The 115343-nt window shown below is 68.0% G+C and carries 102 protein-coding genes, 1 tRNA gene, 1 other RNA gene, 1 pseudogene and 1 riboswitch (2 of these 106 only partly in view); of the genes and pseudogenes, 30 read left to right on the top strand and 75 right to left on the bottom strand.

Annotation, left to right across the window (positions count from 1 at the left end):
- The 13 genes from C9I47_RS04320 to rsmI form a co-directional block, all read right to left on the bottom strand.
- Positions 1–61 carry the beginning of a D-alanine--D-alanine ligase gene (locus tag C9I47_RS04320; RefSeq protein ID WP_111265655.1) on the bottom strand. The gene continues 929 nt to the left of window position 1, outside the view, so 61 of the gene's 990 nt are visible here — the first part of the coding sequence; it begins with the start codon at positions 59–61; its stop codon lies off the left edge, out of view.
- Complete coding sequence (gene murC / locus C9I47_RS04315; protein ID WP_111265654.1) at positions 58–1515, bottom strand: UDP-N-acetylmuramate--L-alanine ligase; 1458 nt, start codon at positions 1513–1515, stop codon at positions 58–60. Before murC ends, C9I47_RS04320 begins: the two co-directional genes overlap by 4 nt.
- On the bottom strand, positions 1512–2600 hold the full coding sequence (gene murG / locus C9I47_RS04310; protein WP_111265653.1) for an undecaprenyldiphospho-muramoylpentapeptide beta-N-acetylglucosaminyltransferase: 1089 nt from the start codon (positions 2598–2600) through the stop codon (positions 1512–1514). Before murG ends, murC begins: the two co-directional genes overlap by 4 nt.
- A complete protein-coding gene (gene ftsW, locus C9I47_RS04305) occupies positions 2597–3934 on the bottom strand; it encodes a putative lipid II flippase FtsW (protein WP_111265652.1) in 1338 nt (445 codons plus the stop codon). Before ftsW ends, murG begins: the two co-directional genes overlap by 4 nt.
- Complete coding sequence (gene mraY, locus C9I47_RS04300) at positions 3934–5019, bottom strand: phospho-N-acetylmuramoyl-pentapeptide-transferase (RefSeq protein WP_111265651.1); 1086 nt, start codon at positions 5017–5019, stop codon at positions 3934–3936. The genes ftsW and mraY overlap by 1 nt, the downstream gene beginning before the upstream one ends.
- Positions 5009–6430, bottom strand: a complete 1422-nt coding sequence (locus tag C9I47_RS04295) for a UDP-N-acetylmuramoyl-tripeptide--D-alanyl-D-alanine ligase (RefSeq protein ID WP_111265650.1) — start codon at positions 6428–6430, stop codon at positions 5009–5011. Before C9I47_RS04295 ends, mraY begins: the two co-directional genes overlap by 11 nt.
- Positions 6427–7914: a UDP-N-acetylmuramoyl-L-alanyl-D-glutamate--2,6-diaminopimelate ligase gene (locus C9I47_RS04290; protein WP_111265649.1), complete on the bottom strand. Its 1488-nt coding sequence runs from the start codon at positions 7912–7914 to the stop codon at positions 6427–6429. Before C9I47_RS04290 ends, C9I47_RS04295 begins: the two co-directional genes overlap by 4 nt.
- Positions 7911–9761: a peptidoglycan D,D-transpeptidase FtsI family protein gene (locus tag C9I47_RS04285; protein WP_111267955.1), complete on the bottom strand. Its 1851-nt coding sequence runs from the start codon at positions 9759–9761 to the stop codon at positions 7911–7913. Before C9I47_RS04285 ends, C9I47_RS04290 begins: the two co-directional genes overlap by 4 nt.
- A 38-nt stretch (positions 9762–9799) precedes the next feature.
- On the bottom strand, positions 9800–10066 hold the full coding sequence (ftsL, locus tag C9I47_RS04280) for a cell division protein FtsL (RefSeq protein ID WP_111265648.1): 267 nt from the start codon (positions 10064–10066) through the stop codon (positions 9800–9802).
- Positions 10063–11016 (bottom strand): 16S rRNA (cytosine(1402)-N(4))-methyltransferase RsmH, encoded by a 954-nt coding sequence (gene rsmH, locus C9I47_RS04275; RefSeq protein WP_111265647.1) that lies wholly within the window; start codon positions 11014–11016, stop codon positions 10063–10065. Before rsmH ends, ftsL begins: the two co-directional genes overlap by 4 nt.
- An 11-nt stretch (positions 11017–11027) precedes the next feature.
- Positions 11028–11474: a division/cell wall cluster transcriptional repressor MraZ gene (mraZ, locus tag C9I47_RS04270; RefSeq protein WP_111265646.1), complete on the bottom strand. Its 447-nt coding sequence runs from the start codon at positions 11472–11474 to the stop codon at positions 11028–11030.
- Positions 11475–12257: 783 nt separating this feature from the next.
- Positions 12258–12626: RNase P RNA component class A (rnpB, locus tag C9I47_RS04265), an RNA gene on the bottom strand.
- Between the two features lie 108 nt (positions 12627–12734).
- Entirely contained in the window at positions 12735–13550 is an 816-nt protein-coding gene (gene rsmI, locus C9I47_RS04260) for a 16S rRNA (cytidine(1402)-2'-O)-methyltransferase (protein ID WP_111265645.1), read from the bottom strand.
- Between the two features lie 119 nt (positions 13551–13669).
- Between rsmI and C9I47_RS04255 the strand changes: the two genes are divergently transcribed.
- From C9I47_RS04255 to C9I47_RS04235, 5 genes are read left to right on the top strand one after another with little or no spacing between them, the layout of a single operon-like run.
- Positions 13670–15085, top strand: coding sequence for a penicillin-binding protein activator (locus C9I47_RS04255; RefSeq protein WP_111265644.1), 1416 nt, complete (start codon positions 13670–13672; stop codon positions 15083–15085).
- Positions 15069–15461 carry a YraN family protein gene (locus C9I47_RS04250; protein ID WP_111265643.1) on the top strand — a complete coding sequence of 131 codons (393 nt, stop codon included), beginning with the start codon at positions 15069–15071 and terminating at the stop codon, positions 15459–15461. Before C9I47_RS04255 ends, C9I47_RS04250 begins: the two co-directional genes overlap by 17 nt.
- Before the next feature lie 19 nt (positions 15462–15480).
- Positions 15481–16023: a metal-dependent hydrolase gene (locus C9I47_RS04245; protein ID WP_111265642.1), complete on the top strand. Its 543-nt coding sequence runs from the start codon at positions 15481–15483 to the stop codon at positions 16021–16023.
- Positions 16020–17402 (top strand): FAD-binding oxidoreductase, encoded by a 1383-nt coding sequence (locus C9I47_RS04240; RefSeq protein WP_111265641.1) that lies wholly within the window; start codon positions 16020–16022, stop codon positions 17400–17402. The genes C9I47_RS04245 and C9I47_RS04240 overlap by 4 nt, the downstream gene beginning before the upstream one ends.
- Complete coding sequence (locus tag C9I47_RS04235) at positions 17399–18007, top strand: uracil-DNA glycosylase family protein (RefSeq protein ID WP_111265640.1); 609 nt, start codon at positions 17399–17401, stop codon at positions 18005–18007. The genes C9I47_RS04240 and C9I47_RS04235 overlap by 4 nt, the downstream gene beginning before the upstream one ends.
- A gap of 448 nt (positions 18008–18455) precedes the next feature.
- Here C9I47_RS04235 and thiL read toward each other — a convergent pair whose 3' ends face one another.
- The 9 genes from thiL to glyA all read right to left on the bottom strand — a co-directional run bounded on the left by thiL (position 18456) and on the right by glyA (position 26703).
- A complete protein-coding gene (gene thiL, locus C9I47_RS04230) occupies positions 18456–19412 on the bottom strand; it encodes a thiamine-phosphate kinase (RefSeq protein ID WP_111265639.1) in 957 nt (318 codons plus the stop codon).
- Between the two features lie 78 nt (positions 19413–19490).
- Complete coding sequence (gene nusB, locus C9I47_RS04225; RefSeq protein WP_111265638.1) at positions 19491–19949, bottom strand: transcription antitermination factor NusB; 459 nt, start codon at positions 19947–19949, stop codon at positions 19491–19493.
- The gene (gene ribH, locus C9I47_RS04220; RefSeq protein WP_111265637.1) at positions 19946–20458 is read right to left on the bottom strand and encodes a 6,7-dimethyl-8-ribityllumazine synthase; all 513 of its coding nucleotides are present in this window, start codon (positions 20456–20458) and stop codon (positions 19946–19948) included. Before ribH ends, nusB begins: the two co-directional genes overlap by 4 nt.
- Positions 20459–20535: 77 nt before the next feature.
- A complete protein-coding gene (ribB, locus tag C9I47_RS04215; RefSeq protein ID WP_111265636.1) occupies positions 20536–21660 on the bottom strand; it encodes a 3,4-dihydroxy-2-butanone-4-phosphate synthase in 1125 nt (374 codons plus the stop codon).
- Entirely contained in the window at positions 21657–22268 is a 612-nt protein-coding gene (locus C9I47_RS04210; RefSeq protein ID WP_111265635.1) for a riboflavin synthase, read from the bottom strand. The genes ribB and C9I47_RS04210 overlap by 4 nt, the downstream gene beginning before the upstream one ends.
- Before the next feature lie 136 nt (positions 22269–22404).
- Positions 22405–22585: riboswitch (FMN riboswitch) on the bottom strand.
- A gap of 121 nt (positions 22586–22706) precedes the next feature.
- Entirely contained in the window at positions 22707–23471 is a 765-nt protein-coding gene (locus C9I47_RS04205; RefSeq protein ID WP_111265634.1) for a class I SAM-dependent methyltransferase, read from the bottom strand.
- A 6-nt stretch (positions 23472–23477) separates the two neighbouring features.
- The gene (gene ribD / locus C9I47_RS04200; protein WP_111265633.1) at positions 23478–24611 is read right to left on the bottom strand and encodes a bifunctional diaminohydroxyphosphoribosylaminopyrimidine deaminase/5-amino-6-(5-phosphoribosylamino)uracil reductase RibD; all 1134 of its coding nucleotides are present in this window, start codon (positions 24609–24611) and stop codon (positions 23478–23480) included.
- 220 nt (positions 24612–24831) lie between these two features.
- Complete coding sequence (nrdR, locus tag C9I47_RS04195; RefSeq protein WP_111265632.1) at positions 24832–25350, bottom strand: transcriptional regulator NrdR; 519 nt, start codon at positions 25348–25350, stop codon at positions 24832–24834.
- Positions 25351–25434: 84 nt separating this feature from the next.
- Positions 25435–26703, bottom strand: a complete 1269-nt coding sequence (glyA, locus tag C9I47_RS04190; RefSeq protein ID WP_111265631.1) for a serine hydroxymethyltransferase — start codon at positions 26701–26703, stop codon at positions 25435–25437.
- 197 nt (positions 26704–26900) lie between these two features.
- On the opposite strand from glyA, the gene ettA reads away from it, so the two are divergent.
- Genes ettA through pyrF form a run of 4 tightly spaced genes read left to right on the top strand, consistent with a single transcriptional unit; the run spans position 26901 to position 30711 of the window.
- Complete coding sequence (gene ettA / locus C9I47_RS04185) at positions 26901–28562, top strand: energy-dependent translational throttle protein EttA (RefSeq protein WP_111265630.1); 1662 nt, start codon at positions 26901–26903, stop codon at positions 28560–28562.
- A 59-nt stretch (positions 28563–28621) separates the two neighbouring features.
- Complete coding sequence (map, locus tag C9I47_RS04180) at positions 28622–29359, top strand: type I methionyl aminopeptidase (RefSeq protein WP_111265629.1); 738 nt, start codon at positions 28622–28624, stop codon at positions 29357–29359.
- An 18-nt stretch (positions 29360–29377) separates the two neighbouring features.
- Positions 29378–29857 (top strand): cupin domain-containing protein, encoded by a 480-nt coding sequence (locus tag C9I47_RS04175; RefSeq protein ID WP_111265628.1) that lies wholly within the window; start codon positions 29378–29380, stop codon positions 29855–29857.
- Between the two features lie 29 nt (positions 29858–29886).
- Positions 29887–30711, top strand: coding sequence for an orotidine-5'-phosphate decarboxylase (gene pyrF / locus C9I47_RS04170; RefSeq protein WP_111265627.1), 825 nt, complete (start codon positions 29887–29889; stop codon positions 30709–30711).
- Between the two features lie 542 nt (positions 30712–31253).
- On the opposite strand, the gene C9I47_RS04165 is transcribed toward pyrF, so the two are convergent.
- The 16 genes from C9I47_RS04165 to xerD form a co-directional block, all read right to left on the bottom strand.
- Positions 31254–32108: a glycosyltransferase family 2 protein gene (locus C9I47_RS04165; RefSeq protein WP_111265626.1), complete on the bottom strand. Its 855-nt coding sequence runs from the start codon at positions 32106–32108 to the stop codon at positions 31254–31256.
- Complete coding sequence (locus tag C9I47_RS04160; RefSeq protein WP_111265625.1) at positions 32108–33022, bottom strand: glycosyltransferase family 2 protein; 915 nt, start codon at positions 33020–33022, stop codon at positions 32108–32110. Before C9I47_RS04160 ends, C9I47_RS04165 begins: the two co-directional genes overlap by 1 nt.
- 47 nt (positions 33023–33069) lie before the next feature.
- Positions 33070–35253 (bottom strand): type II secretion system secretin GspD, encoded by a 2184-nt coding sequence (gspD, locus tag C9I47_RS04155; protein ID WP_111265624.1) that lies wholly within the window; start codon positions 35251–35253, stop codon positions 33070–33072.
- A 64-nt stretch (positions 35254–35317) separates the two neighbouring features.
- Positions 35318–36160: a general secretion pathway protein GspN gene (locus C9I47_RS04150; RefSeq protein ID WP_111265623.1), complete on the bottom strand. Its 843-nt coding sequence runs from the start codon at positions 36158–36160 to the stop codon at positions 35318–35320.
- Entirely contained in the window at positions 36150–36764 is a 615-nt protein-coding gene (gene gspM, locus C9I47_RS04145) for a type II secretion system protein GspM (protein WP_111265622.1), read from the bottom strand. Before gspM ends, C9I47_RS04150 begins: the two co-directional genes overlap by 11 nt.
- Complete coding sequence (locus C9I47_RS04140; RefSeq protein ID WP_223250273.1) at positions 36751–37995, bottom strand: PilN domain-containing protein; 1245 nt, start codon at positions 37993–37995, stop codon at positions 36751–36753. Before C9I47_RS04140 ends, gspM begins: the two co-directional genes overlap by 14 nt.
- Positions 37992–38912 carry a type II secretion system minor pseudopilin gene (locus tag C9I47_RS04135; RefSeq protein WP_223250272.1) on the bottom strand — a complete coding sequence of 307 codons (921 nt, stop codon included), beginning with the start codon at positions 38910–38912 and terminating at the stop codon, positions 37992–37994. The genes C9I47_RS04140 and C9I47_RS04135 overlap by 4 nt, the downstream gene beginning before the upstream one ends.
- On the bottom strand, positions 38909–39586 hold the full coding sequence (locus C9I47_RS04130; protein ID WP_223250271.1) for a prepilin-type N-terminal cleavage/methylation domain-containing protein: 678 nt from the start codon (positions 39584–39586) through the stop codon (positions 38909–38911). Before C9I47_RS04130 ends, C9I47_RS04135 begins: the two co-directional genes overlap by 4 nt.
- Complete coding sequence (gene xpsI / locus C9I47_RS04125; RefSeq protein WP_111265620.1) at positions 39583–40044, bottom strand: type II secretion system protein XpsI; 462 nt, start codon at positions 40042–40044, stop codon at positions 39583–39585. Before xpsI ends, C9I47_RS04130 begins: the two co-directional genes overlap by 4 nt.
- Positions 40041–40511 carry a type II secretion system protein XpsH gene (gene xpsH, locus C9I47_RS04120; protein ID WP_111265619.1) on the bottom strand — a complete coding sequence of 157 codons (471 nt, stop codon included), beginning with the start codon at positions 40509–40511 and terminating at the stop codon, positions 40041–40043. Before xpsH ends, xpsI begins: the two co-directional genes overlap by 4 nt.
- 33 nt (positions 40512–40544) lie before the next feature.
- Positions 40545–40979: a type II secretion system major pseudopilin GspG gene (gspG, locus tag C9I47_RS04115; protein WP_111265618.1), complete on the bottom strand. Its 435-nt coding sequence runs from the start codon at positions 40977–40979 to the stop codon at positions 40545–40547.
- A 1138-nt stretch (positions 40980–42117) separates the two neighbouring features.
- Entirely contained in the window at positions 42118–43335 is a 1218-nt protein-coding gene (xpsF, locus tag C9I47_RS04110; protein ID WP_111265617.1) for a type II secretion system protein XpsF, read from the bottom strand.
- A gap of 4 nt (positions 43336–43339) precedes the next feature.
- On the bottom strand, positions 43340–45058 hold the full coding sequence (gene gspE / locus C9I47_RS04105; protein ID WP_111267952.1) for a type II secretion system ATPase GspE: 1719 nt from the start codon (positions 45056–45058) through the stop codon (positions 43340–43342).
- Positions 45059–45342: 284 nt separating this feature from the next.
- The gene (gene purL, locus C9I47_RS04100; RefSeq protein WP_111265616.1) at positions 45343–49308 is read right to left on the bottom strand and encodes a phosphoribosylformylglycinamidine synthase; all 3966 of its coding nucleotides are present in this window, start codon (positions 49306–49308) and stop codon (positions 45343–45345) included.
- 166 nt (positions 49309–49474) lie between these two features.
- On the bottom strand, positions 49475–50353 hold the full coding sequence (locus C9I47_RS04095) for a DsbC family protein (protein WP_111267951.1): 879 nt from the start codon (positions 50351–50353) through the stop codon (positions 49475–49477).
- A 972-nt stretch (positions 50354–51325) separates the two neighbouring features.
- Positions 51326–52303, bottom strand: coding sequence for a site-specific tyrosine recombinase XerD (xerD, locus tag C9I47_RS04090; RefSeq protein ID WP_111265615.1), 978 nt, complete (start codon positions 52301–52303; stop codon positions 51326–51328).
- Between the two features lie 29 nt (positions 52304–52332).
- On the opposite strand from xerD, the gene C9I47_RS04085 reads away from it, so the two are divergent.
- On the top strand, positions 52333–52839 hold the full coding sequence (locus tag C9I47_RS04085; RefSeq protein ID WP_111265614.1) for an RDD family protein: 507 nt from the start codon (positions 52333–52335) through the stop codon (positions 52837–52839).
- A gap of 1021 nt (positions 52840–53860) precedes the next feature.
- On the opposite strand, the gene lptG is transcribed toward C9I47_RS04085, so the two are convergent.
- On the bottom strand, positions 53861–55030 hold the full coding sequence (gene lptG / locus C9I47_RS04080; protein WP_407067536.1) for an LPS export ABC transporter permease LptG: 1170 nt from the start codon (positions 55028–55030) through the stop codon (positions 53861–53863).
- Positions 54958–56061: an LPS export ABC transporter permease LptF gene (gene lptF / locus C9I47_RS04075; protein ID WP_111265612.1), complete on the bottom strand. Its 1104-nt coding sequence runs from the start codon at positions 56059–56061 to the stop codon at positions 54958–54960. Before lptF ends, lptG begins: the two co-directional genes overlap by 73 nt.
- Before the next feature lie 343 nt (positions 56062–56404).
- On the opposite strand from lptF, the gene C9I47_RS04070 reads away from it, so the two are divergent.
- The 4 genes from C9I47_RS04070 (at position 56405) to C9I47_RS04055 (ending at position 61756) form a co-directional block, all read left to right on the top strand.
- A complete protein-coding gene (locus tag C9I47_RS04070) occupies positions 56405–57883 on the top strand; it encodes a leucyl aminopeptidase (protein ID WP_111265611.1) in 1479 nt (492 codons plus the stop codon).
- Position 57884: 1 nt separating this feature from the next.
- The gene (locus C9I47_RS04065) at positions 57885–58304 is read left to right on the top strand and encodes a DUF3995 domain-containing protein (RefSeq protein WP_111265610.1); all 420 of its coding nucleotides are present in this window, start codon (positions 57885–57887) and stop codon (positions 58302–58304) included.
- A 4-nt stretch (positions 58305–58308) separates the two neighbouring features.
- A complete protein-coding gene (locus tag C9I47_RS04060) occupies positions 58309–58734 on the top strand; it encodes a DNA polymerase III subunit chi (protein ID WP_111265609.1) in 426 nt (141 codons plus the stop codon).
- Positions 58735–58804: 70 nt separating this feature from the next.
- On the top strand, positions 58805–61756 hold the full coding sequence (locus C9I47_RS04055; RefSeq protein ID WP_111265608.1) for a valine--tRNA ligase: 2952 nt from the start codon (positions 58805–58807) through the stop codon (positions 61754–61756).
- A 76-nt stretch (positions 61757–61832) separates the two neighbouring features.
- Here C9I47_RS04055 and rimI read toward each other — a convergent pair whose 3' ends face one another.
- From rimI to pssA, 3 genes are read right to left on the bottom strand one after another with little or no spacing between them, the layout of a single operon-like run.
- Positions 61833–62315, bottom strand: coding sequence for a ribosomal protein S18-alanine N-acetyltransferase (rimI, locus tag C9I47_RS04050; protein WP_111265607.1), 483 nt, complete (start codon positions 62313–62315; stop codon positions 61833–61835).
- On the bottom strand, positions 62312–62770 hold the full coding sequence (locus C9I47_RS04045; RefSeq protein ID WP_145985422.1) for a hypothetical protein: 459 nt from the start codon (positions 62768–62770) through the stop codon (positions 62312–62314). The genes rimI and C9I47_RS04045 overlap by 4 nt, the downstream gene beginning before the upstream one ends.
- Positions 62767–63564 (bottom strand): CDP-diacylglycerol--serine O-phosphatidyltransferase, encoded by a 798-nt coding sequence (pssA, locus tag C9I47_RS04040; protein ID WP_111265605.1) that lies wholly within the window; start codon positions 63562–63564, stop codon positions 62767–62769. The genes C9I47_RS04045 and pssA overlap by 4 nt, the downstream gene beginning before the upstream one ends.
- A gap of 88 nt (positions 63565–63652) precedes the next feature.
- Here pssA and C9I47_RS04035 point away from each other — a divergent pair, with 88 nt between their 5' ends.
- The 3 genes and pseudogenes from C9I47_RS04035 to C9I47_RS04025 all read left to right on the top strand — a co-directional run.
- A complete protein-coding gene (locus C9I47_RS04035) occupies positions 63653–64105 on the top strand; it encodes a DUF4124 domain-containing protein (RefSeq protein ID WP_111265604.1) in 453 nt (150 codons plus the stop codon).
- Positions 64106–64382: 277 nt separating this feature from the next.
- Positions 64383–66092: a proline--tRNA ligase gene (locus C9I47_RS04030; RefSeq protein WP_111265603.1), complete on the top strand. Its 1710-nt coding sequence runs from the start codon at positions 64383–64385 to the stop codon at positions 66090–66092.
- 167 nt (positions 66093–66259) lie between these two features.
- Positions 66260–66616: pseudogene (locus C9I47_RS04025) on the top strand (H-NS histone family protein); the annotation flags it as partial.
- Positions 66617–66786: 170 nt separating this feature from the next.
- Here C9I47_RS04025 and C9I47_RS04020 read toward each other — a convergent pair.
- Positions 66787–68037, bottom strand: coding sequence for a threonine/serine exporter family protein (locus tag C9I47_RS04020; protein ID WP_111267950.1), 1251 nt, complete (start codon positions 68035–68037; stop codon positions 66787–66789).
- A 145-nt stretch (positions 68038–68182) separates the two neighbouring features.
- Between C9I47_RS04020 and C9I47_RS04015 the strand changes: the two genes are divergently transcribed.
- From C9I47_RS04015 to C9I47_RS04000, 4 genes are all read left to right on the top strand, one after another.
- Complete coding sequence (locus C9I47_RS04015) at positions 68183–69307, top strand: MlaE family ABC transporter permease (RefSeq protein WP_111265601.1); 1125 nt, start codon at positions 68183–68185, stop codon at positions 69305–69307.
- Between the two features lie 2 nt (positions 69308–69309).
- The gene (locus tag C9I47_RS04010; RefSeq protein WP_111265600.1) at positions 69310–70128 is read left to right on the top strand and encodes an ABC transporter ATP-binding protein; all 819 of its coding nucleotides are present in this window, start codon (positions 69310–69312) and stop codon (positions 70126–70128) included.
- A complete protein-coding gene (locus C9I47_RS04005) occupies positions 70128–71054 on the top strand; it encodes an MlaD family protein (RefSeq protein ID WP_111265599.1) in 927 nt (308 codons plus the stop codon). The genes C9I47_RS04010 and C9I47_RS04005 overlap by 1 nt, the downstream gene beginning before the upstream one ends.
- 89 nt (positions 71055–71143) lie before the next feature.
- On the top strand, positions 71144–71782 hold the full coding sequence (locus C9I47_RS04000) for an ABC-type transport auxiliary lipoprotein family protein (protein ID WP_223250270.1): 639 nt from the start codon (positions 71144–71146) through the stop codon (positions 71780–71782).
- A gap of 33 nt (positions 71783–71815) precedes the next feature.
- Here C9I47_RS04000 and C9I47_RS03995 read toward each other — a convergent pair whose 3' ends face one another.
- Positions 71816–72400, bottom strand: coding sequence for an alpha-ketoglutarate-dependent dioxygenase AlkB family protein (locus C9I47_RS03995; protein WP_111265598.1), 585 nt, complete (start codon positions 72398–72400; stop codon positions 71816–71818).
- Between the two features lie 73 nt (positions 72401–72473).
- Between C9I47_RS03995 and C9I47_RS03990 the strand changes: the two genes are divergently transcribed.
- Positions 72474–74117, top strand: coding sequence for an electron transfer flavoprotein-ubiquinone oxidoreductase (locus C9I47_RS03990; protein WP_111265597.1), 1644 nt, complete (start codon positions 72474–72476; stop codon positions 74115–74117).
- Between the two features lie 51 nt (positions 74118–74168).
- On the opposite strand, the gene C9I47_RS03985 is transcribed toward C9I47_RS03990, so the two are convergent.
- From C9I47_RS03985 to C9I47_RS03970, 4 genes are all read right to left on the bottom strand, one after another.
- Positions 74169–76550: an FG-GAP-like repeat-containing protein gene (locus tag C9I47_RS03985; protein ID WP_111265596.1), complete on the bottom strand. Its 2382-nt coding sequence runs from the start codon at positions 76548–76550 to the stop codon at positions 74169–74171.
- 144 nt (positions 76551–76694) lie between these two features.
- The gene (locus C9I47_RS03980; RefSeq protein WP_111265595.1) at positions 76695–77321 is read right to left on the bottom strand and encodes a CoA transferase subunit B; all 627 of its coding nucleotides are present in this window, start codon (positions 77319–77321) and stop codon (positions 76695–76697) included.
- A gap of 34 nt (positions 77322–77355) precedes the next feature.
- Positions 77356–78093: a CoA transferase subunit A gene (locus tag C9I47_RS03975; protein WP_111265594.1), complete on the bottom strand. Its 738-nt coding sequence runs from the start codon at positions 78091–78093 to the stop codon at positions 77356–77358.
- Positions 78094–78219: 126 nt separating this feature from the next.
- A complete protein-coding gene (locus C9I47_RS03970) occupies positions 78220–79635 on the bottom strand; it encodes a mannose-1-phosphate guanylyltransferase/mannose-6-phosphate isomerase (protein ID WP_111265593.1) in 1416 nt (471 codons plus the stop codon).
- A 118-nt stretch (positions 79636–79753) separates the two neighbouring features.
- On the opposite strand from C9I47_RS03970, the gene C9I47_RS03965 reads away from it, so the two are divergent.
- The 3 genes from C9I47_RS03965 (at position 79754) to C9I47_RS03955 (ending at position 82321) form a co-directional block, all read left to right on the top strand.
- Complete coding sequence (locus tag C9I47_RS03965; RefSeq protein WP_190238601.1) at positions 79754–80521, top strand: D-hexose-6-phosphate mutarotase; 768 nt, start codon at positions 79754–79756, stop codon at positions 80519–80521.
- 115 nt (positions 80522–80636) lie between these two features.
- A complete protein-coding gene (locus tag C9I47_RS03960) occupies positions 80637–81383 on the top strand; it encodes an electron transfer flavoprotein subunit beta/FixA family protein (protein WP_111265591.1) in 747 nt (248 codons plus the stop codon).
- Positions 81383–82321, top strand: a complete 939-nt coding sequence (locus C9I47_RS03955) for an electron transfer flavoprotein subunit alpha/FixB family protein (protein WP_111265590.1) — start codon at positions 81383–81385, stop codon at positions 82319–82321. Before C9I47_RS03960 ends, C9I47_RS03955 begins: the two co-directional genes overlap by 1 nt.
- 65 nt (positions 82322–82386) lie before the next feature.
- Here C9I47_RS03955 and C9I47_RS03950 read toward each other — a convergent pair whose 3' ends face one another.
- Positions 82387–84705, bottom strand: coding sequence for a glycosyltransferase family 2 protein (locus C9I47_RS03950; RefSeq protein WP_223250269.1), 2319 nt, complete (start codon positions 84703–84705; stop codon positions 82387–82389).
- 215 nt (positions 84706–84920) lie between these two features.
- Here C9I47_RS03950 and C9I47_RS03945 point away from each other — a divergent pair, with 215 nt between their 5' ends.
- Positions 84921–85421, top strand: coding sequence for a hypothetical protein (locus C9I47_RS03945; RefSeq protein WP_111265588.1), 501 nt, complete (start codon positions 84921–84923; stop codon positions 85419–85421).
- Between the two features lie 25 nt (positions 85422–85446).
- Here the strand turns inward: C9I47_RS03945 and C9I47_RS03940 are convergent, their stop codons facing one another.
- The 18 genes from C9I47_RS03940 to C9I47_RS03860 form a co-directional block, all read right to left on the bottom strand.
- Positions 85447–87504, bottom strand: a complete 2058-nt coding sequence (locus C9I47_RS03940; RefSeq protein ID WP_145985421.1) for a hypothetical protein — start codon at positions 87502–87504, stop codon at positions 85447–85449.
- Positions 87505–87624: 120 nt separating this feature from the next.
- Positions 87625–88779, bottom strand: coding sequence for a dTDP-4-amino-4,6-dideoxygalactose transaminase (gene rffA / locus C9I47_RS03935; protein WP_111265586.1), 1155 nt, complete (start codon positions 88777–88779; stop codon positions 87625–87627).
- Positions 88779–89096, bottom strand: coding sequence for a DMT family transporter (locus tag C9I47_RS03930; protein ID WP_111265585.1), 318 nt, complete (start codon positions 89094–89096; stop codon positions 88779–88781). Before C9I47_RS03930 ends, rffA begins: the two co-directional genes overlap by 1 nt.
- On the bottom strand, positions 89093–89647 hold the full coding sequence (locus tag C9I47_RS03925) for an acyltransferase (RefSeq protein ID WP_223250268.1): 555 nt from the start codon (positions 89645–89647) through the stop codon (positions 89093–89095). The genes C9I47_RS03930 and C9I47_RS03925 overlap by 4 nt, the downstream gene beginning before the upstream one ends.
- Positions 89644–89979, bottom strand: a complete 336-nt coding sequence (locus C9I47_RS03920) for a hypothetical protein (RefSeq protein WP_145985420.1) — start codon at positions 89977–89979, stop codon at positions 89644–89646. Before C9I47_RS03920 ends, C9I47_RS03925 begins: the two co-directional genes overlap by 4 nt.
- A 53-nt stretch (positions 89980–90032) precedes the next feature.
- Positions 90033–91145 carry a sulfotransferase gene (locus C9I47_RS03915; RefSeq protein WP_111265583.1) on the bottom strand — a complete coding sequence of 371 codons (1113 nt, stop codon included), beginning with the start codon at positions 91143–91145 and terminating at the stop codon, positions 90033–90035.
- Positions 91145–92077 (bottom strand): glycosyltransferase family 2 protein, encoded by a 933-nt coding sequence (locus tag C9I47_RS03910; protein ID WP_111265582.1) that lies wholly within the window; start codon positions 92075–92077, stop codon positions 91145–91147. The genes C9I47_RS03915 and C9I47_RS03910 overlap by 1 nt, the downstream gene beginning before the upstream one ends.
- Positions 92074–92778 (bottom strand): WbqC family protein, encoded by a 705-nt coding sequence (locus C9I47_RS03905; RefSeq protein ID WP_111265581.1) that lies wholly within the window; start codon positions 92776–92778, stop codon positions 92074–92076. The genes C9I47_RS03910 and C9I47_RS03905 overlap by 4 nt, the downstream gene beginning before the upstream one ends.
- Positions 92779–92782: 4 nt before the next feature.
- Entirely contained in the window at positions 92783–96577 is a 3795-nt protein-coding gene (locus C9I47_RS03900; protein WP_190238599.1) for a glycosyltransferase, read from the bottom strand.
- A gap of 26 nt (positions 96578–96603) precedes the next feature.
- Positions 96604–98355, bottom strand: coding sequence for a sulfotransferase family protein (locus tag C9I47_RS17435; RefSeq protein WP_145985419.1), 1752 nt, complete (start codon positions 98353–98355; stop codon positions 96604–96606).
- 70 nt (positions 98356–98425) lie between these two features.
- The gene (locus C9I47_RS03895) at positions 98426–99850 is read right to left on the bottom strand and encodes a class I SAM-dependent methyltransferase (RefSeq protein ID WP_190238598.1); all 1425 of its coding nucleotides are present in this window, start codon (positions 99848–99850) and stop codon (positions 98426–98428) included.
- A 43-nt stretch (positions 99851–99893) separates the two neighbouring features.
- Complete coding sequence (locus tag C9I47_RS03890) at positions 99894–101051, bottom strand: ABC transporter ATP-binding protein (RefSeq protein WP_111265579.1); 1158 nt, start codon at positions 101049–101051, stop codon at positions 99894–99896.
- A gap of 4 nt (positions 101052–101055) precedes the next feature.
- Positions 101056–101901, bottom strand: coding sequence for an ABC transporter permease (locus tag C9I47_RS03885; protein WP_111265578.1), 846 nt, complete (start codon positions 101899–101901; stop codon positions 101056–101058).
- Positions 101898–103076, bottom strand: a complete 1179-nt coding sequence (locus C9I47_RS03880; protein WP_111265577.1) for a cystathionine gamma-synthase — start codon at positions 103074–103076, stop codon at positions 101898–101900. The genes C9I47_RS03885 and C9I47_RS03880 overlap by 4 nt, the downstream gene beginning before the upstream one ends.
- 159 nt (positions 103077–103235) lie before the next feature.
- Entirely contained in the window at positions 103236–104612 is a 1377-nt protein-coding gene (locus C9I47_RS03875) for a pyridoxal-phosphate dependent enzyme (RefSeq protein ID WP_111265576.1), read from the bottom strand.
- Between the two features lie 292 nt (positions 104613–104904).
- On the bottom strand, positions 104905–105120 hold the full coding sequence (locus C9I47_RS03870) for a YdcH family protein (RefSeq protein ID WP_111267946.1): 216 nt from the start codon (positions 105118–105120) through the stop codon (positions 104905–104907).
- A gap of 394 nt (positions 105121–105514) precedes the next feature.
- Positions 105515–106354 carry a hypothetical protein gene (locus C9I47_RS03865; protein ID WP_145985418.1) on the bottom strand — a complete coding sequence of 280 codons (840 nt, stop codon included), beginning with the start codon at positions 106352–106354 and terminating at the stop codon, positions 105515–105517.
- A complete protein-coding gene (locus C9I47_RS03860; RefSeq protein WP_223250267.1) occupies positions 106351–106731 on the bottom strand; it encodes a DUF4398 domain-containing protein in 381 nt (126 codons plus the stop codon). Before C9I47_RS03860 ends, C9I47_RS03865 begins: the two co-directional genes overlap by 4 nt.
- A 102-nt stretch (positions 106732–106833) precedes the next feature.
- Between C9I47_RS03860 and C9I47_RS03855 the strand changes: the two genes are divergently transcribed.
- A complete protein-coding gene (locus tag C9I47_RS03855; protein ID WP_111265574.1) occupies positions 106834–107946 on the top strand; it encodes a PilT/PilU family type 4a pilus ATPase in 1113 nt (370 codons plus the stop codon).
- Between the two features lie 43 nt (positions 107947–107989).
- Here C9I47_RS03855 and maiA read toward each other — a convergent pair whose 3' ends face one another.
- Together maiA and C9I47_RS03845 are read right to left on the bottom strand one after the other, a co-directional pair.
- Positions 107990–108646: a maleylacetoacetate isomerase gene (gene maiA, locus C9I47_RS03850; protein WP_111265573.1), complete on the bottom strand. Its 657-nt coding sequence runs from the start codon at positions 108644–108646 to the stop codon at positions 107990–107992.
- A 158-nt stretch (positions 108647–108804) separates the two neighbouring features.
- Positions 108805–109785 carry a fumarylacetoacetate hydrolase family protein gene (locus C9I47_RS03845; RefSeq protein ID WP_111265572.1) on the bottom strand — a complete coding sequence of 327 codons (981 nt, stop codon included), beginning with the start codon at positions 109783–109785 and terminating at the stop codon, positions 108805–108807.
- Between the two features lie 201 nt (positions 109786–109986).
- On the opposite strand from C9I47_RS03845, the gene C9I47_RS03840 reads away from it, so the two are divergent.
- Both C9I47_RS03840 and C9I47_RS03835 read left to right on the top strand, forming a co-directional pair.
- A complete protein-coding gene (locus tag C9I47_RS03840; protein WP_111265571.1) occupies positions 109987–110760 on the top strand; it encodes a LuxR family transcriptional regulator in 774 nt (257 codons plus the stop codon).
- A gap of 104 nt (positions 110761–110864) precedes the next feature.
- Positions 110865–111545 (top strand): acyl-homoserine-lactone synthase, encoded by a 681-nt coding sequence (locus C9I47_RS03835; protein ID WP_111265570.1) that lies wholly within the window; start codon positions 110865–110867, stop codon positions 111543–111545.
- A 197-nt stretch (positions 111546–111742) separates the two neighbouring features.
- Here the strand turns inward: C9I47_RS03835 and C9I47_RS03830 are convergent, their stop codons facing one another.
- From C9I47_RS03830 to rplM, 5 genes are all read right to left on the bottom strand, one after another.
- Positions 111743–112561, bottom strand: a complete 819-nt coding sequence (locus tag C9I47_RS03830) for a DUF3050 domain-containing protein (RefSeq protein ID WP_111267944.1) — start codon at positions 112559–112561, stop codon at positions 111743–111745.
- Between the two features lie 140 nt (positions 112562–112701).
- The gene (locus C9I47_RS03825; RefSeq protein WP_190238597.1) at positions 112702–113229 is read right to left on the bottom strand and encodes a hemerythrin domain-containing protein; all 528 of its coding nucleotides are present in this window, start codon (positions 113227–113229) and stop codon (positions 112702–112704) included.
- 338 nt (positions 113230–113567) lie between these two features.
- A tRNA-Gln gene (locus C9I47_RS03820) sits at positions 113568–113642 on the bottom strand.
- A 66-nt stretch (positions 113643–113708) separates the two neighbouring features.
- On the bottom strand, positions 113709–114101 hold the full coding sequence (gene rpsI, locus C9I47_RS03815; protein ID WP_111265568.1) for a 30S ribosomal protein S9: 393 nt from the start codon (positions 114099–114101) through the stop codon (positions 113709–113711).
- Between the two features lie 12 nt (positions 114102–114113).
- Complete coding sequence (gene rplM, locus C9I47_RS03810; protein WP_111265567.1) at positions 114114–114542, bottom strand: 50S ribosomal protein L13; 429 nt, start codon at positions 114540–114542, stop codon at positions 114114–114116.
- 203 nt (positions 114543–114745) lie between these two features.
- Here rplM and C9I47_RS03805 point away from each other — a divergent pair, with 203 nt between their 5' ends.
- On the top strand, positions 114746–115343 hold the 5' portion of the coding sequence (locus tag C9I47_RS03805; protein WP_111265566.1) for a (Fe-S)-binding protein. Its footprint extends 557 nt past the window's final position; only the first 598 of its 1155 coding nucleotides appear in the window; the start codon lies at positions 114746–114748; the stop codon falls past the right edge of the window.

Below are 115343 nucleotides of genomic sequence, written 5' to 3'. Positions count from 1 at the left end.
CGGCGACGCGGCCGAACACACCCGGGTCGGAGAAACGCGGCGCGGCCGGCAAGGCGCTCATGCCTCGTCTCCATCGGCGTCGACGAACCCGGCGGCCACCAGCTCCTGGGCGGTATGACCGATATCGCCGGCCCCCATCACCAGCAGCAGGTCGCCATCGCGCAGCACGTCCGGCAGCACCCGCGGCAGCTCACCCGCGCTGCCGACGACCACCGGGTCGATGCGTCCGCGTGCCCGGATCGCGCGCGCCAGCGACTTGGCGTCGGCGCCGACGATCGGCGCCTCGCCGGCCGGATACACCTCGGTCAACACCAGGGCGTCGACCGTCGACAGCACCGCCGCGAACTCGTCGAACAGGTCGCGGGTGCGCGAATAGCGGTGCGGCTGGAACGCGACCACCAGGCGCCGGTCGGGCCAGCCGCCGCGCGCGGCGGCGAACACCGCCTCCAGTTCCTTGGGATGATGGCCGTAGTCGTCGACCAGTTGCACCTTCGCGCCCTTCGGGGTCTCCAGCTCGGCCAGCAGGTTGAAGCGACGACCGATGCCGGCGAAGCCCTGCAACGCCCGGGCGATCGCCTCGGCCGACACGCCCAGCTGCCAGCCGACCGCGGCGGCGGCCAGTGCGTTGAGCACGTTGTGGTGACCCGGCAGCGCCAACTCCACCGCGGTGCGGGTCGCATCCGGCAGGCACAGGGTGAAATGCATCGCCGCGCCCTGCTGGCGGATGTCCTCGGCGCGCACGTCGGCCTCGGCGTGGGTGCCGTAGGTCATCACGTGGCGCGGGGTCTTCGCCGCCAGCTCGGCGACCTCGGGATCGTCGATGCACAGCACCGCCAGGCCGTAGAACGGCAGCCGGTGCATGAACTCCTCGAACGCCGCCTGCACCCGCGAGAACTCGCCGCCGTAGTTCTCCAGATGATCGGCGTCGATGTTGGTGACCACCGCGATCTGCGGATTCAGGCGCAGGAAGCTGCCGTCGCTCTCGTCGGCCTCGGCGACCAGCCAGTCGCCCTTGCCCAGGCGCGCGTTGGCGCCGGCGGCAAGCAGTTGGCCGCCGATCACGAAGGTCGGGTCGACCCCGCCCTCGCCGAGCACGCTGGCGGTCAGCGAAGTGGTGGTGGTCTTGCCGTGGGTGCCCGCCACCGCAATGCCGCGCTTGAAGCGCATCAGCTCGGCCAGCATCTCCGCGCGCGGAACCACCGGAATGCGCTGCGCGCGCGCCTCCATCAGCTCGGCGTTGTCGGGGCGGATCGCGCTGGAGACGACCACGCAGTCGGCGCCCAGCACGTTCGACGCGACATGCTTGCGGTGCACGGTGATCCCGATCGAGGCGAGCCGGCGGGTAACCGCGTTGTCGGCCAGGTCCGAACCCGATACCTGGTAGCCGAGCGTGCACATCACCTCGGCGATGCCGCTCATGCCGGTGCCGCCGATGCCGACGAAATGCACGCGCGGGAATGCCTTGGCGAGATCGCCATCGTGTTGCAACCGGCGGCTGCGTACGGTCGCGCTCATGCAACCGGCTCCTTCTGAGTGTTGTGTCCCAGCACCGCGTCGGCGACCCGCTCGGCCGCGTCCGGCCGCGCCAGCGCGCGGGCGCACACCGCCATGCGCTGCAGGTCGATGCGCTGGTCGAGAATTTCGAGGGTCGCGGAGAGCCGCTGGTACAGCGTCTCCCCCTGCGGCAGCACCTGGGCGGCGCCGCGCATCTGCAGGAATTCCGCGTTCTTGGTCTGATGGTCGTCGACCGCCTGCGGGAACGGCACCAGGATGCAGGCGGTACCGACCGCGCACAGTTCGGCCAGGGTCAACGCGCCGGCCCGGCACACGACCACGTCGGCCCAAGCGTAGGCCTCCGCCATGTCGGCGATGAACGGCTCGATGGACGCCTCCACCCCGGCCTCCGAGTACGACCGCTCGGCTTCCGCGCGCATCTTTTCGCCGCACTGGTGGCGGACCTGGAATTCGACGACGTGGCGCAGCGCCGCAACCGCCTTCGGCACCGCTTCGTTCAAGGCCCGCGCGCCCTGGCTGCCGCCGAGGACCAGCAGACGCAGCGGCCCCTCGCGCCCCTCGTAGCGGGCCTCCGGCGGCGCCACCGCGGCGATCTCCGCGCGCACCGGATTGCCGACCACGGTCTCTTCCAGCATCGGGAAGGTCTCCGGGAAGCCGGTCAGCACCTGTCGCGCCATCCGCGCCAGCACGCGATTGGTCAGCCCCGGCGCGCGGTTCTGTTCGTGCACGAACAGCGGCACCCCGAGCAGGCGCGCGGCCAGCCCGCCCGGTCCCGCGGCGAAGCCGCCGAAGCTGATCACCGCGCGCGGCCGCAGGCGCTTCAGGCACGCGCGCGCCGCCAGCACCGCCTTGAGCAGGCGCCACGGCGCGGCCAACTTGACCGCCATGCCCTTGCCGCGGATCGCGCGCACGGCGATGGTCTCGATCTCGATGCCGTGCTGCGGCACCAGTCGGGTTTCCATCCCGCCCTCGGCGCCGAGCCAGTTCACCGCCACCCCGCGCGCGCGCAGCACCCGGGCCACGGCCAGGCCGGGAAAGATGTGGCCGCCGGTGCCGCCGGCGAGGATCACCACCGGGCCGCTCATCCGACCCTCCCGAGGGTCGGTTCGACCCGCTGGCGCAAACGACTGGTGCCACGGGAACCGCCGTCGCCGGCGCGCAGGGCGGCGGCGACCGGCAGCGGGCGCGCCGTCGGCCGGGTTGTATTGGCGGGCTCGGCGGGCGCGGCCGCCGCGGCGGTGTCCTCGCCGCGCAGGCGCGCGACCTGCCGCTGGGCGCGTTCCAGCTCGTAGGACACCCGCATCAGCAGGCCCATCGCCAGGCAGGTCATCAGCACGCTGGAACCGCCCGAGGAGATCAGCGGCAGGGTCAGTCCCTTGGTCGGCAACAGGCCCAGGTTGACGCCGATCGAAACGAAGCTCTGCAGACCGATCCACAAGGCGATGCCGAAGGCGAGGTAGCCGGCGAAATGGCGGCGCATCTCCACGCACTGCAGGCCGATCCACAACGCGCGCCCGACCAGCAACGCGTACAGGCCGATCACCACGCAGACGCCGACAAAGCCCAGCTCCTCCGCGATCACCGCGAGGATGAAGTCGGTATGCGCTTCGGGCAGGTAGTACAGCTTCTGGATCGACCCGCCCAGGCCGACGCCGAACCACTCGCCGCGGCCCGCCGCCATCAGCGCATTGGTCAGCTGGTAGCCGCTGCCGAACGGGTCGGCCCACGGGTCCATGAACGAGGTCAGGCGGCGCATCCGGTACGGCTCGGCGATCGCGACGATCGCCAGCAGCGGCAGCCCGACCAGCACCGGCCCGAACATCCGCGGCATGTTCACGCCGCCCAGCACCAGCATGCCGGCGGTGATCGCCAGCAGCAGGGACGAGGAGCCGAAGTCCGGCTGCAGCAACAACAGCACCACCAGCACCGCGACCACGCCGATCGGCTTGAGCATCGCCATCCAGGTCGCATTGACCTCGTCGCGGAACCGCACCAGGTAGCTGGCCAGCCAGACGATGAAGAAGACCTTGACCGCCTCGACCACCTGGAAGCCCGCCACCCCGAGGTTGATCCAGCGGTGCGCGCCCTTGACGCTCACGCCCAGCCCGGGCACGAACACCAGCGGCAACAGCACGAAGCACCCCAGCAGCATCAGGTGGTTGTAGCGCTCCACCGTCTTCAGCTCGTTGCGCATCGCGATCGCCATCAGCACCGCGCCGCCGGCGAGGAAGGCCAGATGGCGACCGAAGTAGTGGTACGGATTGCTGTCCTGGTAGAGCGAGGCCGAACCGACCATCACCACGCCCAGCGACGCCAGCGCCAGTACCGCACCCACGATCCAGGGGTCGAAGCGACCCTTGATGTCGTCGATGCGGGTGGCCTGGCGGCTGCCGGGGCGGGTGGTGGCGTAGTCGCTCATCAGCGCACCTTCAACGTCGCCAGGCCGATCAGGACCAGGATCACCGAGATGATCCAGAAACGGACGATGACCCGCGGCTCCGGCCAGCCCTTCAGCTCGAAGTGGTGGTGGATCGGCGCCATCCGGAACACCCGCTTGCCGGTCAGCTTGAAGCTGGCGACCTGGATCATCACCGACAGCGTCTCGACCACGAAGATGCCGCCCATCACCACCAGCACCAGTTCCTGGCGGACGATCACCGCGATCGTGCCCAGTACCGCGCCCAGCGAAAGCGCACCGATATCGCCCATGAACACCATCGCCGGATAGGTGTTGAACCACAGGAAGCCGAGCCCGGCGCCCGCGATCGCCGCGCAGATGATCACCAGCTCGCCGGCGCCGGGCACCCGCGGGATCTGCAGGTACTGCGAGAACTCGGCGTGGCCGGAGGCATAGGCGAACACGCCCAGCGCGCAGGCGACCAGCACGGTCGGCATGATCGCCAGTCCGTCCAGCCCGTCGGTCAGGTTGACCGCGTTGGAAAAGCCGACGATCCAGAAGTAGGCGATCGCGACGAAGGTGATGCCGACCAGCGGCAGCGCGACCGCCTTGAAGAACGGGATGTAGAAGGTGGTCGTCGCCGGCGCATCCGCGGTGTAGAACAGGAACAGGCCCGCGCCCAGGCCGAACAGCGACTGCAGCAGGTACTTCCAGCGCGACTTCATGCCGTTGGGATCGCGCTTGACGATCTTGATCCAGTCGTCCCACCAGCCGATCCAGCCGAACGCGACCATCACCACCAGCACCAGCCAGACGTAGCGGTTGCGCAGGTCGCCCCACAGCAGCACCGATGCCAGCACCGTCAGCAGGATCAGCGCTCCGCCCATGGTCGGCGTACCGGCCTTGGAGAAGTGCGACTCCGGACCGTCCTTGCGGATCGGCTGGCCACCCTTGAGCTGGGCCAGCCGGCGGATCACCCACGGCCCCCACCACAGCGACAACGCCAGCGAGGTCAGGGCGGCGAGAATGCCGCGGAAGGTCAGATAGCCGAACAGTCCGAACACGCTCTGCAACTGTTCGAGCCAACGGGCGAGTTCAAGCAGCATGCGGCCCCCTTGTTTCGTCTGCGGTCGGGGCGCCTGCTCCGTCCGGATTGTCTGTGGCGAGCAGTGCGGACACGATCCGTTCCATCGCACTGCCGCGGGAGCCCTTGACCAGCACCCGGACATCCCCGCCCGCGGCTCCGGCAAGGCCGGTGTTGAGCGCGGCCGCCAGGGCGTCGTGATCGGCGAAGACCTCGCCGCCGTCTCCGAACGCGGCCGCCGCCTCGGCGCTGAGCGGACCCAGCGCGAACAGGCGGCGCAGGCCGGCGGCGCGCGCGCGCCGTCCGACCTCGGCATGCAGGGAGCCGGCATCGGCGCCCATCTCGCGCATGTCGCCGAGTACCAGCCAGCCCTCGCCGCCCAGCGACGCCAACGTGTCGATCGCGGTCGCGGCGGAGCCGGGATTGGCGTTGTAGCTGTCGTCGATCAGCATCGCGCCGCCGGACAGGCGGTGGGCGACCAGGCGTCCGGCCACCGGCTGCGCCGACTCCAGGCCGGCGGCGATCGTCGCCAGTTCGGCACCGGCGCCCAGCGCCAGCGCCGTCGCCGCCAGCGCATTGCTGATGTTGTGCCGTCCCGGCATCGCCAGGGCGACCTCGACCTCGCCCACCGGCGTGGTCAGCACGAACCGCGAGCCGCCCTCGTGCAGGCGGATGTCGCGCGCACCGACCTCGGCGCTGGCCTCCAGGCCGAAGCGGATCAGCCTGCGTCCGTGCGCGCGCTCGGCGAAGAACGGGGCGAACGCGTCGTCGGCGTTGATCGCCGCGACGCCATCGGCCGGCAGCGCGTCGTAGACCGCCGCCTTGGTGTCGGCGATGCCCAGCAGGCTGCCCATGCGCTCCATGTGCGCGGGCGCCACGTTGTTGACCAACGCCAGGTCCGGCGGCGCGATCCGGGTCAGATAGGCGATGTCGCCGGGCTTGCCCGCGCCCATCTCGTAGATCGCCACGGCCGCGTCCTCCGGCGCTTCCAGCACCGCCAGCGGCAGGCCGATCTCGTTGTTGCGGTTGCCCGGGGTCGCGTAGGTCGCGGCGGCGCGTTGCATGATCGAGGCCAGCAGCGCCTTGACGCTGGTCTTGCCGTTGCTGCCGGTGATCGCGATGACCTTGTTGTGGCGCTCGCGCTGCACGGCGGCGGCGAGATCGCCCAGCGCGCGCTCGGTATCGGCAACGACCACCTGCGGCAGCGCGCAATCGATCTCGCGCGAGACCAGCGCCGCGATCACCCCGCCCCCGGCCGCCGCTTCGACGTGGTCGTGGCCATCGAAGCGCTCGCCGCGGATCGCCACGAACAAGACCGCGCCGCCAGGCGGCAGGTGACGGGTGTCGGTGGCGACCACGTCGATCACCCGGTCCTCGCCGGACAGCCGGCCGCCGGTCATGCGCGCGATATCGGACAGCTGCAGCGGCCTCATGCGTCCACCCCCAGCGCCGCACGCGCGACCTCGGTATCGTCGAACGGGTGACGGACGCCGTCGATTTCCTGGTAGGGCTCGTGGCCCTTGCCGGCGACCAGCACGATGTCGTCCGGACCGGCCGCGCCGATCGCGCGCTCGATCGCGACGCGGCGATCGCGCTCCACGATCACGGCATCGGCGCTGGCGAAGCCGGCGAGTATCTCGGCGACGATCGCATCGCCGTCCTCGCCGCGCGGGTTGTCGTCGGTCACGATCACCTCGTCGGCCAGGCGTTCGGCGATCGCGGCCATCTGCGGGCGTTTGCCGCGGTCGCGTTCGCCGCCGCAGCCGAACACGCAGATCACCCGCGCCGCCGCGTGCGCGCGCACCGAAGCCAGCGCCTGCTCCAGGGCGTCGGGGGTGTGCGCGTAATCGATGACCACCAGCGGATGGGTGCCGTCGCCGCCCAGGCGGTTCATGCGGCCGTGGATCGGCTGCAACCGCCCGAGCACCTGCGCGACTTCCGCCGACGAGTGACCCAACGCGGCCAGCGCGCCCGCGACGGCGAGCAGGTTGTCCACGTTGAAGCGGCCCAGCAACGGCGAGGTCACCGGATAGCTCTCGCCGTCGATACCCAATTCGAACAGCAGGCCGCGCGCATCCAGCCGCAGTTGGCGCGCGGTGACATTGGCGCCACCGGTGCCGCGCGAGCTGCAGGCCAGCACGCGCAGGCCCGTGCCCTCCAGCGAACGGACCAGTTCGCGGCCGAAGCCGTCATCGACATTGATCACCGCGGCCTTCAGTCCCGGCCATGCGAACAGGCGCGCCTTGGCCGCGCCATAGCGGGCCATGTCGCCGTGGTAGTCGAGGTGGTCGCGGGTCAGATTGGTGAACACGCCGACGTCGAAATGCACGCCGTCGGCGCGTCCCTGGTCCAGCGCGTGCGAGCTGACCTCCATCGCCAAGGCGTCGGCGCCCTGCGCGTGCAGGTCGGCAATCAAGGCATGCAGGCGCAGCACCAGCGGGGTGGTGAAGCCGGTCGCAATCGCCCGTCCGTACAGGCCCGAGCCAAGCGTGCCGATGGTGCCGCTGGTGGTGCCCAGCAGCGACCAGGCCTGCGCCAGCAGCTGCACGGTCGAGGTCTTGCCGTTGGTGCCGGTCACCCCGACCACGTCCATCCGCTCGCTGACCCGACCGTAGAAGCGGTCGCCCATCTCGCCCAGGCGCGCGCGCAGTCCGGGGACCGCGATCGCATCGGCCGGGGCCGGCGCGTCGGCGGGGGCCGGCGGCTCGAACAGGATCGCGGCGGCGCCCTTGGCGCGGACGTCGTCGACGAACTTGAGGCCATGGGTGCCGAAGCCGCCGATCGCGACGAAGGCGTCGCCGGCCTGCAGCTCGCGGCTGTCCATCACCAGGCCGCCGATCGCCAGCCCGGCCGGAACCGCCGGCACGTCCGGCAACAGCTCGGCCAATGGCGTCCGCTTGCGGGTCACCGCGCTCATCGCACACCTTCCGGGGCGGCGGCCGCCTGCGCGGCCAGGGTCGCGGCGCCCGCTCCGGCGACACTCGCCGCACGCCCGTCGGCCTTGTGGCGCTTGGCCTCCTCGGCCGCCTGCGCCGCCAGCCAGGTCTCGATATCGTCCGGCGGCACGTCCATCAGCCGCAGCGCGCCGTCCATCACCGTCTTGAACATCGGCGCCGACACCAGACCGCCGTAGTAGCCCTTGGCCGGATCGGGATCGTCGATCACCACCACCATCGAGAAGCGCGGATTCTCCACCGGCACCACGCCGGCGAAGAACGAGATGTAGCGGCGCGAATAGCCGCCGCTGCTGTTGAACTTGCGCGCGGTGCCGCTCTTGCCGGCGACGTGGTAGCCGAGGATCGCGGCCTGGGTCGCGGTGCCGCCGGTCTCGGTCACGGTCTGCATCATCCGCAGCACCTGGCGCGCGATGCGCGGATCCAGCACCTGCGCCGGATCGTTGCGCTGGCCCTTGACGAAGGTCGGCGCGATCAGCTTGCCGCCATTGCCCAGCGCCGCGTAGGCGGAGGCGATCTGCAGCGGCGTCGCCGACAGCCCGTAGCCGTAGGACATGGTCTGCTTGGTGGTGCCGCTCCAGCGCGACGGCGGGGTCAACACCCCGGCCGACTCGCCGGGGAACCCGCTGTGGGTGCTCTGGCCGTAGCCCATCCGGTGCAGGAAGTCGTAGTACGGCTGGTCCTGCAGGCGATGGACGATCTTGGAGACGCCGACGTTGGAGCTCTTGCGGATGATCCCGGTGACGTCCAGGACCCCGTAGTTGCGGAAGTCGCTGGTGCGGAAGCGGCCGTTCGGCATCCAGCCCGGGCTGGTGTCGATCACCGTGGACGTGGTGATCGCGCCGGCCTCCAGCGCCGCGGCCACGGTCAGCGGCTTCATCGTCGAACCGGGCTCGATGACGTCGGTCACCGCGCGATTGCGGCGCGCGTCGGACGGCTGCCCGCCCAGCGCGTTGGGGTTGTAGGTGGGCAGGTTCGCCATCGCCAGGATCTCGCCGGTGGCGACATCCAGGACCACGGCCGATCCGCTGCTGGCGCCGGTGCGCTCCAGGGTCGCGCGCAGTTCGCGGAAGGTCAGGTACTGGATCCGGCGGTCGATGGTCAGGGTCAGCTCATGACCGGGCTGGGCGGCCTCGATCAGCTCGACGTTCTCGACGATGCGGCCGCGGCTGTCGCGGATCACCCGCTTGCTGCCCGGCGTGCCGCGCAACCATTCGTCGAAGGCCAGCTCCAGACCCTCCTGGCCGCGGTCGTCGATGTTGGTGAAGCCCAGCACGTGCGCCAGCGCCTCGCCCTGGGGATAGAAACGACGGAACTCCCGCTGCGAGTACACGCCGGGAATGTTGTGCGAGAGGATCGCGCGCGCCTGGTCGGGATTGATCCGGCGCTTGAGGTACATGAACTCGCGATCGGCGCGCTGGGTCAGCTTGCGGGTCAGGCCGTCGGCCGGCACCCCCAGGACCGCCGCCAGCTCGGGGATGCGCTCCGGCGCCTTGAGCAGCTCCTGCGGATTGCCCCAGACCGACTCGACCGGGGTCGACACCGCCAACGGCTCGCCGTTGCGATCGGTGATCATGCCGCGCGAGGTCGGGATCTCGATCTCGCGCAGGATCCGCTCGTCGCCCTGGCGACGGTAGAAGTCGGCGTTGACGACCTGCAGGGTGAACGCGCGTGCGACCAGCGCCAGCGAGCACAGGCCGAGCACGCCACCGACCAGGAACAGGCGGTTGCGCGGGTTGTAACGGACCCGGTTGCGTGACTTGCCCGCACCCGGACGGTCGCGCAGCAGGCCACCGATACGCTCGCGCATCGAGTCGCGGAAGTTCGAGCCGGGGCGGCGGCGCGGGCTCATGGACGCACCACCACGATTTCATCCCCTTCCGGGAACTTCATTCCGAGCCGGTCGCGCGCGACCTGGTCGATGCGATTGCTCTCCGCCCAAGTCGCCTGTTCGAGCTGCAGGCGGCCGAACTCGATGTCGAGCTCGTCGCGGGCCTTTTCCAGCCGGCTCAGCTGCACGAACGCCTGCCGGTGCTGGTGGCGCGCATAGACCACCGCCAGCGCGCTGGCCAGATTGGCGACCAGCAGTACGACCAGGGCCAGGCGCAGGGTCATGCGCCCCTCCCGCCGGCGACCGCCAGCTTCTCGGCCACGCGCAGCACCGCGCTGCGGGCACGCGGATTGCTCTCGGTCTCGCCGGGCTCGGCCTTGATCGCCGAGCCGATCGCGCGCAGCCGCGGGGTGAAGGCGACCTCGACCGGCATCCGCCGGTTCGCCGGCGGCGCCTTGCTGTGGCGGGCGATGAACTGCTTGACGACGCGGTCCTCCAGCGAGTGGAAGCTGATCACTGCCAGCCGCCCACCCGGCTTCAACCGCTCAAGCGCACCGTCCAGCCCCGACTCCAGGTCGGCCAGCTCGCGATTGATGTGGATGCGGATCGCCTGGAAGCTGCGGGTCGCCGGATGGGTTTTGCTATCGCCGCGCGGCATCACCCGCGCGATCAGCTCGGCCAGCTGCGCGGTGCGGGTGAACGCGGCGCGCGGGCGATCGGCGACGATCGCACGCGCGATCCGCCGGCTCATCCGCTCCTCGCCATAGGTCCACAGCACGTCGGCGATCTCGCGCTCGTCGGCATGCGCCAGCCATTGCGCCGCGCTCTCGCCGCTGTCGGGGTCCATCCGCATGTCCAGCGGACCGTCCTTGCCGAAGCTGAAACCGCGCTCGGCCACGTCCAACTGCGGCGAGGACACGCCAAGGTCGAACAGCACACCGTCCAGTCCGGCCTCGGTGGCGTCCCAGTCGGCAAGCGCGGCGAAACTGCCGCGCCGGATCGACACGCGCGGATCGCCGCCGAACTCGCGTTCGGCCACGGCAATCGCTTCGGGATCCTTGTCCATCAGCAGCAGCCGGCCTCCGGGGCCGAGTTGTTCGAGCACCCCGCGCGCGTGACCGCCACGCCCGAAAGTGCCGTCCAGGTAGGCTCCATCCCCGATCACGCGCAGGCCGTCCAACACCTGGGCGTACATCACGGGGAGGTGGCCGGATGGCGCCGATGCGCGCTCCATGCCACCCCCCCTCACAGCTGCAAATCGAGCAGCTCTTCGCTCAGATCCTCGTCAGACACCGTCTGCTGGATCTGCGCGTGATGCGCCTGCTCGCTCCACAGCTCGAATTTGTCGCCCATGCCCAGCAACACCGCCTTGCGTTCGATACCGACCGCGGCGCGATGACTGGCAGGAACGGTGATGCGGCCATTGCCGTCGAGTTCGACATGGCTCGCCGCGCCGACCAGCTTCAGCTGCATCGCGCGATTGACCTTCTTGACCTTGGGCAGGGCATTGACCTGGTCGCGGATGCGCTCCCAGACCGCCTGCGGATACAGGTACAGCGACCCCGACTCGAAGGGGTTGTAGGTGATCACCAGCCGATTGCCGCACTCGGACGCGACCAGGTCGCGGTAGGCGGTGGGCACCGCCAGCCGGCCCTTGTCGTCGATCGTGATGGCGGTCTCGCCCTGGAACATGGGTCACCTGTTGGAAGCCGGCCTCTGCGGGCGGGTCTGCCTTCTGCCTGTCGATGGGAACGTCGGATCCGGACATTCCCGGCCACGAAAAACCACAAAAATCCCGGTTTTCCCTCGGATGCCCACCTTAGGCACGCCCCACAGGGTTGTCAACAACTTTTCGGGACAAATTTCACCAAGCACATCAATGGCTTAAGCCGAACTTCAGAGACTTGTTCAAGACTTATCCACTAAGTGTTGTTTCGTCTCATTTTTTGAGACAAAGCCCAGAACCGGCACGATGTGAAGGCTGGTTCAGCTAGATCGCTCAGCCAGACCGCCACCCCGGGTCACCCTGCTCGCCGCGGCGACCGGATATTGCGACGCAGCATCAGCAGCGCGGACGGCAGCGTCCGCCCGCAATCGGACACCGCGCGCCCTGCGGGGACGTCGGCGCCGTCAGTGGCAGGGCCACGACCGCATCAGTACCCGCGAACGCGGTCCCACCCAGTCCCACCCCTCAGCCCACGCCCCCTTGGCAAGGGGGCGGCGAACGCCGCAGGCGCGAGCGGGGGATTGGGAGCGCGAGCCGGGGCCCGAGGTTTGCAACGCAAACCTTGGGGTGGCGTTGCCGCATGGCGGCAAGGTCACGCTCCCCCCTTGGCAAGGCGCGAGCGGTGGATCGGATGAATGGCGCCGGGCCGGGCGATGCCCCCGCATCGCCCGGTTTCGCGCGAAGCGCGAACGGCGTAGCCCACCCACATGCCAGCCCGGTGCTTTGCGCACCGGGTTGGCATGTGGGTGGGGCGGAGCCGGCCGATAAGCCGGGTTCTGTCGTGGACAGTCATTCCTCTAGGCGCAACGTCGCCGCTGCGCTCAAGCAACCTACCCGGAGACACCGCGGGCCGCGGCATTGCCTCCCTATTTGGTCTTGCTCCCGGTGGGGTTTGCCGTGCCGGTCCGTTGCCGGACTCGCGGTGCGCTCTTACCGCACCGTTTCACCCTTGCCTGTGCCCGCCTCCGCCTTTCGGCGACGGCAGGGCCATCGGCGGTCTGCTCTCTGTTGCACTTTCCGTCGGCTCTCGCCGCCCAGGCATTACCTGGCACCGTGCCCTATGGAGCCCGGACTTTCCTCGGCACCCTTGCGGATGACGCGACTGTCTGGCCGACTCCGCGGCTGCCATTCTACAGCTTCGCGGTCGAAGCGGACGCGGGTCGCCTCCGCCGCAGACCCACGTGGCATGCCGCAAGGATCAGGCACATGTCCACCCGGCCGACGCCCTACCCGCCATACAGCGCCTTGCGCGGCGCGCCGCTGAGCTCGGCGGCCAGCTTGGCCGCGGTCGATGGCGGCAGGTGATCGGCCAGCTTCGCGTACAGGCGACGGCCCTCGACGATGCGCGCGTCGGCATCCTCGCCGGCGCCGTCGACGATCAGCACGAACTCGCCCTTGCGCTGATTCGGATCCTCGGCCACGCGCTGGCACAGTTCGCCGAGCGCGCCGTCGAGCACGGTCTCGAACAGCTTGGTCAGTTCGCGCGCCAGCACCGCGTGGCGGTCATCGCCGAACGCCGCGGCCATGTCGGCCAGCGACGCCTCGATCCGATGCGCGGACTCGTAGAAGATCAAGGTGCGCGGCTCGGCCGCGAGCCGGGCCAGCCGCTCGCGGCGGGCACCGGCCTTGGCCGGCAGGAAACCCTCGAAGGCGAAGCGGTCCGAGGCCAGCCCGGCCACGCTCAGCGCGGCGATCGCCGCGCAGGCGCCCGGCACCGGCGACACCGGAATGCCGGCGGCGCGCACGGCGCGGACCAAGCGGTAGCCGGGGTCGCTGACCAGCGGGGTGCCCGCATCGGACACCAGCGCCAGCGACTGTCCCGCCCGCAACCGCTCGACCAGTTGCGCGACCTGGGCCTCCTCGTTGTGCTGGTGAAGCGCCACCAGCGGCCGCTCGACGCCGAAGTGGGCGAGCAGCTGACGGGTATGGCGGGTGTCCTCGGCGCAGATCGCATCGACGCCGCGCAGGGTCTCGAGCGCGCGCGGGCTGAGGTCGCCGAGGTGGCCGATCGGGGTAGCGACGACGTGCAGCGTTGCGGGCATTGCGGGTCCGACAGGTGGATTCAGGTGGTGCGCGGTTAGAATCGTACCCGTTCCCGGGCCCAGGCCCGACCTTTCCGTTCGACACCGCGCCCACGCAGCGCCGCGCAGGATGCCCGCCGATGAGTCCAAAGTTCTCCGTTTCCGCCGCCCACCGCTTCCCGACCCGCTCCGCCAGCCGGCTGCTCGCGCCCGCCCTGGCGATCCTGCTGCTGGGCGGCTGCGGCGGGTTCGGGGTCCGGCCGACGGCCGAAACCGCCGTGGTCCGCAATCCGGTCGTGGCCGAAGCCGATGCGCTCGCCCGCGGTGGCACCGTGCTGACCGGCCAGGCCCGACTCGACAATGAACGCCGGATCCACCAGTTGCTGTCCCAGCTCGACAACGACAGCCTCGCCCGCGAGGCCGCCGCGCTGCCGCCCGGCGATGCGCTCTACAACTACATGGGCCAGGCCCTGCTCGATCGAGGTCTTGCGCTGCCGCGCCCGTTCGACCACAGCGCCTGGACCTTCGACGCCAACAACCGGCCGCCGGCCGAGTCCGACGGTTACCGGCCTCCGGTCAAGCTGGCGATCCTGCTGCCGCTGACGGGCGATCTCGCGGTCGCGTCCTCGCCGGTGCGCGACGGCTTCATGGCCGGCTACTACGGCGAGCGCCGCCGCCGACCCGAGATCACCTTCTACGACACCACCGGCAGCACCGCCGGCACCCTGTCGGCCTACGACCGCGCGGTCACCGAGGGCAACGACTTCGTGGTCGGCCCGCTCGACCGCACCGCCGTCGACGCGCTGTTCGCGCGCGGTTCGATGCCGGTGTCGCTGCTCGCGCTCAACAGCGGCAGCGAATCGCCGCCGCCGGGCAATGCCAGCTTCGCGCTGTCGCCTGAAGACGAGGGCATCGCCGCCGCGGAATACCTGCTGTCGCGCAACGCCGGGCGCGTGCTGGTCGTCAGCGGCGGCGAGGACAGCCAGCGGCGCATGGTCGACGCGTTGCGCGAGCGCCTCGTCGAGCGTGGCGGCGCCGTCACCGACGTGGTCGGCGAGGGCATCGCCGATCTGAGCCCGTTCGCCTCGCGCGAGGGCGGCGTCGACGCCGTGTTCCTGGCCATGCGCGGCGGCGCCGCACGCGGGCTGGCGCCGAAGCTGGCCCTGGCCGGCCTCGGCGGCGTGCCGCGGGTCGGCACCTCGCAACTGCTGTCGGGCATCGGCAGCTCGGAAGAAGACCGCGCATTGGACGGCATCGCGTTCCCGACCGAGACCTGGACCGCTCGCGGCATCACCGGCCTGCCCTCGCCCGGGTTCGCGGCGACCATGCTGCCGACCGCCAGGGGCCCGGCGGCGCGGCTGTTCGCGTTCGGCTACGACGCCTGGCTGCTCTCGGCCTATATGGAGAAGCTGGTGAAGAGCTCCGACGGATCGATCCAGGGCGCGACCGGCACCCTCCAGGTCGACGGTTTCGGCAACGTCAAGCGGACCCCGACCTGGGCGACCTTCGTCAGCGGCGTGGTGATGCCGCTGCCCGGCGGTGGCGACCGACGCTGACCGTGGCGCCGACCGTCGTGCCCGCGGGGCGGCGGTCGAGGCGGCCGCGCGCCGCCACCTGCTGGCGGCCGGACTTCGTGCCGTTGCCGCCAACGCGCACAGCCGCGGCGGCGAGATCGACCTGGTCATGCGCGATGCCGACGGCCTGGTATTCGTCGAGGTCCGCTACCGTCACGGCGCCGGCTTCGGCGGCGGCGCGGCCTCGGTCGACGTGCACAAGCGGCGTCGCCTGATCCGCGCCGCGCAGGCATTCCTGGCCCGCCATCCGCGGTACGCCGACCTGCCCTGCCGCTTCGACGTGATCGAGGCCGACGGCGACCCGGCCGCACCGAGACTGAACTGGCTGCGCGATGCGTTCCGCGCGGACGACTGCTGAGCCCCTGAAGGACCCCGACATGCCGACCATCATCACCCACGCCGTGGTGCCCCTGGCCGCCGGCATCGCCCTGGGCTCGCGGAGGATCGACCGCAGACTGATGCTTGCCGGGATGGCCGCGGCGATACTGCCGGATGCCGACGTGGTCGCGTTCGCGCTCGACATCCCCTACGCCGATGCGTTCGGGCACCGCGGCGCCAGCCACTCGCTGCTGTTCGCCACGGTCCTGGGCGCGCTCGCCGCATCGTTCCACCGCAGCCTGCGCACGGAACCGGCGCTGGCCGCGACCTGGATATTCGCCTGCACCCTTTCCCACCCGCTGCTCGACGCCTTCACCGACGGTGGCCTCGGCGTGGCGCTGTGGTGGCCGTGGTCGCAGGCACGCGAATTCGCGCCCTGGCGGCCGATCGAGGTGTCGCCGATCGGCGCCGGCTTCTTCAGCAAGCGCGGCCTGGCGGTGCTGATGTCGGAGGCGCGCTGGATCTGGCTGCCGGCCACCGCATTGACGCTGGCGACGCTGGCACTGCGAAAGGCGTCGCACGCGCTATCCTCGCGGCGATGAACGCGCTGCCGCCCGTCCTGGAGACCGAGCTGGCCGAACTGCTGGGCGATGCCTGGCGCACCGACCCCGCCGAGCGGCTGACCTACGCCTACGACAATTCCCGACGCGAGGCCCTGCCCGACGCGGTCGCGCTGCCGACCGATGCCGCGCAGGTGCTCGCGCTGGTCCGCACGTGTCGCCGCCATCGGGTGCCGGTGGTCGCACGTGGCCGCGGCACCAACACCACCGGGGCGGCGGTACCGGTGGCCGGCGGCGTCGCGGTGTCGTTCGAACGCATGAACCGGATCCTGCAGATCCGCCCTGGCGACCGTTGCGCGGTGGTCGAGCCGGGCGTGCTCAACGGCGATCTGCAGGCCGCGCTGCGGGCGCACGGCCTGTTCTGGCCGCCCGACCCGACCAGCGCCGGCTACTGCACCATCGGCGGCAATCTCGCCTGCAACGCCGGCGGGCCGCGCGCGGTCAAGTACGGCGCCAGCCGCGACAACGTGCTGGCGCTGACCGCGGTCAGCGGCGGCGGCGAGCTGATCCGCTGCGGCAGCGCGACCACCAAGGGCTCGACCGGCTACGACCTGCAGCGATTGCTGGTCGGCAGCGAGGGTACCCTGGCGCTGATCGTCGAAGCGACCCTGCGACTGGTGCCGCTGCCGCCGGAGCGTCGCGCGGTCCGTGCGATCTACCGCGACGTCGCCAGTGCCGCGCAGGCGGTCGCGCGACTGATGGCGCAGCCGGTGACGCCGTCGATGCTGGAGTTCATGGACCATCATGCGGTGCGCCTGGCGCGCGACGTCGGCGGCGCCCGGCTGCCGGCCGATGCCGGGGCGCTGCTGATGATCGAGGCCGACGGCGACGCCGACACCCTGCCCGCCGCGCTTGCCGCGCTGATCCGCGCCGCCGGGGGCGATGGCCTGGTCTCGCTCGACGCCGCCGAGGACGAGACCGCGCGCGCGGCGCTCTGGGCCGCGCGCAAGGCGCTTTCGCCGGCGCTGCGCACGCTCGCACCGGGCAAGATCAACGAGGATGTGGTGGTGCCGGTCTCGCGCATCCCCGACCTGGTCGAGGGCGTGCAGCGGCTCGCCGACGAATTCGCATTGCCGATCGTATGCTTCGGTCATGCCGGCAACGGCAATCTGCACGTGAACCTGATGTACGACCCGGCCGATGACGACCAGCGCGCCCGCGCGCAGGCGGCGATGGCACGCGTGTTCGCGCTGGCGGTCGCGCTGGGCGGCACCCTGTCGGGCGAGCATGGCATCGGTCTGGCCAAACGCGAGTTCATGCCGCAGGCGATCGACGCGCCGACGCTGGCGCTGATGCGCGCGATCAAGGCCCAGTTCGATCCCGACGGCATCCTCAACCCGGGTAAGCTGCTGCCACCATGACCTCCCGACTGGACCGGCTGCTTGGCGACATCCGCGCGTGCACGCTGTGCGCGGCCGAACTGCCGCTGGGTCCGCGCCCGGTACTGCGGGCCAGTCGCAGCGCGCGCCTGCTGGTGGTCGGCCAGGCGCCCGGCACCCGCGTCCACGCCAGCGGCATTCCGTGGGACGACGCCAGCGGCCGGCGCCTGCGCGACTGGCTGCAGGTCGACGCCGCCACCTTCTACGACGAGACGCGGATCGCGATCGTGCCGATGGGCTTCTGCTATCCCGGCAAGAAGGGCGGCGGCGACGCACCGCCGCGCCCGGAATGCCGCGCGACCTGGCATCCGCGACTGCTGCCATTGCTGCCGAACATCGGGCTGACCCTGCTGATCGGCCAGTACGCGCAGGCCTATTTCCTCGGCGCGCAACGCAAGTCCAGCCTGACCGGCACCGTCGCCGCCTGGCACGAGTACATCGACGACGGCCTGTTGCCGCTGCCGCATCCCAGCCCGCGCAACGTCGGCTGGTTCAAGGCCAATCCATGGTTCGACGATGCGGTGGTGCCGGCCTTGCGCGAGCGGGTCCGGAAGCTGCTCGCGCAGGCTCCCCGCAAGCATCCGTAGCCGCCGCAGGAGCGGCGATGCAGCCTTCCCATGAAGGCCTCATCGCGGCTACGCCGCTCCTACGAAGATCGTTTGCCTGTCTGTCCCCCCTGAGTCAGGGGGCGATTCGCATCGCAGATGCGAATGGGGGTATGGAAGCGCAACGGCGGGGCCCGAGGTTTGCGAAGCAAATCTTGGGAGATATCCGGGCTTGGCCGGATATCGTTCCCCCCTGAGTCAGGGGGCGATTCGCATCGCAGATGCGAATGGGGGTATGGAAGCGCAACGGCGAGGCCCGAGGTTTGCGAAGCAAATCTTGGGAGATATCCGGGCTTGGCCGGATATCGTTCCCCCCTGACTCAGGGGGCTGGGCCATACGTGCCATCCCGTAGGAGCGGCGTAAGCCGCGATGGGCCTTCCGATGAACCTACCACCGTGCAGCGCACCGCTCCCGACGCGCGCCGCGCGATCAATCGTTGGCGGCGAAATGCGCGTAGCCGCGCGCGGTCGGCATCCATTCGCGACCGCTGTCGTCGAACAAGCGCACCCGTTCGCCGGTGACCACCTCGCCGATCCGGGTCACGGCGACGCCGGCACCGAGCGCCGCGGCACGCACCGCCGCGTCCGCGTCGGGCGGCGTGGTGAAGGCCAGTTCGTAATCGTCGCCACCGCCGGTCTGGAAACCGGTCCGCGCGGCCGCGTCGCAGGCCGCGAGCAGCGCATCGGAGGCCGGCAGCGCATCCAGCGCGATCCGCATGCCGACCCCACTGGCCGCGCAGACATGGTCGAGGTCGGCGAGCAGGCCGTCGGAAACGTCGATCGCGGCCGCGGCCACCCCGCCCAGCGCCCGCCCCAGGGCGATCCGTGGCGTCGGCCGGTCGAGCCGTTCGCGCAGCGCCGCCGGAGGCGTCGCGCCCGCGTCCAGCAAGGCCAGCGCGGCGCCGGCGTCGCCGAGGCTGCCGCTGGCCCAGACCGCGTCGCCGGCCCTCGCCGCATCGCGACGCAGGGCGCGGCCCGGTTCGACCAGGCCGTGCATGGTCACGCAGATCGACAGCGGGCCGCGGGTGGTGTCGCCGCCGACCAGGGCGACCCGATGCGCCGTGGCGAGCTTGAGAAAGCCGTCGAGAAAGCCATCGACCCAGCCGTCGTCGCTGGCCGGCAGCGACAGCGACAGCGTGCACCAGGCCGGCTCGGCGCCCATCGCGGCGAGATCGGACAGGTTGACCGCCAGCGCCTTCCAGCCGACGTCGGCGGCGGCGGTCCCGCGCGGGAAGTGCACGCCGTCGTTCAGCGTATCCATCGCCACCACCAGCTGACGGTCGGGCGGCACCCGCAGCAGCGCTGCATCGTCGCCGATGCCCAGCACCACGTCGTCGCGGCCGCCGGCACGCGCGCGGATACGCTCGATCAGTTCGAATTCGGGCAAGGACCTGGCCTCCTGCGTTGCCGCGGCCGCGCAGGCGGGACTCCGACGCCCCCCGGCACCAGCCGGGCGGCGACCGACTCAGCCGCGCGAGTTGTTGAACTCGGCCGCGCGCCAGTCGGCGGCGGCATGGTCGAGCACGCCGTTGACATAGGTGTGGCCATGCTCGGTGCCGAACTTCTTGACGCTCTCGATCGCCTCGTTGATCACCACCCGGTACGGCACGTCGAGCCGGTGGCGCAATTCGTAGGCGGCGATGCGCAGGCCGGCGCGTTCGATCGGATCGACCTCCTCGACCGTGCGGTCGAGAAACGGCAGCAGCGCCTCGTCGAGATCCTTCAGGTGCTGGTCGACGCCGTTCACCAGGTCCTCGAAATAGGCCAGGTCGGCGTGCTCGCGGGCCTGCTCGTGGGCGAACTGGGCGAGGATCTCGCGCACCGGCGCCCCCGACATCTGCCAGGCATAGACCGCCTGCAGCGCGCGGCGGCGGGCACGGGTGCGGGCGACGGGATCGATCCCGTCCGGACGGCGGCGGTTCACGAGGCCTTCTCCATCAATACGTCGCTGGGAACGTCGAAGCCCGCGGGGAGCTGCGACAGCAGGTGGGCCATCTCGATCGCGACCAGGGCCGCTTCTTCGCCCTTGTTGCCGTGGCTGCCGCCGGCGCGGGCCTCGGCGTCCTCGAAACGGTCGACCGCCAGCACGCCGTTGGCGACCGGCACGCCGTAGTCGAGCGAGACCCGCATCAGCGCGTCGGAGCAGCCGTCGGCGACCTGTTCGTAGTGGCGGGTATCGCCGCGCACCACGCAGCCCAGCGCGACGATCGCGGCATGGCCGCCGGCCTCGGCCAGGCGCGCGGCGGTGACCGGGATTTCCCAGGCACCGGGCACGCGGATGACGTCGACCGCCGATTCGGCCACGCCGTTCTCGACGAAGGTCTTGCGGGCGCCGGCGACGAGGGTGTCGGTGATGCGCGGGTTCCAGCGGCTGGCGATGATGGCGTAGCGCGCGCCGCTGGGGCTGCGCAGGTCGCCTTCGATATGGGACATGGGCGGATTCGGGTCGTGTCGCGTCAAAGGTGTCAGTTTAGCGGCTGCTTTGTGACAAACGGTAAGAGTCTGTCCTGTCAGCCGGGCTCGACGTACTCGACGACCTCCAGACCGAAGCCGGCCAGACCGATCTGCTTGCGCGGGGTGCCCAGCACCCGCAGCTTGCCCAGGCCGAGGTCGGCCAGGATCTGGCCGCCGGCCCCGTTGCGCCGCCACTCGCTGAGCGCCTGGCCGCGGCCGCCCCCATCGCCGGCCGGCTCGCCGTCGGCCGCGCGCGGCGGCGACTGGATCCGCCGCAGCAGCGCGTCGGGACCGGGCTGGTCGCCCAGCAGCACCAGCACCCCGCACGCCTCGGCGGCGATCGTGGCCAGCACCTCGCCGACCGCCGGTCCGAAATCCGGCCGCCGCCAGTGCAGGGCGTCGGCAAGCGGGTTCATCACGTGAACCCGGACCAGGGTCGGAATCGAAGCCACCGCCTCGCCGCGGGTCAGGGCGAAATGCAGGCCGTGGCTGAGGCGGTCGCGGTAGGTGACCAGCTGGAACGGGCCGTGCTCGGTCTCGATCGGCCGCGCATCGACCCGCTCCACGGTGTGCTCGGTATCGAGCCGGTAGCGGATCAGCTCCTCGATCGAGCCGATCTTCAGGCCGTGCTCGCGGGCGAAGGCCTCCAGTTGCGGACGCCGCGCCATGGTGCCGTCGGCGTTGAGGATCTCGACCAGCACCCCGGTCGGCTCGAGCCCGGCCATCATCGCCAGGTCGGCCGCGGCCTCGGTGTGGCCGGCGCGGTTGAGCACGCCGCCGGGCTGGGCCTGCAACGGGAAGATATGGCCGGGCTGGTGCAGGTCGGCGGGCCTGGCGTCCGGACGCACCGCGGTGCGCACGGTATGCGCGCGGTCGTAGGCGCTGATGCCGGTGGTGACGCCCTCCGCGGCCTCGATGCTGACGGTGAAGTTGGTGTGGTGCTGGGAGGTGTTGTCGCGGACCATCGGCGGCAGCCCCAACTGGGCGCAGCGCTCGCGGGTCAGCGACAGGCAGACCAGGCCACGCGCGTGGGTGACCATGAAATTGATGTCGGACGGCTTGACCAGCTCGGCGGCCATGATCAGGTCGCCCTCGTTCTCGCGGTCCTCGTCGTCGACGATCACCACCATGCGGCCGTTGCGGATCTCCTCCAGCAACTCGGGAATCGGTGCGAAGCTCATGCGGCGCCCTCCTGACCACGGCCCGCCAGCAGGCGCTCGACATAGCGCGCGACCGTGTCGACCTCCAGATTGACCGCGTCGCCGACCCCGGTGTGCGCGAACACGGTGTGGGCGACGGTGTGCGGGACCAGGGCGACCTCGAAGCCGTCGTCGTCGACCGCATTGACGGTCAGGCTGACGCCGTCGACGCAGATCGAGCCCTTCTTCGCGACGTAACGCAGCAATGGCGCCGGCGCGGCGAAGCGCCAGCGCTGCGCGCGCGCGTCGTCGGCGATCGAGACCACCTCGCCGAGGCCGTCGACGTGGCCGCTGACCAGGTGGCCGCCGAGGCGGTCGCTCGGTCGCATCGCCCGCTCCAGGTTGACCGGCGCCCCCGGCCGCAGGCGGCCGAGCGTGGTCAGGGCCAGGGTCTCGTTGGAGGCATCGGCGCAGAAGCCCTGCGCGTCGAACTCGATCACGGTCAGGCAGACGCCGTTGACCGCGATGCTCTCGCCAAGATCGACATGGTCGAACGGCAGGCTGCCGGCCTCGATGCGCAGGCGGACATCGCCGCCCAGGGGTTGGGTCGCGGCCAGCCGGCCGACGCCTTCGATGATGCCGGTGAACATCAGCGCAGCTCCCGGACGGGGGCCGCTTGAACGGAACGATGGATGGAGGTCATGAACGTTTCCCGCGGTCAGTGAGCGAAAAACGTCTTAAGGCATGAGGCACGAACGCCCCGCGGAGTCTCCGCGCGACGCGCGTTGCCGTCTTCTTTCATCCGGACTGTAACCGTCGGCTCCGGCATCGAACCGGATCTGCTGACCTTCGCGGCCGCCGGCGAGGAACTCGCATGGACCGGGAAGCGCTCGCGGGCTCGCGCGGCGTTCCGGGGAACGCGGCGCCTACCGCCGGTGGGGAATCTCACCCCGCCCTGAAGACGTCGTTGGTGGATCGCCGGGCGGCCCAGGGGCTCTCCGGCGCGGCAATTCTAGCACCCGCGCACGGCATGACCGCGGCCAGGACAAGGGACGCACCGTTCCACAAAGGCCATCGCGGCCGCAGCGCTATCCGGGTTTGCGCCGCAGGTGCAGGAACAGGGGCCAACTGATCCGTCGCGCCTCGTCGGGATCGCCCCAGGCCTGGGCAAGCGCATCGGCATGAGCGGCGACCGGGTCCTCGCCGGTCGCCTCGAGGCAGCGCGCGCGCGCCGAGCTGCTGGCCAGGTAATGCAGGAAGCGCGGCAGCGACCAGTCCGCCTCCAGCCACAGCTCCGGCGCTGGCAGCGGCGGGAACGGCCAGTCGTAGCCGGCATAGGCCTGGTCGACCTCGGCCCGCTCCGGCGGCCAGTACCGCGCGATCCGCCGCCGGTAGTCGGCAACCGCGCCAACCATGCCCTCCGGCGGCAGGAAGTCGGCGTACCCCCAGGCGGCCAGCACCCCGCCGGGCGCCAGCACGCGCCGGCATTCTTGGAAGAAACGCGGGCGGTCGAACCAGTGCAGGGCCTGCGCGACCGCGACCAGCTGCACGCTGGCGCCATCCAGCACGGTGCGCTCGCCGGGCTCGACGGCAAGATCGACGTTGCCGCCCGGGCCGTTCGCCCAGTGCCGCGCCAGCTGTTCGCCGCTGGGATCGGTGGCATGGACATGGGCGAAGCGCGCGGCCAGCCCGCGGGTCGCCTGACCGCTGCCGCAACCGGGTTCCCAGACCCGGGCGCCGGCGGGGACGACCGCGGCCAGGGCCTCGAACAGGCCGTCCGGATAGCCCGGCCGCGCCGCGGCGTAGGCTTCGGCGACGACGGAGAAATGGTCGTTGAACCGCTCCGGCGCCATCCGCGCTCAGCCGGCGGCGACGGCCGCCGGCCGCAGCAGCAGCCGGGTATCCCCGCCCAGCTGCCGGGTCTCGACCAGCGACAACTGCAGGCGCTCGGCCATGGTGTTGACGTCCAGGCCGCTGAACAACGGCCGCGCCTGCGCCCCCAGCAACACCGGCGCCACGTACAGCAGCACCTCGTCGACCCGCTGCGCGGCCAGCAGTGCGCCGGCCAGGGTTGCGCCGGACTCGACCTGGACTTCGTTGATCTGGTGCCGCTCGGCCAGCAGCCGCAGCACCGCGTCGAGGTCGAAACGCCCCGCCTTCACCGGCACCGACGCGACCTGGGCACTGAGCCCGCGCGGCGGCTTGGCATCGGGGGCGTGGACATACAGGGTCGGCGCGTCGCCCTCGCGCACGCGACCGCGCGCGACGGTGGCCAAGCCGGGGTCGAGCACGACCCGCAGCGGCGCCACGAAGTCCGGCACGTCGCCGGTGCTGCCCTCATCGAGGCGGACGGTCAGTTGCGGATCGTCGGCCAGCACGGTGCCGGCGCCGGTCAGGATCGCGCTGGAACGCGCGCGCCACTGCTGCACATCGCGCCGCGACGCCTCGCCGCTGATCCACTTGGACTCGCCGTTGGCCAGCGCGGTGCGCCCGTCCAGGCTGGTCGCGAGCTTGACCCGCACCCACGGCCTGCCGCGCTCGACGCGCGACAGGAAGCCGCGGTTGAGCTCGCGCGCCTGGGTCTCCATCAGCCCCGATTCGACCGCGATCCCGGCCGCGCGCAGCCGTTCGAAGCCTTTCCCGGACACCTCCGGAAACGGGTCGCGCATCGCCGCGACCACCCGCGAAACGCCGGCCTCGACCAGGGCTTCGGCGCACGGGCCGGTGCGGCCGGTATGCGCGCACGGCTCCAGGGTCACGTAGGCGGTGGCGCCACGGGCGCGATCGCCGGCCGCCCGCAACGCGTGGACCTCGGCATGCGCGTCGCCCGCGCGCCGGTGCCAGCCCTCGCCGACCACCTCGTCGCCCCGCACCAGCACGCAGCCCACCATCGGATTGGGCTTGGTGGTCCAGGCACCGCGTTCGGCCAGGCGCAGGGCCCGGGCCATGAAGGCGTGGTCGGCGGCACTGAAGGCGGGTTGGGTCAGGGTCATCTTTGCTCCCGGCTACTGGCGGAGTCGGCGGCGTTGCCAGGGAACCTCCGGTCAATTCGGAGGTTCCGTGCGCCAGGGATCGCGCACGCGCGGATCAAGCACGCAGGTGCATGATCCGGCGGGAGCAAGGTCGAGCCTGGCTTGACCTTGCGACGTCTGAACACGTCCAGGATGGATGTGTTCAGACCTTCCCTGGCGGGAAACGGCGCCGCCTCCATTGTCATCGTTTGCGGCTCTTGCCCGGCGCCGGCTCGCTGTCCAGCAACGGCAACTGGCCCTCGCCGGCATGGTCGCTCTCCAGCCGGTCCAGCTCCTCGCGGAAATCGGCGACGTCCTCGAAGGCGCGGTACACCGATGCGAAGCGCACGTAGGCGACATGGTCGAGCTTGCGCAGCTCGGCCATCACGAATTCGCCGACCCGCAGCGACGGCAGCTCGCGCTCGGCGGTCATCCGCAACTGGTGGACCACCGCGCGCACCGCGGCCTCGATCTGCTCCTCCGACACCGGCCGCTTCTGCAGCGCGCGATCGAAGCCGGCGCGCAGCTTGCGCGCGTCGAAGGCCTCGCGGCGACCGTCGCTCTTGATGATCGCCGGCAACTTGAGCTCGATCGTCTCCAGGGTCGAGAAACGTTCGCCGCAAGCCTCGCAGACCCGGCGACGGCGAATCGTCGCGCCATCGTCGGACACCCGCGAGTCGATCACGCGGGTGTCGGTGTGCTGGCAGAAGGGACAGTGCATGGATCAGTCGAGAGTGAGGGAAAACGCGTCGAGAATCACGAAACCACTCCTTTTCCCACGGGTCTTTCCCCCCTCTTCTCGCGCTCAGCCGTAGACCGGGAACTTCCGGCACTGCGCGGTGACCTTCTCGCGCACCGCGGCGATCACGCCCTCGTCCTCCGGCGCGTCGAGCACGTCGCAGATCCAGTGCGCCAGCTCGATGCAGTCCGCTTCCAGGTAGCCGCGGGTGGTCACCGCCGGGGTGCCGATGCGCAGGCCCGAGGTCACGAACGGCTTCTGCGGATCGTTCGGCACCGCGTTCTTGTTGACGGTGATGTGGGCACGGCCCAGGGCGGCCTCGGCGGCCTTGCCGGTGACGCCCTTGCCGATCATGTCGATCAGCATCAGGTGATTCTCGGTGCCGCCGGACACGATCTTGTAACCGCGTTCGATCACCACCCTGGCCATCGCCTGGGCGTTCTTCACCACCTGCTGCTGGTATTCGGTGAACGCCGGCTCCAGCGCCTCCTTGAACGCGACCGCCTTGGCCGCGATCACGTGCATCAGCGGACCGCCCTGGATGCCGGGGAAGACGATGCTCTGCAGCTTCTTGACCAGCTCCTCGGACGGGTCCTTGGCGACGATGATGCCGCCGCGCGGGCCGCGCAGGGTCTTGTGGGTGGTCGAGGTGACCACGTGCGCGTGCGGCAGCGGGTTCGGATACACGCCGGCGGCGATCAGGCCGGCCACGTGGGCCATGTCGACGAACAGCCAGGCGCCGACCTTGTCGGCGATCGCGCGGAAGCGCGCCCAGTCGATCTTCTGCGAATAGGCCGAGAAGCCGGCCACGACCATCTTCGGCTTGTGCTCCAGCGCCAGCCGCTCGACCTCGTCGTAGTCGATCAGGCCCTGGTCGTTCACGCCGTACTGGACCGCATTGAACAGCTTGCCGGAGACGTTGACCTTGGCGCCGTGGGTCAGGTGGCCGCCGTGGGCCAGCGACATGCCGAGAATGGTGTCGCCCGGCTGCAGCAGGGCCAGGTAGACCGCCTGGTTGGCCTGGCTGCCGGAATGCGGCTGCACGTTCGCGTACATGCCTTCCGTGGAGCCGGCCCCGAACAGCTGCTTCAGGCGCTCGATCGCGAGCTTCTCGGCGACATCGACGTACTCGCAGCCACCGTAGTAGCGCTTGCCCGGATAGCCCTCGGCGTACTTGTTGGTCAGCACGCTGCCCTGGGCCTCCATCACCCGCGGGCTGGCGTAGTTCTCGCTGGCGATCAGTTCGACGTGGTCTTCCTGGCGGCGTGCCTCGTCGGCGATGGCCTGGGCCAGTTCGGGGTCATATCCTTCAATGCGGGCGTCGCGCGGAAACATTGCGGCTCCAGACGAATGGGTGGCGTGGGAGGGGAGCCCCGAAGTCTACGCGAAACTTGAACGCCACCGGGGTCCCGGCAAGGCCCCGGCTGGCATCGCCCGCGGGCTTCCGGGATAATTGGCGGTCTTCTGTCCGAATCCCCGCGGCCCTGCCCCCGTGCAGCCGGCCGCCGTCCGCACGCGGAGTCCAAAGCCCCATGTCGCAATACATCTACACCATGAACGGCGTGTCCAAGACGGTCCCGCCGAAGCGCCAGATCATCAAGGACATCTCGCTGTCGTTCTTCCCCGGCGCCAAGATCGGCCTGCTCGGCCTCAACGGCGCCGGCAAGTCGACGGTGCTCAGGATCATGGCCGGCGTGGATACCGACTTCCAGGGCGAGGCGCGTCCGCAGCCGGGCATCAAGGTCGGCTACCTGGCGCAGGAGCCGGAGCTGGACCCGGAGAAGACCGTCCGCCAGGCGGTCGAGGAAGGCGTCGGCGAGATCCTGCAGGCGCAACATCGCCTGGACGAGGTCTACGCCGCCTATGCCGACGAGAACGCCGACTTCGACGCCCTGGCCAAGGAGCAGGAGCGGTTGGAGGCGATCCTGGCCTCCGGCGACGCCCACCTGCTGGAGCAGCAGCTGGAAGTCGCCGCCGACGCCCTGCGCCTGCCGCCGTGGGAGGCCGTGATCGGGCCGCTGTCGGGCGGCGAGAAGCGCCGCGTCGCGCTGTGCCGCCTGCTGCTGAGCAAGCCCGACATGCTGCTGCTCGACGAGCCGACCAACCACCTCGACGCCGAGTCGGTCGAGTGGCTGGAGCAGTTCCTGGCCCGCTTCCCGGGCACCGTGGTGGCGGTGACCCATGATCGCTACTTCCTCGACAACGCCGCCGAGTGGATCCTCGAGCTCGACCGCGGCCGTGGCATTCCGTGGAAGGGCAACTACACCGACTGGCTGGTGCAGAAGGAAGAGCGCCTGAAGCAGGAAGAGAACCAGGAGAAGGCGCGCCAGAAGGCGATCGCCAAGGAACTGGAATGGGCCCGCCAGAACGCCAAGGGCGGCCGCAGCAAGGGCAAGGCGCGTCTGTCCCGCCTTGAGGAGCTGCAGTCGGTCGACTACCAGAAGCGCAACGAGACCAACGAGATCTTCATCCCGCCGGGCGAGCGCCTGGGCAACTCGGTGATCGAGTTCAAGAACGTCAGCAAGAAGTTCGGCGACCGCCTGCTGATCGACGACCTGAGCTTCATCGTGCCGCCGGGCGCGATCGTCGGCATCATCGGCCCCAACGGCGCCGGCAAGTCGACCCTGTTCAAGATGATCACCGGCAAGGAGCAGCCGGACTCGGGCCAGATCAACATCGGCCCGACCGTGAAGCTGGCCTACGTCGACCAGAGCCGCGACAAGCTGGAGGGCAACCACAACGTGTTCCAGGAAGTCTCCGGCGGCCTGGACATCCTCAACATCAACGGCATCGAGATCCAGTCGCGCGCCTACATCGGCCGCTTCAACTTCAAGGGCCAGGACCAGCAGAAGATGGTCGGCAGCCTGTCCGGCGGCGAGCGCGGCCGCCTGCACATGGCCAAGACCCTGCTGCAGGGCGGCAACGTGCTGCTGCTCGACGAACCGTCCAACGACCTCGACGTCGAAACCCTGCGCGCGCTCGAGGACGCCCTGCTGGAGTTCCCGGGCAACACCTTCGTGATCAGCCATGACCGTTGGTTCCTGGACCGCATCGCGACCCACATCCTGGCGTTCGAGGGCGACTCGCACGTGGAGTTCTTCCAGGGCAACTACCGCGAGTACGAGGAAGACAAGAAGCGCCGCCTCGGCGACGACGCCGGCCCGCACCGGCTGCGCTTCAAGGCGTTGAAGTAAGCCGCGCGCCGTGCTCTGCTGACCGCCACCCACAGCGCCCGCCCGCAGGAGGCTCCCGGATGACCATCGAACACCAGGACGACATCGACGGATTGCGTCGTGCCGGTGCGCTGGTCTCCGGCATCCTCGCGCGGATGCGCGAGGCGGCGGTCGAAGGCGTCGTCTCGCGCGACCTGGACGCCCTGGGCGCCGAACTGATGCGGGAGGCCGGCGCACGCTCGGCGCCGGCGCTGACCTACGGATTTCCGGCCGCGACCTGCATCAGCATCAACGCGGTGGCGGCGCACGGCATTCCGGACGCGACCGTGCTGCGCGACGGCGACCTGGTCAACATCGACGTTTCCGCCGAGCTGGACGGCTATTTCGCCGACACCGGCGCCAGCTTCGTGGTCGGCACCCCGAGCCCGCGCCAGCAGCGCCTGCTCGACGCCGCCCGCGAGGCGCGCGACGCCGCCGTCGCCCAGCTGCGCGCCGACAACCCGCTCAACAGCATCGGCCGCACCGTCGAAGCGGTGGCCGCGCGCCGTGGCTTCCGGGTGATCCGCGACCTCGGCAGCCACGGTGTCGGACGCGCCCTGCACGAGGCGCCGGGGACCATCCCCGGCCACTACGACCCGCGCGACAGCCGCCGCCTGCACGATGGCATGGTGATCACGGTCGAACCGTTCCTGGCCACCCATTGCACCCGCACCGTCGAGGCCGACGATGGCTGGGCGATGGTCTGCCCCCGCGGCTATGCGGCGCAGTTCGAACACACCGTGGTCGTCACCCGCGGCGAACCGATCGTGGTGACCTGAGCGCACAGGAGTCCGGCCATGAGCACGAACAAACCAACCCCGACAGCGGTGGATATCGGCTCGCTGCCGCCCCGCACCGGCTCGGGCTACCCGCAGCCGTTCGCCGCGCGCGTATCCGGACGCGACAAGCGTGCCCTGGGCGACCTGTTCGGTCTCACCGCGTTTGGCGTCAACCACACCCGCCTGCCGCCCGGCACGGCCTCGGCGCTGCGCCACGCGCACAGCCACGAGGACGAGTTCGTCTACGTGCTGGAAGGCCATCCGGTATTGGTGACCGATGCCGGAGAAACCGCGCTGGCGCCCGGCATGTGTGCCGGGTTCCCCGCCGGCAGCGGCGATGCCCACCACCTGGTCAACCGCGGCGACACCGACGTGGTGTACCTGGAGATCGGCAGTCGTCACGACGACGACGCGGTCGATTATCCCGACGACGACCTGGCAGGACGCACGGTCGATGGCCAATGGCGCTATTTCCACAAGGACGGTCAACCTTACTGAGCGCGCGACCGCGCTTCCGGGAGCCGACGATGAGCTTCACCCAATCCCTCCGTACCCGCTGGGAGCACGCCGACAGCCTGGTCTGTGTCGGCCTGGATCCCGAGCCGGCGCGCTTCCCGGCGCGCTTCAGCGACACTCCGGACGCGGTGTTCCAGTTCTGCCGCGACATCGTCGATGCCACTGCCGAGTACGTCTGTGCGTTCAAGCCGCAGATCGCGCATTTCGCCGCGCTCGGCGCCGAGAGCGCCCTGCTGCGCCTGATCGAGCATGCGCACCGGGCCCATCCCGACATCCCGGTGATCCTCGACAGCAAGCGCGGCGACATCGGCAGCACCGCCGCCCACTACGCCCGCGAGGCGTTCGACCGCTACGCCGCCGACGCGGTGACAGTGAATCCCTACCTCGGCCACGACTCGCTGCAGCCGTTCCTCGACCGCGCCGACCGCGGCGTGGTGATCCTGTGCCGGACCTCCAATCCCGGCGCCGGCGACCTCCAGGACCTGGCCGTCTCCGGCAACGGCGGCAGCCGCCCGCTGTACCAGCACGTCGCCGAGAAGATCGCCCGCGACTGGAACGGCAACGGCAACTGCGCCCTGGTGGTCGGCGCGACCTGGCCGGAACAGCTGCGCGAAGTGCGTGCGATCGTCGGCGAAATGCCGCTGTTGATCCCCGGCGTCGGCGCCCAGGGCGGCGACGTCGCCGCGGTGGTCGGCAACGCCCGGAGCGCCGACGGCACCGGCATGATCGTCAGCAGCTCGCGCGCGGTGCTGTACGCCTCCAACGGAGAGGACTACATGGACGCCGCGGCGACCGCGGCACGCACCCTGCGCGATCAGATCAACCGGTACCGCTGAGTCGTCCCAACCAACGATATCCGGCTGCGCCCGGATATCTCCCAAGGTTTGCTGCGCAAACCTCGGGCCCCGCCGTTGCGCCTCCACACCCCCATTCGTGCCTGCGGCACGAATCGCCCCCTGACTCAGGGGGGAACGATATCCGGCTGCGCCCGGATATCTCCCAAGGTTTGCTGCGCAAACCTCGGGCCCCGCCGTTGCGCCTCCACACCCCCATTCGCATCTGCGATGCGAATCGCCCCCTGACTCAGGGGGGAACGATATCCGGCTGCGCCCGGATATCTCCCAAGGTTCGCTGCGCAAACCTTGGGCCCCGCCGTTGCGCCTCCACACCCCCATTCGCATCTGCGATGCGAATCGCCCCCTGACTCAGGGGGGAACGATATCCGGCTGCGCCCGGATATCTCCCAAGGTTCGCTGCGCAAACCTCGGGCCCCGCCGTTGCGCCTCCACACCCCCATTCGCATCTGCGATGCGAATCGCCCCCTGACTCAGGGGGCTGGGCCACATGCTCCTACGGGGCTACAGGCGCCCTGACTTTTCTAGCGGCTGCGCCAGCAGGCGCGAAGCAATGCGACCGGAAAGCGCGTCCAGATCGCGGCGAATACCAGCGCCCTTGTCGGCAGGCTGCGTCGCGACGCCTCGAACTTGCCGAAGTAACGCCACAGGCCGCGGTGCTTGTGCCACTCCACGAACAGCGGCCGGCTGCGGCTGGACACGCCGCGCACGTGCAGCACCCGCACCCGGTTGGCGACCGCGACCGAAGCCCCCGCGGCACGTGCGCGCCGGCACAGGTCGAGGTCCTCCGCATGCAGCCGGTAGGCCTCGTCGAAACCCTCGACCCGCTCGAACAGGAGCCGTGGCATCAACATCAACGCACCGGATATCGCCTCCACCGGTTGCAGTTCGATGCTGTCGTCGATGGCGATCGCCGTCGACTGCCGGGCCCGCCGGCCGGCCCGCAGCATCGAGGCGAAATCCGGGTCGCGGCGGCGTGCGGCGGCATCGCGGACACCGGCTTCGTCGACCAGGTCGGCGCCCAGCAACGGCGCCGGCAGCCCGTCGGCGAGCGCGCGCAGACGGGCCAGCGCATCCGCCTCGAGCAGACAGTCCGGGTTGACGAAGGCCAGCCATGGCGCCTCGCTGTCGGCCGCACCCTGGTTGCAGGCCACCGCGAAGCCGGGATTGTCGGGATTGGCGATGAAGCGGACCCGCGGGTCGCTGGCGGCGTGACGCTGGACGATGTCCACCGTTCCGTCGTCGGAGGCGTTGTCGACGACCCGGATCTCGGCGACGCCGTCGCTGCCGCGCAGGCGTTGCAGGCAGTCGTCGATGGTCTCGGCACTGCAATGACTGACCACGACCGCGGCGATGTCGCCGCCGGAGGGGATATCCATCAGCGCCCCTCCCCTGCCTTCGGTGGCGCCATCCGGGCCGATCGCCCGTCATCGGCGTCCGTCCCGGCGGCGTCATCCTCGTCCCAGAACAGATCGCGCTGCGGATCCGGCGGCCCGACCTCGGCGAGCAGCGCGGCGAGCCGCTCCCGCGACTCCCGCAGCGGATCGCGCATCAGGAAGCCCGCCAGCCTGGGATGCCAGTCCGGCCAGCGCACCGCCAGGCGCTCCATGTCGCCGTCGAACGGCGCGCCCTCGCCGGCACGTCCGACGAACGCGGTATCGCACAGCACGTTGCGCCATCCCAGCCCGGCCAGCCGCAGCGACAGGTCGATCAGGGCCGCGTACCAGGAGCCGTAGCTGGTGGTGTCGAGGCCGCCGGCCTTGATCCGGGCGCTGCCGCGGATCAGCACCGCGTGCCCGACCGCGGCCGGCAGCTCCGGACACGCCGACGGCATCGCCGCCGCCGCGCGCGCGATCCGCAACGGCTCGTCGGGCAATGGCGAGATCTCGCCGACCCGAGGCCACGCGGCGACCTCGCCGGCATTGCACCAGGGCGTGGCGGTGGCGATGGCGCCGTCGGCACGCAGGCTGCCGGCCAGGCGTCCGAGCCAACCCGGCGTCGGCACCGCATCGGGCGCGAGCACCGCGACATCGGCGTCGCCGCAGGCCGCCAGCACCTCGTCGAGGTGGGCGACCTCGCCGATCGCACGCTGGCGCCGGGTGTAGTCGGCCTGCAACGCGGTGCCCGCCATCCAGCGCTCGACGATCGCATAGCCGCGAGGCCCGATCCGAGCATCGTCGGCCAGCCACACCCGGGTACCCGGACGGGTACCGGCTTCCAGCGCACCGAGGCAGGCGTCCAGCGCATCGTCGTCGGCGCCGACCGGCACGATGACGATGGGCAGTTCAGTCATCTCGCCCGCTTCACCTGTCTATCCCGGAACCCGGCATCGGCATCCTCTCAGTTCTTGGGCGCGCGGTTGATCGGTTCCAGCGCGCGGAAGCGGCGGCCGTACTCGTCGGTCAGCTTGCGCGCCTCCAGCGGATTGCGGACGATCTTCGGGGTCAGCAGGATGATGGTCTCGTTGCGCTCCGAAACGCTGGTCTGGCGTCCGAACAGGCCACCGATCACCGGAATCCGGCTCAGCCCCGGAAAGCCCGAGGAGCCACGGCCGTTGCGGTCGGTGATCAGGCCGGCCAGGACCACGGTATCGCCGTTGCGCACCGCCGCCTCGGTCTTGAGCTTGCGGGTGTCGATGCGCACGTTGCCGTTCTCGTCGGGGTCGTCGCCCGGAGCGCTGACCTCCTGGACGATGTCCAGGAACACCATGTCGTCCTTGGTGATGCGCGGGCGCACCTTGAGGATGGTGCCGGTGTCCAGGTACTGCACCTGCCCGATGGTGTCGCCGCTGCCGAGGTTCGGGTTGAAGGTGACCGACTGGATCGGGATGCGGCTGCCGACGTTGAAGGTCGCCTCGGTGTTGTTGCGCACGAACAGCGACGGCGACTGCAGCATCTGCACATCGGTGACCTGGTCCAGCGCGTTGATCACCGCGGCGGCGTTGCGGCCGAGGAAGGTCCAGGCCAGGCCGCCGCCACCGCCCTCGGTCGCGCCGCCGACGCTGCCGGCCAGGGTGCTCCAGGTGTCGCGATTGACCGCGTTGGGCAGGCCGGCGTCGGTCACCGCGCGCTCGAAGAACCAGTTGACGCCGTAGGCCAGGTCGCCCTTCAGGGTGACCAGGGCGATCTGCGCCTCGATATGCACCTGCATCGGCATCACGTCGAGGCGCTCGATCACGTCGCGGATCGACTTCCAGGCCGCCGGCGAACCGCGCACCAGCAGCGAGTTGCTTTCCGACACCGCCGACACGCCGACCTTGGCGCCCTGGACCTCCAGGGTCACGCTGCCGTCGCCACCGCCCTGGCGCTCGCCCAACGACATGCCGCCGCCGTTGGTGCCGCTGGAGCCGCCGCCACCGCTCTTGTCGCCGATGTTGGCGACGCTGCCATTGCCGCCATCCTGCAGCTCGACCGACTCCAGGCCCGGCATCAGCGACGGTGAGCCGCCGCGGCGGTTGCCGTTGCCGCCGCTGCTGGCGCCGAACACCTCGGACAGGCGCTCGGCGAGGTCGCCGGCATCGATGTACTTGAGCTCGTAGGTGAACAGCTGCATCTCGCCGCCGGCGCTGTCGATCCGCTCCAGCCACTGCTGGATGTCGTCCAGGTACTCGGCCTGCGGGGTGATCACCAGCACCGCGTTGGCGCCGTCCAGCGGCATGAAGCGGAACATGCCCGCGACCGGCGACTTGCTCTGCTCACCGAACACTTTTTCCAGGTCGGCGACCACGTCGCTGGCCTTGCCGGACTGGATCGGGAACACCCCGACCGACATGCCCGACAGCCAGTCGACGTCGAAGATCTCGATCGTGCGCAGGTAGTTCTCAAGCTCGGCGCGGGTGCCGCCAATGCTGATCACGTTGCGGGCCGGATCGGTGGAGACGATCGCGTTGGGACGCGCGTACGGCTCCAGCACCTTCTTCATCTCCTCGGCGGAGATGTAGCGCAGCGGCACCGCGCGGACCTCGAAGCCGCGCGCGCCGACGGCGCCACCGGTGCGCGGCGCGACGTTGCCCGGCACCGCCTGATCGGCCGGAACGATGTTGTAGCGGCCATCGGCATAGACCATGCGGGCGTTGTTCCAGCCCAGCACCATCTCCAGCAGGCTCATCGCGCTGGCCGGGCTGACCGGCTTGGGCGTGGCCAGGGTCACCGTGCCCTGCACGCCCGGCGCGATCACGTAGTTCTGGCCGAGCATGTCGCCGAGGATCGCCTTGACCACCGCGTGCAGCGACTCGCCCTCGAAATTGAAGGTCGCCTCACCGCTGGTCGCGCCCAGGTTGGGCGGCGGCGCGGCGGCGGCGCTGCGGTTGATGACCTCGCCGCTGCCGCGGCGGATCTGCGGCTGCGGGCCCTGGGGCTCCTGCTCCAGCGGCTCGCCGGCGGCGGCCGCTTCGGCCGCGGTCGCGGCGCTGGTGTCGGTGCGCGGACTGAGGTTGGCGTCGCGACTGATCCGCGGCGTCGGTGCGCTGGCGCAGGCGTTGAGCAGCATCGCGATCGCGGCGGCCAACAGCAACGGCCGGGCCATCGTTGCCGGACCACGGACACGGCTCGCAACCAGGAGGGAATTCGATGGGTTCATTACGTGCACTCTACCGGTCCTGTTCGGGCGGGTTGGGCGTTGGGGCCGGCGTCGGCGCCGGTGGGGTCTGCTGGGTCGGCGGGTTGCGCCGGTTCTGCGCCTGTTCGCGCAGGGCCGCCCGGCGCGCCTGGATGCGCTGCCGGATCGCCTCCATCTGCGCCTCGGGCGTGACCGCGGGCGCGCTGGCATCCTTGCCGTTGTCGGCATCGGCCACGGCGCCCGGCGCGGGAGCGGAAGCCCCCGGATCCCGTGGCGGGGCCGGATCTCGCGGCGGCGCCGGCAGCCCCGGCGGCACGGTGGGGCGGGTGCCCGGAGCGTTGCCGGCGACCGGCGTCGGCGCCTGCCCGCCCTGGCCGTCGAACACGCGCAGCTCCAGGGCCCGGCGGCCCTCCGGGCCTTCGAACACCGCCGAGCGCGCGCCCAGCTCGACCAGGCGCCAGGCCGGATGCGACTCCGGAGCGGCGTCGAGCCTGACCCGGACCGATTCGCTGCCGTCGGCCGGCTGCAGGATCGCCATTTTCAGCCTGGGAGTGATCAACACGCTGGTCAGTTGGTAGTCGAAAGCGCTGTCGTCGGCTTGCTCGTCCTCTCCCTGCAACGAGAACGGCTTGGGTTTGCGGTCGTTGCTGAACAGAGGACGGGCACCGATCTCGGCGTACTGCGCCAACGGCCCGAGGGTGCCCGCGCCCTCGTCCTGGGCCACGGTCGGCAGTGGCTCCAGCAGCCCCTCGCTCATCGCCAGCGGCTCGACCTTGCCGCCCATGCCGGCGAACGCCAGCAGCAGCGCCAGCACCGCCCAGCCGGCGACCGCGGCCAGCAGCCAGCTGCGCGGACCGATGTTCTCAACCCGCATCGCGCACCTCCGCGCCAGCCGGCGGCAGGTAGCCGTACATGTCGAAGCTCACGTCGAGACCGCCATCGCTGCTGCTGCGGCCGGTCCCCGGCGCGAAGTACATGCGCTGGGCGAGGATGTTGAGGTTGCCGACGAACAACCGCGGCGAACCGCTTTCCAATGCATGCAGCACCGCGGCGGTTTCCGGGCTGCCGCACTTGAGACGGACCTGCACGGTGACCCGCGTATAGGGCTCGCGGTTGTTGGGCTCCAGCGGCGAACGGTTGACGATGCTGCAGCTGCGGTTGCCAGGACTGGCCTCGGCCACCACCGCCTCCAGCCGCTGGATCAGCGCGGCGGTGGCCAGTTCGGCATTGGCCTCGGACATGAATCCGGGGCGGTTGGCCTGCCGTTCCTGCAACTGCGCCATCCGCTGCTCCACCGCCGGTGCCTGTCCGATCTGGCTGCGCAGGCGCAGCTCGCGCTCCTGCAGGGTCGCGATGCGCGCGTCCAGCTCGCGCATCGGCACCGTCCACCACGGGTGCACCAGCACCCCGTAGGCCAGCACCAGCAACCCCAGCAGCAATGCCAGCGCCAGCCAGCGATCGCGCTTACTCGGCGTCATCGTCGCCCTCCTCCGCGCTCGCGTCGGCATTGTCGCCAGCGGCCGCGGGCGGCGCGGTGGCGGCCGGACGCGCCGGTGCCGCCGCGGTCAGGTCCGCGGTCAGGGTGAAGCGGTCGCGGCCGCTGGCGGGATCGGGCTGCAGCGCGCCGGCCAACGCCGGCGAGCGCCACTGGGTCGCGCCCTGCAGGCGCCCGATCAGGGCCGGCGCCTCGCTGCTGAGGCCGATCAGCATCATCCGCCGGTCCTCCAGCGCGAGCTTTTCCAGATAGGTACTGTCGGGCAGGCGCCGGGTCAGCTCGTCGATGACCTCGACCGACGTCGGGCGCGCGGCACGCTGGGTATCGAGGAAGGCCTGCCCCTTGATCAACGCCACCAGCCGCTGGCGCTGCGCGGCCGCCTGGCGTCCGGCGGCGGCCTGGGCCGCGATCTGTTGTTCGAAGGCATCGGCGGCGGCACGGCGGTTCTCCAGCACCTGCCACAGCATCAGCGCACAGGCGGTCAGCGCCAATGCCGCCAGGCCCCAGTTCCATACCCGCCACGGATCGCGCTGCTGGCGGCGTTCGCCCGGCGGCAGCAGGTTGACCCCGATCGGCAGGCCGTCGGGACCGGCGACGTCGACACCGGCGAGGTCGGCGGCCAGCGCCCCCAGCGAAGCGCGTTGCGGTGCCAGCGCCGCGCGCGGCACCACCACCAGCTCGACATCGAGTTGGCCGTCGCCGTCGTGGTGGCCGAGCACGCGCGCGTCGTAGACGACCGCATCGGCAGCGAACGGGGTCTGCCGATCGACCTCGAAGCCGACCACGTCGCGCAGGCGGTCGGCGGCCGCGGCCGGCAACCGCAAGCGGCGACGCAGGCAGGTCGAGGCCGGCAGCAGCAACCAGCGCGGCAGTTCGGCCAGGCGCGGCGTGAGCAGCCCGCCCAGCGGATCGGCGGAGGTCTGGCCCGGACCGAAGCCGATGTCGTCATCGGCGGCGGCCGGCGCGGGGATCCGTCCAAGCGGACGCATGGCGTCGTCCTGGTGCCGCGACAACAGGACTTCGTCGCCGTCGGCGAGCAGCATCAGCCGCCCACGACCGACGCCCAGCGCGCGGCGCAGGGTCGGCGGCAGCCAGGACGCCAGCGAGCGTCCCCACCAGGCCAGGAAGCGGCCAGCACCCGGCCACAGCCGTGCGCCCGCGCCACTTTTCGACCCGCGGCCGATCGCCCCCAGGCGGTCTCGCAATGCTGTCATCGTGGTGTCACTCCCTCCTCCCAGCGCAACACGGTATACGCCATGCCCGGCACGGCGCTGCCCCCGCTGCGGACCACCGCGCGCAACACCGTCTCACGGCCATCCGCTAGCCGCGCGCGGCTGTCGATACTATACGTGCCGCTCCGGCTGCCCACGAGATCCTGCCCACCGGCCCCTGGCAGCGGCTGTCCGGTCACCGGATCGACTTGCCGCCGCTGGTCGACCAGCAGCTCTCCGTCCAGCCCCATCGCGTCCAGCACCGCCGCCGAGGCGAACGCGCTGTCCGGACGCTGCATGCCGCTGAACACGGTCACGTGGGGCTCGATCCGGGCATAGATCTCGGGAGTGAAGCCGAGTACCTGTTCGAGTTCGGCAATGCTCTCGAACTGCGCGTCCTTGGCGCCGTAGGCGCGGCCGGCGGCCGCATAGTCGGCGTCCTCGGCACCGCCGGCCGCCTGGGTCAGCGGATCGGTGTCGCGCCAGTCCAGGATCGCCGCGGCCAGCCGCGCGGCTTCGACCTGGTCGCTGCCCAGCACCCGCAGCAGTTCGGTCAGCAGATTCATGTCGGCCTGGTTGAGGTCGACCTTGCCGTTCTCGTCGATGATCCGCACCTCGACCTCGGCGCCGCCGTACCGCCAGGTGTACGGCTGTCCATCGGGCCGCCATTGCAGGCGCGGATCGGTCTGGTCCACCCGGGTCATCGCGTACTCGATACCGGCCCTGGCGGCGTTGCCGGCGACCAGGCCACTGACCAGCACCCGTCCCTGCAACGCCTCGATCCGCGACGCCAGCGCAAAGCCGCCGACCAGCGCGGTCAGCAGGGTGATCAGCCACAGCACCAGCAGCAGTGCGGCGCCGGTCCGGGCGCGCCGCCCCTGACGGGCATGGCGGCCACCGCGCGCGCGCGGCGCGTTCACAACACCACCCCGCCGCTCAGGCTGCCCGCCTGCGGCAAGGCGACCACCAGCGGCGGCCAGGTGCGGCCGTCGGCGTCGACCAGGGTGACCTCGACCAGCAACGGCAACTGCTCGCTGGTCTCCCAGCGATCCAGCCAGTCGGACAGGGCACCGTCGGCATCCAGCGCGCGGTAGCGGAAGCGCGCCTCCTCCAGCCGGTCGACCAGCCGCTCGGGAGGCAGTGGGTCGGGCTCCTCGAAGGTCTGCGAAGACTGCACCACCGCCAAGGCGAGAACGATGCGCAGGCCGTCGTCGCCGCTCTCGATGCGGAAATCGTGCTGATAGGGGCCGCCATGGCCGAGGTAATCGGGCAGGTCGGCGACGAAGCGGACGCGGTCAGGTTCACCGATGAAGCGCACCGGCAGGGCGGTGTCCTGATCCATGTCGAAAGCGACCGGACGGGCCGCGCTCAGCCGCTGGCGGAGGAAGCCCAGCACCGCCCGCTCGCGCTCGCCGCGCTGGGCCATCGCCTCGCCGCGATGGACGGTACGGGTCGCGGCGGTCAGGGTCGCGAACGCCAGCGCCAGCCCGGCCGCCAGCAGCACGCTGGCCAGCAGCACCTCGATCAGGGTGAATCCGCGCGACGCCCGCCGCGGGCCGCCGCCACGGCGCCTGCCCATCGGGACCGCGCTCATGGCGACGCCTCCAACGGATCGCCCTGGACCAGGCGCAGGGTGCGCAAGCGCAGGCGCTCGCCAGGACGGCCCTGCCCCCACTCGACCGCCAGGGTCAGCTCGTACAAGCGGTTGAGCGCACCGCCGGCCGGCTCCAGCGCATCCGGCGGCAGCGCCGGGTCTTCCCACGGCGCGACCTCCAGGGTCCAGCGGTAGCGCCCATCCTCGAAATCGCCGTTCTCCCGGCCCGGTTCGATCCGGGTACCGACGCCAAGCTGATCCAGCAGCGACTGCGCATGCAGGGCCGCGCGGCCGGCATCGCCGGACCAGCGGACCTGCCGGGTCGCGCCCGACAGCGTGCCCAGCAGCAGGCTCAACGCCAGCGCGAGCAGGGCGAACGCCACGATCACCTCGATCAGGGTGTAGCCGCGCTGCGCACGCGCGGTCCGCCAGCTTCCGGCGCCGACCGGCCGGCTCACCGTTCCAGCTCCGCGCGACGCAGGCGCACTTCGCCGGTCAGCCAGGCGACATCGATGTTCCAGGCTGCCTGCTCGATGCTGAGCTGGACGCGACCACCGGTGGCGGCGCCATCGCGGAAGAACATCACCGCCCCCTCGCCCTCGCTCTGCTGGGCCTCGCGGGCGCCGGTGAAACGGATCCGGATCGCATCGGGAATCTCGCCGTGGCGACCGTTGGGCGCCTCCCAGCGATGGCCCTGTGGATCGATCACGAAGCGCTGCGCTTCGCCGGTCGCCAGCGCCTGGGCACGGGTGTAGCGCAACTGCGAGGCGACCTCCTTGGCCGCCGATCGCAGCTGCATGCCCTTGAAGCCGCCGCTCATCGCCGCCGCCGCCAACAGGCTGACGACCGCGAACAGCGCGACCACCAGCAGCATCTCCACCAGGGAAACGCCACGGACACGGCGACTCGATCCCGGAACGGTCATGAGCGGTCCTGGCGAGGCGACGATGCGGAACGCTTACTCGTAACGGACGTCGGAATCGACGCTGGTGCCACCCACCTTGCCGTCCTTGCCGAGGATCACCAGGTCGAAGGGACCGCTCTCACCGGGGGTGCGGTACTCGATGTCGTGCCCCCACGGGTCCTTCAGCTCCTGCGCCTTGGCATAGGGGCCGAGCCAGCCGGGGGCGTCGCTGGGCGCGGTGACCAGTTCGTCGAGCGTGGTCGGCAGGCGGCCGGTATCCATCTGGAAGGAATCGACCTTCTGCGCCAGCGTGGTGACCTGCGACTTGGCGAGATTGGCCTTGGCGCGATCGGCGCCACCGAGCACGCGGCTGCCGACGAAGGTCAGCACGGCGCCGATCAGCACGATCACGATGATGATCTCGATCAGGCTCATGCCGCGCTGGGCGCTGGCAGACGGACTGCGGGTAATGGAACGGCGGTTGCGCATGGTGGTCGTCCTCGTGAGCTGGCGGGTGATGCGGATGCGTACGGTCCCGCGCCGGGGCATCCAGGGCGCAGGCGGTGAAACTCCTGATATTTACCCTATTCCATGTCGGCATGCGGTACTAACGCGGGCAGGCAGGATACGGGGTTCATGTTCAGACACCGAAATGTGAACGAAGTGCCGCCATGATCCCCTACGTGCGCATTCAGCGACGGCGCTCACCGTTTGCGCCATTGCCATCATGCGGGCTACGGACCGTCCAGTCCGAGTGAATATTCACCGCCACGCGACAGGCGGTCGCCGAAGCGCGCGCTGTAGGGCCTACCGCCGACCGCATCGTAGCGGCCACGCAAGTCACGGCCGGGCCTTCCCATGAATGCCTCATCGCGGCTTACGCCGCTCCTACGAGATGCGCTACAGCATGGGCCCACCCCCCTGAGTCAGGGGGCGATTCGTGTCGCAGGCACGAATGGGGGTGTGGGAGCGCAACGGCGGGGCCCTGGGTTTGCGCAGCAAACTTTGGGATATATCCGGGCGCAGTCCGGATAGCGCTCCCCCCTGACTCAGGGGGCAATTCGCGCGTAGCGCGAATGGAGGTGTGGGAGCGCAACGGCGGGCCCCAGGGTCTGCGCAGCAAACCTTGGGATATATTCGGGCGCAGTCCGGGGATCGCGGCTCACGCCGCTCCTACGGGATGAGGCGCGTTGCGGACGCGCCAGGCGTTCGGCGGCACCGCGCGGCAGTGCCTGCGGAGCGGAACACGATGCCCTCCCTGGCGATGCCGAATGGCTCCGGATCGTCCGGCCCGGCCGTCCGTGGCCGGGCGTTCGCCGATGCGCGAACCCGTGGTTCGCACACGCAGCCGTTGCGGGCTCACGCTGCGCGTTCACCTCGCCTGCCCGGCCCAGACGCCAGCGTCTGGGCGTTCGAGCGGGCGCGAACCGGTGGTTCGCAAGCCGCCCTCTCTCACCCCCGGCCCGGCGCAGCGCGCCAGGCGTTCGGCGGCACCGCGCGGCAGTGCCTGCGGAGCAGAACACGATGCCCTCCCTGGCGATGCCGAATGGCTCCGGATCGTCCGGCCCGGCCGTCCGTGGCCGGGCGTTCGCCGATGCGCGAACCCGTGGTTCGCACACGCATCGACTCACCCAATCGCGGAGGTCAGGTCGTACAGCGGCGTCAGCACCGCCAGCACCACCACGCCGACCACGCCGGCCAGCACCACCGTCACCACCGGCACCAGCGCCGCCAGCATCCGGTCCAGCGCCAGCGAGGTCTGCTGCTCGAAGGTCTCGGCGGTCTTGATCAGCATCGTGTCCATCGCACCGGACTCTTCGCCGACCTGGATCATCTGCAGCGCCAACCGCGGGAACCGCTTGCCGCGCGCCAACGCGGTCGACAGGGCGACACCGTTCTTGACCTCGTCGGCGGCCTTGCCGACATCGTCGGCCAGCACCCGGTTGTCCATCACGTTGCGGCCGATGCCCAGCGCCGACATCAACGGCACGCCGTTGCGGACCAGGGTGCCCAGGGTGCGCGCCAGCCGCGCGGTCTCCATCTTCGCGACCAGGCCGCCGAAGAAGCGCTGGCGCAGCAGCCAGCCGTCGAGCGCTTCGCGGAACGCCGGGTCGCGGCGCTTGCGGTCGAACCACAGCAACAACACCCCTGGCACCACCAGCAGGACGATCCACCAGTCCCGCACGAACAGGCCGACGCCGAGCACGATCTGGGTGAACAACGGCAGCTCGGCATCCAGGCTCTCGTACATCTGCGCGAACTGCGGCACCACGTAGCCGAGCAGGAACAGCAGGCTCAGCCCGACCATCACCAGCAGGATCGCCGGATAGATCAACGCGTTGATGACCCGGCCGCGCAGCGCCCGGCTGCGCTCCAGGTAGTCGGCCAGCCGCGCCAGCGTCTCCTGCAGGCTGCCGCCGGCCTCGCCGGCACGGACCATGTTGATGTACAGCCGCGAGAACGTGCCGTGCTGACGCTCGAGCGCCGCCGACATCGAACTGCCGCCGCGCACCGCGTCGCGCACGTCGGTCAGGGTGCGTTTGGCGGCCTCGTCCTCGGGCAGTTCCAGCAGGATGCTCAGCGCGCGGTCCAGCGGCTGGCCGGCTCCCAGCAGGGTCGCCAACTGCTGGGTGAACTGGACCAGGCGCTCGCCGGAGAACGTCTTGGGCTTGAACAGGCCCTTCAGCAGCGAACCGCCGCCGCCCTCGCCCGCCGGCCGCGCCTCGACCGGCAGGTGGCCCTGCTCCTGCAGGCGCAGCGCGACCTCCTGGCTGCTGGCGGCCTCCATCTGGCCTTCCAGCATCTCGCCGCGCGCATTCAGCGCCTTGTAGGCAAACAGCGCCATGGGTTCAGGCGTCCTCGGTCACGCGCAGGACTTCCTCGATCGTGGTCTCGCCGGCCAGGGCCTTGGCGATACCGTCCTCGTACATCGTGCGCATGCCGCCGCGACGGGCGATCTCCTCCAGCTCGCCCATGCCCGCGTGGCGCATCACCGCCCGTCGCAGCTCGTCGTTCATGACCAGGAACTCCATGATCGTCGTGCGTCCCGAATAGCCGGTCGGCGAGGCCGCCGACGGCCGCGGACGGAACAGGTGGATCTCGCCCTCGGGCTGGTAGCGGCGCAGGCCGAACTTCTCGATCTCCTCGGCGCTGGCCGGATAGCGCTCGGCGTGCTGCGAGTCCAGCCGCCGGACCAGGCGCTGGGCGAGGATGCCGTTGACCGTGGAGGTCAGCAGATAGTCCTCCACGCCCATGTCGAGCAGGCGGGTGATGCCGCCGGCGGCGTTGTTGGTGTGCAGCGTGCTCAGCACCAGGTGGCCGGTCAGCGCCGACTGGATCGCGATCCGGCAGGTCTCCAGGTCGCGCATCTCGCCGATCATGATGATGTCCGGATCCTGGCGCACGATCGAGCGCAGCGCATGGGCGAAATCCAGGCCGATCTGCGGCTTGGCCTGGATCTGGTTGATGCCCTCGATCTGGTATTCGACCGGATCCTCGACGGTGATGATCTTGACGTCCGGGGTGTTGAGCTTGGACAGCGCGGTGTACAGCGTGGTGGTCTTGCCCGAGCCGGTCGGACCGGTCACCAGCAAGATGCCGTGCGGCTGGTCGAGCACCTTCTGGAACTGCGGCAGGAAGTGGTCGGTGAAGCCCAGCCGTTTGAAGTCGAACACCACCGTCTCGCGGTCGAGCAGTCGCATCACCACGCTCTCGCCGTGCGCGGTCGGGATGGTGCTCACGCGCAGGTCCAGCTCCTTGCCCTGCACCCGCAGCATGATCCGGCCGTCCTGCGGCAGGCGCCGCTCGGCGATGTTGAGCTTGGCCATGATCTTGATGCGGCTGATCACCGCCGCGGTCAGGTTCGGCGGCGGGCTCTCGCCCTCCTGCAGCACGCCGTCGACGCGATAGCGGACCTTGAGCCGGTTCTCGAACGGCTCGATATGGATATCCGAGGCGCGCAACTCGACCGCGCGCTGGATGATCAGATTCACCAGCCGGATCACCGGCGCCTCGGAGGCGAGGTCGCGCAGGTGCTCGACATCGTCGAGGTCGCCGGAGCCCTCGCCCTCGGCGGTCTCCACGATCGCGCCCATCGCGCTGCGGCCCTGGCCGAACCAGCGCTCGATCAGCGCTTCGATCTCCGAGCGCAGCCCGATCTGCAGGCGCAGCGGGCGCGCCAACGCCAGCCGCACCGCGTCGACGGTGTAGGCGTCCTGCGGATCGGCCATCAGCAACTCGACGCCGTGCTCGCCGGCGTTCAGCGGGCAGACGTGGAACTGCTTCATGAACTTGACGCTGAGACTGACGTCCTCCGGCGGCAGGTCCGGTGCGGCCTGGGCGGACACCAGCGGCAGGCCGGTGACTTCGGCGACCGCGTCGGCGTGGTCGCGCTCGGACACCAAGCCGAGCCGGCCCAGCAGGGCCAGCAGGCTGCCGCCGGTCTCGACCTGCAGCCGGCGCGCGCGGCCCAGATCGGCGTCCTTGAGCCGGCCCTTGGCCAGCAGCGCATCGATGACGCGCGCCTCGACCGCCTCGTCGGGGGTCGGGGTCGTCTCCGCCTGGGCCATATCCGCGCGCACCATTTCTGCTTCCATCGCTGCCGGGCCTGCATGCCCGTCGGGGGTCGGGAGACCGACTTTAGCAGGTCGCCGCGACACCGCCGCCGCAGCGGACCGCGGTCAGGATGCTGTATCGAGGAGCCGCCACCGGACGACACCCGGCCCGAGCCCGGCGTCCGATGCGACGGGCGTCACCGCCAGCCCGGCGGCTGGCCATCCAGCGGACCCGGCGCAGGGCGTCGGCCGCTCACCCCGGCGCGAACGGCCATCAGGCCGTCCGCAGACATGTCGCCTCAGCCGACGAATACCCGCGCGTTGCGGAACATCCGCAGCCATGGCGAGTCGTCGCCCCAGCCGGCCGGAGCCCAACTGAGGTTCGCCGTCAGCAGGGTCCGCTCGGGGTGCGGCATCATGATCGTGACCCGGCCGTCGTCGCTGGCCAGACCGGTGATGCCGTCGACCGAGCCGTTCGGGTTCAGCGGGTACCGCGTGGCGACCTCGCCGTCGCCATCGACGTAGCGCAGGGCGACGCGGGCGGTCACCGGGTCCAGACTGTCGGCGAACGAGGCGCGGCCCTCGCCGTGCGCGACCACCACCGGCAGGCGCGAACCGGCCATGCCGCGCAACAGCACCGACGGCGACTCCAGCACCTCGACCTGGGCCAGGCGCGCCTCGTACTGCTCGCTGGCATTGCGCAGGAACTCGGGCCAATGGCCGGCGCCGGGGATGATCGGCTTGAGCTGGCTGAGCATCTGGCAGCCGTTGCACACGCCCAGGGCGAAGCTGCCGTCGCGCTCGAAGAACGCGGCGAACATGTCGCGCAGGGCCGGGCGCTCGAGGATCGAGGTCGCCCAGCCGCGTCCGGCACCGAGCACGTCGCCGTAGCTGAAGCCGCCACAGGCGGCCAGGCCGATGAAATCGCCCAGCGCGAAGCGGCCCTCGATCAGGTCGCTCATGTGCACGTCGAAAGCCTCGAAGCCGGCGCGGTCGAACGCGCGCGCCATCTCGATCTGGCCGTTGACGCCCTGCTCGCGCAGGATCGCGACCTTCGGCCGCGCGCTCAGATTCAGATAGGGCGCGGCGATGTCCTCGGCCGGATCGAAACCCAGCTTCGGACGCAGCCCCGGCGCGGCGAACTGGCGCGCCACCTCGCGCTCCTGGTCGGCGCACTCGGGGTTGTCGCGCAGCTTCTGCATCGCGTGGGTGGTCGCCCACCAGGCATCGAACAACGCGTCCCAGCGCCATTCGGCGAGGGTCTGGCCATCCTCGTTGATACGGATCGTCGCGGCGGTGGTCGGACGCGCGATGCGCTGGGCGCAATCGATCAGGCCGTGGCGCGCGACCAGGTCGGCGAACGCGGCCCGGTCCTCGCTGGCGATCTGCACCACCGCACCCAGCTCCTCGTTGAACAGGGTGCGGAACGGGTCGTCGCCCCAACCGTCGAGATTGATCTCCAGACCCAGGTGCGAGGCGAACGCCATTTCGCACAGCGCGGTGAACGCGCCGCCGTCGGAACGGTCGTGGTAGGCCTTGAGCAGGCCGGCTTCGCGGGCGTCGCGGATCAGCTCGAAGAAATCGCGCAGGCGCTGCGGGTCGTCGAGATCGGGCACGCCGACGTTGCGGCGCCCGTCCTCCGACGGCTGCCCGGCGAACGCCGGCAGCTCGCTGCCGTTGGCGCCGGCCAGCACCGCCTCGGGGTGGCATTGCGCCAGCACCGAACCGCCCAGGCGCTGCTTGCCCGCGCCCAGGCCGATCAGCCACAGCTCGGACTCGACCTCGCGATCGAGCAGCGGGGTCAGCTGGGTGCGCACGTCGACCACCGGCGCGAATGCGCTGACGATCAGCGACACCGGCGACACCGACCGGCTCGCCTCCTGCCCGTTGCTCCACTGCGCCTGCATCGACAGCGAATCCTTGCCGACCGGGATGCTCAGCTCCAGCTCGGGGCACAGTTCCATGCCGACCGCGCGCACCGCATCGAACAGCAGCGCGTCCTCGCCATCGTGCGAGGCGGCGGCCATCCAGTTGGCCGACAGCTTGATCCGGTTCAGCGACTCCACCGGCGCCGCGCACAGGTTGGTGATCGCCTCGCCGACCGCCATCCGCGCCGCCGCCGGCGCGTCGAGCAGGGCCAGCGGGGTGCGCTCGCCGATCGACAGCGCCTCGCCGACGAAGCCGTCGAAACCGGCCAGGGTGATCGCGCAGTCGGCCACCGGCAGCTGCCACGGGCCGACCATCTGGTCGCGCGCGGTCAGGCCGCCGACGCTGCGGTCGCCGATGGTGACCAGGAAGTTCTTGGAGGCGACGCTGGGATGGGCGATCACCCGCAGCGCGGCGTCGTGCAGCGACAGTTCGCTCCAGTCCAGCGACGGCCACGGCGCCTCCGGCGGCCGCACGGTGTCGCGATGCATCTTCGGCGGCTTGCCGAACAGCACGTCCATCGGGATGTCGATGGCATGCACGGCGGCGTCCGCGGCGCTGCCGTAGACGCGCTCGACAGTGGCGCCATGGCCGACCACCAGGCGCTCTTCCGCGGTCGCATGGCCGACCACCGCGAACGGGCAGCGCTCGCGCTCGCACAGGGCCGCGAATTCGGCGACGCGTTCCGCCGGCAGGCCGAGCACATAGCGCTCCTGCGACTCGTTGCACCACAACTGCATCGGCGACAGCGAAGGATCGTCGCTGGGCACCTTGTCCAGGTCGATCACGCCACCGACGCCGGAGTCGTGCAGCAGTTCCGGGATCGCATTGGACAGGCCGCCGGCGCCGACATCGTGCGCGCTGGCGATCGGATTGTCGGCGCCCAGCGCGACGCAGCGGTCGATCACTTCCTGGCAGCGGCGCTCCATTTCCGGGTTGTCGCGCTGCACGCTGGCGAAATCCAGGTCCTCGGAACTGGTGCCGGAGGCGACCGAGCTGGCGGCGCCGCCGCCCAGGCCGATCAGCATCGCCGGACCGCCGAGCACGATCACCGCGTAGCCGGGCTTCAGGCGCTGCTTCTCGACCTGGACCCGGTCGATCGCGCCCAGACCGCCGGCCAGCATGATCGGCTTGTCGTAGGCGCGGACCAGCGCGGTCTCGCCGGCGCGGCCCTGGTCGAGCTCGAAGCTGCGGAAGTAGCCGGCCAGGTTGGGACGGCCGAATTCGTTGTTGAACGCGGCGCCGCCGATCGGGCCCTCGAGCATGATCTCCAGCGCCGAGGCCATCCTCGGGTTCAGCGCGCGCGGCGATTCCCACGGCTGCGGCAGGGTCGGAATGCGCAGGTGCGAGACCGAGAAACCGGTCAGGCCGGCCTTGGGCTTGCCGCCGCGGCCGGTCGCGCCCTCGTCGCGGATTTCGCCGCCATTGCCGGTCGAGGCGCCCGGGAACGGCGCGATCGCGGTCGGATGGTTGTGGGTCTCGACCTTGATGCAGAACGCCGACTCGGCCTCGTCCTCGCTGCGATAACGGCCATCGGCCGGATCGGGGCGGAAGCGGCGGCTGCCGTAGCCGGCAACGACCGCGGCATTGTCGCTGTAGGCCGAGAGCGTATGTTCAGGCGTCTCGGCGTGGGTGTTCTTGATCATCTTGAACAGCGACAGCGGTTGCTCGCGTCCATCGATGGTCCAGCTGGCGTTGAAGATCTTGTGCCGGCAATGCTCCGAGTTCGCCTGCGCGAACATCATCAGCTCGACGTCGGACGGCTGCCGGCCCAGCGCCGCGTAGCGCTCGCGCAGGTAGTCGATCTCGTCCGCGGCCAGGGCCAGGCCCAGACGCACGTTGGCGGCATCCAGGTCGGCCAGGGCGATGCGCTCGGGCTCGCCACGCTCCAGCGCGGTGAACAACGCCTCGCCGGCCTCGCGCGTGTCCAGCAGCGACTGCGTCATCGGGTCGTGCAGGACCTTGGCCACCGCGGTCCGCACCGCCGCCTCGTCCGGCCAGCCGGCCAGGTCGTAGCGCAGGCCGCGCTCGACCCGCTTCACCGGCAGCTCGGCGCCATGCAGCAGCTCGGTGGCCTTGCTCGACCACGGCGACAGGGTGCCCAGGCGCGGCGTCGCATAGCGGCTGACCGCGCCGTCCGCCGCCGGCTCGGCGGCGTGGCCGGCCTGCAGGATGCGGCTCAGCGCGTCGATATCGGGCTGCGCGCCCGGTTCGGGCTGGACCCAGTAGACCGGCCAGGCGCCAAGCAGGCGCAGGTCGGGGTGGAGGGCCTGGAGACGGGCTTGGAGGCGTTCACGGCGGAACGCAGACAGGGCCTGGGGGCCCTCGAGGACGATCATGTCCGGGGAACCGTGCGACATCGGGGGCGCAGATTGTAACCAAGCGCCCGCCCCTGCGCCGAACCCGGAGCGCAACCCCGGCTGAAGCGTTGGCGCCGGCCCCCTCCCCCGGCCGCCATCGGCGGCCCGAATGGGCCGCGATGCGCGATCGTGCGGGCCGGTCGGCTCAGGCGCCGCCGGCCGCGGCGTTGCCGCCCGGGGCGGCATTGCCGACCGCCGCAGGCTCGGCCTTTTCCGCCGCCAGCTTGTCCAGGGTCTCGCGCAACGCCGCCGGCGGCACGTAGCCACCGACCTGGGTGCCGTCCTCGGTCAGGATCATCGGGGTCCCGGTCAGGCCGGCACGCTGGCCGATGTTGTACTGCATGGAGACGGTGTTCTTGCAATCGTGCTCGGGCACCGACTTCTCGGCCTTGGCATCGGTCAGCGCCTGCTTGCGATCCGACGCGCACCACACCGCGACCATCTTGTTGTAGTCCTCGCTGCCGATACCCATGCGCGGAAAGGCCAGATACTCGATCGCGATGCCCTGCTGGTTGTACTCGGCGATCTCGCTGTGCAGGCGGCGGCAGTAACCGCACTCGACATCGGTGAACACGGTGACGGTGTACTTCGGATTGGCCGGCGCGAACACGATGCGCTCGCTGGCCGGAATCGTCTTGAGCAGGTCGCGGCGCAGGCCGGCGAGGCTGGCCTCGCTGAGGCTGCGCTCGGACACGGTGTCGTACAGCGCGCCGCCCTGGCCCGGCAGGAACATGTAGCGGCCATCGTCGCTGACATAGACCACCTGGCCGCTGACGATGACCTCACGGAACCCCGGCAGCGGCGCCGCGCCGATCTGCTCGGGCTGCAGGTTCGGGTTGAGGGTGCGAACCGCCGCCAGCGCGCGCGCCTCGGGCGTGCCCTCGGCGGGCTCGGGCGTCGCGGGCAACATCGGGCTGGAGACCACGGGGGCCTTCGATGGCGTGCCGGTGGCATCGGCTTCGGGCGCCTGCGCGCAGGCGGAGAGGCTGATCGCGCCGAGCACGGCGAGGAGGGTGCGCTTCATCTGCATCATTTCCTGACTGAACGGGGTGCCATCCGATGGACGATTGCTTCGATTGTGGCACGCGGCGCCCGCCCGTGTCGGGGCATGGACCACGGAACGGTTCAGATTGGCGACCGGCCGCCATCCGCTGGAGCCTCGCGTCCCGCGGCCCGGTGATATCCCGTAGGAGCGGCGTGAGCCGCGACCCGACTTTGCCGAGAAGGCCCATCGCGGCTCACGCCGCTCCTACGAAGAGCATTTGCCTACCCCATGAACCCAGCCCCCTGAGTCAGGGGGCGATTCGTGCCGCAGGCACGAATGGGGGTGTGGGGGCACGCCGGCGGGGCCCAAGGTTTGCGAAGCAAATTTTGGGAGATATCCGCGCGCAGCCGGATATCGTTCCCCCCTGAGTCAGGGGGCGATTCGTGCCGCATGCACGAATGGGAGTTTGGAAGCGCAACGGCGGGGCCCAGACGCCATTGTCTGGGCCGGCCCGGCGCAGCGCGCCGGGCGTTCGGCACGGCCGCGAGCCAGTGGCTCGTGTGCGCTTCCACTCGGCTTCGCCTCGTGGGCCGTTGCGGGGGCTCGCGCTGCGCGCTCACCTCGCCTGCCCGGCCCAGACGCCAGCGGCTGGGCGTTCGAGCGGGCGCGAACCGATGGTTCGCAAGCAGCCCTCTCTCACCCCCGGCCCGGCGCAGCGCGCCGGGCGTTCGGCACGGCCGCGAGCCAGTGGCTCGTGAGCGCTTCCACTCGGCTTCGCCTCGTGGGCCGTTGCGGGCTCGCGCTGCGCGCTCACCTCGCAACCCCGGCCCGGCGCAGCGCGCCGGGCGTTCGGCACGGCCGCGAGCCAGTGGCTCGTGAATGCTTCCACTCGGCTTCGCCTCGTGGGCCGTTGCGGGCTCGCGCTGCGCGCTCACCTCGCAACCCCGGCCCGGCGCAGCGCGCCGGGCGTTCGGCACGGCCGCGAGCCAGTGGCTCGCAAACGGCCGTGCCTCACCCCCTCGGGTGGTGTTTGGCGTGGAGCTGTTTGAGCTGCTCGCGGGCGACCAGGGTGTAGATCTGGGTCGTCGACAGCGAGCTGTGGCCAAGCAGCATCTGCAACGAGCGCAGATCGGCGCCGTGGTTCAGCAGATGGGTGGCGAAGCTGTGGCGCAGACCGTGCGGGCTGAGCCGGTCCGGATCGATGCCGGCGGCGGCGGCATAACGCTTCACCAGCCGCCAGAACTGCTGGCGGCTCGGCGCCTCGCCCCTGGCCTCCAGGAACAGCGGCGGCAACGACCGCTTGCCCGCCAGTTGCGGCCGTGCCCGCGAGAGGTAGCGTTCGAGCCAATGCTGCGCCTCCTCGCCCAGCGGCACCAGCCGCTCCTTGCGCCCCTTGCCGGTCACCCTCAGGACGCCCTGGCGCAGGTTGACCGCGGTCGCCGGCAGCTCGACCAGCTCGCTCACGCGCAGGCCGCAGGCATACATCAGCTCGAGCATCGCGCGATCGCGCAGTCCCAGCGGCGTGTCGACATCGGGAGCCGTCAACAGCGCCTCGATCTGGCTCTCGGTGATCGCCTTGGGCAACGAGCGCGGCAGCTTCGGCGACTCCAGCAATGCCGCCGGATCGTCTCCGCGCTCGCCCCGGCGCAGGCACCAGGCATAGAACGCCCGCAACGCCGACAACAGCCGCGCGTTGCTGCGCGGCGAGTAGCCCTCGCCAGTACGCCAGGCCAGATAGTCGAACAGGGTCCCGCGCTCGGCGCCCGCCAATCCGCCGCCACGCCCTCCTCGCCAGCGGGCCAGCCCGGCCAGATCGCGCCGGTAGCTGTCCAGGGTCGGCCGGGACAGGCCGCTCTCGGCCCATACCGCATCGATGAAGCGATCGATCACGGCGGCGTCGGCCTCCGGCACGGGAGGCAGCGCCATCATCCGCGCGCGACGCTCGGCCGGGGTCTGTTTCCGGCCTGTCGCCGGTGCCTGGGGACTCATGCGGGCAGCTTAGCGACTATCCTTTTGCGATGGCATCCGAACCGCATCCGACCGGCCGCAACGACGGCGAACCCGCCAGCTCCGCCCCTCGAGCCAAACCGCTGCTGGGCTGGCGCCTGCTGGCGCTGTTCTACGACCTGTGGCCGGTGCTGGCGATCTGGCTGGCCGCGTCGGCGGTGTTCACGCTCGGCTACTACCTGGCCGGCCACGCCGCGCGCGAGAACATCGCGCCGTTCAGCCCGCTGCAGATCCTGCTGTGGCTGGTCTGCTGGCTGCTGGCCGGCGCCTACGCGATCCTCAGCTGGCGGCGCGGCGGGCAGACCCTCGGCATGCGGCCGTGGCGGCTGCGGGTCGTCGCCGACGACGGCGGTCGCCCCGAGGCGCGAGCGCTCGCGCTCCGCTACACGATCGGCACGCTGTCGCTGCTGGCGGCGGGCCTGGGGTTCTGGTGGGCCTGGTTCGATCGCGACCGCCTGACCTGGCACGATCGCGCCAGCGGCACCCGGATGACGCGGCTACCCAAGCTCCGCCGCTGAGCAGGCCACGGGCACGGCACGGACTGCGGCCAGGGTCACCGAGTCCCTCGACTGCCGCTGTAGGAGCGGCGTCAGCCGCGATCGGGTTTTGTCGGGAAGGCCTCATCGCGGCTCACGCCGCTCCTACAAGGGCTCCGGAGGTGTGGCCGCGCGCTACGAAACGGGCTTCGTAGGAGCTGCGTAAGCTGCGACCGTGACTTCCCCTGCAAAGCCTGATCGCGGCTCACACCGCTCCTACGGGGCAGGGCCCGGTGGCCCAGCCCCCTGAGTCAGGGGGCGATTCGCATCGCAGATGCGAATGGGGGTGTGGAAGCGCAACGGTGGGGCCCAAGATTTGCGCAGCAAATTTTGGGAGATATCCGGGCGTAGCCGGAGATCGTCCCCCTGAGTCAGGGGGCGATTCGCATCGCAGATGCGAATGGGGGTGTGGAAGCGCAACGGTGGGGCCCAAGGTTTGCGCAGCAAACTTTGGGAGATATCCGCGCGCAGCCGGAGATCGTCCCCCTGAGTCAGGGGGCGATTCGCATCGCAGATGCGAATGGGGGTGTGGAAGCGCAACGGTGGGGCCCAAGGTTTGCGCAGCAAACTTTGCGGATTCCCGGGCGCAGCCCGGGGATTGCGGCTCGCCTCGCCGGCCCGGCCCAGACGCCAGCATCTGGGCGTTCGAGCGGGCGCGAACCGGTGGTTCGCAAGCCGCCCTCTCTCACCCCCCTGCCCGGCGCAGCGCGCCGGGCGTTCGGCACGGCCGCGAGCCAGTGGCTCGCAAGGGAATCCACTCGGCTCCGCCTCGCGGGCCGTTGCGGGCTCGCGCTGCGCGCTCACCTCGCAACCCCCGGCCCGGCGCAGCGCGCCGGGCGTTCGGCACGGCCGCGAGCCAGTGGCTCGCAAGGGAATCCACTCGGCTCCGCCTCGTGGGCCGTTGCGGGCTCGCGCTGCGCGCTCACCTCGCAACCCCCGGCCCGGCGCAGCGCGCCGGGCGTTCGGCACGGCCGCGAGCCAGTGGCTCGCAAACGGCCGTGCCTCACCCCGAGCGGCGTTTGAAGAGATAGGCGGAGACGCCGGCCATGATCACGATCGGCAGCAGATAGGCGAGGCGGAAGTCGAACTTCAGCACCTTCGCCAGCTGCACGAACTGGGTCTGCAGCAGATAGAAGCCGAGCCCGAACACGATGCCGACGAACAGGCGCTTGCCGGTGCCGCCGCTGCGCAGCAGGCCGAACGCGAACGGGATCGCCGCCAGGCACAGCGCGATCACGTTGATCGGATAGAACCAGCGCCCCCAGTAATGCTCCTGGAAGTCGCCGGCATCCAGGTCGTTGCGTTTGCGGTACTCGATCGCCTGGCGCAGGTCGCCGGCGCTCAGGTAGCGCGGGCGGTCGGTGCCGGCGGTCAGCGCGGTCGAGTCCAACCGCGACTCCCAGCGTTCCTCCGCCACCCTGGACTCGCTGACCGAGCGCTGGTCGAAATAGGTGCGGTTCACGTCGCGCAGCAGCCAGCCGCCGGGGCGGTGCTCGGCGACCTTGGCCCGTGCCATCGATACCAGACGGCCGTCCTCGGCGAACTCGTACAGGCGCACATCGTGCAGCTCGATCCAGCGGTCGTTGCCGTCGTCGCGCTCCTGTCCGCCGGCGGCGTTGAGGATGGTGTCGCCCTCGCGGGCCCACACGCCCGAATACTGGGCGACGATCAGGTTGTCGGACTTGGCCGAGCTCTTCAGGGCGTCGGCGCGGCGTTGGCCGATCGGGCCGGCGGTCTCGCCGCTGATCACCATCAGCGCGGTCAGCACCGCCACCGCGCCCGCGACTGCGAAGCTGATCCGGCGCCGGGACAGGCCGATCGCCCGCAGGGCGGTCAGCTCCGAGGTCGCCGCCAGTTGCCCGAGCGCCATCAGCGAACCGATCACCGCCGCGTACGGGAACAGGTAATTGGCCCGGCGCGGCACGGTCAGGCCGACGTAGGCCAGCGCCTGGACGAAGCCGTAGCGGCCCTTGCCGACGTCGCCGAACTCACTGACCAGGGCCAGCATCACGTCCAGCCCGAGCAGCACCGCCCAGGTCAGGATCACCGCGGCCATCACCGCGCGGGCCACGTACAGGTCGTGCAGCCGGGGCAGGAATCTCATGCCGCCCTCCCGGCGCCGTTGGCGCGCCCCCTGGACGGCCGCATCCGGCCGTCTCCCAGGTACAGCCAGGCCCCGACCCCGAGCAGCGGCAGCACCAGCCACCACAAGCCGAGCATGCCGGGGATCTTGTCGTCCTCGAGCCAGCCGGTTCCCATCAGCATCAGGTTGACGCCGATCAGATAGCCGAGGAAGCCCATCAGCATCCGTCCGTAGCGGGCCTGCCGCGGCATGCTGCGGGCCAGCGGAATCGCCATCAGCGCGAACGCCAGCGCCAGCAGCGGCGGCGCGATCCGGCGGTGCAGCTGGGCCACCGCCGGCGGCCGCTCGTCGCCGATCAGGGCCGACGTCGGCAACGCCTCGGGATCGTCGAGATCGAACTTCTCCTTGCCGGCCGGCATCCGCACCTCGTTGCTGGCGTAACGCAGCAGCCGATAGTCCTGGCCGCCTTCGCGCGGCCCCTCGACCTCGAAGCCGTTCTCCAGCACCAGGTAGCGTTGGCCGTCCTCGCCGGCCTTGAGCGCGCCCTGGTTGGAGCTGACCACGGTGATCCGGTCATCGCTCTGGCGGTAGACGAACACCCGGTCGAAGCGGGTGCCCTCGCCCGACATCTCGCCGACGAAGGCGACCCCGCCGCCATTGGGCAACTCGGTGAAGCGTCCCGGCTCCAGCCCGGCCACGATCATGTTGCGGTTGGCCTCGTTGATCAGTTCGCGCGACAGCCGCTCGGCCCAGGGCCCCAGCCACAGCGAACAGGCCGCGACCACCGCGATCAGCGGCAACACCACCAGCATCAGCGGCTTGAGCAGGCGCCTGGGCCCGACCCCGACCGAGGCGATCACCGGCATCTCGGCATCGCGGTACAGTCGCCCGACCGCCAGCATCAGGCCCAGCAACAGCGCCAGCGGCAGGATCACCGGCAGCCAGTTGAGCAGGACCAGGCCGAGCTGGGCCAGCAGCAGGCCGGCCGGCAGCTGGCCGCGGGCGATGTCGCCCAGCACGTCGGTCAGCGCGCCGCCGACACAGACGATCAGCAGCACCGCCAGAGTGGCCATCACCGCCTGGGCGAACTCGCTGATGAGGTAGCGGTCGAGCCTGGTCATCGGATCGCGCGCTCAGAGCCCGGCCGCGGCGCGGCGGCCGGTGGCCGTGATCGCGGCGGCGGGCCGGGTTCGGGCGGTGCCCGGGCGCAGGCGGCGCGGCGTTCCGGCTCGGTCTTTCATCGACATGGCAGCTCTGTTTCTCCTCGCCCCGCACGCGTCCGAATGCGGCGTGGCCTTTCCCAATAGCGTTGTCAGGCCCTAGACTCGGGGGTTCTTTCGTCCACGGCGGGAGGCGTCATCGCCTCCATCCGCCGGCCCCGGGCTCCCGATCGGGAAGCCCGGCCGGGCGGTCCAGCCGCCGATTGTACGTAATCAATCCATCCTTACCCCGGGAATCTGTTTCATGGCCCTCGAATTCGACCTGAACCGCGACGCCGCCGCTGTTGCCGCAGCCGACTGCATCGTCGTGGGCATGTTCGCCGACAACTCGCTGTCCCCCGCCGCCGCCGCGATCGACGCGGCCAGCGGCGGCCGGATCAAGGCCCTGGCCGAACGCGGCGACGTCAGCGGCAAGACCGGCAAGACCGCGCTGCTGCACGACCTCGAAGGCGTGGCCTCGCCGCGCGTGCTGGTGGTGGGCCTCGGCGAGGCCGGCAAGTTCGGCGTGCCGCAGTACCTGAAGGCGGTGGCCGACGCGGTCCGCGCCCTGAAGACCGGCCCGGTCGCGCATGCCCTGCTGACCCTGTCCGAGCTGCCGGTCGCCGGCCGCGACGGTGCCTGGGCGATCCGCCAGGCCGCGATCGCCGCCGACCACGCCGCCTATCGCTACACCGCGACCCTCGGCGAGAACAACAAGGCCCGCAACCACAAGGGTCTGCAACGGCTGTCGATCAGCGGCGACGACGGCAAGGCACTGGCGCTGGGCAAGGGCACCGCGGCCGGCGTCGAGTTCGCCCGCGAGCTGGGCAACCTGCCGCCCAACGTCTGCAATCCCGGCTACCTGGCCGAGCAGGCGAAGAAGTTCGCCGACCGTTTCGACAACACCGCGTGCGAAGTGCTCGAGCGCGCCGAGATGGAGAAGCTCGGCATGGGCTCGCTGCTCGCAGTCGGCCGCGGCTCGGCCAATCCGCCGCGCCTGATCGTGCTCAAGTACAACAACGGCGGCGATGCCAAGCCCTACGTGCTGGTCGGCAAGGGCATCACCTTCGACACCGGCGGCATCAACCTCAAGGTCCAGGGCGGGATCGAGGAGATGAAGTTCGACATGTGCGGCGCCGCGACCGTGATGGGCACCTTCGTGTCCGCGGTCGGCATGGCCCTGCCGGTCAACCTGGTGGTGGTGGTGCCGGCGGTCGAGAACATGCCCGACGCCGACGCCTACCGCCCGTCCGACGTGCTGACCAGCATGTCCGGCAAGACCATCGAGGTGGGCAACACCGACGCCGAGGGCCGCCTGATCCTGTGCGACGCGCTGACCTACGCGCAGCGCTTCGAACCGGCCGCGCTGGTCGACGTCGCCACCCTGACCGGTGCCTGCATGGTCGCGCTGGGCAAGTACGCCAGCGGCCTGATGAGCAAGCACGACGATCTCGCCGGCGAGTTGCTGAACGCCGGCGAGCAGGTGTTCGACCGCGCCTGGCGCCTGCCGCTGTGGGACGAGTACCAGAGCATGCTCGACTCGACCTACGCCGACGTCTACAACATCGGCGGCCGCTGGGCCGGCGCGATCACCGCCGGTTGCTTCCTGTCGCGGTTCACCGAGGGCCAGCGCTGGGCGCACCTGGACATCGCCGGCAGCGCCAGCGACGAGGGCCGCAAGGGCATGGCGACCGGCCGACCGGTCGGCCTGCTCAGCCAGTGGCTGCTCGACCAGGCCGGCTGAGATGCTGGGCCTGGCCGTCTGCCTGGTGCTGTCCGCCCTCGCCGCCCTGCACCTGGTGTGGGCGGCGGGAGGCGCGCGGCAGTGGGCCGACGCCGCGGTGCCGATGCGGGCGGATGGACGCCCGCTGTTCGAGCCCTCGCGTGCCGCCACCATCGCCGTGGCCGTCGCACTGGCCGCCGCCGCGGCGACGGTGATGGCGGTATCCGGGCACTGGCAACCGCCACTGCCGGCGATCGCGGTGCGCGCGGCGGCGGTCGCGCTGGTGCTGGTGTTCGTCGCGCGCGGCATCGGCGACTTCCGCTGGGTCGGCATGTTCAAGCGCGAGCGGCATGGCCGCTTCGCCAGGCTCGACACCCGCTTCTATTCGCCGCTGTGCCTGCTGCTGGGCGCCGCGGTGGCCGCCATCACCCTCGACGCCTGAAGCCATGCCACGTGCCGATTTCTACCTGATCTCCAAGCCGCGCTTCCGCGAGGAGCCGCTGCGCCTGGTCTGCGAACTGGCGCGCAAGGCCTACGAGACCGGCACCCCGACCCTGGTGCTGGCGCGCGACGCCGCCCAGGCCGAGCAGTTGGACGACCTGCTGTGGTCGTTCGATCCCGACGCCTTCATCCCGCACCAGATCGTCGGCGTCGACGCCGACGAGGACGAAGCCGAGGTGCTGATCGCGCCGCCGGACGCCAACGTGCCCTTGCGCCCGATCGTGATCAACCTGCGCGACGACGCGGTCGAAGGCACGTTCGAGCGCGTGCTCGAGGTGGTGCCCGCCGACGAGAACGCGCGCGGGCCGCTGCGCGAACGCTGGAAGCAGTACCAGGCCCTTGGCCTGGACGTGAACAAGCACGATATGTAACCCGGACCGGGACCGCCCGTGGTCCCGACCGTTCACACCCCGACCATTCCCGAACCAACACCCCGCTCCCATGTCCCTCGCCTCCAGTTACGACCCCACCCAGTTCGAATCCCGGCTCTACCAGCAGTGGGAGTCCAGCGGCGTATTCGCGCCGACCGGCAAGGGCGAGCCGTACTGCATCCTGCTGCCGCCGCCGAACGTCACCGGCACCCTGCACATGGGCCACGCGTTCCAGCACACCCTGATGGACGCGCTGGTGCGCTACCACCGCATGCGCGGCTTCGATGTGCTGTGGCAGATGGGCAGCGACCATGCCGGCATCGCCACCGAGATGGTGGTCGGCCGCAATCTGGCGCTGGAAGGCAAGGGCGAGACCCGCGATTCGCTGGGACGCGACGGCTTCATCGAAAAGGTCTGGGAGTGGAAGCACCATTCCGGCGGCACCATCGAGCGGCAGATGCGCCGGCTCGGCACCTCCGGCGACTGGAGCCGCAGCGTGTTCACGATGGACCCGATGCCGGCCAAGGCGGTGGTCGAAGCCTTCGTGCGCCTGCACGAGGAAGGGCTGATCTATCGCGGCCAGCGCCTGGTCAACTGGGATCCGGTGCTGAAGACCGCGATCTCCGACCTGGAGGTGGAGAACCGCGAGGTGCCCGGCCACATGTGGCACTTCAAGTACCCGCTGGCCGGCGGCGAGACCTACGAGTACATCGAGCGCGACGCCGACGGCAACGTGACCCTGCGCGAGACCCGCGACTACATCTCGATCGCGACCACCCGCCCGGAGACCATGCTCGGCGACGGCGCGGTCGCGGTGCACCCCTCCGACGCGCGCTACGCGCCGATCGTCGGCAAGCTGTGCGAGATCCCGGTCGGCCCGAAGCAGCACCGTCGCCTGATCCCGATCATCACCGACAGCTACCCGGACCCGGCGTTCGGCTCCGGCGCGGTCAAGATCACCGGCGCCCACGACTTCAACGACTATGCGGTGGCCGCCCGCAACGGCATTCCGATGTACGCGCTGATGGACGAGGTCGCGCGCATGCGCAGCGATGGCCTGTCCTACGAGGAAAGCGCGCGCATCGCCGGGCAGATCGCCCGCGGCGAGCGCGACGCCGGGGATGTCGGCGAGATCAACCTCGTGCCGGAGGAACTGCGCGGCCTCGACCGCTACGAGGCCCGCGAGCGCGTGGTCGCCGAAATCACCGCCGAGGGGCTGGCGGTGACCGACGCCGACGGCCAGCCTCGGGTCGACTCCAAGCCGATCATGCAGCCGTTCGGCGACCGTTCCGGCACCGTCATCGAGCCGTTCATGACCGACCAGTGGTTCGTGCGCATGGACAAGCTCGGCGCGCGCGGCCTGGAGCTCGCGCAGAACGGCGATGTGAAGTTCGTGCCCGGCAACTGGATCAACACCTACCGCCACTGGATGGAGAACATCCAGGACTGGTGCATCAGCCGCCAGCTGTGGTGGGGGCACCGGATCCCGGCCTGGTACGACGAGGCCGGCAACATCTTCGTCGGCCGCGACGAGGCCGAGGTCCGGGCCCGCCACGGGCTCGGCGACGAGATCGCGCTGCGCCAGGACAGCGACGTGCTGGAGACCTGGTTCTCCTCGGCGCTGTGGCCGTTCAGCACCCTCGGCTGGCCGGACCCGGAGACCATGGCCACGCGCGGCTACGACCGCTTCCTGCCGTCGTCGGTGCTGGTCACCGGTTTCGACATCATCTTCTTCTGGGTCGCCCGGATGATCATGATGACCGATCACTTCGCCGGCGAGGTGCCGTTCCGCGACGTCTACATCACCGGCCTGGTCCGCGACGCGCACGGCCAGAAGATGTCCAAGTCCAAGGGCAACGTGCTCGACCCGCTCGACCTGATCGACGGCATCGCGCTGGAAGACCTGGTCGCCAAGCGCACCACCGGCCTGATGCAGCCCAAGACCGCCGAGAAGATCGAGAAGGCGACCCGCAAGGAGTTCCCCGACGGCATTCCCGCCTTCGGCGCCGACGCGCTGCGCTTCACCCTCGCCGCGCTGGCCGGCCCGGGCCGCGACATCAAGTTCGACCTCGGTCGCGCCGAGGGCTACAAGAACTTCTGCAACAAGCTGTGGAACGCCACCCGCTTCGTGCTGATGAACACCGAGGACAGCCGTTTCGAAGGCGTGCCGCGACCGAGCACCGACGCCGAACGCTGGATCCTCGCCCGCCTCGACGCCACCGCCGCCGAGGCCACCCGCCACTTCGCCGACTACCGCTTCGACCTGCTCAGCCAGACCCTGTACGAGTTCGCCTGGAACGCGTTCTGCGACTGGTTCGTCGAGCTCGCCAAGCCGGCCCTGGGCGGCGGCGACGCCGCGGCCGCCGACAGCACCCGCCACACCCTGCTCTACGTGCTCGAGCGGTTGCTGTCGATGCTGCACCCGCTGGTGCCGTTCGTCAGCGAGGAGCTGTGGCAGGCGGTCGCGCCGCGACTGGGCCTGGACGGCACCATCATGCGCCGACCCTATCCGGCCCAGGGCGACATCGACATCGCCGGCTTCCAGTCCGCCGAGACCGACGTGGAGTGGCTCAAGTCGATGGTCTCGGCGCTGCGCCGCGTGCGCAGCGAGCTGAACGTCGCGCCGACCCGGCAGGTGCCGCTGCTGCTGGCCGGTGGCGGCGAGGCCGACCATGCCCGGGTCGCGCGGTTCGGCTCGCAACTGCGCTTCCTCAACCGCCTGGAATCGATCGACGCGCTGGCCAACGGCGCCGAAGCCCCGGCCGCGGCCGCCGCCGTGGTCGGCGAGCTGAGGCTGCTGGTGCCGCTGGAAGGCCTGGTCGACCTGGGTGCCGAGCGCAGCCGCCTGGACAAGGAGATCAAGCGCGTCGCCGGCGAGATCGCCAAGTGCAACGGCAAGCTCGGCAACGCGACCTTCGTCAGCAACGCGCCGGAGGCGGTGGTCGAGCAGGAGCGCAAGCGCCTGGCCGACTGGAGCCAGCAGCACGAGGCCCTGGTCGCCCAGCGCGCAAAGCTGGGCTGAGCCTTCTCCGACCCGGCCCTTCGCGGGAGCGGCGACACCGGTTTGGCCGGGAACGCCGCTCCCATGGGCCGAGCCGCTACGGGTCGAGCAGCTCGATCGCCATCACCAGCGCGTCCTCGCGACCGTCGTGCGAGGGGTAATAGCGGGGACGCCGGCCGATCTCGTTGAACCCTTCCTGCTCGTAGAGGCGGATCGCCCCCTGGTTGGAGGGCCGCACCTCCAGGAAGATCCGCTGCGCGCCTCGTCCGCGGGCGACGTGCAGCAAGGCCTGCAACAGGCGTCGGCCGTAGCCGCGGCCCTGGCGCTCGCGGGCGATGCAGATGTTGAGCACGTGGGCCTCGCCGGCGGCGACGCTCATCAGGAAGTAGCCGACGATCCGTCCGTCCTCGTGCAGCACCCACGCCGGATACTCGGCGCGCAGGCAGTCGCGGAATATGCCGGGCGTCCAGGGAAACGGGTAGGCGTCGATCTCGATCGCATAGACCGCATCGAGGTCGGTCTCGCGCATCGGCCGCAACCCGCCAGCCGGATGCACGGCATCGACGGCCAGCGCGCTCATCCGCGCGCCGCCTTGCGGGCCGCCCGCAGCCGCATCCACAACTCGCGCTTGCGGGCAGGCTCGGCGCGCAGCGCATCCAGATCGAACGTCATCGTCTGCAGCATCGCTTCTCCTTCGCGTGGCGTGCGGCGGGCGGTGGCCCGCAGCAGCGCGCGGTACAGGCGATCGCCCATCCGCCCCGGCGTGCCGCCAGCGACGGCCGCGGGGGCCGGTGCGGGCATCTCGGGCAGCTCCGCCCGCACCGGTCGCATCGGCGGCGCGGGCACCCTCATCCGCCCGGACGCGGCCGGTTCCGGCATCGGTGCCGACGCGGCGACCGGATCGCCTCCGTCCGCATCGCCCGCGGGCCGCGCGTCGGTCTCCTCGGCCGCCCCCTCGCCGGCGGACAGCGCCAGCACCGGGAGCCCCAACGCCCGCAGCCACTCGCGCTGGGATGCGCTCCAGGGCATGCTCATGACCCTTCGGCGCCCTCCCCGTCCCGGGCACCGGCGCGGCGCAGCCGGCGATAGAGCCAGTACGACGGTCCGGAGATCGCATACAGCGCCGACACGGTCAGCAGCACGCTGGGCGGGTCGACCGCGATGGCGACCACCACCGCGACCGCCACCATGATCGCCAGGAACGGCACGCGATCGTTGCGCGGCCCGCCCTTGAAGCTGAAGTAGCGCAGCCCGCTGACCATCAGCACGGCCGCGATCACGGTCACCGCCAGCGCCACGTAGCGCAATTGCTCGCCGGTGTAGCCGAGCTCGTGCGCGGTCCAGACGAAGCTGGCCATCAGGCCCGCCGCGGCCGGGCTGGCCAGACCGATGAACCAGCGCTTGTCGACCACCGCGACCTGGGAATTGAACCGCGCCAGCCGCAGCGCCGCGCAGGCCGCGTACAGGAAGGCGGCGATCCAGCCGATCTTGCCGGCGGTGACGCTGTCGAACTTCATCGTCGACAAGGCCCAGTGGTACATCACCAGCGCCGGCGCCAGGCCGAAGCTGATCAGGTCGGCCAGCGAGTCGTACTGCACCCCGAACTCGCTCTGGGTATTGGTCAGCCGGGCCACCCGTCCGTCCACGCCATCGAGGATCGCGGCGACGAACACCGCGATGCAGGCATCGTCGAAACGCCCCTGCGACGCCGCGATGATCGCGTAGAAGCCGGCGAACAGCCCGCCCGTCGTGAACAGGTTGGGCAACAGGTAGATGCCGCGGTTACGCGGTCGTGGCGGCAGCCGTGATGGAGGTTGGGTTTCTTGCATGGAGCAGAGTGTATCGCTTGCCTGTCCGCCGGAGCGGTGATGCAATCGGAATCTGAGCGGCTGATCCGCCGCGAACGGAGCCTTGCCAATGATCCGCCCGACTGCCGCACACACCGCCAGCCGCCCGATCCAGGGTGCCGCCCGGCGCCGGAGCGCCACCGCAGCGGGCGCCCTGCTGCTGGGGTCCCTGCTGATCGTGGCGCTGCCCGCGTCCGCGGCCCAGGTCTACCAGTGGAAGGACGCCAATGGCGTAACCCACTATTCCGACTCGCCGCCGCCGGGCCAGGAATACCAGAACCGCAATATCGAGTCCGCGGCGCCGGCCTCCGGCGACGCCGCGACCGAAACCGCGCAAACCGAGGCCCCGGCCGAGAATGCCGCCTGTCGGGATGCCCGCGCCAATCTCAAGACCCTGGCCGACAACCAGGAAGTCGGGATCGACTCCGACGGCGACGGTACGGTCGACAGCACCCTCGATGCCGATCAGCGAGCGTCGCAGCAGAAGCTCGCCGAAGCCGCGATCGAGGTTCACTGCAAGTAATGCCGGCGGCGGCCCCAGGGCCGCCGCACGATTCCCGCACTCAGCCAGCCCAGGCTCCGGGCTCGGTATCGCCCCTCCAGTCGCCGCATCGCCGGCGTCGCGGTGGCGCCCCGGGCCGGGGCGGCTCGGGCGCGCCGCGCGGCCAGCGCACCGGGCGCGCATTGGCCGCATCACGCTCCCGCGCTCGGCCCTGCCGTATCCACCCCTGACCATTCGCGCCGGACCGGCATACACGGCAGAATGGGCGCTTCCCACGTTCACGTCCGAAGTGCCGCCGATGCGCCTGTCGCAGTTCCATCTCCATACCAGCAAGGAAATTCCCGCCGACGCCGAGATCATCAGCCACAAACTGATGCTCAAGGCCGGCATGATCCGCAAGCTCGCCTCCGGCCTCTACACCTGGACGCCGCTGGGCCTGCGCGTGCTGCGCAAGGTCGAGCACGCGGTCCGCGAGGAAATGAACGCCGCCGGCGCGATCGAGCTGCTGATGCCGTCGGTACAGCCGAAGGAGCTGTGGGAGGAGACCGGGCGCTGGGAGAAGTTCGGCGGCCAGTTGTTGAAGATGCAGGACCGCAAGGAGGCCTGGTACTGCTACGGGCCGACCCATGAGGAAGTGATCACCGACTTCGCCCGCAACGAACTGGCCAGCTACAAGCAGTTGCCGGTGACCTTCTACCAGATCCAGACCAAGTTCCGCGACGAGATCCGTCCGCGCTTCGGGGTGATGCGCGCGCGCGAATTCCTGATGAAGGACGCCTATTCGTTCCACCTCAGCGACGAGGATCTGGAGCGCGAATACCGCAACATGTTCGACGCCTACTGCCGGATATTCGAGCGCCTTGGCCTGCAGTACCGCGCGGTATTCGCCGATACCGGCGCGATCGGCGGCAGCGCCTCGCACGAATTCCACGTGCTGGCGGATTCCGGCGAGGACGCGATCGCCTATTCCAGCGGCTCCGACTACGCGGCGAACGTCGAGCTGGCGGCCGCGGCGGCGCCGGCGCCCCGCCCCGCCGCGGGCGAACAGATGCGCAGGATCGAGACCCCGACCCAGAAGACCTGCGAGGCGGTCGCCGCACTGATGGGCATCGGCCTGGAGCGCACGGTCAAGTCGGTGGCGGTGGTCGGCGCCGACGCCGAGGGCGCCCCGCAATTCGTGCTGGCACTGGTGCGCGGCGACCACGTCGTCAACGAGATCAAGCTGGCCAAACTGGCCGGCCTGGGCGAGTACCGGCCCGCGACCGAGGCGGAGATCGTCGAATACCTGGGCAGCGAGCCCGGCTTCCTCGGTCCGGTCGGTCCGGCCAAGGCGATCCGCGTGGTCGCCGACCGCGACGTCGCCGCGATGGCCGACTTCGTGGTCGGCGCGAACGAGGCCGGTTACCACCTGGCCGGCGTCAACTGGGGCCGCGACCTGCCCGAACCGGAGGTCGCCGACATCCGCAACGTGGTCGCCGGCGACCCGTCGCCGGATGGCCAGGGCACGCTGGCGTTGTGCCGAGGCATCGAGGTCGGTCACGTGTTCCAGCTCGGCCGCCGCTACGCCGAGGCGATGAAGTGCTCCGTGCTCGACGAGAACGGCAAGGCCGCGGTGCCGACGATGGGCTGCTACGGCGTCGGCGTTTCGCGCATCGTTGCCGCCGCGATCGAACAGAACTTCGACGACAACGGCATCCGCTGGCCGGAGGCGATGGCGCCGTGGAAGGTCGCCGTCTGCATGATCAATCCGAAGAAGGACGCCAGCGTCGCCGAGGCCGCGGACACGCTGTATCGCGACCTCGCCGCGGCCGGTATCGAGGTCGTGCTCGATGATCGCGGACTGCGTCCGGGCGCGATGTTCGCCGACATGGAACTGATCGGAATTCCGCACCGGGTGGTGGTATCCGAGCGCGGACTGGCCGCCGGCACTTTCGAATATCGCGCCAGGACCGCGGCGGAATCGGAAAATCTCGACCGGGCCGGCGTGCTCGCCCGACTCGGCGTCTGAGCGGCACGCAAGCCGCCTGTCGCGCGCATTTACTGATTAATGCGCGCGCTCTATGATTCCGGGTCTATCCATGGATGGAATGCGACTGAGCCTGCCCCGAGCGTCGATTACCCGACCGGCAGGCCTCGCGATTTTCCCGTCCGCCAATCCGATTTCCCGGAGGTTGCATGTCGATCGATATCAATTCCCTGTCAGCGAAAGAACTGGAATCGCTGATCAGCAAGGCCAAGAAGCGCAAGACCACTTTGGCCAAGCGCAAGCCGATCGCCTCGGTGCGCAAGAAGCTCACCTCGCTGGCCAAGGCCGAGGGCTACACGGTCGAGGAACTGTTCGGCGCCAAGGGCAGCGTGGCCAAGCCCGGTACCGCCGGCAAGGCCGGCAAGGCCCGCAAGTCGGGCGGCAAGGTGCCGCCGAAGTACCGCGACCCGGCCAACAGCGCCAATACCTGGACCGGCCGCGGCAAGCAGCCGCGCTGGCTCGCCGCCTACACCGCCGCCGGTCGCCAGCTCGAGGATTTCCTGATCAAGTAAGGGTCGAACGGGAAATCCACGACCCGACGAGGTCGCGATTATCCCGACCCGAAACGCCGGCCTTGAGCCGGCGTTTTTTGTTTGTGCACCGAAAGCCCCCTAGCCCCGGGCATTCAAGTGGCCGGACGACTCATGGACCGCAGGAGCGGCCCGGTCTCAGGACGCTACAGGTTCCGGCGCGACGGCAATAGCAGATTGCCGATCAGCAGGCCGGCGACCAGCGCCAGCAGGATATTGAGCGCCGCCAGCAGGGCGATATTGCCCGCCCCCACGTCCTGCTGCTGGACCAGGGTCAGCAGGCCGCGCAGGCTGGCGCTGCCGGGCACCAGCATGATGATGCCCGGGACCCGGATCACCGCGCCGGGCTGTTGCATCCAGCGGGCATAGGCGTTGCCGGCCACGGTGATCACCAGCGCGGCGAGGAAGATGCCGGCCGGGCTGCCCAGCGCCAGGCCGACGTGGCGCGAGATCAGATAGCCACTGGCGGCCGCCAGCATCACCACCGGATAGTCGCGGCGATGGCCTCGGAACAGGATCGCGAACGCGCAGGCCGCCAGCGCGACCGCGCCCCATTCGACCCAGGCCGGCTGCGGCCTCCAGGCGCGCACATCGGGTTCCAGGCCGCCCAGGTCGGCCAGATACAGCGCCATCACCGTGCCGATGCCGAGTTTGAGCACGGTGGTGACCGCGCCGGCGAAACGGGCGGCCCCCGAGATCAGGTGCTGGCTGCTCAGCTCGCTGATGGCATTGGTCAGCGCCATGCCCGGCAGCAGCACGATCAACGACGCGATGATCACCGTGTTCTGGTTGACCGGCGCGATGAGGCTGGCCACCAGCACGGTGATGGCGGTGGCCAGGAACGCGGCGACCACGTCGATCCCTTCGCGCAGGCGCGGCTGCAGATCGGCCGCCTGCACCAGCGCGCCGATCAGCAGGCCGTTCACGCCGGCCACCATGATCTCAATCCAGGGCAGCCGCAGCAGGCCAGCCACCGCCATCGCACACATGCCGTAGCCGAGTACCTGCATCAACCGCGCGCGCGGCCCCGGCGGCACGTCCAGCGCGTCCATCGCCGAATGCGCGTCGGCCAGGTTCATCCGCCCCGCCAGCACCTCCTCGGCGATGCGGTCGGTCTCGCGCAGCCGGTACAGGTCGTTCTCGCCCGGTGCCAGCCGGATCACCCGGGTGACGTCGCTCTCGCCCGGCGGGCGTTCCGGATCGCTGAAACTCAGGATCACACCGGTCGGGTTGGCCCAGGGTTCGCATTCCAGGCCCAGCTTTTCCGCCACCGAGGTGATCGCCCCTTCCAGACGTTGCGAGGTGGTGCCGTAGGCGTGCAGCCGCTCGGCGAGTTCGCAGACGAAGTTGATGCGGGCGGAGTACTTCGCCGCGCTCAGGGGGGCTGGGCTGGACATGGCGGAAGCATCGCACGCGGCGACCGCGCCGGACAGCGTTTCCGACGCCTGCGTGAACGATGCTGGCATCGCACCGCGCCGGAGCATGGCCCGCGCGGACGCGACATTGACCAACGGCACGGTTTCAGCCTGTATCCTCGCCGCAATGCCCGCGACCCCGAATCCAACCGACCCGCCACGGTTCACCGTCGACCCGGCCCAGCCGACCCGGTTACGGTTGAGCGGGCGCTGGACGCTGAACTACGCGCGCGACCTGAGCCTGGCACTGAAGTCGGCCCCCGAGGACACCACCGGCTTCGACGCGCGCGAAGTCACCCGGCTGGACTCGCTCGGCGTCCTGCAGTTGCTGCGCTTCGCCCGCCGCCGCGGGATCGACTTCGATACCTGCCTGTTCGACGAGGCCCACCGTGCCCTGGTCGCCGCGATCGAGGACGTCGCCGACGACCGCCCGCAACGCAAGCGCAGCTACGGTGTGGCCGAAGCGCTCGCCCGGCTCGGCCAGGCCGTGCATCGCAACTGGAACGAGCTGCTGGCGCTGCTGGGCTTCTTCGGCGAAGTGCTGGTCAAGATGACGCGGATGTTCCGGCAACCGCGGCGATTCCGTCCGACCGCGACCGTCCACCACATGGAACAGGTCGGCCTGGATGCGGTGCCGCTGGTGGCGCTGCTGTGCTTCCTGGTCGGTGCGGTGGTCGCCTTCCTCGGCGCCAACATCCTGCGCGACTTCGGCGCGACCATCTTCGTCGTCGAGCTGGTGAGCATCTCGTTCCTACGCGAGTTCGCGGTACTGCTGACCGCGATCATCCTCGCCGGACGCACCGCCAGCGCGTTTACCGCCCAGATCGGGGCGATGGTCAGCCGCGAGGAGGTCGATGCGATCCGCACCCTCGGCCTGGACCCGGTCGACCTGCTGGTGATCCCGCGCGTGCTGGCGCTGGTGGTGATGCTGCCGCTGCTGACCTTCGTGGCGATGATCGCCGGCCTGCTCGGCGGCCTGACCGTCGGCGCCTACGGCCTGGACATCCCGCCGCAGCAGTACCTGGCGCGCATGCAGGAAACGATGGAGCTGCGTCACTTCCTGGTCGGCCTGGTCAAGGCGCCGGTGTTCGCGACCATGATCGCGCTGATCGGCTGCCTGGAGGGCCTGCAGGTCGAAGGCACCGCGCAGTCGGTCGGCGAGCGCACGACCTCGGCGGTGGTGCAGGCGATATCGCTGGTGATCGTGGTCGACGCGTTCGCCGCGATCTGGTTCATGCAGATGGGACTGTGACGATGGCGACCCCCGCGCGCGCCCAGAGCCCCGCCCCCGACCCGATCGTCCGGGTCGGCGGACTGGTCAACCGTTTCGGCGCCCAGGTCGTCCACGACGGACTCGAGCTGGACGTGCGCCGCGGCGAGATCCTCGGCGTCGTCGGCGGCTCGGGCACCGGCAAGTCGGTGCTGATGCGCACCATCCTCGGCCTGCAGAGGCCCAGCGTCGGCGACATCGAAGTGCTCGGGATCGACGCCCGCAGCGAGGACCCGGAGCAACGCCGCGAGATCGAGCGGCGCACCGGCGTGCTGTTCCAGGACGGCGCCCTGTTCTCGTCGCTGACCGTCGGCGAGAACGTGCAGGTGCCGCTCAAGGAGTACCACCCGCACCTGCCCGACTCCCTGCTCTACGAGCTGGCGCTGCTGAAGATCAAGCTGGCCGGCCTGCCCGCCGATGCGCTCGACAAACTGCCCGCCCAGCTGTCGGGCGGCATGCGCAAGCGCGCCGGCCTGGCGCGCGCGCTGGCGCTGGATCCGCCGCTGCTGTTCCTCGACGAACCCACCGCGGGGCTGGACCCGATCGGCGCGGCGGCCTTCGACCGCCTGATCCTCACCCTGCAGCAGGCGCTCGGGCTGACCGTGTTCCTGATCACGCACGACCTCGACACCCTGTACGCTATCTGCGACCGGATCGCCGTGCTCGCCGACCGCAAGGTGGTCGCCTGCGCGCCGATGCACGAGGTCGAGCGCTTCGACCACCCATGGGTCCAGGAGTACTTCCACGGCCCGCGCGCGCGCGCCGCGCAGGCCGCCCGCGGCACCAGTGAGGGCAGACGCTGATGGAAACCAAGGCCAACTATGTCCTGATCGGGGCGTTCACGATCATCGTGACGCTGTTCCTGCTGCTGTTCGCGCTGTGGGCGGCGAAGTACTCGTCGGAAAAGAGCTGGCAGAACTACGCGGTGATCTTCAACGAACCGGTGACCGGGCTGTCGGAAGGCAGCGCGGTCCAGTACAACGGCATCTCGATCGGCACCGTGCAGTCGCTGCGGCTGGCGCCGGACGATCCGCGCCGGGTGTTCGCCCAGCTGCGGGTGCAGGCCGACACGCCGATCAAGACCGACACCCGCGCCAAGATGTCGATCACCGGCATCACCGGCAGCCCGATCATCCAGCTCACCGGCGGCAGCCCGGGCGCGCCGCTGCTGGTGGAGGCCGACAACCGCGAGATCCCGGTCATCGAGACCGAGCCCTCGGCGCTGCAGAACATCGCCGACACCGCCAACCGGCTGGTCGCGCGGCTCGATCAGGTGCTGAGCGAGGACAACGTCGAGAACGTCGCCAAGACCCTGCAGAACATCGAGTCGATGACCGGCGCGATCGCCGACCAGCGCGAGGATCTGCGCGCGCTGATCGCCAACGCGCGCCGTTCCAGCGAGCAACTGGAAGCGACCCTGGCCACCACCCGCGGCGCGATGGAAAGCCTCGACCGCGAGCTGGTCGACAAGCTGCCCGGCCTGGTATCGCGTCTTGAGAGCACCCTCGCCAACCTGGACGCGACCGCCGACAACGCGAACGGAATCCTGTCCGAGAATCGCGCCGCGATCGGCAGCTTCGCCAACGACGGTCTCGCCCAGCTCGGCCCGACCCTGGGCGAACTGCGCGGTCTGGTCCGCGACCTGCGCCGCATCAGCGACCGCCTCGACAGCAATCCGACCCGCTACCTGCTCGGTCGCGATGCGCCCAAGGAGTTCGACCCCGAATGAACAAGTCGAGCAATTCGAACCTGCCGAACCCGTCCAGCATGCACATCGGGGACCGCCGCGGTCCGCCTCGCTCGTGGAGGCTCCGCGGCATGCGCGGCGCGCTTCGCCCGGCGATGATCGCCGCCACGCTGTGGCTGCTGGCCGGGTGCTCGATCCTCGCGCCGATCGACCCGAAGGATGCGGTCTCGCGCTATTCGCTGGACCCGCGCGTGCAGCCCGATCCGGCCTGGCCGCAGGCCGGCTGGCAGCTGTCCATGGCCGATCCGGAAACCACGCCCGCCGTCGACAGCCTGCGCATCCTGGTGCGCACGCAGCCCAACGAAATCCAGGTCTACCAGGGCGCGCGCTGGGCCAAGCTGCCCAGCAGCATGGTCCTGGACGGCATCCTGCGCGCCCTCGAGGACTCGGGCAGGATCCAGGCGGTCGCCCGCCAGGGCAGCGGCATCGGCGCCGACTACAAGCTGGTGATGGACATGCGCCGGTTCCAGTCCGAGTACGCCGACGGCGCGGCCGCGCCAACGGCGGTGATCGAGGTCAGCGCCAAGCTGTTGCACCTGCGCGACCAGCAGGTGGTGGCCTCGCGCACGTTCCTGCAGTCGGTACCGGCGTCGGCGCCGGCGGTGGTCGACGTGGTCGCCGCCTTCGAACAGGCGCTGGCCGCGAACAGCCGCGACATCGCCGGCTGGATCCTGGTCTCGGGCAACGCGCACGAGCGCGAGGCCCACTGAGCGAGGCCTCGCCGGGCCCGGACACCATCCGGCTCAGACGATCCGGCGGAAGGTCAGATTGACGCGTTCGCCGACCGCGCGCCGGGTCCTGGGCAGTGCGTGCCGGTACAGGCGCTGGGTCTGCCCGGCCATCACCAGCAGGCTGCCGTGGGTCAGCTCCAGGGTCAGCCGCTGTCCGGGCTCGCCGCGGTGCTTGAGTGCGAAGCGTCGGGTCGCGCCCAGGCTGAGCGAGGCGATCAGCGGCTCCGGCCCCAACTCGGGCTCGTCGTCGCTGTGCCAGCCCATCGCATCGTTGCCGTCGCGATAGCGGTTGGCCAGCACGCTGTTGAAGCGCGTGTCCAGGGTCCGCCCCAGGCGCTCGCGGAGCCGTGCCAGCGCCGGCGGCCACGGCCGCGGCTCGAACACGCTCCCCGAATAACGGTAGCGGGCGTCGGCATCGCCGATCCAGCAGCTCAGTCGCGGCGAGGCATGCTCGCGGCCGAACAGGCGGATCCGGTGCACCTCCCACGGCACCGAGCGCAGCAGCTCGGCCAGCAGGGCGTCGGCCTGGTCGGCCGGCAGCCAGCGCGGCGCCAGCCACAGCCGGGCGCCGGCCAGGGGAATCGGGGTCAGGGCCATATCCACGCAGACGGGACGGATTTGCGACAATGGCGGATCGTTACACAAGCCAGCCGCAAGTGGAGCAGCCCGCATGAACGAACAGGCGCACGACGCAGCCGCGATCGAACGCGACGTGATGGAATACGACGTGGTCACCGTCGGCGCAGGCCCGGCGGGCCTGTCGTTCGCGATCCGGCTCAAGCAACTCAATCCGGACATCAGCGTCTGCGTGATCGAGAAGGCCTCCACCGTCGGCGCCCACATCCTGTCGGGCGCGGTGATCGAAACCGGTCCGCTCGACGCCCTGCTGCCGTCCTGGCGCGACAATCCGCCGCCGATCTGCGTGCCGGCGACCGACGACGAGTTCTGGCTGCTGAACAAGGACGGTGGCCGCAAGCTGCCGGTGCCCCCGGGCATGAACAACCACGGCAACATGATCGTCAGCCTCGGCGCGATGTGCGCCTGGCTGGCACCACAGGCCGAGGCCCTGGGGGTGGAGATCTACCCCGGCTTCGCCGCTGCCGAGACCCTGCACGCCGACGACGGCACCGTGATCGGCGTGCGCATCGGCGACATGGGCGTGGCCAAGGACGGGTCGCACAAGCCCGGCTTCACCGCCGGCATCGACATCCACGCCAAGGTCACCGTGCTGGCCGAGGGCGCCCGCGGCCACCTGACCAAGCGCCTGGTCAAGCGCTTCGGACTGGATGCGGACAGCGACCCGCAGGGCTATTCGATCGGCATCAAGGAACTGTGGCAGGTGCCCGAGGAACGCCTCAGCCCCGGCAAGATCGTGCACAGCTTCGGCTGGCCGGCCGACAACCACACCTACGGCGGCGCCTTCCTGTATCACCTGGACAAGGGCCGGATCGCGCTGGGCTACGTCAGCGGCCTGGACTATCGCGACCCCGACTACAAACCGTGGGAGGCCTTCCAGCAATGGAAGAACCACCCGATGATCAAACCGCTGCTGGAGGGCGGCAACATCGTCTCCGCCGGCGCGCGCGCGATCGTCACCGGCGGCTGGCAGTCGCTGCCGAAAGTCGAGATGCCCGGCGCGCTGCTGATCGGCGACACCGCCGGCCTGCTCAACGTGCCCAAGATCAAGGGCACCCACCAGGCGATCCGCAGCGGCATGCTGGCCGCCGAGCACCTGGCCGGAGCCTCGCTGGCGCCGGCCGGGTTCGACGCCAAACTGCGCGCCTCCGACGCGATGGCCGAGCTGAGAAAGGTCCGCAACATCAAGCCCGGCTTCAAGCGCGGCCTGTGGTTCGGCATGCTCAACGCCGCCTGGGAGACGGTGACCGGCGGCCTGTCGCCGTGGACGCTGAAGAACAAGCCCGACTGGTCCTCGCTGGACCGGCTGGGCGAACACGAGCAGCCGAAGCGGGACTATCTGGACAGGACGCTGGAACCGCGCGACCGCCTGGCCGGCGTCTACTTCGCCGCGACCGAGCACGACGAGGACCAGCCGGTGCACCTGAAGGTCGCCGACACCTCGGTCTGCGTGACCCGCTGCGCGCAGGAGTACGGCAACCCCTGCACGCGTTTCTGCCCGGCCGGGGTCTACGAGATCGTCGAACAGGCCGACGACAGCGGCGCGGTCGCCAAACACCTGCAGATCAACGCCGCCAACTGCGTGCACTGCAAGACCTGCGACATCAAGGACCCCTACCAGATCATCGACTGGGTGACCCCTGAGGGGGGCTCGGGGCCGAATTACCAGAACCTCTGATTCTGGTCGGGGGCTTTGCCATCAGACAAAGCCCCCAACCCGGTCCTTTGTTTATGGCCCCGCCAAGTACCAGCCGTCGCCGGTTACGGGCTGAACCGCCTTCAGGCTCCCCGAATTGGCGGACAGCCAGATCGCGTTTGCTCCGGTGTCCTTGTTGCGCCACAGCATGTCGCTCTTGCCATCGCCGTTGTAGTCACCTCGAACGCCGGGTCTCCAGCTGAGGTTTTTGATCGGAGACACCGCACGCGGCAGGGCCGAACTTGCCGAGCGCCAGATGACATTGCTGCCATCCAGCTGATTGTTCCAAAGCACGTCAGTCTTACCGTCACCATCGAAATCGCCTGCGGCGCCGACGCCCCAGCCGGGGTTGCTGACCGTAGCCATCGAGATCGGAGTCGCCTTGTTGGCGCTTCGCCATATCACGTTGGCACCGTTACTCTGGTTGCGCCAGAAAATGTCGGCTTTCCCGTCACCGTCGAAATCACCCACAGCCGCGGGCTTCCAGTTCAGATCCTGGATCTCAGCGACTGCCTGCAACGAAGAACCCGCCGCCGAACGCCAGATCACGTTCTTTCCGGTCTTGCTGTTGTTCCAGAGCACATCGGCCTTGCCGTCGCCATTGAAGTCGCCGACACCCGCCATGCCCCACCCGTCCCCCGTCACGGAGCGCATCGACTGTGGCGTAGCGCTGTTCGCGCTCCTCCAGATAACGTTCGCTCCAGTCACTCCGTTGCGCCACAGAATGTCCGACTTCCCGTCGCCATTGAAGTCGGCGATGGCGCTGACCTTCCAGTTGAGGTCCTGGACGACCGTCGTCAGTTGAAGCTGGCTGCTGTTCCCAGATCGCCAGATAACTCCTTGACCAGTCTTGATATTGGTCCAATAGAGATCCTCTACCCCGTCACCGTCAAAGTCAGCCCTGTCCACGAAGACACTCGGGCCCACCGGCTCATCCGGATCGGTCACGACAGTTGCACGGAATCCGGCGATGATCCCCTTGGTATTGTTGATCGAGCGGGCGTTGTCCGCAGTTGCGGTGCCGCAGGCCCGGCCTCCACAACTCGTGATGTTGGGGTTCGAGAACACCCGATAGCCGGTCTGCCCCGAGTCGCCGTACGCCATGATGGTGTAGAAGTTGCCCTGGGTGCTGCCGGTCTTGTAGCCGTAGGAATACGCATACGCGCCGGGCTCGTTTTCCGCGGTTTCCGCATCGTGCTGCGAGCCGAGGTTGTGACCGATCTCGTGAGCGAATGTCTCCTCGCGGCAGAAATAGGTCTTGCCGTCGTTGCCGGCGTCCTGTCCGTCGCTGATGACCGAGTAACCGAAGTACTCGTCGCTGGGGGAGATCCCGGACTGGCCGCCACCCAGCAGCCAGGCGATACCGCAGCCGTCGTTTTCCGGATCGTTGAACTTGCGCACCAGGGCGACCAGATCGGCGCCGTAGGTCTCGCGCGCCTGGCGCAGGTCCTTGAACGCCGGGTCCGGGGTCAGCTGGGTCGAAGGCGCACGGAAGCCGGTCAGCTTCTCCAGCGCGTCCTCGTTCGCGGTGTTGTCCGGGAAGCTGACCTGCATCGAGTGGACCAGGCGCAGCTCGGCATTGATCTGGCTGCTCACATAGGCCTGGTTGGTGATGTCGACCAGGTTGCGGATACGGGTCTGCGCCGCGGACTGCGAGCCGCGGGCGGACGCGAAACCGTTGGTGTAGCCCACCAGCACGTCGATCACCGTGGTCGCGGACGACGAAGCCCCGGCAGTCACCGGAGCCGCCATCGCCGCCATGCCATCGCTGGCGGCACCCGCCGCCTGCACGCGCTTGGGCGGGATCAGGTAGTCGGGCGAGGTCGGCCGGGTCGCCTCATTGTCGATCTCGGCAAGCAGGCGCTTGTCCGCCGAGACCACCCACGCACGGCCATCGGCGAGGGTCAGGCGCAGCGGGGGTTGGCCGTTGCCCTGGGGAATCGTGCCGAACACCGCCTCCTCGCCGAAGGTGATGACCGAGGTCTGGCCGTCGGCGGCCTCGCCGATCCAGCTCCAGTTGCCGTCGGGATGCTCGATATGGCGCTGGTAGGCCAGCTTGATCGGCGTTCCGTCCGGTGCCTGGAAGGTCAACTCGCCGCTGGCCATCGCCCGGAACGCGTGCTCCTCGCTCAGGTCGGCGGCATGCCAGGTGTAGGCCCCGGTACGGCGCGGCGCGATCTTGGCGGCATAGTGGACCAGCGACCCGGTATCGGGATGGTTGGCGAACGCCGAATCCCGTCGCCGCTGCGACACGGACATCGCGTCGGCCGAGGACGTCTGGGCAACCGCCGCGGACATCTCGGTGCCGCCCTTGTTCAGGCGAGCCGACTCCAGGCCGCCGGACCAGTCCTGCGTGCAGGCACAAAGAACCAAGGGGAGCAGCGACAGTCCCAGTCGCAGGGAATGCTTTTTCATTTCCACATACCTTGAAAGATGGCGCGCGGGGTCCAGGCGCACCGGACCGCCCAAGCGATAGGCCCGAGTGTAGACAGACTTTGCGTCGCCTGCCTACACCCGGTGCCGAGGCGGTGGCAGATATGGGAACGGAATGCGGTTCATTCAGACAAGCGGACAGCCGGTCGCGGCTTCCAGCGCCTCGCGGGTGACCTCCGGAGCGAGCTCCACCACCTTCAAGCCTTCTGGCGTGACATCCATCACACCCAGATCGCTGATCACCCGGTCGACCACGCCCAGGCCGGTCAGCGGCAGCGTGCACTCGGGCAGGATCTTGTGGCTTCCGTCCTTGGCGACGTGCTCCATCAGCACGACCACGCGCTTGACCCCGGCGACCAGGTCCATCGCTCCGCCCATGCCCTTGACCATCTTGCCGGGCACCATCCAGTTGGCGAGGTCGCCCTTGTCGGTGACCTGCATCGCGCCGAGGATCGCCAGGTCGATGTGGCCGCCGCGGATCATCGCGAAGCTGTCGTGACTGCCGAAGTAGCTGGCGCCCGCGCGAGCGGTCACGGTCTGCTTGCCGGCATTGATGAGGTCGGCGTCGACCTCCTCCTCGGTCGGAAACGGGCCGATACCGAGCAGGCCGTTCTCGCTCTGCAGCCAGACATCGACGCCGTCGGGGATGTGGTTGGCCACCAGGGTCGGCAGGCCGATGCCGAGATTGACATAGGCGCCGTCGGTGAGTTCGGCCGCGGCGCGCTGCGCCATCTGATCACGGGTCCAGGGCATGTTCGTGTTCCTTGTCGTTCGTTGGCGGGCGCGCTCAGGCCGCGCGCACGGTGCGCTGTTCGATGCGCTTCTCGGGCGTCGGGTTGTGGACGATGCGATCCACGTAGATGCCGGGCAGATGCACCTGGTCGGGGTCGATCGCGCCGACCTCGACGACTTCCTCGACCTCGGCGATGCAGACCTTGCCGGCCATCGCACAGGCCGGGTTGAAGTTGCGCGCGGTCTTGCGGAACACCAGGTTGCCGGCCTTGTCGGCCTTCCACGCCTTGACCAGGGCCACGTCGGCGGTCAGCGCGGTTTCCAGCACGTAGTGCTTGCCGTCGAACTCGCGCGTCTCCTTGCCCTCGGCGACCACGGTGCCGTAGCCGGTGGCGGTGAAGAACGCGGGGATGCCCGCGCCACCGGCACGCAGGCGCTCGGCCAGGGTGCCCTGCGGATTGAACTCCAGCTCCAGCTCGCCGGCCAGGAACTGGCGTTCGAATTCCTTGTTCTCGCCCACGTACGAGGAGATCATCTTGCGGATCTGGCGGGTCTCCAGCAGCAGACCCAGGCCGAAGCCGTCGACGCCGGCATTGTTGGAGATTGCGGTGAGGCCGGTGACGCCGGAGTCGCGCAACGCGGCGATCAGCGCCTCGGGAATGCCGCACAGGCCAAAGCCGCCGACCGCGAGGGTCTGGTTGTCGGCGACCACGCCCCGCAGGGCGCTGACCGCATCGGGATAGAGCTTGCCGCCCGCCGGGCGGGCGTGCGACGCGCTGGCTGCGTCAGTCATCTGAGCCACTCCTGGAATCCATGTGCCGGAATGCCGGGAGTTTATCGCGCCAATGCGGCCCTCCGCACCGTACTTTCGGGCATGGTCGCCGCGGGGGGATTGTCCGGCGGTAGCCGCCGCGACCGCTCACGAGCGGCCGTAGACATCCTCCAGCCGGACGATGTCGTCCTCGCCCAGATAGCTGCCCGACTGCACCTCGATCAGCTCGACCGGCTCGCTGCCGTTGTTGCGCAGCCGATGCACGCTGCCCCGCGGAATGTAGGTGCTCTCGTTCTCGCGCAGGTCGAACACGCGGTCGTCGCAGGTGACCTCGGCGATACCCGACACGACGATCCAGTGTTCGGCGCGGTGTGCGTGCTTCTGCAGACTCAGCGCCGCACCGGGCTTGACCACGATCCGCTTGACCTGAAAACGGGGGCCGACACCGATCGAGTCGTAGCTACCCCAGGGCCGATAGACCTTGCGGTGGAATAGGTGTTCCTGTCGTCCGGCCTTCTTGAGGCGATCGACAACGATCTTGACGTCCTGGACCCGGTCCTTGTGCGCGACCAGGGTCGCGTCGGCAGTATCGACGACCACCAGGTCCTCGACCCCGAGGGTCGCGATCATCCTGCGCTCGGACGCGCGCACCAGACTGCCGCGGGTATCGACCGAAATCACATCGCCCTCGTGGCGATTGTCGTCATCGTCACGCTCGGCCACCGCCCACAGCGACGACCACGAGCCGATGTCGCTCCATCCACAACTGACCGGCACCACCGCGGCTCGGTCGGTCTTCTCCATCACCGCGTAGTCGATCGAATCGCTTGGACTGGCCGCGAATCCCGCTTCCGGTATCCGGGTGAAGTCCAGGTCGCTGGTGCGCGCGCCATACGCGTCGCGCACGGCGTCCAGCATCTGCGGCGCGTGCCGTCCCAGCTCCTGCAGATAGCGATCGGCGCGGAACAGGAACATGCCCGAATTCCACGCATAGGTGCCCTCGGCGAGGTAGCGCTCGGCCGTCGCCAGGTCGGGCTTCTCGACGAAGCGCTCGATCCGGAAGCCCCCCTCCTCGCCCAGTGCGTCGCCGCGCAGGATGTAGCCGTACCCGGTCTCGGCGTAGTCGGGACGTATGCCGAACGCCGCCAGCCAACCGTCGTCGGCAAGCGTGCGCGCCGTCGCGACCGCGGCCCGGAACGCCGACTCGTCCTCGATCAGATGGTCCGCCGGCATCACCAGCAAGGTACCGTCGGGATCGTGCTCCAGCACATGCAAGGCCGCCAGCGCGATCGCCGGAGCAGTGTTCCTGGCCACCGGTTCGAGCAGGATCCCACCGCTGGCGACACCCACGGCCTGCAATTGCTCGCCGACCATGAAGCGATGGTCCTCGCTGCAGACCGTGACCGGCGCCTGCACACCGTCGAGCGCCTGTGCGCGCAACACGGTTTCCTGGAACAACGAGCGGTCGCCCATCAGCGCCAGGAACTGCTTGGGCTGGTTCTGGCGCGACAGCGGCCACAACCGGGTGCCACTGCCGCCACTGAGTATCACTGGGTGAAGCATCCGCGCTTCCTGCTAGGCATCGAGGCCGATAAGGTTACCCGACCGCCGCCTCTCGCCCATCGCCGCCAACCCAATGCTGCCTGAAACGCCAAGCACCAACCGTGTCCAGGCCCACGGCATGTCGGTGACCGCATCGGCATTCGGCGGGCAGGTGCTCGACTGGCAGGCCCGCGGCCGCGAATGGCTGTTTCCCGGCTCGCCCGGCCTGCATCGCCCCCGCAGCCCGCTGCGCGGCGGCGTGCCGGTGATCTTTCCGCAGTTCGCGGCCTGGGGCGACGGACCGCGTCACGGGATCGCCCGCAACCGCCGCTGGCACTGGCTGCCGGCACCGGACGGCGAACTGGCGCTGGCGCTGCAGGCCTCGGAACAGACTCTGGCGGCGTGGCCGCACCCGTTCCGGCTGGAACTGCATGCCCGCCTGGCGCCCCGCTCGCTGTGCCTGGGCCTGACGGTCCACAACCCAGGCTCGACGCCCTTCTCGTTCTGCGCCGCCCTGCACACCTACCTGAGGGTCGGCGACATTGGCGACGCGGCCCTGTACGGACTGGATGGGCATGACTACCTGGAGTCCCTGCACGGACCGTGTCAACGGCCGCCGCGCGGACCGTTGACCTTCGCCGGCCCGGTCGACCGGGTCTACCCGGAGGTCGCCGCGCCGCTGCGGCTACAGGATGGCGACCACACGCTCGGGATCGAGATGGACGGTTTCCGCGACGTCGTGGTCTGGAACCCAGGGGAGGCCGCGGCCCGTCAACTCGACGATCTCGCCCCGGGCGATCACCGCCGCTTCGTCTGCGTCGAGGCCGGACGCATCCTCGACCCGGTGACGCTCAAGCCTGGCGAGCGCTGGCAGGGACGGCAGCGACTGTCGCTGGCCGCGGGCTGAGTCCCGATGCCGGCTGCGGCCGGTGCGCTAGAATTGGGGGCTGGCCCGGTCGCCGAGCGGTCCCGGGCTCCGTTTCGAAGTCCTTTTCAAAGCCCTATTCAGGAACCCCCACTCGATGAAGATCCTCGTCGGTTACAAGCGCGTGGTGGACTACAACGTCCGCATCCAGGTCAAGCCGGACGGTTCCGGCGTCGTCACCGATGGCGTCAAGCTGTCGGCCAACCCCTTCGACGAAATCGCGCTGGAAGAGGCCCTGCGCCTGCGCGACAAGGGCATCGCCAGCGAGGTCGTGGTCGCCACGATCGCCCCGGCCGACGCCCAGGCGCACCTGCGCAACGGCCTGGCGATGGGCGCCAACCGCGCCATCCACGTGGTCAGCGACGCCCCGATCCAGCCGCTGACCGCGGCCCGCACCTTCCTCAAGCTGATCGAGAAGGAGCAGCCGGACCTGGTGATCCTCGGCAAGCAGGCGATCGACGACGACGCCAACCAGACCGGGCAGATGCTTGCCACGCTGTGGGCCCGTCCGCAGGCGACCTTCGCCAGCAAGCTCGAGGTCGCCGACGGCAAGGCCACGGTGACCCGCGAGGTCGACGCCGGCCTGGAGACCCTGGAGGTCGATCTGCCGGCGGTGGTCACCACCGACCTGCGCCTGAACGAGCCGCGCTTCATCAAGCTTCCGGACATCATGAAGGCCAAGAGCAAGCCGATCGACACGATCGCGTTCGCCGACCTCGGCGTCGACACCGGCGACACGCTCAAGACCACCGCCTACGCCCCGCCGGCCAAGCGCAGCAAGGGCGTCATGGTCAAGGACGCGGCCGAACTGGTCGCCGCACTGAAGCAGAAGGGGTTGCTGTAATGAGCAAGGTATTGATCGTCGCCGAACACCTGGACGGCAAGCTGAACGCATCCACCGCCAAGTGCGTGTCCGCCGCGCAGGCGCTGAACCCCGAAGCCATCGACATCGTGGTCCTGGCCGCCGACCCGGCCGCGGTCGCCGCCGAGGCCGCGCAGGTCGCCGGCGTCGGCAAGGTGCTGACCGTCGCCAACGCCGCCAATGCGCAAGCGCTGGCCCAGGTACAGGCCCCGCAGATCGCCGCGCTGGCCGCCGGCTACAGTCACGTGTTCGGCCCCTCGACCACCTTCGGCAAGGACCTGATGCCCTGCGTCGCCGCCCTGCTCGGGGTCGCCCAGGTCTCCGACGTGATGGCGGTCGACGGCAGCCATACCTTCAAGCGCCCGATCTACGCCGGCAACGCGATCGTCACCGTCGAGGCGCCGGCCGACCACACCGTGGTCGCGACCGTGCGCACCGCGTCCTGGTCCGAGGCCGCGCGCGGCGGCAGCGCCACGGTGGAAGCGGCCACGGTCGAGGCCGAGCTGCCCACCCACACCCGCTTCGTCGGCCTTGAGGCCGGCAGCTCCGACCGCCCCGACCTGCAGTCGGCGCGGCGGGTGGTGTCCGGCGGACGCGGTGTCGGCTCGGAAGAGAACTTCAAGATCATCTTCGACTTCGCCGACAAGCTCGGCGCGGCGGTCGGCGCCTCGCGCGCCGCGGTCGACGCCGGCTACGTGCCCAACGAGATGCAGGTCGGCCAGACCGGCAAGATCATCGCCCCGGAGCTGTACGTCGCCATCGGCATCAGCGGCGCGATCCAGCACCTGACCGGAATCAAGGACGCCGGCACCATCGTCGCTATCAACAAGGACGCCGATGCGCCGATCTTCGAGGTCGCCGACATCGGCCTGGTAGGCGACCTGTTCAAGGTGCTGCCGGAACTGGAAGCGGCGCTCTAAGGCTCGCAGCTGCGGTACCCCCCGCGAGGGTGGTGCCGCAGCCCCGACTTCGCCGGGGCCCTCAATCAATCAGGCGCGGCTTCCCACATCGGCACCCTCGGAGGGATCGCCAGGTCGAAGTAGCGACTCTTCAATGAGAGATTGACGTTGTAGGCCGGATCTTCCTGCAGGATCGCGGCCCACCGCGAACGCATCAGTTCGACTTCGCCGGCAAACCTGGCCTTCTTTTCGGCGGTGTCCTCGTGTCCACGCGACGCCGATTCGTGGTGATACATCTCGGCGAAGGGCGTCCACACATTCCGATAACCGGCCTGCCCAAGCCTCAGACAAAAGTCGATGTCATTGAAGGCAACCTCGAGTCCTTCGTCGAGGCCGCCCACAGCCTCGTACGCTGCCCGACTGACGACCATGCAAGCGGCCGTGACCGCCGACATCCCCTGAACCACCCTGGCCCGGCCACCATGGCCCGGATATCCTCGGGGCATGCCCGAGTAAATATGCGCTGCCACGCCATCAATCCCCAATATGACGCCGGCATGCTGGATCGTCTCGTCAGGGTAGTAGAGCATCGCGCCAACAGCGCCAACGCCAGGACGAATCGCGTGCGAGACCATCTCACCCAGCCAATCGGGAGATATGACCTCGATATCATTGTTGATCAATGCCAGGATCTCCCCCCGAGCCTGCTGCACAGCCCAGTTGTTGATCCTTGAGTAGTTGAACGGTTCGTCGTATCGAAGAACCTTCGCCCTGTTCGCAGCGGTCAGGGACGCCAGATAGGCGAGCGATTCGGGATCTGTCGAACCGTTGTCGACCACCACGAGCTCAAAATTCCGGTAGCTCGTCCGCTCCAGAATGCTCTCCACACACACGCGCAACAGCTCCACCCTGTCGCGCGTGGGAACCACGAGGCTCACCAGCGGAGCCGGCTCGGGTATCGGCCACCGCACCCGATAGTGCCCATGCGAAAGCTGTTCGACGCTCGCTCCGGCGCCTGTCCTAAGCAGGTGGTCTTCCACCGCGCGCGCGCCAGCGTCACCCGCGTAGTCCTTTGCGTCGCGGCTGAGCGCGGTCGAACCGGGAATCGCCCTCCAGTGATAGAGCACCTTGGGAATATGGGCGACCTCGACCGGACTGAGCCTTTCCACGCACCTCAGGAAGAGATCGTGGTCCTGACTACCTTCGAATCCGGACCGGAATCCGCCAACCTCAAGAGCCAGCTCGCGTCGAATCGCGGTGAAGTGGCAGATGTAGTTCTGACCGCGCAAGAGGTCGATGTCAAAGTCAGGCTTGAAATACGGATCGAATCGGCGCCCCTCCAGGTCCATCTTATCTTCGTCCGAGTACACCATCTTTGCACCAGGTTGGTCGCGTATCCGCGCAGCTATTTCCAGCAACGCATGCGGACGCAGTTCGTCATCGTGATCCAGAAGCGCGATCCAGTCCCCCTGCGCCAGAGCGAGTGCGGAATTCGATGTCTCTGAGATATGACCATTCGCCTCCCTGCGCACGTACCTGATCCGCTTGTCGCTACTCGCATACTCCGCAATGATCTTCATGACGGTCGGATCAGGGGAGGCATCGTCGGCGATGCATAGCTGCCAGTCCTGATATATCTGCCGTTGAACGCTTTCGATACAACGTCGAAGCCAACGCTCAGGAGTTTGGTAGGTCGGCAGCAGAATCGATATCAGGGGGCGGCGCGCTCCGAACCCGGCCTCGCGCCGCAGAAGTGCCTCCATTCCATCCGCGCTGAGAGTATCGAAGCGCCGCACCCAGTTCTGATAATCGCTGGGCACGTCAGACCGCACCCGAAGCAAGTAGTCGGCGTAGGCACAAGCGGTGGCGCCGGACACACCGCGACGAAGCGACTCTAGGAAAAAGCTGACAGCGCTGCGAGCCGCTCGCCCCCCCTCAACGATGCCCCCTCGTTGCGGCCGAAGCATTTCCGCCAAAGCACGCAAACGCCCCACCCTCCGCAACCGGACCGCCCCCAGTCTGAACTGGAATTGACCGAATCCAGGGGAAATTTGCAATGCCGAAACTTCGTATTTGAATAGGACAAGGGCTCGTACCCGGCCATCCGACCCGGGAGACGGCAGCACAATCTGTGAGTCGCCATCGAAGCCCCTTCGGTAGGTGGGAGTCAGGCTGGGAAACAATTGGACATCATCGAGCGAATACAGACTCGCCTCGAACCAATACCAACCGGCGGGTAACGCAGCCTCCAGATCTTCAATACGAAACGAGAACGCGGCCCGCTCGCCGCGGGAACGCCAGCCATCCGCATCAGCTCCCGCTACGCGCTCAAGGCTGCCATCTGCACAAAGCGTCGCCCTCAGGCAAGTGGCTTCGTCGCCAAGCGTGATCTCGAAGTCTGTCATCGATCCATTCTCTCAGTCCTGGGCGTTGGCTCCAAGCCGGGAGACAGGGAGGCGACAGGTGTCGTTCGATCCGGACCAGCGTCGATTCCCTGGTGTGCCCAAGCCTTGCACGGCGCGGGACGACAAGCTCTGCCATATCCTGGCAGGATGCCACTGTTCATGCTGATTGGTTCACAATTTGGCACCTCGAATACCCACCAACCGGCGCTACTCCCATGCCCTGCCCGACCTTGTTCAAGCATATCGCTCTGCTTAGCGTACTGACCCTGACGATAGCCGCCTGCCAGCCGGTGCAGGAACCGCAGAACATCGGAGAAACTGGCAAGGCCGTAACCATCCCTGCTGCCATCCCGCTTCCCGAGGCTCTACCCGAGGGAGTGGAGTTGCAGTTTCCGTACCACTTCATCAAGAAGGAAAACATCATTCCAGCAAGCGGCCCGGCTCGCCTGCGCTACACCGTTGAGTACCTCTCGGGCTCACCTGACTCGATCGCCAAGAGCCTCGCGAGTAGCGTCAAGGCCGCAGGTTTCCTCAAGGTCTCGACCCGTCATCTTGAGGATGGCCGTATTCATCTGATCGCCAACAAGCCTGGCTATGGTCGCCTGCAAGCCGCAATTGTACCCTCGAGCAGCCAGAAGCTTGAGCATCTGCAAGCGGCAGGCACAGTTAGCATGGGCTGGCCACTACACGGCGCCAAGGCGGCAGCGAAACACTAGCATTGCTGCCCATTCGGGCCGACCACTATTTGTGCCCGGCCTCGGTCTCGGCGGCGCGCCGAGTCGGATTCAGTGCATATACCTCGATCGGCGCTCCATATCGCCCTTCAAACACCCGGATCAAGCGGGCATCCATGATCTTGGCGAACTCGCGACGGGCTGGCGGTCCCCGCTTGGTCTTCGCCTGCAGCAGTGGACGGTAAGCTGAAGGCGTAACCACGATGTAGACCTCTCGTCCCCGCGTATCGAGGGCCTGTACCTGCTGCAGTTTCTGCATGCTGGCGCGCGCAAACAATCGACTGCCCAGGCGTTCGAGTGGGATGGCGCCCGGGCGCCCCACGAATGCTGGAGTACTCCCATTCTGATCTCCGCAGGTATACCAGCACGCGACAAACCTGTAGCGCTCACCCGGAAGGTCTAGCGACAGTGCCTCAAGGCTCCTCGAGAACTGGGGGAGATCCATATCCCAACTGTAAGCGACGCATTGCGAAATGGACTTGGCCGCGGACGCGGTACATTCAGCAGCCTTCGCCGGATAGCACTTCTCCCCTGAGCATAGCCTCGGAGGCTCAGCCGTCCGCGGCACACCTACGACAAGTCGTGGAATGCGGGTGATAGCGCTGAACTCGTCGAACGACTTCTCATACAGGTAGCGCCTGAACATATCCTTCAAGGGGACAAACTTGTCACGCCTGAAGATGAATACCCGGGAAAAATACCTGGCGTCCCGAATACTCGAAAAAGAATACGCACGCGGAAGCTGGTAGTTCTTCTCGTATATGTATATCAGTTCACTTCGATTGGCGACGTTCGCGTACAACCAAAACTTGGCGTCATCGGCGTTGGTGATGATGGAACCATTGACCCGTTGCGGCTGAGCCAGCGAGGGATACCGATCCCAAGCTACAAATGCCACGGAGAAGCCTGCAAGCAGAAGAACGGCCAGAGTCATTCGACGGCCAAAACGATCGCCAATCCAGACGAGCAAACAGCCAATACCGACCCACCCGGCTGCACGGATGGAGTCAGCGAACGGAATCAACCAGTAGTCCCGTGGAAAATTCGACATCGCGAAGGGAGCTATGCCGATCAGGGCAATCGCAATCACGGGAGCACTGCGCCTGAGGTTCAGCGCGCCTGCGAGCATTGCCAATGCCATGAGCGGCACAAGTGGCTCCAACCTGAGAACAAGCTGATAGAGCTTCGCCAGCCTCTCCTTGAGCGGCACCACCTCGTGAGTAAACTGACTCCCGGAAAGGTGTGTCTGAATAGCCGTCAGTATTCCTGAATAGTCGAAGAGCGGCTGGAAAATATATGTCGACACAAGGGCGATGACTACCGCAACCGCAGCATCGCGCCCTCTATGAAGCAGGCTCTTCGGCGCACCCTTGAGCGGAAGCAGCAAGAATCCGGCAAGGACCACGTACGTTACCGCCGAGTACTTGCAGGCAATTGCCGCTCCGAGAGAGACACCGAGCAGATACGGCGTCAATCGATTCCGATCAGATACCAGAGTCAGAGCCGCGCATGCAACAAATAGCGAAACCAGAGTGTCTGAACGTATGTAGGTCGCGTAGTACCACGTATCCGGCGATATCAAGCAGTACGCCACAAAGAGCAGCGCAAGGATTCTACTCGCCGACACGATGCGAACGATCCTGGCGAGCACCAGGAACGTCAGGAAGTCGGCCATTGTGTATACAAACCTTGAAATCCGGAACGCACCCTCCCCGGCAAACAGCAGATACAGCGCGTCCTGATAGTCTGCCGCAAAGCCGAGCAAATGCACCAAATGAGCCGCAAGCACCAGTACGAATGCTGGAATGTACATAGCCAGGTGACCATACCCTGGGCTCCAAACAGGATCCCAATCACCTGTAGCGATAGTCAGCGCATTGAGGACGATTTCCGACTCGTCGACACGCTGCCCACTGTAGTAAACGAAGGTCGCACACAACGCGATAACTGAAAGTGCGGCAATGCCAATCCAGGACATCAAGCGCCCAATGGAATCGCCGTCACGCGACAACAACTCCCGACCGGCGGCCAGGTTGAACCGCCTCCAGACTGGCAGATCAGTCATCGCCCCTCCTATCGCGGCGCCCCACCCTGCCAGTGCTCCGCGGAATAGCAGCGGTCACCGCACAGAGCCGGATCCGGAAAATCATTGCCATAGGCCCGTTGCAGACGAACTCAGCCCCCATCACCCAAACTCGACTTGCAACGAATCCAACGCAAGGGACGCCGCATCGATAACCGCTTCCTGCTGGTCTTCGAGCCCAACATAGAGAGGTAGACGCACAAGACGACCACTAACGCTATCGGTGATCTCCATGCCTCCTGACGTCCGACCGAATCTTTGTCCGGCGGGCGATGAATGCAGCGGGATATAGTGAAAGACCGTCCCAACGCCCGCCTCGCGCATGGACTCAATAAAGCGCATACGTGCTTCCAGTGAAGGCAACAGGAGGTAGTACATGTGGGCATTGTGCGTACATTCCACCGGAACCACAGGTCTCCTCACCACACCTCCTACCTCGTACGGCTCGGCCCACGCATGATAGGTATCCCATAGCGAAAGCCTTGTGCGGGTGATCGCCTCACCCTGCTCAAGCTGTGCGGCAAGAAACGCGGCGATAATTTCCCCCGGCAGATAGGAGGACCCAACATCCACCCAGGTGTACTTGTCGACCTGACCGCGGAAGAACTTGCTCCGATTCGTCCCCTTTTCACGAATGATCTCGGCTCGCTCCTCAAGACAAGGGTCGTTTACCAGCAAAGCGCCTCCCTCACCGGAGATCACATTCTTGGTTTCGTGAAAGCTCAATGCGGCCAACGCCCCTATCCCGCCGAGCCGTCGGCCCTTGTAGCTTGAAAAGATCGCCTGCGCTGCGTCTTCGATCACCGTCAATCCGTGTCGTTCGGCAACGGCGAGAATCTCGTCCATCGCGCACGCGACGCCAGCGTAGTGCACGACGCAGATGGCGCGCGTTCTGGATGTGATCGCTGCTTCGATCAGCTTCTCGTCGATATTGAGTGTATCGGGACGGATATCCACGAATACTGGCACAGCTCCTCTTAGGACGAACGCATTAGCCGTCGACACAAAGGTAAACGACGGCATGATGACTTCATCACCCGGTTCCAGATTCAGCAGCAGCGCACTCATCTCAAGCGCCGCTGTGCAGGAGTGTGTCAGCAAGGCCTTACGGCATCCGACGTGTTCCTCCAGCCAACGATGGCACTGCTTGGTGAATGCGCCATCGCCGGAGAGATGTCCCCGAGCATGAGCCTGGCTTATCAGCCAGAGCTCACGGCCAGTCATGTAAGGCTTGTTGAATGGTATTCCAGTCGACATCAGAGACCTACTGCGTAAATGAGGACGCCCAACAGAATAAGACCCATGGCAAGGACACGACGTGGCGTTGGAGACTCCCCGAACAACCGCCACCCTGCCAGCGCGACAAGAATATAAGTGATCGCTGTACTTACATAGACCGTTCCAACCCCATAAGCCTTTACGGCCAGGTAGGTCAGGGGAGGGGCCGATGCGAAGAGCATCACGGTGAGCACCAGATACCCCCGCCCCGCGCCATTACTGTACTGCTTGAACGCCACCTGTGCAGATGCGGTAACGAACAGAGCCGCCATCAGGGCCGACAGCGCCCAGCTCATGACTCCTCCGCCCCGCGGGCTACTGAACGAAAGCGCAGGATCTTCGCCGGCACGCCACCAACGATCGCATTCGCGGGGACGCTCTTGGCCACCACGGCCCCAGCAGCCACCACGGCGCCAGCCCCAATCACGACGCCGGGCAGGATGGTGGCACCCGAACCAATCCAGCAACCGTCGCCTATGACGATGTCCCCCCCTGTCTCGGAGAAGTCTTGGTCATCGACGTCGTGTCCGGCAGCCAAGAACCTGGCATGAGGACCAATGCGTACGTCGTCACCGATCACGATCCGATGCCCGGTCCTTTGGCTCGGGTAGAGCTCGACCCCACGATTCAGGCTCACCTTGCTGCCGATCTCGACCAGCCACGGAAACTTGATGAAGATACGCGCATCGAAATACACACCTGATCCAAGCTTGGCCAGTACGACTCGGTATCCCAGTCCGCGGAAAGGCTCCGGCAGCAGCCCAAGAAACGCCAAATAGGCGTTCAAGACGTAGAGATATGAATGGTTTGCCAGCAGCTTGGCATGCCAGCGCACATCCACCTTCACGATCGCCGCTCCCCTTCCGAAACCAGCAGCGCAACTCCCAGCATCACAACCATTGCACCTGCCACCTGAAATGGTCCGATAGGTTCGCCGAACCACCAGGCCATGACGAGAATTCCCGGAAAAAACAGCGCCGAAGTGGGGTACGCCACACTTATTGGAAAGCGACGATGAATTGATCCCCACACAAAGAACCGCGCCACATTCAACACCAACACCAGCACCAGGCAGAGCATGACGGTGAGTGCATGACCCGGGTCCAACGCAGGAGTGATCTTCAGCACCAAGGCGCTCAGCAACTGCATGATCACGCTAGCCGCCACGAGCGCCACCATGAGCGCCCTCCCTCCAGCGCGCCTGGACAAGTCACGAGACGGCTCATTCGTGTTCAATCCGTCACACCGTAGGCATCGGAGAAGAGAAAGTGGTCACTCAGGGCATCATCCGTGGCATCGCTCACTCTTCCTGCCGCGGCATCGAAACGACGAACCTCAAGCTCCCTGCAGGTGGCGTCGAGCCGATTCGCCTCAAGATATGTCGCGCGCACGCCATCGGTGTTGTCTTCATATCTCAGGATGTCTCCAAGACCTAGATCGGCAGGCACGTCATATCCTGCTGCGACGAGCTCGCGCCTGGCCACCACAGCGAGAAATCGCGCCTCTTCGACTTCAAGATTAGCGTTCCATGCCGTCGCCGCGCCGGCATCGACGCCCTGCTTGTCCCCAAATGACGAATTCCCCATCCACGGCCGCCCGAACTGATCTTTGAGCTCAGTACAGAGGATGCTCTCAGAATATGGGGCCAAGCCTCCCCAGGAAGTTATCCGCTGAAGCGCTTCGCTTGGATTCGATGCGACATCCTCGTAGCGCAGCGCCAACACATTGGGATGATGGCGATACCGGAGCCAGTAGGCGGCGGACTTTCTCCACATTCGGACCAGCATCATCGTTGGATAGCGGTCGCCAACCAGGTCGCGGTAGCGACCGTTGTTGGCCGAGGCAACGACACCGCGAAGGTCGCGTAGAACCAGGACGCAACGCTGCCCCGCGGAAAGAAACGCGGGAACGAACTCCTCACACAACACTTCCTTGGATCCCAACAGCCTCACCTCCTGCCGTCCCGCGCGCTCAAGGGCGGCAGTATGGAGTTGATGCCAGATCGACAAGAAATTGCCACTGTCCGCAGAGAATGAACCGGCCGTCATACCGCCGCCCTTGCCGGTATTCGCCGAACGGGCCAGATCCATGGCGCTGTCAGCATCGAATACGTATGCCTTGAGCCAGTCGACGAAGGCCCGACGCTCTTCGTCCCGAAGCGGACTTCCATCATCGAGGGGCAGCATCCGTGCTTCACCACGACCGGTCAGGAAGCGCCGCTTGACCTCCACGTATAGCTGATGAAACGGCTGATACGCGACAAACATATCGGGATGATTGGTCAGAAGTGTCTGGACCAACGTCGTCCCCGACCTGATCATCCCGGTTACGAAAAGGCCAGCCATCACAGATGTTCCTCGAATACGGCAGTCTGCCCCCGATAGGAGCTCTCGACGACGAGTCTTCCGATGTACTCGCCAAGAACGCCCATCCCCATCAGAATGCTCCCCGATAGAAACGAAAGGAGCACGACCAGCGTAGGCCAGCCCCGCACAGAACTCCCGCTAACGAGCACGTCCAGCACTACAAAGCCTGCATAGACGACACTCGCCAGACTCAGGAAGATTCCCCAGGCCGTAACGAAACGAAGTGGAATAGAAGAGTGATTGACGACAAGATAGGACGAAAGTTTCAGCAGCTTCCTGAGCGTGTAATGGCTACGCCCGTCCATTCGAGCATGATGTTCGACGTCTAGATTGCAGATGCGATCCTGCGGCACCGCACCAAACATCAACGCGGGCATATACGCATGCGCCCCGGAGTACGCGGACATTCCCTTTGCCGCACGCGAGGACATGCAGCGATAGCTCGAAAGCGCCAATGATCTTGGCTTGCCTAGAATGCGACAAATCAAGTTTTGAACCAGCTGGCTTGCCAGATTCCTAAAAAATGAGTGCTTCTTCTCGTTGGTGATCCGGCCAATCACCAAGTCGTAGCCATCATCAAGGCGCGCGATAAACCTCGGAATCTCCTCGGGCGGGTTCTGAAGATCGTCATCAAGCGTGACGACACAGTCACCCTTGCTGCGTCTCAGCCCGTGAAGTGTGGCACTGTGCTGCCCCATATTACGCGCGAAACGGATGGCCTTGACTCGAGCGTCTTCGTTTCGGAGAGACAAAATGACATCAAATGTACCGTCATTGCTGGCATCGTCGATCAGAATCAATTCCCAGTCCGTGACCAGAGGATCCAGCACAGCCTTGATGCGGGCATACAGTGTCGGAAGCATGGAAGCACTCCTATACACCGGCACCACTACGCTGACGGATCGGCTCATGACTGTTCCCTTCGTGTCCAGCGCATGAAGTTTCCGGCATCAGGGCCCGTCGATGCCAAGAGATCCATGATACTCACATAGTGATCGAACGGAGGATGGGGCTGGGGATACTCCGGATAGCCTTGATATTCGGCCCATTCCACCACGATGCCCGCTTCTAGAAACGCATCCTCGTCGAGGTATACCCTTGCTGCAGGCCCGGAAAGATAATGGCTTGCGCCGGCCTGCCGGCACAGCGAAATAAGTCGTTCATTGCGGTTGCCTTCGATGACATAGACGCTGGAATCCACTATTGGTGTGGCTACCCCAAGCACGCCACAGATGTGATTCATCGCGATGACATTCACATTTGAAAGCATCGACTCCAGAGACAAGCGCTCGAACAACGGCGCAAGCAACTCCTCGCAATACCGCACATGAGGAGCTTTCGCGTAGTTCTGACGAAACGTCGACCAATGCTTCCGAAAGCAGCGAGCGTCAGCGACCTCAGTTTCAGCGACTGTCTGCTCGAGCGACCTCTGTCGTACCGGCACAGTCAACCATGACTTGCCCTGCGGAGTCTTGATCTGATTACGATTACGCCAATCGTTCTTCGTGTATTGGACGCAATCGTAGACAATGAACTCGTCAACGGCTGCAATCAGATCGAAATATCCCTTCCACGGAAGGTAGTTGGACTGGAGGATTGCCACACGCTTCATGTGATCAGCCCGTCGTGGCGACTGGCGTCCGGGTCATACTTCTTGGAGATTCCATCCGCTTCGACAGGAAGCCTGCCACGAACGCTCGGAACGCCTGTTCTCTCCTCCTTGACTCTCCGGACGCCCATCTCAGAGCATTCGCTCTCAAGGTGTCGCGCAGAGCAGCATCATCCAGAAGACGCGACATCTCAAAAACCCAAGCGGTGTGATCCGGTTCCACCAGCAGTCCGGTCTTTTCGTGACTGATCGCACTCCGATATGGTCCGCACGCACTGTAGATTGCCGGAACACCCGCCATGGCATAGTCAAGCACTTTGATATCGGACTTCGCAGTATTGAACTCCGAATCACCTAAAGGCGCGATTGCGATCGTGCATCCACGACACAGCGCACGAAACCACTGAACGAAGCGAGGATAGCTGGCAGCATATTCAGGTACAACCACAAAGGTGGCACCTGGCAAGGGATCGCCTGCACCAACTTGAATGAACTCAGCATCGGGCCTGGCATCGAGCACCGCCTGGACCGCGGGAAGCACCTCCTTCAAGTCCTCGCTGTGCGATTTCGTGCCCATATAGAGGATACGCGGACGATCCATACCCACCAGCCCAGCATCACCCAGTACTCGCTCAGGCGCGCCATCGGGAAGGGGTACCGTCCAGGCCGGCGTATCAAGCATGGTCTCTACGATCTCAACCCTGGGATTCAGCGCACGTAGCTGCTCTGCCAACGCCTGCGTACTCGTGGTCACGACCTCCGCCCCCTGGATCAGGTCCCGAAGCTGCTGCGCGTGAGCGGCATACTCGTCGTAGTCAGGGTGGGCACGCGGCAGGTCCCACAGTGGGTCGTCAATCTCGTAGATATAGGGCACACGTTTTTCGCGGAGAAAATCGACGAGCATGCCGACCTTGTCTTGAGGCACCGCGTCGCGCTGGATAACCACGGCATCAATGTGATCTCCACCTCCGGCCATCAACCATGCGGCGCTCACAGGTCGCACGTCGTTCACAGGACTTCTTCCGACGGCTTTTCGCCAAGGGCGAATCACCCGTATATGCGCGGTGGGGGGAATGAACGGCCTCTGCTTGTACAGCAGTCCCACTCGCGCCCCGGATCGCTCAGGCTGACCAAGAACGGAGTCGTATACTTTTCGGTACTGTGCCGCCATCGTTTCGATGTCATTCCAAACGGCTTCGGACTGTTGCCACCGACAAACGGCATCCAAGCGCTGCTGGTAGCCTTCAGCATCCGCAACGATACGATCAAGCGATGCGAGCACCTCTTCCGGCGACGCGGTCGGTTCAATCAGCCAACCAGCCCCACTGGCACGAATTCGGTCTCCAACGGCCCCGATGTCCATACCCAGCACTGGCACACCACAGGACCACATTTCGGTCAGAGTATGGCAGTAGGTCTCAGCCCATATCGAAAAAACGACTCCAAATGCCGGACCAATTTTGCGCACTTCGCGATGGAAGTTGTCTCGCGTATAGGTGCCGTGGTGAATTCCAACCCCCTTCAACGTGCCGGCCGTAGCACCAAGGAAGTGAAATTCGAAACGCTGCTCAGCACCGATTTCCGCAAGCTTTCTGATCAGCTCACTCCCCTTGGAAGCGCCAATATTCCCTGGAATGAGAATCTTGGTCTTAGACCGCGCGCGATCAAGTCGGGCGTACGCACCGGAGGACTCGAAGTCGCGACCGTGCGGAATTACGGTCACTCTACCCTCGAGTTGTGGATACGCAGCTTCTATGGTCTTCGCCGCAGTAGGCACCGTAGTTATGAAGGCATCACAATCAGCCATGAACGCGCCAACCATTTCCCTCCATCGCTTGACAAAGCGATGTTTCAGCTCGGGCATGTTGGCGCTTGGCCAGAGCGAAGCCGTGCAGCTCGAGCCTCCCTGAGTGCATACACCGCCACAATAGCGAAGATCGCCATCCAGCAGGTTTAGCGACGGGCAAATGCTATAGAAATCGTGCAGCGAATATACGACAGGAATATTCTGAGACCGAGCAATCTTGGCAAGATTCAAGCTATGCCAAGCGACATGGCGCACGTGCAAGATGGTAATCGCTTTCCTGTAGAGAATACCCGCCACGACGCTATCGTAGTCATCTGAAACGTGCGTGATAGGCTCAACCACCTGACTGAGATGATGAACCTCTCGAACTTCGAGCTCTCCATCCACCAGCTGGGATAGCGTGATTGTCTTCGAATCGCACCGAAGCAACCAGCAGTCATAATCGCCAGACATTGCCCGCATCAGATCAAGGTTTGTCTGGGGCGTCCCTCCGGTCTGGGTCGAAATAACGTACATGGCCCTGGGCCTGGGGTTATCGGCGGTGGCGGACAACGAATCCGCAATCCGCTTCCGCAGTTGATTGAACTGCAGATCCCGAAAACGCCCGATAACCTGACCATATTCGGGATAGTCGATATCCAACTGGGTGCGACCGGCCTTGATTAGGCCAGCCTTCTCTTCCTGGAAGCTTTGGGAACGCTTGTGCAGAACGTAAGCTTTGTCGGAGACCACGTTCTTCCAACCAGCTCGTAGAGCGCGCATGCAGAAGTCATTTTCTTCGCCATAACCCCGCGGATAGCGCTTTTCGTCGAACCCTCCAAGGACATCGAGAGCCTCCCTCCGGACCAGCATGCAAAACCCGTTTCCAGTGGGGACCTCAATTGGTTGGCCGGGAGTCGAGTGTACGATCGCCCGCGCGAGCCCTTCTCCATCCAGATGGTCAGGACAAGGATTGTGCTTCCCCATCGCGGGCACTGAGAAAGCTCCAGCATTGTTGGAAAGCGCCGTAACAGTCGCCACTCGCGGCGAAGCGTAGGCACAGTATCGTAGTGCGTCCAGCCACCTCGTCGTGACCACCGTGTCGCTGTTGAGCAGGACGATGTCGTCGCTACCCGCCAGCGCTATGGCCTTGTTGATGGTTCGTGTGTAACCGAGATTGACCGCATTTGTCTCGACACGAATTCGTTCGCAGCCTGCAGCAAACTCACGCAACATCGGGGCTATCAACGGATCGGTGCTGGCATCGTTTACGACAATCGCACTGGCATAGCCGGGCAAATGCTTCATCAAGGCCGTCAAGCATTCACGAACAGCTTCTAGCGCGTTGAACACAGGCACAATTACCGTGATCAACCGGAACTTCCCGTCTCGATATCGCGCCAGCACCCCCTCCCCATGATTCTTTTCAGTGGAACCGTATAGAACGGATTGAGGGCTTCGCTTCAGCGAATGTCCGGAGCGGCGAAACCGCACGTCCACCTCGACTCCCTTGGAGAACACAGCCGACGGACAGGAAAGCGCGAACCCTGCGACCGTTCCGTCCATGCCGTGCGACATGAGGTCTGGGCGCAACATGTCCGTTGTGCAGTCCATCACGTGCGTCCCATCGACGAACACGCTGAGCTCGACCGCCTTTCCGGGTCGCGCCTTGTCGACAGCCCAGCCGACAAGCCCGTGGCTGTTGACCACTTCAAGTGAGCCGGCGAACTCGGCCGGATTACCTACACCCCTGGTGGGAACTCCAGAAAACACACCGTTCAGGTGATGAACTAGCGGATTGATCCCGGCAGAGCGCAGCTCGGGATTTTCCGAAGTATAGCGCACGGTATCGAACGAAGGTCCCGGGTTCCGCCCTAGCAGCGCCCCAAACCGCAGGTAGTGCTCGGCGGGATCGATGCCGGACATCGCAACGTCCGGATATGCGTGCAGGTACCACTTCGCATCGAAAAGGCTGGAACCGCGAATCAGAAGCAGATCTTGCTCGAGCGAATTCATTGAATCGGATCTATTCGTGCGGCCCTTCAACATAGCTTTCTACCCTCATCACGGCCGTGCCTCAGGTAATGAACAAGCGCGTTCATTCCCAAGTCTCTGACATCTGCATTGGCTCGGAGATAGTTGCGTGTGCTGAAGTTCGGACCTGGGTCGCGGCCTTCTTCGCATCCGAATCCCAGATAGTGCTCCAGCGGATCAACTCCATTGCGTGCCACATCCGGGTATTGCTGGAGATACCACGCCCCGTCGAACAGCGCGGACTGGCGCACCACATCTGCATCACTAGCCGGACCACGCGACAACAGACGACGCGCCACCCTTGAGAGCCGCCGGATCGGCCCCCCGAATCTCCAAGTCCAACTTCCGTAGATCCGCGCCAGCTCGGAACGCATCTCCTGCAACTCGTTCTCTGAGCGGCCAAGCGATTCCCTCAGGGCATTCTCGGTAACGCGATGTTCCGACTGAGCCTGGCTCAATCGACCTGCCGCTTCTCGGCCAGCTTCTCGAAGCACCGCGAGCTCGACCTCACTAGCCAGCAGCCTGCGAGTCAGACGGGTTACGTCACCTAGACGTGCTCGGGCGAGACGTTTCGTTTCCGCGTACTCGCCATCCTGGATACGAATACGCTCAAGCAACTCGGCACGGGTATTTTCGAACTCTTCCTCAAGCTTCAGAAACCGGTCATGCTCGCTTGAAAGCGCCGCTTCGGCTATTTCGAGTTTCTCGCGCTCAGCACGGAAGCTCTCCTCCCGAGCTGCAAGCAACTCGCTCTCCTTGCGCATGTCAGCCTCCAAGGCAACGCGCTCAGCTCGCATTTTTTTTATCATGGACTCAAAGTCCCTGGCTCGCTGGACGCTTTCTTCAAGTTTTTCTCGCAAGTCATGCTCTCGCATCTCAAACTTGGCCCTGAGGTTTTCGACAAGAGCGGAACTGGATGAGGCACGAGCGTTGGCAACAGACCGCACGGGCGGTAAGCCTGCCTCGAATTCCAAGAGCGCCCGAGCGCTGACGGCATTTTCCGCACCGAGATCTACATCAATGGATCGCTGAGCCATCAACCTCTTGAACAATCCAACTTCCGGCGAATCCTCAAACTCATCATCCTGAACACCCGATTGACGCTGTCGATAGAGGTCCATTTCGACAAAACGTTCTACCTCCATCCGTGCCGGCAATCTCAATCCACCGACACCATGTTCCTCAAGCTGCGCGAAGAGTGACTTTACCGTTTCCCATGGGCTATTCATCAGGTCGGCATGAAAGACGACCACCGAAGGCAGTCCTCGGGATCCCTCAATAGCCGCGGATACATAGCGCTTCCACAACGCCACAGCCGCCGGCAGGGGAATGCGATTGCGCGTATTGAGACTATGCGCAACTTCAAGCGGGTGACGCACCACATGGATGCAGATCGGCACTTCCAGATAGCGCCTCCACAATGGCATCAGCAGGCACATCCTAGGTTCCTTGATAAACCAAGGCCGATGCGCATCCATCTCCAGCAGCAGTTTTTCCGCCCGCTCGCCGAACCCTTTCACAGTTCTCTCAGGTAGCGCGCCGACATCGAACCGAGAGACTCGGTTCCAATCGCAATCGACCGAGTGCAAGGTCCAGTCGTTGATCTCGCGTACGTCCCGGCGCTCCCAGAACCCCTTGGGATTCTCAATGTTCGCACCGGTGCTAACGCCTTCTGGCCCAAAGTAGGCGCCCATCAGATTCAACACGCGCCCCAGGACCGATGTGCCAGAGCGATGCATGCCCAACACGATCAATTGCATTACCTCCGCCCTCCTCGACAACACGAGGTCAACCCGCAGGCAGCTTCACGATAGATGGCCGACAGCCAGGTCACCGCTGACCTCCGTCTGGAGCCGCATCCGCCCGATCGATCTTCCGGATATCGTCGCTTCGCCTCAAGTTACTCGCCAACTTCAGCCTCCAGCCAACCGGAGCCTTTGCATTGGCGGCCAGCACCGAGAGCCCAGATTTCCATACGTCAGACGCGGAGCCCCACGCCGGCAGCTTGATTTCGAAGCCGCAACGCACATCGCCGCCGGACACGCGCTTGGCAACGTCAGGGCGTTCGATTCGTTCAAAATCCTCCAGTTCCGTGACAGTGTCTCCGATGTGCACGATCAGTCGCTCGGCCACATTCCCTTCCGAATCAAGCGCCCACCCGCGCAGGCGAATCTGATTGCTTCGAATGTCCATGGAATCGACATATCCATGCCCAAGCTCAAGTCCCGTCGCAGTTTGGGTCTGAAGCTTGGCCAACTCTGAAAAGTAGGCTTCCGCCCGACTTTCAGCATCTTCGCTCGGCCGCGGCGGACTGGAAACTCGCTCCCACTTCAACTCAACAGGCAAGTAATTTCGTCGTTCGAGTAACTCACGCACCAACGATTGCCATGCCTCTGGCACGTACGCATCCAGAGCGAAATCTCCATCGCCTGCGGACTTCAACCAGGCCTCAACCAGCTTGGCGCCCTGCCCTGCTTCGAACACGCGCAGCAGGGTCACATCGAGGTGATATGGCGAATAGTCTCTAGTGACCAAGTTTTTGAGCGATGCATCGACCTTCAACTCGGAGACGGCAATCCGGCGCAGGACCTCGTCACCGGATACGAGCCGTACGGAGCTATTGGCGAAAGCGGTCGCAGCGATCGACGATTTCCCATATCCAGGAGGTTGCATCAGCAAATAGGCAACAGCCCGACGATGGTGCACATGGACGACATGGCGCGACACCGGATCCCCCGACTGCTGCACACTGGGGCCCATCCACTTCCATGCATGCTTCGCGAGCACCTCGCGCAGCATCGGCATCGTCGGGAAATAGCGCTCGTCGATACCCCGCTCGACCTTCACCCACTCGGCCCGCTCGGAGGACACGATGCCGAGTTCGAGCACCAGCGTCCCGCCGGGCGCAAGGCGTTCGACCAGCGTATCGATAAGCGCGGGCTGGTCTTCCGCATAATGAAGGGCGGAAGCCAGCAGGATCACATCGAACTCCCCTTCCGGGAGGGAGTCCCAGCCTTGCTGCAGGAACTCGCATTCCGGGAAACGGTTTCGCGCACGCTTGATGAAGCCGGCGGAGTGGTCGATACCCACTGACCTGCGCGCGCCCTCGAAGTGCGCAAACCCGCAGAAGAATCCCTCGTTGCAGCCGACGTCGAGGAAGCGCTTTCCATTCAACGGGGGCAACCGCAGCCCCTTGAGCTTCTCAAGAGTCTTGGAATCGCCGGGCACACCGGGAAACGACTGATATTGCGCCATGCCTAGTACCGCTCCTCGATATCCTGCCAAACCATCAGATAACTCAACACACGAGCGCCGCGGAAACGGACGGCGCAAGCCGCAAGACCGCATCGGCGGACTCATGCCGTTCACCACCCAGGACGCGAACATCCGGTCCTAGATCGGAAAGAACCCGCAGCCCTGACACTGGGACGAAAGCCTTGAAGCCGCACATATCGGTAGCAAGACCAAAGTGCTTGCACACATCCGGACGCCGGATTCGGGTCAGCTCGACCGCCAGATAGCGATGGCCGTCGACGTCGAGTGCCAGGCCTTCGGGCAAGCCGCCCTGAGCGTTAACCATCCAACCGGTAACCTCGACCCGACCCCGCATGGCATCGACACGGATGTCTTCGACAGCGCCATATACCTGCGCGCCGGCTCCGGCGCCCGGGGCTTCGTCGCCCAGCGTCACCGCGTCGCCGCCCTTTCTCAGGCGCGACATCAGCTCGTGGTAATACTTGAGGGAATCGCCAATGTCTCCGGCATGGACCAGGCGTCCGCGCTCGAGCACGATCCCCTTGTTGCACAGATCGCGCAGCAATCCCACGCTGTGGCTGGCCAGGACAACGATCTTGCTGCCTCCCACCCGGCCCTGCATGCGTGCCTTGGCTCGCGCCATGAAGTCGGCATCGCCAGCGCCAACCCACTCGTCCATCAGCATGATGTCGTGCTGCACCGAGGTGGAAATGGCGAATCCGAGCCTCATCTTCTGGCCGGAGGAAAGCGTTCTGAGCCGCTGCCCGGCCTTTTCCGTCAAACCAGAGAACTCGAGGATCGGCTGCACCTGCTGACGGATGAAGGCCGCGGTCAGGCCCATCGCGATGCCGCGCAGATAGATGTTCTCGGCGACGGTGGCCTCGCCATTGAAGCCCAACGACATGTTGAGCAGGGCCTGACAGCTTCCGCTGACCTCGACACTGCCCTCGGTCGGTTGATAGACGCGGTTGAGCACCCTCAACAGGGTGGACTTGCCGGCGCCGTTGCGACCCAGGATCGCGAGACGGTCGCCATCGTTCACATCGAAGCTGAGCCGGTCCAGAAGCCTGACCAGGCGGCGCTTCGGCGGCTGGAACGCGGCGCCGAGAAACAGACTGCCCCACCCCTTTGCCGGCCGCTCGCTCTGCAGGAATGTCGGGACGTCGAGCGAAACCCCTTGCACACGGATAAACGCACTCATCGCCTCAGATCCACAACGGCACGAACCGCGCGTAGCGGCGGTATGCGAATGTCGCCACGATCAACCCGACGACCGTGATCACCGCGACGTAGACAAGGGACCCCGGATCGACCGGGTCGCCCATGATCGGAGCGCGAAAGATCTCGACGAAGTGGTAGAAGGGGTTCATCCGCATCAGTTGCGCACGGTGGCTGTTCGCCGGCACGGCCTCGGGATACCAGATGATCGGCGTCAGCAGGAACAGGAAAATCGACACATTGGTGAGCAACTGCCCGAAGTCCGGAAATCTGGCACCGGTCAGCCCGAACACCGCCGATATCCATAGTCCGTTCACATAGATGATCACGAGCGCGAGCAAGGCCCACGCCAGCCCGACAAGGGACACCTGACCAAACAGCATCAGCGCCGCCACGGTTACCGGCACGTACATGCACATGTCGAAGAACGACTTGGCCAGCGATTGCAGCAGGTAGTCGGTCAGGCGAACGTGTCCGTCCATGATGAAGGAGTGGCTGCCGTGGAACACGTTCGCGCTTCCGATCACGGACGACATCATCGTCCGGAAGATCATCGAACCCAGGGCCACATGGGCATAGAAACGGCCAGGCGACCCCGGCTGCATGTCGGCAAAGAACTTGCCCAACCCGAACACGTATACGAGCGACGGCGCCATCAACCAGAGAATGCCGAATCTGGACTTGCGCGCCTTGACGATGATGTCGAGCCAACTGGACAGGGCCCAGAATTCGGGATTGCGGAAGCTCTGCCTCACCTCCCGCCAGAATGCACCTGGAGCACCGGTGCTTCGGGTCGAGACCAGCGTCGGAGCCGTGGCCGGAAGGTCGTTCACGCCAACGCCGCTTCGATGTCGGACTGTAGATCGGCCAACGCCTCCACCCCCACGCTCAACCGCACCAGCGCGTCGCTCAGGCCCAGCCGCTGGCGGCGTTCGGGCGGGACCGAGGCGTGGGTCATGATCGCCGGGTGGTTGACCAGGCTCTCGACTCCGCCGAGGGACTCGGCCAGGGCGAACAGCTCGGTGCGCTCGCACAGACGCCTGGCCGCGTCCACCCCGCCCTTGAGCACGATGCTGATCATGCCGCCGAAGCCGTCCATCTGGCGCTTCGCCAGCGCGTGCTGCGGGTGCGAGGCCAGGCCCGGGTAGATGACCTTGTCGATCGCGGGATGGCTTTCCAGCCACTGCGCCAGCGCCAGCGCGTTGTCGCAGTGCGCCTTCATCCGCAGGTGCAGGGTCTTCAGGCCACGCAGCGCCAGGAAGCTGTCGAACGGCCCCTGCACGGCGCCGACCGAGTTCTGCAGGAAGGCCATCTGCTCGGCCAGCTCGGCGTTGTCGCCGACCACCGCGATGCCGCCGACCATGTCCGAGTGACCGTTGAGATACTTGGTCGCCGAGTGCATCACGATGTCGGCGCCCAGCTCGAACGGGCGCTGCACGATCGGCGAGCAGAAGGTGTTGTCGACCACCACCAACAGGCCATGGCGATGGGCGATCACGGCGATCTGCTCGATGTCGACCAGCTTCAGCATCGGGTTGGTCGGGCTCTCGATCCAGACCATCCGGGTCTCGGGACGGATCGCCGCCTCGAACGCGGCGGCGTCGCTGAGATCGACCCAGCTGACCTCCAGCCCGGCGCTGCGGCGACGCACGCGCTCGAACAGGCGGTAGGTGCCGCCGTAGACGTCGTCCATCGCGACGACGTGGCTGCCGGCGTCGAGCAGCTCCAGGATCGTCGAGGTCGCGGCCATGCCGGAGCCGAACGCGAAGCCGCGGCTGCCGCCTTCCAGCGCCGCGACGCAGCGCTCGTAGGCGAAGCGGGTCGGATTGTGGGTGCGCGAATACTCGAAGCCCTGATGCTCGCCAGGGCTGGCCTGTACATAGGTCGAGGTCGCGTAGATCGGCGTCATCACCGCGCCGGTGCTCGGATCGGGCGCCTGCCCTGCGTGGATCGCAAGGGTGCCCAGACCGGGCCTGCGCGCTTCGCCGTCCGGATGTCGTTGTGTCATTGCCTGTTCCCGCTGCGGGGCCATGCCCGCGGGCACGGCGACCGCTAAGTTTACCTCGGCCATCCGCACATCGGCACCCGCCGGAACGCTGGTATTCAGCTATCCCGGTGGGTGAAATGTGATGTCAACGGCATGTGAATTCCACGCCTGCGACGCCCGTCACTGCACCCGCCGGCGCAGGTAGTTCAGCAGGTCGATGCGGGTGATCAGACCGACGAAGCGCTCGCCGTCCATCACGATGGCGACATGGCCACGGTCGAATATCGGTAGCAGCGACTCGATCGGAGCGCCGACCTGGACCTTGTCCAGCTTGCTGACCATCGCGGTGGAGACCGGGTCGCGGAAGCGCGCCTCGTCGCCGTAGACGTGCAGCAGCACATCGCTCTCGTCGACGATGCCGACCAGGACGTCGCCGTCCATCACCGGCAACTGGGAGACGTCGTACAGCTTCATCCGCTGGTAGGCGGTGACCAGCAGGTCGGCGGGACCGACCACCACGGTGTCGCGCTGCGCGTACGGCCGCAGGATCAGGTCGCGCAGGTCGCCGCTGGGCTCGCGCTCCAGGAAGCCGTTGTCCAGCATCCAGTAGTCGTTGTACATCTTCGACAGGTACTTGTTGCCGGTGTCGCAGACGAACACCAGCACCTTCTTCGGCTCGGTCTGCTCGCGGCAGTAACGCAGCGCCGCGGCCAGCAGGGTGCCGGTCGAGGAGCCGCCGAGGATGCCCTCCTGCTCCAGCAGCTTGCGCGCGGTCAGGAAGCTCTCCTGGTCGCTGATCGCATAGGCCTTCTTGACCCGGCTGAAGTCGGAGATCGTCGGCAGGAAGTCCTCGCCGATGCCCTCGACCATCCAACTGGCCGACTTCTCCGACAGGGTGCCGCGGTTGACGTACTCCTCCAGGATCGAGCCGACCGGGTCGGCCAGCACCAGCTCGGTGTGGGGCGAGTGTTCGGCGAAGCACTTCGACAGCCCGCTCATCGTGCCCGAGCTGCCGCAGCCGAACACGATCGCGTCCAGCCCGCCGACGTCGGCCATCTGCGCCAGGATTTCCGGACCGGTGCCGTACTCGTGCGCGGCCGGGTTGTCGGGGTTGCCGAACTGGTTGATGAAATAGGCCCCCGGGGTCTCGCGGGCGATCCGCTCGGCCATGTCCTGGTAGTAGTCGGGGTGGCCCTTGGCGACATCGGAACGGGTCAGCACGACCTGGGCGCCCATCGCCTTGAGATTGAAGATCTTCTCCCGGCTCATCTTGTCCGGGACCACCAGGACCAGCTTGTAGCCCTTCTGCTGCGCGACCAGGGCCAGGCCGATGCCGGTGTTGCCGGCGGTGCCCTCGACCAGGGTGTCGCCGGGCTTGATGTCGCCACGGGCCTCGGCGGCCTCGATCATCTTCAGGCCGATCCGGTCCTTGATCGAGCCGCCTGGATTCTGCGATTCCAGCTTGAAATACAGCTCGCAAACGCCGGTATCCAGGCGCTGGGCCTTGACGATCGGGGTGGCGCCGATCAGTTCGAGTACGGAATCGTGAATGGCCATGCGGGTCGCCCGGTCTCCTGAGGCCGCGTCGCTGCGGCGGGTACGGGAATTCTAACCGGCGGACCGGCGGCGCCGTGCCCGGGCGCGCCACGCGGGCGCGGCGATGGCATGGATGACGGGGATGGGAACGCAGATCGGGGCCGGACAGCCGCCGCGGCTGCGGGTGCAGCCGCGGCGGCTCCGGGTTCTGGGCAGCGGCACCGACGAGGAGGCGCCGCCGCCCGGAAAACACGCTTCAACGTCGCCCCGGCACAGGGGCGATGCCCGGAGTCGGCCGGGCACCGTCCGGGCATCAGTGCTGGGCGTCGTACATCCGCAGCAAGCGATCCTTGGCGGCGAGCTTCTCGCGTTTCATCTGGTTCAGGGTGACATCGTCGATCGGCAGAACGCCCAGTTCGGCGTCGGTCACCTTCTTGTCCAGCAGCTTGTGACGCTGATACAGCTGTTTGAACTCCGGATCGGCCTTCATCAGCGCCTCGATCTCGGGCTGCGGCTGCTCTTCGAACATGGAAACCTCCTTCAGCATTGCGGGGGATTACGTCCGGCCGGGGCCGGGCTGTCAGGGAGGGCCTGCAAACGAAAACGCCCCGACCAGGGGTCGAGGCGCGTCACGCAGGTCAGCGATGTGGCCCGGCAGGGGATGGATCAGGATGAGGCATCCTTGTCGGCCCTGTCCGCACGTCCCCGCCGCGGCCCTGACCAGGGCTGCGGGGGTCGACGGAGAGGGCGTCTGCTTCATCGGGCCGGGCTCGTCACCAAGCGGATGGAGGCCGCTTGGATATATGACCCTACTCCTCGCCGGAGCCGCCGGCAAGCACCGGTGGATGAACGGAACCGGCATGCGCCACGGCCACCGGACCGGCCCCAAACCCAACCCCAAGCCATTGACGCCCAAGGAAAAATTACGGAACGACCACCTCGACACGATTGCCGCCGCCATCGGAGACGCGCAACTGGCCGGCGGCGATCCCCGCGGCGACCAGGGCATCGCTGACCACGCTCGCGCCCTGCCCGGATACCCGCACCGTGCGGTTGCCGGACAGCGCCTGGATGTAGGCCGCCAGCGCCCGGACATGGCCGTCGCCGGAGCCGCTCAGGGCCGAGCGCCCGGACCGGAACGCATCGCCGGACAGGGTGAACACCTCGCCGCGGCGCTCGCGCCGGACCGGCGGCAGCTTGGCCCCGGCGACCAGCTCGGCCTCCTGCCGCGCCAGCGCCGCCTCGCGCTCGCGCGCCGCCGCCAGCCGCGCCTCCTGCACCCCGGCCACGCCCTGCAGGGCGGTCTCGACATCCTGCATCGCGGCCTCGCCGGCCTGGTTCTGCTCGCGCAGCCGCGCCGCCTCCTCGGCCTGGATCTGGGCCTGGATGCGCAGACGCTCGGCCTCGGCCCGGGCGCGCGCGGCATCGCGGCGACTGGCTTCGACCAGCAGATCGCTGCGCTGCCGCTCCAGTTGCAGCAGCTCGCCCTTCATCGCCTCGTTGCGGGCGCTGATCTCGGCGATCTCGACCCGCCTTTCGGCGACGTAGCGGGCCGCCTCGCGGTCGCGGCTGCCGGCCTCGGCCAGGGCCTCCAGCGCCTGCCGCGCCTGCATGCGCTGGTAGGCGCCGTGGCGCGCCAGCGCCGGGTCGGCGTCGAGCACGGACAGCCGCTGGGCCAGCGATTCGGGCGTGTGACCCTGCTGGGCCTGGGCGAAGCCGGCCAGCGACAACAGCAGCACCGCCCCTGCGATACGCGCGCTCATCGGCCGCCCTCCCCACCCAGCCGCTGCTGCAGGCGGGCGATCTCGGCGCGGCGCTGGGCGACCTGCGCGCTCAGCTGGGCCTCCTCGCTGCGCGCCGACGCCAGATCGGCGTCGGCGCTGGCGGCGAGCGCGAACCGGCGCGCGTCCGCCTCGCGCCCCTCGGCCATCGCCACCTGCGCGCGACCGAGCGCGTCGCGGGCGCTGGCGATGTCGGCGCCGGCGTACTGGTCGGCATCGGCGTCGGAGGCGGCCGCGATCGCCTGCTGCGCGCCCGCCAGCTCGGCGGTCGGTGGCGGCAGGCTGGCGCAGGCGCTCAGCGTCGAAGCGAGAACTGCGGCCATCAGCAGGCCGCGGAAGTGTGCGAAGCTTGGGGTCATTGGGGAGGCCATGCGGTAGTGATTCGCAGGGCCATTGTCTGAAGCCGGTGCCCGGCTTGCAACGTCGGGGATCGGAACGGTTACGTTTAGAGGGGTTGCTGCATGGACATCGGCTATTTTCTCAAGCTGATGACGGAAAAGAACGCGTCGGACATGTTCCTGACCACCGGCGCGCCGGTCTACATCAAGGTCGAGGGCAAGCTTTACCCGCTCGGCAACACCGGCCTGCCGCCGGGGATGGTCAAGAAGATCGCCTACTCGCTGATGGACGAGGGCCAGGTGCCCTCGTTCGAGCGCGACCTGGAGCTGAACATGGCGATCGCCCTGCCCGACGCCGGACGCTTCCGCGTCAACGTGTTCAAGCAGCGCGGCGAGGTCGGCATGGTGATCCGCGCGATCCGCAGCGTGATCCCCTCGATCGAGGAGCTGCAGCTGCCGCAGGTGCTCAAGGACATCATCATGGCCCCGCGCGGGCTGGTGCTGATCGTCGGCTCGACCGGTTCGGGCAAGTCGACCACGCTGGCCTCGATGATCGACCATCGCAACAGCAGCACCTCCGGTCACATCCTCACCATCGAGGATCCGATCGAGTACCTGCACAAGCACAAGAAGTCGATCGTCAACCAGCGCGAGGTCGGCCTGGACACCCACGCCTTCCACAACGCGCTGAAGAACGCGATGCGCGAGGCGCCGGACGTGATCCTGATCGGCGAGATCCTCGACGCGGCGACGATGGAGGCGGCGATCGCGTTCGCCGAGACCGGCCACCTGTGCCTGGCCACCCTGCACTCCAACAACGCTGATCAGACCCTGGAGCGCATCCTCAATTTCTTCAACGAGTCGGCGCACAAGAACGTGTTGATGAACCTGGCGCTGAACCTCAAGGCGGTGGTCAGCCAGCGCCTGGTGGTGGGCACCGACGGCCGCCGCCTGCCGGCCGCCGAGGTCCTGATCAACACCCCGCACATCCGCGACCTGATGCGCCGCGGCCAGGTCCACGAGATCAAGCACGCGATGGAGGAGTCGCTGGAGGAAGGCATGGAGACCTTCGACCAGTGCCTGTTCCGCCTGGTCAAGGAGGGCAAGGTCGACATGGAGGAGGCGCTGCGCGCGGCCGACTCCCGCGACGGCCTGGCCCTGAAGTTCCGCCTGTCCGAGGGCTCCAGCGCCGAGCACGACCCTTACGCGGACGTGTTCGACGCCAACGCGCACTGAGCCGCCCCGCCGCGCGGGCCCGGCCGATGCCGAGGCCCGTCGCTCAGGCGGCGTCGGGCTGGTTCTCGGGGCGGGCGGCGTCGAACGCCGGCAACGCCAGGCATTCGGCCTCGATCCGCTCGATGGTCGGATACGGCGCCATGTCCAGCTTGAAGCGACGCGCGTTGTAGACCTGCGGAATCAGGCAGCAATCGGCCAGCGACGGCGTATCGCCCTCGCAGAAACGGCCGGTCGACGGGTGCTCGGCGAGCATCGCCTCGATCGCGGCGAAGCCCTCGCCGATCCAGTGCCGGACCCATTGCGAACGCGCGTCGGCATCCAGCCCGAGCGCGTTCTCCAGGTGCTGCAGCACGCGCAGGTTGTTGAGCGGGTGGATCTCGCAGGCGACCGCCTGGGCCAGCGCCCGCACCCGCGCCCGCTCGCGCGCGACTCCGGGCAGCAGCGGCGGCGACGGCCAGGTCTCGTCCAGGTACTCCAGGATCGCCATCGACTGGCGGAAGGTGCGGCTGCCGTGGACCAGCACCGGCACCAGCCCCTGCGGATTGGCGGCGCGGAACTGCGGCGTGTGCTGTTCGCCGCCGTCGCGGACCAGATGCACCGGCACGGTCTCGTAGGACAAGCCCTTGAGGTTGAGGCCGATCCGCACCCGGTAGGCGGCGCTGGAGCGCCAGTAGGAATACAGCCGCAGTCGTTCGCTCACGCTCGCCTCACGCCATCTGCCTTCGGGGCGGACTACCTTACCTCAGCGTCGCGGCCGGACAAGACCGTCGCGGCGCGCGCCGGATGCGTCCGGCAACGACGCAAACGGGGCGCGCGGCCACGGCCGGACGCCCCCGCGCGGGAAGCCGGACGACCGCCTCAGCCACGCTCGATGCGCTGCTCGATCGCGCCGAACAGGCTGTGGCCGTCGTCGTCGAGCATCTCGATGCGGACGCTGTCGCCGAACTTCATGAATGGCGTCTGCGGCTTGCCGTGCTCCAGGGTCTCGACGGTACGGCGCTCGGCGAAGCAGGACGCGCCCAGCGTGGTGTCCTGATTGGCGACGGTGCCCGAGCCGACGAGGGTGCCGGCGGTCAGCGGCCGGGTCCGGGCCGCGTGCGCGACCAGTTGGGCGAAATCGAACTGCATGTCGACACCGGCCTCCGGCGCACCGAACCACTCGCCGTTGACGTGGGTCAGCATCGCGCGGTGCAGCTTGTTGTCGCGCCAGAAGCCGTCGAGCTCGTCCACGGTCACGAACACCGGACTCAGCGCCGAGCGCGGCTTGGACTGCAGGAAGCCGAAGCCCTTGGCCAGCTCGGGCGGGATCAGGTTGCGCAGGCTGACGTCGTTGACCAGTCCGACCAGTTGGATGTGCGCGGCGGCCTGCTCGGGCGCGACCGCCATCGGCACGTCGTCGGTGATCACCACGACCTCGGCCTCCAGGTCGATGCCGTAGTCCTCGCTCGGCACCCGGACCGGGTCGCGCGGGCCGTAGAAGCCGGCGCTGACCGCCTGGTACATCAGCGGGTCGGTGTAGAAGGTCTCCGGCACCTCGGCACCGCGCGCGCGGCGCACCCGCTCGACGTGCGGCAGATAGGCGCTGCCGTCGACGAACTCGTAGGCCCGCGGCAGCGGCGCCGCCAGCGCGGCCATGTCCAGATCGAACGCGCCCTCGGCACTGCCGGCGTTGAGCGCGTCCGACAGCGCGTTCAGGCGCGGCGCGGCGTTGGACCAGTCCTCCAGCGCGCGCTGCAGGGTGTCGGCGACGCCGGTCGCCCGCACCGCACGGGTGAGGTCTCGCGACACGACGATCAGGGTGCCGTCGCGGCCCCCTTCTTTAAGGCTTCCGAGCTTCATCGGGACTCCGGCTTCAAGGGTGGCAGGGGCGCCGCAGCGCAATGGTTTCAATTGTAACCTGTTCATCCGGGGCCACGAAAAGGCGCGGCCGACCATTCGACACCCCGCCAATTGTGATCGCATTCCGGTTCCGCGCATCGCTCGCGTGGCGCCGCCGCCGCGAGCTGCTACGGTGAATCCGGACTTCCAGAAGGACCTGCGATGTTACCGCCACTGCAGGCGTTCACACCGCCACTGCAGGCATTCACCGACCTGCAGGAGTGCCCGTCGGCCGACGCGCTGACCCGCGCGGTCGACCGCCTGACCGGCCCGTTCGGGGTCTCGCACTGGCTGTACGCCCTGGACCTACCGCTGGTCGACGACCGGCGCCGTCAGTTCACCCTCGGCGGCTATCCGCAACTTTGGGTCGAGCGCTATCTCGAGCAGGACTATCTGCGCATCGACCCGATCGTCTCGCACTGCCACGACCGCGCGACCCCCTTGCGCTGGTGCGATGCGGTACCGACCGACCAGCGCGTGATCGACCCGCACCAGCAAGCGATCCGGAGGATGTTCGGCGAGGCCGGCGAGTTCGGCCTGGGCGCCGGGGTCAGCATTCCGCTGCACGGTCCGGGCACCCACTGGGGGCTGATGTCCTTCGCCGGCGAATCGGGGCTGAACCCCGAGCTGACCCGGTACCTGCCCTACCTGCACATGCTGGCCCACTACGTCCACGAGTCGGCCCGCCGCTTCATCCCGACGATGTTCGCATCGCCGGGGCCGGCGGTTGAGCTGCCGCACCTGACCGGGCGCGAGCGCGAGTGCCTGTTCTGGGCATCCGCCGGCAAGACCAGTTGGGAGATCGGGCAACTGCTCGGCATCAGCGAGCGCACCTCGGTCTTCCACCTCCAGAACGCCGCCCGCAAGCTGGGCGTATCCGGCCGCCAGGCCGCGGTCGCCCGCGCGGTGACGATGGGCCTGATCTCCACCTACTGAGTGCGGCGCCCGCGCCGCGGCCATCCTGTCAATCCTTGCAGCTGTAACGTCTGACAGCTTGCGCTCCTCTGTCGCCACCCACCACGACAGGGAGTTCAAGCACCATGACCACGATCACGATCGGCCGCGCCGGCAACGGCCGGATCCACCCCACCCTGATGGACGGCATGCACCGCTTGCGTGCCGATGTCTTCCACGCCCGCCTGGGCTGGGACGTGAAGGTCCACCATGGACGCGAACGCGACCATTTCGACCGCGCCCATCCCTACTACCTGCTCGCCCATGACGCCCTGCTGCCGGTAACGCCGGCGGGGCGGCCGCCTGCGCGTGTGGTCGGCTGTTGCCGGGTATTGCCGACGCTGGGCCCGAACATGCTGCGCGACGTGTTCCCGCAGTTGGCCGACAGCCGCGGCATTCCGGCGCGCGCCGACGTCTGGGAGGTCAGCCGTTTCGCCGTCGCCACCGACACCGCGGCCGCAACGGGCACTGCCGCCGGTGGCTACGGGTTCAGCACCACCCCGGCGCTGATGGTCGCGCACCTGCTCAGCTTCTGCGCCGGCCGCGACATCAGCGCCCTGGTCGGGGTGACCAGCGCGCCGTTCGAGCGGATGCTGCTGAAGCTGGGACTGGAGGTCGCGCAGCTGGGGCGACCGCGCCGGATCGGACGGGTGATGAGCCTGGCTTTCGAACTGCCGCTGGACGCGCACAACCTGCGTGTCGCCGACACCATCATCGCCGGCGTCCAGGCCGCCGCCATCGCACAGGATCTGCCGCGGGCCGCCTGAGCCCGCCTTCCCTGGCGGTTGCAGCCTTTCGGCTGCAACCGCCACCGTCGTCCGGGTGTCCCGGGTCCGTCATCCGTCCCCCGCCAGGTCGCGCCGGCCGGGGGGTCGCATCCTGCGATCCCAGAACGCGCATCCAGATGCACGTCCTCGCATTCCCTGCGCCGCCGGCGCGACCGGCTGGAGAACGGGTGGCAGTCCTATGCCGACACCCTTGCCTCGGCGGCTTCTTCCCTGAAAGTGGATTTCCTGTCGAGCTTGCGCAGCAGTGTCTCGGTACCGTCCCACAGCGCATGCCGCGCATGCAGCGCATCGCGCGCGGCCTGGCGCGCGCGTGGCAGCCCCTGCGGATGCCGCGCCAGCATCGTGCAGATCATCTTGGTGGCCGCCGGTCCGTGCTCGTCGGCATCGAGTTCGATGTGACGCTCCAGGTAGTAGACGAAGCCCGGCGCGGTGGCGGTGTCCAGCCCCCAGCGCGACAACAACCCCTGGAACATGCCCGGAATGATGTTCTCGCGACCGTACAGGAAGCTCGCCGCGACCTGCAGGGTCGAGCCCTCGGTGGCGGTGCGCAGGGTGTCGAGCACGAAGTTGCGCACGAATACCGGCACGCCCGCCTCGATCAGCGCGTCCTCCGGCGCCACGCCCTGCTCGAGCGCGGCCAGGAAGTGCAGGAACGACTCGGTGGAGGCGCCGACATCGTTCATCGCCGCCAGGTACAGGTCCAGATGGCTGGCCGGCCGGCCCTGCGCATCGACGTCGCTCTCCTCGGCCAGCACGATGTCGTTGATCAGTCGCGCGCTGGCCGGGTCGCTCGGCGGCATCCACGGCAACCGCACGCAGGTCAGGTCCTGCTGCAGCCGTTTGACCAGGGACATGAAGTCCCACACGGCGAACACGTGCACCTGCATGAATGCACGCAGTGTCTCGATGTTGCGCAGCTCGTCGAACACGCCGTGGCATTCGAGGCCGCGACGCAGACGCGCGATCTGGGGGGTAACGATCGGATCGACTTCCATGTCCATGCTCTCCTTTTCTCGGGGGGAAGCGTTGTGGATGGATCGAACTGGGATTGACTGCTACCTGGTGATCTTTACTTGACGACTGTTGCGGGTGGACGACTGCTGGTGGAACGGATGGACGATCTGGAACGGCCGGCTCAGGCCGGCTGGTACAGCGGATACAGACTGGCTTCCTCACGCTGGATGCGCTGCGCGAGCAGATCGCCGACGGCCTGGTAGTCGTCGATGAAGGCGCTCTTGCTGGCTTCATCGAAGGCGTTCAACTGGTACTTCTTGACGAAATCCACCACGCCGCGCGCGATCGCGTTCATCTCGCGCCGGAAGCTGCGGATCAGCATCGTGTTCTCGCTGTCGCCTTCCAGTGCGCGCTCGACATAGTTGTAGAAGCGCACGTTCTCGGCGATCAGATGGGCCTCGAAGTTCATCTTGAAGCGGGTCAGCAACGGCGGGATTTCCTCGAACCGGTCGTGCCTGGCGCAGCTGCCTATCTCATCGAACAGTGCGACGAGATCGTTATGATCCTGCTTGAGCGCGGGCACCAGGCCGGCGTCGTAGGCGATCGGCCGGGCCGGGGTCGACATCGTCCCCAGGGTCGCGGCCTGCTCCACCGCGGCCGTGCCCTTCGGGGCCCGCCGCTGTTGCGGCTGCCCGACAAGCCTTCGCATGAACCCCAACATGCGCCCCCTTCAGATCTCTGAATTCCCTTCCCGATCGACCATAGCGGCGCGATCCGGCCGCAGGTACCTGTCAGATGCAGCAGGGTGAAAACACTCACGCCGAGGTCACCATCCCCCTGCTATTGCCCCTTGGTATTGCCCCCGGCGGACGCCCTTGGCGGCGGCCTCGTCCCGGCCGTTCCGCGGTCATGCCGCTCGACGCAGCCCGGGCGCATGCCTGCGCCCCGCGGGCGGCCGTCGCCGCCGAAGCGGGCGCAAGGCACGGGAAAGCGCAGGGAGGACAGAAACAAAAAACCCGCCTTGCGGCGGGTTCTTCGTATCGGATTTGGCAGCCCCGGATGGATTCGAACCACCGAATGTCTGAGTCAGAGTCAGATGCCTTACCACTTGGCGACGGGGCTATGAGACCGATTATAGCGCAACGGACGGAAAAGTAACCGGCAAGAAGCCGAACTTCCCGATGTCGATTAGCGCTTGGAGAACTGGGTCGCGCGACGGGCCTTGTGCAGACCGACCTTCTTGCGCTCGACCTCGCGGGCGTCGCGGGTCATGAAGCCGGCCTTGCGCAGGTCCGACTTCAGGTTCTCGTCATACTCGACCAGCGCGCGGGCGATGCCCAGGCGGATCGCACCGGCCTGGCCGGTGGTGCCGCCGCCGATCACGGTGACCTTGACGTCGAACTTGTCGCTCGACTGGGTCAGCTCGAGCGGCTGACGCACGATCATGCGCGCGGTCTCGCGTCCGAAGAACTCGTCGAGCGGACGCTCGTTGATGGTGATGTTGCCGCTGCCCTTGCGCAGGAACACGCGCGCGGTGGAGGACTTGCGACGGCCGGTGCCGTAGTTCTGCTGGATTGCCATGTCTGCTTTACCTTAGATGTCCAGGGGCTGCGGCTGCTGGGCGGCATGCGGATGCTCGGCGCCCTTGTAGACCTTCAGCTTGCGGTACATCGCGCGGCCGAGCGGGTTCTTCGGGAGCATGCCCTTGACACCGATCTCGATCACGCGCTCGGGATGACGCTCCAGCGCCTGGGCCAGGGTCTCGGACTTCAGGTTGCCGATGTAGCCGGTGAACCGGTGGTACATCTTGTCCTGCAGCTTCTTGCCGGTCACGGCGATCTTCTCGGCGTTGATCACGACGATGTAATCGCCGGTATCGACGTGCGGGGTGTAGACGGGCTTGTGCTTGCCGCGCAGACGGCGCGCGAGTTCGGAGCACAGGCGGCCGAGGGTCTTGCCTTCGGCATCGACGACGTACCAGTCGCGCTGGACGGTCTCGTTCTTGGCGGTGAAAGTCTTCATGACGGCTCTTATCAGGTGAATCTGGTCGGGCGGATTCCGTGGCACCGCGGCGCCGGCGGAACTTTGCCTCGCGTTGTGACCCGCGGCAGCAAACGCTTCGCGGACGAAAGAAGCGGAATCATAGCGGCTATCCGGACCCCGCGCAAGCCTGCCAACACCCTCAAGGAGCCGCCCCCCGGCCGGCGGTGCTAGCATCGCCGGCCATGCCTGCCCCTTCGCGACCGACGGACGAGCGCGCCGCGCTGCAGGCGCTGGCCGACCGTTGCGTGCAATGCGGGCTGTGCCTGCCGGCCTGCCCCACCTATGCCCGCGAACGCCTGGAGGCCGAGTCCCCGCGCGGCCGGATCGCACTGGCGCGGGCGCTGGCGACCGGCTCCCTCGCCGCGACCGGGCTCGGCGAGGCCCATCTCGACCACTGCCTGGGCTGTCGCGGCTGCGAGGCGGTATGTCCGGCCGGGGTCGAATACGACCGCTTGCTGGTACTGGCCCGCTCCCAGCAGCGCCAGCGCCGCCGCCCCGGCCGCCTGCAGCGCCTGCTGGAAACCCTGGCCGCCCGCCCGGCCCTGCTGAGCCGGCTGCTGCGACTGTATCGGAGCGCCCACCCGTTCCTGCCGGCGCGGCTGCGGCGCTTGCCGCGACCGCCCGCCCCCATGCCCGCCCCCGCGCACCCGGCCGGCGCCGTCGGCGCGGCACGGGTGGCGATATTCGGCGGCTGTGTCGCCGATGCCTACGAGGCGCCGCTGCGCGCGGCCCTGACCCGGCTGCTGGCGGCCCTGGACATCGCGGTGACGCCGGTCCGCG

The organism is Marilutibacter maris, from assembly GCF_003233695.1.
GTDB lineage: Bacteria > Pseudomonadota > Gammaproteobacteria > Xanthomonadales > Xanthomonadaceae > Marilutibacter > Marilutibacter maris.
Note: the sequence above shows the minus strand (reverse complement) of the source record. Positions and strands in the feature narration are given on the sequence as shown.

Bases quoted from the DNA above. Each gene is read 5' to 3' on its own strand.
- murC (WP_111265654.1), bottom strand. From the start codon at position 1,515: ATGAGCGCGACCGTACGCAGCCGCCGGTTGCAACACGATGGCGATCTC.
- murG (WP_111265653.1), bottom strand. From the start codon at position 2,600: ATGAGCGGCCCGGTGGTGATCCTCGCCGGCGGCACCGGCGGCCACATC.
- ftsW (WP_111265652.1), bottom strand. From the start codon at position 3,934: ATGAGCGACTACGCCACCACCCGCCCCGGCAGCCGCCAGGCCACCCGC.
- mraY (WP_111265651.1), bottom strand. From the start codon at position 5,019: ATGCTGCTTGAACTCGCCCGTTGGCTCGAACAGTTGCAGAGCGTGTTC.
- C9I47_RS04295 (WP_111265650.1), bottom strand. From the start codon at position 6,430: ATGAGGCCGCTGCAGCTGTCCGATATCGCGCGCATGACCGGCGGCCGG.
- C9I47_RS04290 (WP_111265649.1), bottom strand. From the start codon at position 7,914: ATGAGCGCGGTGACCCGCAAGCGGACGCCATTGGCCGAGCTGTTGCCG.
- C9I47_RS04285 (WP_111267955.1), bottom strand. From the start codon at position 9,761: ATGCGCGAGCGTATCGGTGGCCTGCTGCGCGACCGTCCGGGTGCGGGC.
- ftsL (WP_111265648.1), bottom strand. From the start codon at position 10,066: ATGACCCTGCGCCTGGCCCTGGTCGTACTGCTGGTCGCCAATCTGGCC.
- rsmH (WP_111265647.1), bottom strand. From the start codon at position 11,016: ATGGAGCGCGCATCGGCGCCATCCGGCCACCTCCCCGTGATGTACGCC.
- mraZ (WP_111265646.1), bottom strand. From the start codon at position 11,474: ATGTTCCAGGGCGAGACCGCCATCACGATCGACGACAAGGGCCGGCTG.
- rsmI (WP_111265645.1), bottom strand. From the start codon at position 13,550: ATGCCCGCAACGCTGCACGTCGTCGCTACCCCGATCGGCCACCTCGGC.
- C9I47_RS04255 (WP_111265644.1), top strand. From the start codon at position 13,670: ATGAGTCCAAAGTTCTCCGTTTCCGCCGCCCACCGCTTCCCGACCCGC.
- C9I47_RS04245 (WP_111265642.1), top strand. From the start codon at position 15,481: ATGCCGACCATCATCACCCACGCCGTGGTGCCCCTGGCCGCCGGCATC.
- C9I47_RS04240 (WP_111265641.1), top strand. From the start codon at position 16,020: ATGAACGCGCTGCCGCCCGTCCTGGAGACCGAGCTGGCCGAACTGCTG.
- C9I47_RS04235 (WP_111265640.1), top strand. From the start codon at position 17,399: ATGACCTCCCGACTGGACCGGCTGCTTGGCGACATCCGCGCGTGCACG.
- ribH (WP_111265637.1), bottom strand. From the start codon at position 20,458: ATGTCCCATATCGAAGGCGACCTGCGCAGCCCCAGCGGCGCGCGCTAC.
- ribB (WP_111265636.1), bottom strand. From the start codon at position 21,660: ATGAGCTTCGCACCGATTCCCGAGTTGCTGGAGGAGATCCGCAACGGC.
- C9I47_RS04210 (WP_111265635.1), bottom strand. From the start codon at position 22,268: ATGTTCACCGGCATCATCGAAGGCGTCGGCCGGCTGGCCGCGACCCAA.
- C9I47_RS04205 (WP_111265634.1), bottom strand. From the start codon at position 23,471: ATGGCGCCGGAGCGGTTCAACGACCATTTCTCCGTCGTCGCCGAAGCC.
- ribD (WP_111265633.1), bottom strand. From the start codon at position 24,611: ATGACCCTGACCCAACCCGCCTTCAGTGCCGCCGACCACGCCTTCATG.
- nrdR (WP_111265632.1), bottom strand. From the start codon at position 25,350: ATGCACTGTCCCTTCTGCCAGCACACCGACACCCGCGTGATCGACTCG.
- glyA (WP_111265631.1), bottom strand. From the start codon at position 26,703: ATGTTTCCGCGCGACGCCCGCATTGAAGGATATGACCCCGAACTGGCC.
- ettA (WP_111265630.1), top strand. From the start codon at position 26,901: ATGTCGCAATACATCTACACCATGAACGGCGTGTCCAAGACGGTCCCG.
- map (WP_111265629.1), top strand. From the start codon at position 28,622: ATGACCATCGAACACCAGGACGACATCGACGGATTGCGTCGTGCCGGT.
- C9I47_RS04175 (WP_111265628.1), top strand. From the start codon at position 29,378: ATGAGCACGAACAAACCAACCCCGACAGCGGTGGATATCGGCTCGCTG.
- pyrF (WP_111265627.1), top strand. From the start codon at position 29,887: ATGAGCTTCACCCAATCCCTCCGTACCCGCTGGGAGCACGCCGACAGC.
- C9I47_RS04165 (WP_111265626.1), bottom strand. From the start codon at position 32,108: ATGGATATCCCCTCCGGCGGCGACATCGCCGCGGTCGTGGTCAGTCAT.
- C9I47_RS04160 (WP_111265625.1), bottom strand. From the start codon at position 33,022: ATGACTGAACTGCCCATCGTCATCGTGCCGGTCGGCGCCGACGACGAT.
- gspD (WP_111265624.1), bottom strand. From the start codon at position 35,253: ATGGCCCGGCCGTTGCTGTTGGCCGCCGCGATCGCGATGCTGCTCAAC.
- C9I47_RS04150 (WP_111265623.1), bottom strand. From the start codon at position 36,160: ATGCGGGTTGAGAACATCGGTCCGCGCAGCTGGCTGCTGGCCGCGGTC.
- gspM (WP_111265622.1), bottom strand. From the start codon at position 36,764: ATGACGCCGAGTAAGCGCGATCGCTGGCTGGCGCTGGCATTGCTGCTG.
- C9I47_RS04140 (WP_223250273.1), bottom strand. From the start codon at position 37,995: ATGACAGCATTGCGAGACCGCCTGGGGGCGATCGGCCGCGGGTCGAAA.
- C9I47_RS04130 (WP_223250271.1), bottom strand. From the start codon at position 39,586: ATGAGCGCGGTCCCGATGGGCAGGCGCCGTGGCGGCGGCCCGCGGCGG.
- xpsH (WP_111265619.1), bottom strand. From the start codon at position 40,511: ATGACCGTTCCGGGATCGAGTCGCCGTGTCCGTGGCGTTTCCCTGGTG.
- gspG (WP_111265618.1), bottom strand. From the start codon at position 40,979: ATGCGCAACCGCCGTTCCATTACCCGCAGTCCGTCTGCCAGCGCCCAG.
- xpsF (WP_111265617.1), bottom strand. From the start codon at position 43,335: ATGGCGCTGTTTGCCTACAAGGCGCTGAATGCGCGCGGCGAGATGCTG.
- gspE (WP_111267952.1), bottom strand. From the start codon at position 45,058: ATGGCCCAGGCGGAGACGACCCCGACCCCCGACGAGGCGGTCGAGGCG.
- purL (WP_111265616.1), bottom strand. From the start codon at position 49,308: ATGATCGTCCTCGAGGGCCCCCAGGCCCTGTCTGCGTTCCGCCGTGAA.
- C9I47_RS04095 (WP_111267951.1), bottom strand. From the start codon at position 50,353: ATGAAGCGCACCCTCCTCGCCGTGCTCGGCGCGATCAGCCTCTCCGCC.
- xerD (WP_111265615.1), bottom strand. From the start codon at position 52,303: ATGAGTCCCCAGGCACCGGCGACAGGCCGGAAACAGACCCCGGCCGAG.
- C9I47_RS04085 (WP_111265614.1), top strand. From the start codon at position 52,333: ATGGCATCCGAACCGCATCCGACCGGCCGCAACGACGGCGAACCCGCC.
- lptF (WP_111265612.1), bottom strand. From the start codon at position 56,061: ATGACCAGGCTCGACCGCTACCTCATCAGCGAGTTCGCCCAGGCGGTG.
- C9I47_RS04070 (WP_111265611.1), top strand. From the start codon at position 56,405: ATGGCCCTCGAATTCGACCTGAACCGCGACGCCGCCGCTGTTGCCGCA.
- C9I47_RS04065 (WP_111265610.1), top strand. From the start codon at position 57,885: ATGCTGGGCCTGGCCGTCTGCCTGGTGCTGTCCGCCCTCGCCGCCCTG.
- C9I47_RS04060 (WP_111265609.1), top strand. From the start codon at position 58,309: ATGCCACGTGCCGATTTCTACCTGATCTCCAAGCCGCGCTTCCGCGAG.
- C9I47_RS04055 (WP_111265608.1), top strand. From the start codon at position 58,805: ATGTCCCTCGCCTCCAGTTACGACCCCACCCAGTTCGAATCCCGGCTC.
- rimI (WP_111265607.1), bottom strand. From the start codon at position 62,315: ATGAGCGCGCTGGCCGTCGATGCCGTGCATCCGGCTGGCGGGTTGCGG.
- C9I47_RS04045 (WP_145985422.1), bottom strand. From the start codon at position 62,770: ATGAGCATGCCCTGGAGCGCATCCCAGCGCGAGTGGCTGCGGGCGTTG.
- pssA (WP_111265605.1), bottom strand. From the start codon at position 63,564: ATGCAAGAAACCCAACCTCCATCACGGCTGCCGCCACGACCGCGTAAC.
- C9I47_RS04035 (WP_111265604.1), top strand. From the start codon at position 63,653: ATGATCCGCCCGACTGCCGCACACACCGCCAGCCGCCCGATCCAGGGT.
- C9I47_RS04030 (WP_111265603.1), top strand. From the start codon at position 64,383: ATGCGCCTGTCGCAGTTCCATCTCCATACCAGCAAGGAAATTCCCGCC.
- C9I47_RS04020 (WP_111267950.1), bottom strand. From the start codon at position 68,037: ATGTCCAGCCCAGCCCCCCTGAGCGCGGCGAAGTACTCCGCCCGCATC.
- C9I47_RS04015 (WP_111265601.1), top strand. From the start codon at position 68,183: ATGCCCGCGACCCCGAATCCAACCGACCCGCCACGGTTCACCGTCGAC.
- C9I47_RS04010 (WP_111265600.1), top strand. From the start codon at position 69,310: ATGGCGACCCCCGCGCGCGCCCAGAGCCCCGCCCCCGACCCGATCGTC.
- C9I47_RS04005 (WP_111265599.1), top strand. From the start codon at position 70,128: ATGGAAACCAAGGCCAACTATGTCCTGATCGGGGCGTTCACGATCATC.
- C9I47_RS04000 (WP_223250270.1), top strand. From the start codon at position 71,144: ATGCGCGGCGCGCTTCGCCCGGCGATGATCGCCGCCACGCTGTGGCTG.
- C9I47_RS03995 (WP_111265598.1), bottom strand. From the start codon at position 72,400: ATGGCCCTGACCCCGATTCCCCTGGCCGGCGCCCGGCTGTGGCTGGCG.
- C9I47_RS03990 (WP_111265597.1), top strand. From the start codon at position 72,474: ATGAACGAACAGGCGCACGACGCAGCCGCGATCGAACGCGACGTGATG.
- C9I47_RS03985 (WP_111265596.1), bottom strand. From the start codon at position 76,550: ATGAAAAAGCATTCCCTGCGACTGGGACTGTCGCTGCTCCCCTTGGTT.
- C9I47_RS03980 (WP_111265595.1), bottom strand. From the start codon at position 77,321: ATGCCCTGGACCCGTGATCAGATGGCGCAGCGCGCCGCGGCCGAACTC.
- C9I47_RS03975 (WP_111265594.1), bottom strand. From the start codon at position 78,093: ATGACTGACGCAGCCAGCGCGTCGCACGCCCGCCCGGCGGGCGGCAAG.
- C9I47_RS03970 (WP_111265593.1), bottom strand. From the start codon at position 79,635: ATGCTTCACCCAGTGATACTCAGTGGCGGCAGTGGCACCCGGTTGTGG.
- C9I47_RS03965 (WP_190238601.1), top strand. From the start codon at position 79,754: ATGTCGGTGACCGCATCGGCATTCGGCGGGCAGGTGCTCGACTGGCAG.
- C9I47_RS03960 (WP_111265591.1), top strand. From the start codon at position 80,637: ATGAAGATCCTCGTCGGTTACAAGCGCGTGGTGGACTACAACGTCCGC.
- C9I47_RS03955 (WP_111265590.1), top strand. From the start codon at position 81,383: ATGAGCAAGGTATTGATCGTCGCCGAACACCTGGACGGCAAGCTGAAC.
- C9I47_RS03950 (WP_223250269.1), bottom strand. From the start codon at position 84,705: ATGACAGACTTCGAGATCACGCTTGGCGACGAAGCCACTTGCCTGAGG.
- C9I47_RS03945 (WP_111265588.1), top strand. From the start codon at position 84,921: ATGCCCTGCCCGACCTTGTTCAAGCATATCGCTCTGCTTAGCGTACTG.
- C9I47_RS03940 (WP_145985421.1), bottom strand. From the start codon at position 87,504: ATGACTGATCTGCCAGTCTGGAGGCGGTTCAACCTGGCCGCCGGTCGG.
- rffA (WP_111265586.1), bottom strand. From the start codon at position 88,779: ATGTCGACTGGAATACCATTCAACAAGCCTTACATGACTGGCCGTGAG.
- C9I47_RS03930 (WP_111265585.1), bottom strand. From the start codon at position 89,096: ATGAGCTGGGCGCTGTCGGCCCTGATGGCGGCTCTGTTCGTTACCGCA.
- C9I47_RS03920 (WP_145985420.1), bottom strand. From the start codon at position 89,979: ATGGTGGCGCTCGTGGCGGCTAGCGTGATCATGCAGTTGCTGAGCGCC.
- C9I47_RS03915 (WP_111265583.1), bottom strand. From the start codon at position 91,145: ATGGCTGGCCTTTTCGTAACCGGGATGATCAGGTCGGGGACGACGTTG.
- C9I47_RS03910 (WP_111265582.1), bottom strand. From the start codon at position 92,077: ATGAGCCGATCCGTCAGCGTAGTGGTGCCGGTGTATAGGAGTGCTTCC.
- C9I47_RS03905 (WP_111265581.1), bottom strand. From the start codon at position 92,778: ATGAAGCGTGTGGCAATCCTCCAGTCCAACTACCTTCCGTGGAAGGGA.
- C9I47_RS03900 (WP_190238599.1), bottom strand. From the start codon at position 96,577: ATGAATTCGCTCGAGCAAGATCTGCTTCTGATTCGCGGTTCCAGCCTT.
- C9I47_RS17435 (WP_145985419.1), bottom strand. From the start codon at position 98,355: ATGCAATTGATCGTGTTGGGCATGCATCGCTCTGGCACATCGGTCCTG.
- C9I47_RS03895 (WP_190238598.1), bottom strand. From the start codon at position 99,850: ATGGCGCAATATCAGTCGTTTCCCGGTGTGCCCGGCGATTCCAAGACT.
- C9I47_RS03890 (WP_111265579.1), bottom strand. From the start codon at position 101,051: ATGAGTGCGTTTATCCGTGTGCAAGGGGTTTCGCTCGACGTCCCGACA.
- C9I47_RS03880 (WP_111265577.1), bottom strand. From the start codon at position 103,076: ATGACACAACGACATCCGGACGGCGAAGCGCGCAGGCCCGGTCTGGGC.
- C9I47_RS03875 (WP_111265576.1), bottom strand. From the start codon at position 104,612: ATGGCCATTCACGATTCCGTACTCGAACTGATCGGCGCCACCCCGATC.
- C9I47_RS03870 (WP_111267946.1), bottom strand. From the start codon at position 105,120: ATGTTCGAAGAGCAGCCGCAGCCCGAGATCGAGGCGCTGATGAAGGCC.
- C9I47_RS03865 (WP_145985418.1), bottom strand. From the start codon at position 106,354: ATGAGCGCGCGTATCGCAGGGGCGGTGCTGCTGTTGTCGCTGGCCGGC.
- C9I47_RS03860 (WP_223250267.1), bottom strand. From the start codon at position 106,731: ATGACCCCAAGCTTCGCACACTTCCGCGGCCTGCTGATGGCCGCAGTT.
- C9I47_RS03855 (WP_111265574.1), top strand. From the start codon at position 106,834: ATGGACATCGGCTATTTTCTCAAGCTGATGACGGAAAAGAACGCGTCG.
- C9I47_RS03845 (WP_111265572.1), bottom strand. From the start codon at position 109,785: ATGAAGCTCGGAAGCCTTAAAGAAGGGGGCCGCGACGGCACCCTGATC.
- C9I47_RS03840 (WP_111265571.1), top strand. From the start codon at position 109,987: ATGTTACCGCCACTGCAGGCGTTCACACCGCCACTGCAGGCATTCACC.
- C9I47_RS03835 (WP_111265570.1), top strand. From the start codon at position 110,865: ATGACCACGATCACGATCGGCCGCGCCGGCAACGGCCGGATCCACCCC.
- C9I47_RS03830 (WP_111267944.1), bottom strand. From the start codon at position 112,561: ATGGAAGTCGATCCGATCGTTACCCCCCAGATCGCGCGTCTGCGTCGC.
- C9I47_RS03825 (WP_190238597.1), bottom strand. From the start codon at position 113,229: ATGCGAAGGCTTGTCGGGCAGCCGCAACAGCGGCGGGCCCCGAAGGGC.
- rpsI (WP_111265568.1), bottom strand. From the start codon at position 114,101: ATGGCAATCCAGCAGAACTACGGCACCGGCCGTCGCAAGTCCTCCACC.
- rplM (WP_111265567.1), bottom strand. From the start codon at position 114,542: ATGAAGACTTTCACCGCCAAGAACGAGACCGTCCAGCGCGACTGGTAC.